At 46.8% G+C, this 115,343-nt stretch carries 90 protein-coding genes (2 of these 90 cut by a window edge); 30 read left to right on the plus strand and 60 right to left on the minus strand.

The window, feature by feature from the left end:
- Positions 1-361, minus strand: the 5' end (the start) of a protein-coding gene (locus tag ACLHR0_RS04795) for a prolipoprotein diacylglyceryl transferase (RefSeq protein ID WP_436485076.1). Its footprint begins 398 nt before the window's first position; only the first 361 of its 759 coding nucleotides appear in the window; the start codon lies at positions 359-361; the stop codon falls past the left edge of the window.
- Between the two features lie 66 nt (positions 362-427).
- Between ACLHR0_RS04795 and ACLHR0_RS04800 the strand changes: the two genes are divergently transcribed.
- A complete protein-coding gene (locus ACLHR0_RS04800; RefSeq protein ID WP_429042143.1) occupies positions 428-1,114 on the plus strand; it encodes a peptidoglycan DD-metalloendopeptidase family protein in 687 nt (228 codons plus the stop codon).
- A gap of 58 nt (positions 1,115-1,172) precedes the next feature.
- Here ACLHR0_RS04800 and ACLHR0_RS04805 read toward each other — a convergent pair whose 3' ends face one another.
- Genes ACLHR0_RS04805 through ACLHR0_RS04815 form a run of 3 tightly spaced genes read right to left on the minus strand, consistent with a single transcriptional unit; the run spans position 1,173 to position 7,199 of the window.
- Entirely contained in the window at positions 1,173-2,567 is a 1,395-nt protein-coding gene (locus ACLHR0_RS04805) for a RagB/SusD family nutrient uptake outer membrane protein (protein WP_436485078.1), read from the minus strand.
- 25 nt (positions 2,568-2,592) lie between these two features.
- Positions 2,593-6,165, minus strand: a complete 3,573-nt coding sequence (locus ACLHR0_RS04810) for a SusC/RagA family TonB-linked outer membrane protein (protein ID WP_436485080.1) — start codon at positions 6,163-6,165, stop codon at positions 2,593-2,595.
- Between the two features lie 26 nt (positions 6,166-6,191).
- A complete protein-coding gene (locus tag ACLHR0_RS04815) occupies positions 6,192-7,199 on the minus strand; it encodes a FecR family protein (protein WP_436485082.1) in 1,008 nt (335 codons plus the stop codon).
- Between the two features lie 262 nt (positions 7,200-7,461).
- On the opposite strand from ACLHR0_RS04815, the gene ACLHR0_RS04820 reads away from it, so the two are divergent.
- Positions 7,462-8,073, plus strand: coding sequence for an RNA polymerase sigma factor (locus ACLHR0_RS04820; RefSeq protein ID WP_436485084.1), 612 nt, complete (start codon positions 7,462-7,464; stop codon positions 8,071-8,073).
- A gap of 69 nt (positions 8,074-8,142) precedes the next feature.
- Complete coding sequence (locus ACLHR0_RS04825) at positions 8,143-8,994, plus strand: endonuclease/exonuclease/phosphatase family protein (RefSeq protein WP_436485086.1); 852 nt, start codon at positions 8,143-8,145, stop codon at positions 8,992-8,994.
- Positions 8,995-9,073: 79 nt separating this feature from the next.
- On the opposite strand, the gene ACLHR0_RS04830 is transcribed toward ACLHR0_RS04825, so the two are convergent.
- The 3 genes from ACLHR0_RS04830 to ACLHR0_RS04840 form a co-directional block, all read right to left on the minus strand.
- Entirely contained in the window at positions 9,074-9,835 is a 762-nt protein-coding gene (locus ACLHR0_RS04830; RefSeq protein WP_429042154.1) for a hypothetical protein, read from the minus strand.
- A gap of 141 nt (positions 9,836-9,976) precedes the next feature.
- Positions 9,977-11,290 carry a M20/M25/M40 family metallo-hydrolase gene (locus ACLHR0_RS04835; RefSeq protein WP_436485088.1) on the minus strand — a complete coding sequence of 438 codons (1,314 nt, stop codon included), beginning with the start codon at positions 11,288-11,290 and terminating at the stop codon, positions 9,977-9,979.
- A gap of 8 nt (positions 11,291-11,298) precedes the next feature.
- On the minus strand, positions 11,299-13,710 hold the full coding sequence (locus tag ACLHR0_RS04840; protein WP_436485090.1) for a TlpA family protein disulfide reductase: 2,412 nt from the start codon (positions 13,708-13,710) through the stop codon (positions 11,299-11,301).
- 87 nt (positions 13,711-13,797) lie between these two features.
- Here ACLHR0_RS04840 and ruvB point away from each other — a divergent pair, with 87 nt between their 5' ends.
- On the plus strand, positions 13,798-14,841 hold the full coding sequence (ruvB, locus tag ACLHR0_RS04845) for a Holliday junction branch migration DNA helicase RuvB (RefSeq protein WP_429062623.1): 1,044 nt from the start codon (positions 13,798-13,800) through the stop codon (positions 14,839-14,841).
- A 220-nt stretch (positions 14,842-15,061) separates the two neighbouring features.
- Here the strand turns inward: ruvB and ACLHR0_RS04850 are convergent, their stop codons facing one another.
- From ACLHR0_RS04850 to ACLHR0_RS04860, 3 genes are all read right to left on the minus strand, one after another.
- On the minus strand, positions 15,062-15,763 hold the full coding sequence (locus ACLHR0_RS04850; RefSeq protein ID WP_429062622.1) for a response regulator transcription factor: 702 nt from the start codon (positions 15,761-15,763) through the stop codon (positions 15,062-15,064).
- A 124-nt stretch (positions 15,764-15,887) separates the two neighbouring features.
- Positions 15,888-16,679, minus strand: coding sequence for a DUF3108 domain-containing protein (locus ACLHR0_RS04855; RefSeq protein WP_436485092.1), 792 nt, complete (start codon positions 16,677-16,679; stop codon positions 15,888-15,890).
- A gap of 9 nt (positions 16,680-16,688) precedes the next feature.
- A complete protein-coding gene (locus ACLHR0_RS04860; RefSeq protein WP_429062621.1) occupies positions 16,689-17,555 on the minus strand; it encodes a lysylphosphatidylglycerol synthase domain-containing protein in 867 nt (288 codons plus the stop codon).
- A gap of 154 nt (positions 17,556-17,709) precedes the next feature.
- On the opposite strand from ACLHR0_RS04860, the gene ruvC reads away from it, so the two are divergent.
- Entirely contained in the window at positions 17,710-18,270 is a 561-nt protein-coding gene (gene ruvC / locus ACLHR0_RS04865) for a crossover junction endodeoxyribonuclease RuvC (RefSeq protein ID WP_370908405.1), read from the plus strand.
- Positions 18,271-18,456: 186 nt separating this feature from the next.
- A complete protein-coding gene (locus tag ACLHR0_RS04870) occupies positions 18,457-19,152 on the plus strand; it encodes a response regulator transcription factor (protein WP_111579992.1) in 696 nt (231 codons plus the stop codon).
- 3 nt (positions 19,153-19,155) lie between these two features.
- Here the strand turns inward: ACLHR0_RS04870 and ACLHR0_RS04875 are convergent, their stop codons facing one another.
- The 4 genes from ACLHR0_RS04875 to rsmA all read right to left on the minus strand — a co-directional run bounded on the left by ACLHR0_RS04875 (position 19,156) and on the right by rsmA (position 21,969).
- Complete coding sequence (locus tag ACLHR0_RS04875) at positions 19,156-19,545, minus strand: HIT family protein (protein ID WP_370908406.1); 390 nt, start codon at positions 19,543-19,545, stop codon at positions 19,156-19,158.
- Positions 19,546-19,628: 83 nt separating this feature from the next.
- Complete coding sequence (gene greA / locus ACLHR0_RS04880; protein WP_370908407.1) at positions 19,629-20,102, minus strand: transcription elongation factor GreA; 474 nt, start codon at positions 20,100-20,102, stop codon at positions 19,629-19,631.
- Positions 20,103-20,287: 185 nt separating this feature from the next.
- Positions 20,288-21,217 (minus strand): NAD(P)-dependent oxidoreductase, encoded by a 930-nt coding sequence (locus ACLHR0_RS04885; protein WP_436485095.1) that lies wholly within the window; start codon positions 21,215-21,217, stop codon positions 20,288-20,290.
- A complete protein-coding gene (gene rsmA, locus ACLHR0_RS04890; protein WP_370908409.1) occupies positions 21,214-21,969 on the minus strand; it encodes a 16S rRNA (adenine(1518)-N(6)/adenine(1519)-N(6))-dimethyltransferase RsmA in 756 nt (251 codons plus the stop codon). Before rsmA ends, ACLHR0_RS04885 begins: the two co-directional genes overlap by 4 nt.
- Positions 21,970-22,086: 117 nt before the next feature.
- On the opposite strand from rsmA, the gene pdxA reads away from it, so the two are divergent.
- Entirely contained in the window at positions 22,087-23,148 is a 1,062-nt protein-coding gene (gene pdxA, locus ACLHR0_RS04895) for a 4-hydroxythreonine-4-phosphate dehydrogenase PdxA (RefSeq protein ID WP_370908410.1), read from the plus strand.
- Between the two features lies 1 nt (position 23,149).
- Here the strand turns inward: pdxA and ACLHR0_RS04900 are convergent, their stop codons facing one another.
- The 10 genes from ACLHR0_RS04900 to ACLHR0_RS04945 all read right to left on the minus strand — a co-directional run bounded on the left by ACLHR0_RS04900 (position 23,150) and on the right by ACLHR0_RS04945 (position 35,283).
- Positions 23,150-23,446: a winged helix-turn-helix domain-containing protein gene (locus ACLHR0_RS04900; RefSeq protein WP_370908411.1), complete on the minus strand. Its 297-nt coding sequence runs from the start codon at positions 23,444-23,446 to the stop codon at positions 23,150-23,152.
- Between the two features lie 103 nt (positions 23,447-23,549).
- A complete protein-coding gene (locus ACLHR0_RS04905) occupies positions 23,550-24,200 on the minus strand; it encodes a hypothetical protein (RefSeq protein ID WP_436485098.1) in 651 nt (216 codons plus the stop codon).
- Between the two features lie 11 nt (positions 24,201-24,211).
- Complete coding sequence (locus ACLHR0_RS04910) at positions 24,212-26,368, minus strand: TonB-dependent receptor (protein ID WP_436485100.1); 2,157 nt, start codon at positions 26,366-26,368, stop codon at positions 24,212-24,214.
- A 188-nt stretch (positions 26,369-26,556) separates the two neighbouring features.
- On the minus strand, positions 26,557-28,134 hold the full coding sequence (gene atpA / locus ACLHR0_RS04915; RefSeq protein ID WP_370908415.1) for a F0F1 ATP synthase subunit alpha: 1,578 nt from the start codon (positions 28,132-28,134) through the stop codon (positions 26,557-26,559).
- Positions 28,135-28,216: 82 nt separating this feature from the next.
- Entirely contained in the window at positions 28,217-28,777 is a 561-nt protein-coding gene (gene atpH, locus ACLHR0_RS04920) for an ATP synthase F1 subunit delta (protein ID WP_370908416.1), read from the minus strand.
- A gap of 55 nt (positions 28,778-28,832) precedes the next feature.
- A complete protein-coding gene (atpF, locus tag ACLHR0_RS04925; RefSeq protein ID WP_370908417.1) occupies positions 28,833-29,327 on the minus strand; it encodes a F0F1 ATP synthase subunit B in 495 nt (164 codons plus the stop codon).
- 125 nt (positions 29,328-29,452) lie between these two features.
- A complete protein-coding gene (gene atpE, locus ACLHR0_RS04930) occupies positions 29,453-29,710 on the minus strand; it encodes an ATP synthase F0 subunit C (protein WP_079471016.1) in 258 nt (85 codons plus the stop codon).
- A gap of 93 nt (positions 29,711-29,803) precedes the next feature.
- Complete coding sequence (gene atpB, locus ACLHR0_RS04935) at positions 29,804-30,952, minus strand: F0F1 ATP synthase subunit A (RefSeq protein ID WP_429042183.1); 1,149 nt, start codon at positions 30,950-30,952, stop codon at positions 29,804-29,806.
- Positions 30,953-31,190: 238 nt separating this feature from the next.
- Entirely contained in the window at positions 31,191-32,951 is a 1,761-nt protein-coding gene (locus ACLHR0_RS04940) for an ABC transporter ATP-binding protein (protein WP_429042186.1), read from the minus strand.
- Between the two features lie 133 nt (positions 32,952-33,084).
- Positions 33,085-35,283, minus strand: coding sequence for a hypothetical protein (locus ACLHR0_RS04945; RefSeq protein WP_429042189.1), 2,199 nt, complete (start codon positions 35,281-35,283; stop codon positions 33,085-33,087).
- A gap of 379 nt (positions 35,284-35,662) precedes the next feature.
- Here ACLHR0_RS04945 and ACLHR0_RS04950 point away from each other — a divergent pair, with 379 nt between their 5' ends.
- Both ACLHR0_RS04950 and ACLHR0_RS04955 read left to right on the plus strand, forming a co-directional pair.
- Positions 35,663-36,346 carry a response regulator transcription factor gene (locus ACLHR0_RS04950; RefSeq protein WP_079471020.1) on the plus strand — a complete coding sequence of 228 codons (684 nt, stop codon included), beginning with the start codon at positions 35,663-35,665 and terminating at the stop codon, positions 36,344-36,346.
- Positions 36,347-36,520: 174 nt separating this feature from the next.
- The gene (locus ACLHR0_RS04955) at positions 36,521-37,570 is read left to right on the plus strand and encodes a sensor histidine kinase (protein ID WP_168771500.1); all 1,050 of its coding nucleotides are present in this window, start codon (positions 36,521-36,523) and stop codon (positions 37,568-37,570) included.
- 5 nt (positions 37,571-37,575) lie between these two features.
- Here the strand turns inward: ACLHR0_RS04955 and ACLHR0_RS04960 are convergent, their stop codons facing one another.
- The gene (locus ACLHR0_RS04960; protein WP_436485105.1) at positions 37,576-38,904 is read right to left on the minus strand and encodes a porin; all 1,329 of its coding nucleotides are present in this window, start codon (positions 38,902-38,904) and stop codon (positions 37,576-37,578) included.
- A 172-nt stretch (positions 38,905-39,076) separates the two neighbouring features.
- On the opposite strand from ACLHR0_RS04960, the gene ACLHR0_RS04965 reads away from it, so the two are divergent.
- The gene (locus ACLHR0_RS04965; protein ID WP_436485107.1) at positions 39,077-39,997 is read left to right on the plus strand and encodes a helix-turn-helix transcriptional regulator; all 921 of its coding nucleotides are present in this window, start codon (positions 39,077-39,079) and stop codon (positions 39,995-39,997) included.
- Between the two features lie 6 nt (positions 39,998-40,003).
- Here the strand turns inward: ACLHR0_RS04965 and ACLHR0_RS04970 are convergent, their stop codons facing one another.
- The 12 genes from ACLHR0_RS04970 to ACLHR0_RS05025 form a co-directional block, all read right to left on the minus strand.
- On the minus strand, positions 40,004-41,488 hold the full coding sequence (locus ACLHR0_RS04970) for an MBOAT family O-acyltransferase (RefSeq protein ID WP_429042200.1): 1,485 nt from the start codon (positions 41,486-41,488) through the stop codon (positions 40,004-40,006).
- On the minus strand, positions 41,475-42,761 hold the full coding sequence (locus ACLHR0_RS04975; protein ID WP_436485109.1) for a GDSL-type esterase/lipase family protein: 1,287 nt from the start codon (positions 42,759-42,761) through the stop codon (positions 41,475-41,477). The genes ACLHR0_RS04970 and ACLHR0_RS04975 overlap by 14 nt, the downstream gene beginning before the upstream one ends.
- Positions 42,733-44,133 carry a hypothetical protein gene (locus tag ACLHR0_RS04980; protein ID WP_429042209.1) on the minus strand — a complete coding sequence of 467 codons (1,401 nt, stop codon included), beginning with the start codon at positions 44,131-44,133 and terminating at the stop codon, positions 42,733-42,735. Before ACLHR0_RS04980 ends, ACLHR0_RS04975 begins: the two co-directional genes overlap by 29 nt.
- 20 nt (positions 44,134-44,153) lie before the next feature.
- Positions 44,154-44,729 carry a glucosaminidase domain-containing protein gene (locus ACLHR0_RS04985; protein WP_429042212.1) on the minus strand — a complete coding sequence of 192 codons (576 nt, stop codon included), beginning with the start codon at positions 44,727-44,729 and terminating at the stop codon, positions 44,154-44,156.
- Positions 44,730-45,023: 294 nt separating this feature from the next.
- A complete protein-coding gene (gene aspS / locus ACLHR0_RS04990) occupies positions 45,024-46,775 on the minus strand; it encodes an aspartate--tRNA ligase (RefSeq protein ID WP_429042215.1) in 1,752 nt (583 codons plus the stop codon).
- A gap of 144 nt (positions 46,776-46,919) precedes the next feature.
- A complete protein-coding gene (locus ACLHR0_RS04995) occupies positions 46,920-47,954 on the minus strand; it encodes an NAD(P)/FAD-dependent oxidoreductase (RefSeq protein ID WP_436485112.1) in 1,035 nt (344 codons plus the stop codon).
- 72 nt (positions 47,955-48,026) lie between these two features.
- Entirely contained in the window at positions 48,027-54,059 is a 6,033-nt protein-coding gene (locus tag ACLHR0_RS05000) for an alpha-2-macroglobulin family protein (protein WP_436485114.1), read from the minus strand.
- Positions 54,060-54,205: 146 nt separating this feature from the next.
- Positions 54,206-55,093, minus strand: a complete 888-nt coding sequence (sucD, locus tag ACLHR0_RS05005; RefSeq protein ID WP_370908431.1) for a succinate--CoA ligase subunit alpha — start codon at positions 55,091-55,093, stop codon at positions 54,206-54,208.
- A 226-nt stretch (positions 55,094-55,319) separates the two neighbouring features.
- Positions 55,320-56,135: an ABC transporter ATP-binding protein gene (locus ACLHR0_RS05010; protein ID WP_429042222.1), complete on the minus strand. Its 816-nt coding sequence runs from the start codon at positions 56,133-56,135 to the stop codon at positions 55,320-55,322.
- 2 nt (positions 56,136-56,137) lie between these two features.
- A complete protein-coding gene (locus ACLHR0_RS05015) occupies positions 56,138-56,881 on the minus strand; it encodes an MlaE family ABC transporter permease (RefSeq protein ID WP_370908433.1) in 744 nt (247 codons plus the stop codon).
- Between the two features lie 62 nt (positions 56,882-56,943).
- Entirely contained in the window at positions 56,944-57,975 is a 1,032-nt protein-coding gene (locus ACLHR0_RS05020; protein WP_370908434.1) for a hypothetical protein, read from the minus strand.
- Positions 57,976-58,194: 219 nt separating this feature from the next.
- Positions 58,195-60,507 carry an NADP-dependent malic enzyme gene (locus ACLHR0_RS05025; RefSeq protein ID WP_436485117.1) on the minus strand — a complete coding sequence of 771 codons (2,313 nt, stop codon included), beginning with the start codon at positions 60,505-60,507 and terminating at the stop codon, positions 58,195-58,197.
- Between the two features lie 145 nt (positions 60,508-60,652).
- On the opposite strand from ACLHR0_RS05025, the gene ACLHR0_RS05030 reads away from it, so the two are divergent.
- A complete protein-coding gene (locus ACLHR0_RS05030; protein WP_079471035.1) occupies positions 60,653-61,093 on the plus strand; it encodes a DUF4293 domain-containing protein in 441 nt (146 codons plus the stop codon).
- Between the two features lie 72 nt (positions 61,094-61,165).
- Here ACLHR0_RS05030 and uvrA read toward each other — a convergent pair whose 3' ends face one another.
- Positions 61,166-63,985 (minus strand): excinuclease ABC subunit UvrA, encoded by a 2,820-nt coding sequence (gene uvrA, locus ACLHR0_RS05035; RefSeq protein WP_429042231.1) that lies wholly within the window; start codon positions 63,983-63,985, stop codon positions 61,166-61,168.
- A 286-nt stretch (positions 63,986-64,271) separates the two neighbouring features.
- Between uvrA and ACLHR0_RS05040 the strand changes: the two genes are divergently transcribed.
- Positions 64,272-64,853, plus strand: a complete 582-nt coding sequence (locus tag ACLHR0_RS05040) for an RNA polymerase sigma factor (RefSeq protein ID WP_235015960.1) — start codon at positions 64,272-64,274, stop codon at positions 64,851-64,853.
- A 283-nt stretch (positions 64,854-65,136) separates the two neighbouring features.
- Here the strand turns inward: ACLHR0_RS05040 and ACLHR0_RS05045 are convergent, their stop codons facing one another.
- Positions 65,137-66,336: a thiolase family protein gene (locus ACLHR0_RS05045; RefSeq protein ID WP_429062598.1), complete on the minus strand. Its 1,200-nt coding sequence runs from the start codon at positions 66,334-66,336 to the stop codon at positions 65,137-65,139.
- A 201-nt stretch (positions 66,337-66,537) separates the two neighbouring features.
- On the opposite strand from ACLHR0_RS05045, the gene ACLHR0_RS05050 reads away from it, so the two are divergent.
- From ACLHR0_RS05050 to ACLHR0_RS05065, 4 genes are all read left to right on the plus strand, one after another.
- Positions 66,538-68,466: a hypothetical protein gene (locus ACLHR0_RS05050; RefSeq protein ID WP_436485121.1), complete on the plus strand. Its 1,929-nt coding sequence runs from the start codon at positions 66,538-66,540 to the stop codon at positions 68,464-68,466.
- A gap of 149 nt (positions 68,467-68,615) precedes the next feature.
- Positions 68,616-69,659, plus strand: coding sequence for a 23S rRNA (adenine(2503)-C(2))-methyltransferase RlmN (gene rlmN / locus ACLHR0_RS05055; RefSeq protein ID WP_370908440.1), 1,044 nt, complete (start codon positions 68,616-68,618; stop codon positions 69,657-69,659).
- 57 nt (positions 69,660-69,716) lie between these two features.
- Positions 69,717-71,402, plus strand: a complete 1,686-nt coding sequence (locus tag ACLHR0_RS05060) for a pseudouridine synthase (protein WP_436485123.1) — start codon at positions 69,717-69,719, stop codon at positions 71,400-71,402.
- A 15-nt stretch (positions 71,403-71,417) separates the two neighbouring features.
- Positions 71,418-72,161, plus strand: a complete 744-nt coding sequence (locus ACLHR0_RS05065; protein WP_370908442.1) for an RluA family pseudouridine synthase — start codon at positions 71,418-71,420, stop codon at positions 72,159-72,161.
- A gap of 45 nt (positions 72,162-72,206) precedes the next feature.
- Here ACLHR0_RS05065 and ACLHR0_RS05070 read toward each other — a convergent pair whose 3' ends face one another.
- The 7 genes from ACLHR0_RS05070 to ACLHR0_RS05100 all read right to left on the minus strand — a co-directional run bounded on the left by ACLHR0_RS05070 (position 72,207) and on the right by ACLHR0_RS05100 (position 82,900).
- Positions 72,207-73,928 carry a metallophosphoesterase gene (locus ACLHR0_RS05070; RefSeq protein ID WP_436485125.1) on the minus strand — a complete coding sequence of 574 codons (1,722 nt, stop codon included), beginning with the start codon at positions 73,926-73,928 and terminating at the stop codon, positions 72,207-72,209.
- 21 nt (positions 73,929-73,949) lie between these two features.
- Complete coding sequence (locus tag ACLHR0_RS05075; protein ID WP_436485127.1) at positions 73,950-75,494, minus strand: RagB/SusD family nutrient uptake outer membrane protein; 1,545 nt, start codon at positions 75,492-75,494, stop codon at positions 73,950-73,952.
- Positions 75,495-75,514: 20 nt separating this feature from the next.
- Positions 75,515-78,871: a SusC/RagA family TonB-linked outer membrane protein gene (locus tag ACLHR0_RS05080; protein WP_436485129.1), complete on the minus strand. Its 3,357-nt coding sequence runs from the start codon at positions 78,869-78,871 to the stop codon at positions 75,515-75,517.
- A gap of 205 nt (positions 78,872-79,076) precedes the next feature.
- On the minus strand, positions 79,077-80,072 hold the full coding sequence (locus ACLHR0_RS05085; RefSeq protein ID WP_436485130.1) for a FecR family protein: 996 nt from the start codon (positions 80,070-80,072) through the stop codon (positions 79,077-79,079).
- 365 nt (positions 80,073-80,437) lie between these two features.
- The gene (locus tag ACLHR0_RS05090) at positions 80,438-81,001 is read right to left on the minus strand and encodes an RNA polymerase sigma-70 factor (protein ID WP_429062589.1); all 564 of its coding nucleotides are present in this window, start codon (positions 80,999-81,001) and stop codon (positions 80,438-80,440) included.
- A 256-nt stretch (positions 81,002-81,257) separates the two neighbouring features.
- Positions 81,258-81,893 (minus strand): peroxiredoxin, encoded by a 636-nt coding sequence (locus tag ACLHR0_RS05095; RefSeq protein ID WP_370908448.1) that lies wholly within the window; start codon positions 81,891-81,893, stop codon positions 81,258-81,260.
- 380 nt (positions 81,894-82,273) lie between these two features.
- On the minus strand, positions 82,274-82,900 hold the full coding sequence (locus tag ACLHR0_RS05100; protein ID WP_436485133.1) for a hypothetical protein: 627 nt from the start codon (positions 82,898-82,900) through the stop codon (positions 82,274-82,276).
- Between the two features lie 139 nt (positions 82,901-83,039).
- Between ACLHR0_RS05100 and ACLHR0_RS05105 the strand changes: the two genes are divergently transcribed.
- Positions 83,040-84,044: a helix-turn-helix transcriptional regulator gene (locus ACLHR0_RS05105; protein WP_436485135.1), complete on the plus strand. Its 1,005-nt coding sequence runs from the start codon at positions 83,040-83,042 to the stop codon at positions 84,042-84,044.
- A 48-nt stretch (positions 84,045-84,092) separates the two neighbouring features.
- Here ACLHR0_RS05105 and ACLHR0_RS05110 read toward each other — a convergent pair whose 3' ends face one another.
- The gene (locus ACLHR0_RS05110; protein ID WP_429042264.1) at positions 84,093-84,815 is read right to left on the minus strand and encodes a LolA family protein; all 723 of its coding nucleotides are present in this window, start codon (positions 84,813-84,815) and stop codon (positions 84,093-84,095) included.
- A 109-nt stretch (positions 84,816-84,924) separates the two neighbouring features.
- Between ACLHR0_RS05110 and ade the strand changes: the two genes are divergently transcribed.
- Positions 84,925-86,565: an adenine deaminase gene (gene ade, locus ACLHR0_RS05115; protein ID WP_436485137.1), complete on the plus strand. Its 1,641-nt coding sequence runs from the start codon at positions 84,925-84,927 to the stop codon at positions 86,563-86,565.
- A 56-nt stretch (positions 86,566-86,621) separates the two neighbouring features.
- Here ade and ACLHR0_RS05120 read toward each other — a convergent pair whose 3' ends face one another.
- Positions 86,622-87,713, minus strand: a complete 1,092-nt coding sequence (locus ACLHR0_RS05120; protein WP_436485139.1) for an anhydro-N-acetylmuramic acid kinase — start codon at positions 87,711-87,713, stop codon at positions 86,622-86,624.
- A 101-nt stretch (positions 87,714-87,814) separates the two neighbouring features.
- On the opposite strand from ACLHR0_RS05120, the gene ACLHR0_RS05125 reads away from it, so the two are divergent.
- The 5 genes from ACLHR0_RS05125 to ACLHR0_RS05145 all read left to right on the plus strand — a co-directional run bounded on the left by ACLHR0_RS05125 (position 87,815) and on the right by ACLHR0_RS05145 (position 93,270).
- Positions 87,815-89,722, plus strand: a complete 1,908-nt coding sequence (locus ACLHR0_RS05125; RefSeq protein ID WP_436485141.1) for a YfbK domain-containing protein — start codon at positions 87,815-87,817, stop codon at positions 89,720-89,722.
- A 43-nt stretch (positions 89,723-89,765) separates the two neighbouring features.
- Positions 89,766-90,419: a uracil phosphoribosyltransferase gene (upp, locus tag ACLHR0_RS05130; RefSeq protein ID WP_370908455.1), complete on the plus strand. Its 654-nt coding sequence runs from the start codon at positions 89,766-89,768 to the stop codon at positions 90,417-90,419.
- 169 nt (positions 90,420-90,588) lie between these two features.
- Positions 90,589-91,602 carry a PorP/SprF family type IX secretion system membrane protein gene (locus ACLHR0_RS05135; protein WP_429042274.1) on the plus strand — a complete coding sequence of 338 codons (1,014 nt, stop codon included), beginning with the start codon at positions 90,589-90,591 and terminating at the stop codon, positions 91,600-91,602.
- Positions 91,603-91,792: 190 nt separating this feature from the next.
- Positions 91,793-92,557 carry an EI24 domain-containing protein gene (locus tag ACLHR0_RS05140; protein ID WP_370908457.1) on the plus strand — a complete coding sequence of 255 codons (765 nt, stop codon included), beginning with the start codon at positions 91,793-91,795 and terminating at the stop codon, positions 92,555-92,557.
- The gene (locus tag ACLHR0_RS05145) at positions 92,557-93,270 is read left to right on the plus strand and encodes an SAM-dependent methyltransferase (protein ID WP_079471054.1); all 714 of its coding nucleotides are present in this window, start codon (positions 92,557-92,559) and stop codon (positions 93,268-93,270) included. Before ACLHR0_RS05140 ends, ACLHR0_RS05145 begins: the two co-directional genes overlap by 1 nt.
- Before the next feature lie 40 nt (positions 93,271-93,310).
- Here ACLHR0_RS05145 and ACLHR0_RS05150 read toward each other — a convergent pair whose 3' ends face one another.
- Positions 93,311-93,700, minus strand: a complete 390-nt coding sequence (locus ACLHR0_RS05150; protein ID WP_370908458.1) for a hypothetical protein — start codon at positions 93,698-93,700, stop codon at positions 93,311-93,313.
- A 23-nt stretch (positions 93,701-93,723) separates the two neighbouring features.
- Complete coding sequence (locus ACLHR0_RS05155) at positions 93,724-95,097, minus strand: M20/M25/M40 family metallo-hydrolase (RefSeq protein WP_436485145.1); 1,374 nt, start codon at positions 95,095-95,097, stop codon at positions 93,724-93,726.
- Positions 95,098-95,277: 180 nt separating this feature from the next.
- Between ACLHR0_RS05155 and bshA the strand changes: the two genes are divergently transcribed.
- Entirely contained in the window at positions 95,278-96,417 is a 1,140-nt protein-coding gene (bshA, locus tag ACLHR0_RS05160) for an N-acetyl-alpha-D-glucosaminyl L-malate synthase BshA (RefSeq protein WP_429042277.1), read from the plus strand.
- Here the strand turns inward: bshA and ACLHR0_RS05165 are convergent.
- From ACLHR0_RS05165 to porU, 8 genes are all read right to left on the minus strand, one after another.
- Positions 96,414-97,787, minus strand: a complete 1,374-nt coding sequence (locus tag ACLHR0_RS05165) for a murein hydrolase activator EnvC family protein (protein ID WP_436485147.1) — start codon at positions 97,785-97,787, stop codon at positions 96,414-96,416. The two genes, bshA and ACLHR0_RS05165, sit on opposite strands and share 4 nt — an antisense overlap.
- A gap of 88 nt (positions 97,788-97,875) precedes the next feature.
- The gene (locus ACLHR0_RS05170; protein WP_436485149.1) at positions 97,876-99,312 is read right to left on the minus strand and encodes a murein hydrolase activator EnvC family protein; all 1,437 of its coding nucleotides are present in this window, start codon (positions 99,310-99,312) and stop codon (positions 97,876-97,878) included.
- Between the two features lie 90 nt (positions 99,313-99,402).
- Positions 99,403-100,239 carry a DUF4292 domain-containing protein gene (locus ACLHR0_RS05175; protein ID WP_429042285.1) on the minus strand — a complete coding sequence of 279 codons (837 nt, stop codon included), beginning with the start codon at positions 100,237-100,239 and terminating at the stop codon, positions 99,403-99,405.
- Positions 100,240-100,263: 24 nt separating this feature from the next.
- The gene (locus ACLHR0_RS05180) at positions 100,264-102,000 is read right to left on the minus strand and encodes a tetratricopeptide repeat protein (RefSeq protein WP_436485152.1); all 1,737 of its coding nucleotides are present in this window, start codon (positions 101,998-102,000) and stop codon (positions 100,264-100,266) included.
- A 3-nt stretch (positions 102,001-102,003) separates the two neighbouring features.
- Positions 102,004-102,447 (minus strand): dUTP diphosphatase, encoded by a 444-nt coding sequence (dut, locus tag ACLHR0_RS05185; RefSeq protein WP_111579902.1) that lies wholly within the window; start codon positions 102,445-102,447, stop codon positions 102,004-102,006.
- Positions 102,448-102,484: 37 nt separating this feature from the next.
- On the minus strand, positions 102,485-102,973 hold the full coding sequence (gene ispF / locus ACLHR0_RS05190; protein WP_436485154.1) for a 2-C-methyl-D-erythritol 2,4-cyclodiphosphate synthase: 489 nt from the start codon (positions 102,971-102,973) through the stop codon (positions 102,485-102,487).
- Positions 102,974-103,096: 123 nt separating this feature from the next.
- Positions 103,097-104,266: a type IX secretion system outer membrane channel protein PorV gene (gene porV / locus ACLHR0_RS05195; RefSeq protein WP_436485156.1), complete on the minus strand. Its 1,170-nt coding sequence runs from the start codon at positions 104,264-104,266 to the stop codon at positions 103,097-103,099.
- A 104-nt stretch (positions 104,267-104,370) separates the two neighbouring features.
- Entirely contained in the window at positions 104,371-107,772 is a 3,402-nt protein-coding gene (gene porU / locus ACLHR0_RS05200) for a type IX secretion system sortase PorU (protein WP_436485158.1), read from the minus strand.
- 153 nt (positions 107,773-107,925) lie between these two features.
- On the opposite strand from porU, the gene ACLHR0_RS05205 reads away from it, so the two are divergent.
- Positions 107,926-109,476, plus strand: coding sequence for an SUMF1/EgtB/PvdO family nonheme iron enzyme (locus ACLHR0_RS05205; protein ID WP_436485160.1), 1,551 nt, complete (start codon positions 107,926-107,928; stop codon positions 109,474-109,476).
- A 204-nt stretch (positions 109,477-109,680) separates the two neighbouring features.
- Here the strand turns inward: ACLHR0_RS05205 and bcp are convergent, their stop codons facing one another.
- Both bcp and ACLHR0_RS05215 read right to left on the minus strand, forming a co-directional pair.
- Entirely contained in the window at positions 109,681-110,142 is a 462-nt protein-coding gene (bcp, locus tag ACLHR0_RS05210; protein WP_370908469.1) for a thioredoxin-dependent thiol peroxidase, read from the minus strand.
- Between the two features lie 31 nt (positions 110,143-110,173).
- Positions 110,174-111,862: a M23 family metallopeptidase gene (locus ACLHR0_RS05215; protein ID WP_436485163.1), complete on the minus strand. Its 1,689-nt coding sequence runs from the start codon at positions 111,860-111,862 to the stop codon at positions 110,174-110,176.
- 233 nt (positions 111,863-112,095) lie between these two features.
- On the opposite strand from ACLHR0_RS05215, the gene gldA reads away from it, so the two are divergent.
- The 5 genes from gldA to nth all read left to right on the plus strand — a co-directional run.
- Positions 112,096-113,016 carry a gliding motility-associated ABC transporter ATP-binding subunit GldA gene (gene gldA, locus ACLHR0_RS05220; RefSeq protein WP_429042302.1) on the plus strand — a complete coding sequence of 307 codons (921 nt, stop codon included), beginning with the start codon at positions 112,096-112,098 and terminating at the stop codon, positions 113,014-113,016.
- A 97-nt stretch (positions 113,017-113,113) separates the two neighbouring features.
- Positions 113,114-114,403, plus strand: coding sequence for a phosphopyruvate hydratase (eno, locus tag ACLHR0_RS05225; protein WP_436485165.1), 1,290 nt, complete (start codon positions 113,114-113,116; stop codon positions 114,401-114,403).
- Between the two features lie 87 nt (positions 114,404-114,490).
- Positions 114,491-114,802, plus strand: coding sequence for an FtsB family cell division protein (locus ACLHR0_RS05230; protein ID WP_436485167.1), 312 nt, complete (start codon positions 114,491-114,493; stop codon positions 114,800-114,802).
- Between the two features lie 112 nt (positions 114,803-114,914).
- A complete protein-coding gene (locus tag ACLHR0_RS05235) occupies positions 114,915-115,133 on the plus strand; it encodes a hypothetical protein (protein WP_429042309.1) in 219 nt (72 codons plus the stop codon).
- Positions 115,134-115,172: 39 nt separating this feature from the next.
- On the plus strand, positions 115,173-115,343 hold the beginning of the coding sequence (gene nth / locus ACLHR0_RS05240; RefSeq protein ID WP_429042311.1) for an endonuclease III. 477 nt of this gene lie beyond the right edge of the window; 171 of the gene's 648 nt are visible here — the first part of the coding sequence; the start codon lies at positions 115,173-115,175; its stop codon lies beyond the right edge, outside the window.

Consider the following 115,343-nt stretch of genomic DNA (forward strand, 5'->3'; position numbering starts at 1 on the left):
AAACAAACAGGTCGCCGGTAGAATCTTTTTCGCCGATGGCCTTCTTGATCAGCTCTACTCCGGCAAGACCTCCCAGCAGTCCTCCTACGATGGTTTTATTCTGATAGATATAAAACAGCAGGTTATCGGCGTGATACAGCCCCGGCGGGTTCTCCAGCGCTCCTAACAGCCGGCTGCCGAACAAAGCGCCGAAAATGGCGCCTATAATGGCCCAGAGACGGTTACTGCTTTCTATCCGGTCGCCCTGCTGCTTCCGCAGGTATAAAAAATACCGGAAGCCGATAAACATACCCAGGGTTTCCGTTACTGCGTGCAGCGGAAAATGTAAGGAAAACAAATTGATATAAACGGGGAACTGCAAAGGACCAGCATTATTTAATACACAAATTAATATTTATATTTAGACGAAAGTCAAGCACTACAAAATATGTTACAGGAGGTATTAAAGAAATATCAGTCCACCTTTAAGCCGGTTATTCCGCTTCTGGGAGATCATGAGCCCCTGCTGGTAATGGATTTCACCGCCAATAACACGACCCTCACCAAAAACATACTGCAGGACATTAACCGCTTCAGCCGGTATATCGACAATACGCTGGAACAAAGTGGCTGCCGGCTGGGAATTGGCGGCTATGCGGAGCATCGTACTATTTATGCGGTAAGTCCCCATTTTGACGCCGGGGAAGAACCACGCCGGCTGCACCTTGGCATCGATGTATGGGGAGAAACGGGCACCCGGCTGTATGCCCCTATGAATGCGCATGTTCATAGCTTCCGTTTTAATGATCATTTCGGTGATTATGGCGCCACCATCATTTTGCAGCACCAGCTGGACGGATATACCTTTTACACGCTGTACGGTCATCTCAGCATTTCCAACCTGCAGGGGTTGTATGAAAATATGCCCATCACTGCCGGTCAGGCGCTGGCCCATTTCGGCACACCTGCCGAAAACGGCGGATGGCCGCCACATCTGCATTTCCAGGTAATTGAAGATATGCAGGGTTTCCGCGGCGATTATCCCGGCGTATGCCGCTACAGCGAAAAAGAGAAATACCTGCAAAACTGCCCCGACCCCGATATAATCCTCCAGCTCAACCAGTACACCCATTAAATAAAAAAGGCTGCCGGCAATATACCGGCAACCTGTGGTAATGGTTGGTTTTAATATCTTACTTTGAATTCTGTATCAGCCCTTCGCCATACGCCATCGCATTCAGCGAAAACGGCATAATCCATAAATGGGAATCAGGCGTAATGGAATAGGTTTTATCACCTTCCTGCTTCGTGATGGTAGCCCTGAATTGCGGATCGTTGTTAAACCTGCGCAAATCAAGATATACCAGCCCGGTGCCCCTGTATTCACACTTCAGCTCCCTGCGGATCAGCGCAATGGCGCCAGCCAGGTCAGTGGCAGTTACATCTGCATAAAACTCCGGCAGGATACGTTTACGGCGCACAGTGTTTAGTACGTTCATGGCTTCTGCAATTTTCCCGGCGCGGGCCAGGCATTCAGCCTTTACATAGTACATTTCCGGCGTGCGAAGCCCTGCAGCATTTACATCATCCCTTCTGCGGTAGGTCCAGATGGTTTCCAAACCAAAGGCCCGCTTCGTGAAATTAACTTTAAACCGGGCGTCTCCTTTATCATACTGCGCTGAATCGGATTCCCGCAGCATAGAAATATACATGCCCTGTACCTGCATATAAGAGCTGCCGTAGTGAAAGTTATAATTCTCCGGGTTCCTGAATTCATACTTCGGGATATTGATAGAAGGGCTCGTACCATCTGCCAATACTTTATTCTCGTTATAATAATTCACATAGTCAAACAGTTCGCTGTTCTGTTTTAAGGCTTCCTCCGCAAAGGAAGCGGCGGAGGCATAGTCTTTCATAAATAAATGTATCCTCGACAGCAATGCGTACCCCGCGCCTTTACCTGAGAAGTAAGGATTGTCCGGATGTACAGGCAAATAAGGCATCGCCGCATTCAGATCTTTAAGGATAAATTCATACATCTCTTTTACCGATACCTGTTTCATAGATGCTTCCACATTATCCGATGTATTCAGGAATACGCCCGGATCCGTGGCAGCAGTGGCCGGATCATACATTTTAGCATAGCTGGTGATCAGGTAGAAGTACAACATACTTCTGCCTACCCTCGCCTGCGCTATTAAACGGTCTTTATCCGCCTGGGTACCGGTAGTGGCGTTCTGTACATTATTCACCAGCACATTATAAATAAAGATGCCGGTGTAGGCGCCATTATACCCCGCGTCATCAGAAGTATATTGCAACCGGTCCTGGGTTTCCTGCCAGTTGAAATTAATACTGGTTAAATTAAGCGTAGCCTGCCCGTTGGCGATTAAATAGAAATCATTGGCTACCTGGTTCTGATTATCGTAATCGAAAGAATGCGCTTTGGCATTTTCCACCAATGCTTTGTAATCTTCAAAACTCTGCGGAATCTTTTGTCCCTTCGGCACAATCTCCAGGTACTTCTTACAACTGATCGTTCCGGTAATCACCAATCCGCATAATATAAAATGAATGATCCTTTTCATATACAAATCTTTACAACCTCATGAATTAAAGTGAAATATTAAATCCAACATTATAGGTTGGCATGATGGGCAGCGTAAGCCCTGAACCATTGTAGCCGGTAGCTTCCGGATCAATATCTTCTCCGTTGAACCCGATGTAGAACAGGTTATCGGCCTGTAAACGGATCCTGGCATCTGCAATTTTCAACCGGTGTAACCAGCTTTTCGGAAGAGAATAACTCACGGAGAGATTTCTCGCCTTAATGTAAGCTGCGCTTACGATTGTCTGGTCGCCATAGATATAATAACTGTTCCTGTAATTGTTACCATTTTTATCATAGTCCCATGTAATACGCGGCTCATTGGTGATCAGTTCATCACCCGGTTTCTTCCACGCGTTGGTATTGCCTGCCGGCATCACCGCATTCGGGAACCTGCCATTGATATAAGGCACATTCATTCTCATTACATGACCTGCGTTGTATACAAACAGGAAAGAGAACTGGAAACTTCTATACCGGAAATTATTGATTAACGCACCGCTGTAAACAGGTACATAGGTACCACTGTAACGCACTGCATCCGGCGTAGTGATCAGCTTATCCGTCAGCTCATTCTTTTGGTTGTAGATCTGTGGTTCACCGATGCTGTTTAAGCCGCCATATGCGTAGCTGTAAAGACTTCTGTACGGATCGCCCTGCACATAGTATCCGTTTGCATTCGGCACCAGTTCACTGGCTGTTCTGGGCTTATAGTCTACCCTGGTAACTTCGTTTTTATTGAAAGATGAATTTACGGTAACATCCCAGTCGAAGCTACGACGGCGGACGATCAGTCCCTTGAGCATCAGTTCCACTCCCCTGTTCTGCATAGCGCCGTTGTTCACATAAGCAGTGGCAAAGCCCAGCGCGGGGTTAATGGTCACGGTACTCAGGAGGTCATTACTTTTCTTATTATATACATCTACTGATCCGGACAGCCTGCTTTTCAATACGCTGAAATCAATACCCACATTTGTGGTAGCAGTTTTTTCCCAACGCAGGTTAGGGTTCGGCGGATTATTAATAGAGCCGGTGGTGTTGCCTGTCATAGTATTGATGCCATACGATGCCACCATAAAAGGACCGGCGTTCCTTGCCACGTTGCCATTAATTCCGTAAGATGCTCTCAGCTTGAGGATATCCAGCCACGAGATACCTTCCATAAACTGTTCCCGGCTCATAATCCAGCTGGCGCCAACAGACCATAAAGGGCGGTACTGGTAGGTGGGATTGGTTCCAAACAGGTTCGACAAATCATACCTTACGCTACCATTCACCATGTATTTGTCGTTATAGGTATAAGCTGCATTTCCATAGAAAGAAAAATAACGGTTGGTTACTTCATTCAAATACGCCAGTTCAGAAGGGCTTAAAGATGCTGGTCTTCCATTGAGACCAATGAAGCGGTTACTAAGCTCCAGTGCATTAACCGGCATGTAGCTCAGCGTGAGCGGATCATACCCGAACATGCCACTGAAGTCGCGGTTGTTCTTCACTTCCCTGGTTTCAGAACCGGCGATCGCTATTATTTCGTGACGTTCATTAAATGTTTTGTTGAAGTTTAACTGGTTGCGGAATGTATAAGCCCGCAGGTAATCACCCGTGTTGCGGAATGCGTTTCCTATTGGTAACTTATAGGTAGTGTTGCCCCTTGTATCCAATGCGGAAAATGTGTTGAGTTTATCGCGCATGTAATAGGAAGTAACATCCATTAACTGCTCCGTTTTGCCACTGTTCTTTTCATACTGGAACATGATATCATAGTTGAGCCACGAAGTAATTTTTGCATTCAGTTTACCATAAGCCCGGGTTTTAATAGAACGGGTGTAGAGCAGGTTTTTGTTCATTTCCTGTTCCGGAATTCTATCGATAGAATAGAGGCCATATTTGTCATAAATAGCCTTGTCGTCAGCAGTTTGGGTGTTCCTTAACGGCAATGCATTTCCTTGTGCATCATAAATGGATTCAAAGGGCATCATGCTATTAAATAAACCGGTAGCAGACATTCCATCGGCGCCCGTACGTTTATTATCGCCATAATTCAGGTATATGCCCGCGGTAGCCGTGAGCCATTTGTTGATGGTGAGCGTGTTGGTAAAATTCAATCCCAGCGATTTATTTACATCCTGTTTGTTATACCCCTGGTCATTCCTGAAAGTGGCAGAGAAACTGAAAGCGTTGCCTGCGGAGGCTTTGGACACCGACAGGTTGTATTGCTGATTAGCTGCGGGGCGTACCAGGTGATCCAGGATCTGTTGATTGAATACGTTTTGATGACGCATTTCGTTCAGCTTTGCATCTGCTTCTGCACGGGTAATTTTTCCTTCTGCCACCTGTAGCAGGTAGTCGAGTGCAGGCGTTACTATTCCTGCGCCGGCGCGGAGGCGTGCGGCTTCCGTGAGCGGTGTTGTTTTAAATGCAGGGTCATTATCAAAGTAATCGTAGGTAAGGTCTATTATTTCGTTGGCGTCGGCTCTCTTCAGGTAGGAGAGATCATACTTTGGCGTCATGGCAAAATCACCGGAAAAGCTGATGCGTGCCGGGCCGGACTTCGCTTTTTTAGTGGTGATAACAATTACCCCATTAGCCGCCCTGGCGCCGTAGATGGAGGCAGCCGCCGCATCTTTCAGTACGGTGATATTTTCTATATCTTCCGGGTTAATATCCGGCACATAATCCCTCAGTCTCCTGTTATCGTCGTAGGCGATGTTTTCTACCGGGAAACCATCAATCACATACAGCGGTGCGCTGGTAGCGTTAAAGGTGCTGGTTCCCCTCACATTGATATCGCCTTTATAACTTACTACGCCGGGAAGTGTACCTTCCAGTACCTGTGCGAGACTGGAAATGCGGCGTTTCTCCAGGTCGGCGGCTTTTACAGTGGCGAATGCGCCGGTGGCGCGTTCTTTCGACAGGGTTTGATAACCTGTTACCACCACTTCATTGAGCACTTTGTTTTCCATTACTACCTGCAGCGTATTACTTCTCCCCAATGCTACCTTCTTTGCTTCCATACCGGAGTAAGAAAATAACAGGACGCCGGCATCTGCGGGAATGGTGATCAGGAAGTAGCCATTGTTATCGGTTACTGTCCATTTTCTTTGTCCTTCCAGTTGGATGGTAACGCCCGGGAGGACGCTACCACGCTGGTCTTTCACTGTTCCATTCACCGTGCGGGTTCCTGTTTCCTCAAAGGAATCGGCGCTTGCAGCCGGTGATGACTGTACCAGGTTACTGGCCTGCATATCTTTTCTTTGACGGGGTACAATGGTGTAGTGATTTTTATCTACATACAAAAACAACAAATCACGGGGATACAGGATACTTTTCAGTACATCCTCCACCGGCCTGCCTTTCATGGCAGCTACATTTACCGTGGTGGTTTTGTTTTTCAGCAGCACGCCTTCATACATAAAGGTAGTTCCGTATAATGCCGTTACCTTATCCAGGGCTTCTTTAACAGAAACAACAGGCGAACGTTTACCGGCTGGTTGTTGCGCTATTGCCCGGGAACTGCCCAGTAACAATATGCATAGGTACAGGAAGCCATACAGGCTTTGTTTGATACAAATCCTCATCGATCTTGGTTTTTGATAATATGTGTTTAAAAGCCGCGCTGACCGGCGCTCTTAAAGGTCAGCGTATCATTGTTCTTTTCAATTTTCATGTTCAGTATGGCTGACAATTCAAACAATACATTGTTCACGTTATTCAGCGGTAACACGCCATCTATTGTACGGTTGGCCACAGTAGTATCTTCTATTATAATAGTAAATCCATATGTATCCTGCAGTGTATTGATAATATCTTTTACAGCGGTTTGTTGTAGCTGCATTTTGCTTTCTGTCCATGCCAGCGCTACTTCTTTTTTAGCAACAGCTTTCCGCAGCAGTCCTTTACCGGCATCATAATCCGCTTGTTCTTCCGGTTGCAGGATCAGTGAGGCGGTACCTTTTGCAGCTGATACTTTTACCTTTCCTTCTTTCAGGAATACTTCCACTTTATCCCTTCTTTCCTTCACGTTGAATATGGTACCCAGCACTTCCACCTGTACTTTTCCCGCATGCACTGTAAAGGAGGGTGTAGCCCTGCGGGAAACGTTGAACAGTGCTTCTCCCTGTAACCATACTTCCCGTTTCCCATCTTTCCAGTTATAATAACTCAGCTCCGAATGAGCATTTAAGATGACTACAGAAGAATCCGGTAATGTTACCCGGAGTTGTTGACCATAGGCACTGACCACCTTATTCATTTTCTCCGGACGAAGCAGGAACCAGGCGGTGACGATCAGCAGCGGCAGTAACACTGCTGCTGCCAGCCGGTACCAGCGGCGGTTCCGGGTAATGGGCACGACCTGTTGTTGCTGCAGTTGTTGCTGTATCCTTTCCCATACAATGGCTTTTACCCCTGTTGCCGGCGTAATTCTTTGCAGGCTAAGGATAGCTTCCAGTGCGACCACTGCCTGCTCAAACGCTTCCCTATTCGGAGGCGCACTGTCCCGGAAGCCCGTCCAGAAAGCCGTTGCGGCCGGTGTGGCATGCTTCACCCATTCCCGGAAGAACGCATCTTCCAGGAAATCTTCTTTTGTAAATAAATGATAACCGGTCTCCAATTAAATATCCATTAGCTCCTCAAAAATCATCACAGGAAAGTAAAAAGGAACTTTGCTGCTCCAGTACAGAACACAAAGAATTCGCAAAACACCCCACTTTTTTCCAATTATTTTATAATTTTTTTATTAAAACTTATAGAAGTATTGATTTTAGTGACTTTATATGCAGATAAATTTTTCATATTTGGTAATACCCCTACCTAGGAGGAGTTTGCCCCGGCGCTGTACTATTTTTTTGTACATTTAGCCGATCAACTGGGAGATGGATTTTTCTGCAACTACCGACGCCACAATCTGGGAAGCACTTCAACAGGGCAGTCAACAGGCCTTTGCTACAATTTATGACCGTTACTTTGAGCGGTTATATGAGTATGGTATGCGGTTACATCCTGATGATGACCTGGTAAAAGATGCGATACAGGAACTTTTCATAAAATTATGGACTAATAAGGATACATTGAGCACCCCTGTAAATCCGCGTCCCTACCTGCTTGTAGCGCTCCGAAGTACTATTTATAACCGGTTACGTCCACATAAGAACAGAATTGTGATCTCCCTGGACCAGGAGCAACACGACTTCCTCGCCCACTTTTCTCCTGAATCGGCCTATATAAAGAAAGAGCAATTACAGGCGCAACACCAGCAGCTGCTGAATGCACTTAACCAGTTAAATGCAAGGCAAAAGGAGATATTGTATCTCCGCTTTTTTGAAGAACTGGATTACGAGAGTATTGCCACCATCATGAATATTTCTGTAAAAGGCGCCTATAAGCTCTCTGCGCGTGCGCTTCAGAATATGAGAGACATCCTCCAGGTATCTTCCGCAGTGCTTATTACGCTGCTTACCAATTTGCGTTTGGAGATGATGAAATAGTAAATTATCTCCGCTTCAGTAGGATTTACGCTTCACCGTATTATTTTTACAGGCTAAAATTGAATTGGTATGAGAAGCATATGGCTGACAGTTTTTTGCTGCCTGCTTGCAGGCGCACTGGCTGCACAGGTTCCATTGAAGGTAATGACTTTCAATATCCGGTATAATAACCCGGACGACAGCGCCAATGCGTGGCCGCACCGGAAAGATAAAGCGGCCTCCGAAATCCTGTTCCTGGGCGCCCATACACTGGGTGTACAGGAAGCGCTGTATGACCAGATGCAGGACCTTCAGCAAAGGTTACCACAATATAAAACGATTGGTGTGGGCAGGGATGATGGAAAAACAAAAGGAGAATTCTCCGCTATATTTTACGATACCACCCGTTTGCAGTTGTTAAACAGCGAAACTTTCTGGCTGTCGGAAACGCCTTCCGTGGCGGGTCATATCGGATGGGACGGCGCCTGCGCCCGTATTGTGACCTGGGGAAAATTCAGGGATAAAAAAACAAACAAGTTATTTTATCACTTCAATACTCACTTTGATCATATGGGGAAAATTGCGCGCAGGGAAAGTGCGAAGTTATTGCTGCAACGGGTACATGATATTGCGGGAAAAGATGCCGCCATTATTACCGGCGACTTCAACGCTGTTCCGTCAGATGAACCTATTCAGATTGTTATGAATCCAAATGATCCGCTGCATTTAACCGATAGTAAAGCCATCAGCAAAACGGCGCACTTTGGCCCTGCCGGTACTTTCAACGGATGGAATATCGCAGAAATGGATAACGAGCCCATTGATTATATCTTTCTGAAAGGGAAGATGGATGTTTTAAAACATGCCAGCATTTCTGAAACGTGGGAAGGAAGATATGCTTCCGATCATTTTGCGGTGTATTCGGAGATCAATATCAGGTAATAAAAATAAACAACGGATCTGTGGGGAGATACTAACAGTGTATCTCCTACAGATCCGTTACGTTAAAAGCCGTTGCTACTTAGTCGTGGGTATGTTCCACTGACATGCTGTTTTCCAGTGCATTCACCACCTTGTTATGGAGGTTGCCGTTAATGTCTATGCTGATCTTTAACTTGCCATCAGCAAAGGAGCCGGTGAAGTCGCCGATCTGCAGTTTGGTGAGGATGAGGTCCATAGAAATTTTGAGGGAACCTTTCCAATCAATTTTGGTGTCGGTTACCACTACATCTTTTCCATGTGCCTGCAGTTCAATCTTGCCGGAGAGCAGGATTTCAACGGGAATTTTCTTGCTTTCCCAGGTAATAAAACCTTTCAGTCTTACTGCCGGATCTTTCTTATCCCCTTCCACTCTCGCATACACTTTTACCTGCTGGTAAGTTCCTTTGGGAATTTTAATGGCGCCAATTACAGCAGGTACTTGCTTAAGGTCAATTTGCCTGTCTGTTTTTAATTTGAATTCCACTTCATCTTTACCACGTCTGGCATCGAAGCGGATTTCTCTTAAACGGGCGGTTGCTGTGTCCCAGGTGATGTCGAAACCACCAGACGCTGCTTTTGCCATGGATGCATCACCTGTGATAGCAGATAAGCGTCCTGAGGCATCAGGAGATAACGTGGCAGTTGGATTGATGGCTGAGATTTCGTAGTTCACGCTGGCAGCGTCCGCGTCGTCGATTGGTTGATTAGTATCTGGTCCTGCCATGTCCGTATTGGAGCAGGAGGATAGCAAGATACTGGCAATGCCTATGGCACCGCAGAAATGTAGGATTCCGGTTTTCATTATCGATATGGTTTTAAATGACTAATTGGGGAAATTCGTGGGGTAAATTTAACAAAGAATTTGGAGAAAAAAATAGGTTCACTGTTAATTTAAAAAGAATGATCCGGCTGAGCTTCGCTTCAACCGGATCAATATATGAGGTTACTTCTTCAGCGATGCCTTCTCAATTCGTGTAGGCGTGTCCGTACCATTCACAATGGTGCCGGCGCTGATGGCAATTGCCTTAATAATATCTGTGATATTTTTAATATCCAGTGTCGATAATTCATCTCTTACTGTATGATAGAAATGGTCTTTATCTATTTGCGTGGTGGAAATGGTGTGTGCCGGAACGCCTTGCCTGGCGAGGGTAGCATTGTCTGACCGGTAAAACAGGTTCTGCTCCGGATACGGGTCCGGATGGAAAGTAAAGCTGGATCCTTTCAGGTTGCGCTGGAGGATAGGGCCAAAGCTGGATCTTTCATACCCCGTAATGAAGGCGCTGTTCTTACCGAATTTGGATTCCTTACCAATCATCTCGATATTAAACATTGCTACCACTTTATCGGGATCCTGGTGTTCTGAAAAATAACGGGACCCATGTCCGCCGGATTCTTCCGCTGTAAAGGCTACAAAAATTACGGAGCGTTTGGGTGGATGTTTCTTAAAATACTTCGACAGCATGATCACTGCTGTGGTGCCGGAGGCATCATCATCTGCACCATTGGCGATACTGTCGCCTGCTTCTGAAGGCAATATACCCAGGTGATCGTAGTGACCGGAGAAGATCACGAACTCATCCGGCTTGGTACTTCCTTTAATCATACCGGCTACGTTGGCAAAGTGCTGGCTGGTAACTTCACGGCGGAGATGAATGCTCCAGGAGGCGGTATCTGCTACCGGCTCTTTTCCGAATACCAGTATGATTTGTTTTTCAGCAGGCGGTACTGCTTCCAGTTCACTTTTTGTATCATAGCTCCGTTCTGAAAACGAGGCAGCGATATTGCTGATGTAACCGGCCATATCAGCGCCTACCCATACGAGGGTATTCTTTTGCACGGCTGCAGGGTCACGCAATATTTTCATGAGTTCAGCAGGTTCATTTGCATAAGCAACATTGTAGCTGCTGTCTTTTTCCCAATCGAAGCTGCGACCGGTGCCTACGGCAACAACGGGCCAGTCTTTCAGTTCTCCACTAACGGTGAGGGATACACTGGAAGTTTTTAAACTGAACTTGCCGAATTCCTGCAGAAAGGTTTTTTCGCCGGGCAGCGGCTGAATGCCTGCTTTCTCAAACTCGCTGCTGATAAACTGTGCAGCCTTTTCAATACCGGGTGTGCCGGGGTAACGTCCTTGCATGTCGTCCGCAGCCAGGGTACCGATAACACGTGCTACTTCTTTCTCTTTAATATCCTGGGTGTAGCCGGTAGCAGCAAGACTGCCGGCAGCCAATAATAATAACAGTGATTTCTTCATATAAGCGGTTAATCCTTTTTGTTGTTGTCTATTTTGATGGTTGACGGTTGTTCTTTTTCCTGTGTGAAATAGGCATTGCTATATGTCTGCAGGATAGCAGCATAATCTGCTCCGAACTGCAAGTCTAGCATTTTCCCATCAGGCGAAACTAACACTTTGGTAGGATAACCTTTTATTTTGTAAGATTTTTCGATCTTATCATCGGCATGGGCGGCCGGGAAAACGTATTTATTGGCGGTTATAAAGTTGCGTGATGTTTCCATCGGCTCCTGGCAGGAAATGGCCAGGACAGCGTTTCCCGGGTACTTCCCGGCGTTTATATCCTGGGCCAGTGTATTAAGGTGAGGCAGATCTTTCCGGCAGGGTGAGCACCAGGTACCCCAGAAGTCCAGCAGCAACCATTTTCCCCGGTAATCTGCCAGGCGGATGTTCTCATTGTTCATTCCTTTCAGTGTAAAATCGGGTGCATCCTCCCATTCTTTCAGCAATACATCGCGGAAGTAAGCATTGAAAGATTTGCCGGGGAAGTGCGCATTAAAGAAGGCCCGTGTACTATCCAGCATATCCGGCTGGGCGGCAAGTTGCCGCGACAGCACTTTCATTGCTTCTTCGGGCTTGCCGAGTGCGTCCAGTTCTTTGGCAAAACGGGCGCTGTAATTTTCTTCCGAGTGAAGAAAAGCGCGATCATAAAAACTCTCATACGCTTTGTCCGCATTGCTTTTCGGGGCAGTGCCAGCGGCCAGTGCCAGGTAGTTCAGCGCCGCTTTTTTATCCGTTGTCTTTGTCTGTTCGTATTTAAGGTAATAAGCGTGTGAAAGGATGTTTTTATTTGCTATTTTCTTGCTTTGCAATTCCGGGTGTGCTGTCCAGAAGGCGGTGTCGGCCTGGTTATTTTTAAGATCGCTCAATGCCTTATCCAGCAAAGCATCCGCGGCAGCCGGCATATTGGATTTGCGAAGGATGTCCTGTACCAGCAATTCATAACGGGCGGCCTTACCCAGTGTCATTTCTGCCGGGCTTATTTGCCCGAAATCTGCTGCAATACTTTTTAATATAGCCGTATCCGTTGTATGCATTGCTTTATTCCATAACGACATCGGCCTTACAGATACCTGGAAAATACTGTCGTTCTCCGCCAATATCCTGGTCAGCAGCAACTGGGCGCCGGCAGGGGCTTTCCTGCTTTCTTCAAATATTTCTGCAATGCGTGCTTCACTGACGCCTCTGCTGCGAAACTCCTTACGTGCTTCTATAGTATCAAAGTCATGCTGTGGTAGATATTGTGCGAAGGATTGATCCAGCCAGGAGTCGAGTGACCTTCCGTCGGCCGACAGGAGTTTCAGCAATACCATTGCACTATCTGGGTTTTCATAATAGGTATGCTGTAATTTATTAAACAGATGGGAGGATGATCCGGCCAGTGCTGCTGAAGGAACCTCTTTCAGTGCATTCTGGTATTGCTCATACATGTATTCCGAACCGCTGCCATAGATACTCAGCTTTGCCAGTTTAAAGGCCAGGCGGTTACCATACAGAGGAGCACTCACTGCCAGGAACCGGGCAATTTTTGCTGAATCAGGTTCTCCGTTTACTTCCAGCCAGTTACTCATTCTGCTCATACGCATCAGCGTATTGAACCAGGCCGTGTCGGCCGGTAATACTTTAGCGGTGGCGGGTGATACGGTGACTTCCCGCGCTGTTAAAGCGGTACCGTTTGACTGCACCTGCCGGCTCAGCGACTTAAAGGTTTGTACATTTCCCTTATTACGGATCAGGCTATACGAAATTCCACCGGCTACCCGTACACTATCTGTCTTATTTTCTTCCGGCGTGCCGGTTACTTCCACCAGTTCTTTATCGCCGCTTGTAACCCGGAAGTTCCAGGGACTTTCCTTCCATTCGCTATTTGCAGTAAGTGCCTTGGGCGCAGCCGGGAAAAAGCACTTCAGTTCAAAGTTCAGGTAATTCCAGTTGTTCGCTATGGCAGCCAGTGCATCGTCAGTCAGGGCGAGGGAGGCGCCGGCCTCGCTGGCAATGGCTGCAATATTCACGGGAGCGCTGATACTATCATTGGAATATATTTTAAACGCCACCGGCCGGTGCATCAGCAGCATGAGACTCATCATTTGCCAATCCTGCAGATAGGTATCGGGATCTGCTGAATTAAATCGGGCATCTGGCCTCCGTGCGGCCGCACTTTCCAGCTCGTAAACAAGGTTGGCGCTACCATCCGGGTTTATGCCGGTGATGGTGATCCTCATTGTTTTGTTTATCTCCATCTGGTAGCCACCCTGAAGACTATCCTTTAATATTAACTGGTAGCGCCAGGAATCATTCTTTTTAAACTTTAACTGGGCTATGGTGGCAAGGGGGCTGCAAGCAACGGTCAGGTAAACAAGGAGCAACAGGAACTTACGCATATAACGGGGTGATTTTAATCTATTAAAGTAAACATATAAAAACGAACAAACAATAGCTGCCTGCTACCTTTGAATATTTGTGTATTTTTGGCATATACAATTATGTCCAATCAGCCTTTAAGACCAGAAGATAATAAGCTCAGTGCCGCTGAGAAAGAGTTCGAGAACAGTATACGTCCGCGGGAGATCGTTGAATTTTCCGGCCAGGACCAAATTATCGAGAACCTGAAGATATTCATTAAAGCGGCAAAAATGCGTGGGGAAGCGCTTGACCACGTGTTGTTCCATGGTCCTCCGGGGCTTGGCAAAACCACGCTGTCGCGTATTGTGGCGAATGAACTGGGTGTAAATATCCGCGAAACTTCCGGGCCGGTGATTGAAAAGCCCGGCGACCTCGCCGGTCTGCTCACCAACCTGGAAGATAAAGACGTGTTGTTTATTGATGAAATTCACCGGTTAAGCACCGTGGTGGAGGAATACCTGTATTCCGCCATGGAAGATTACCGTATTGATATTATGATTGATACGGGTCCGAGTGCGCGCGCCATACAGATTAACCTGCAGCCGTTTACGCTGATAGGCGCCACTACCCGGTCGGGGTTGCTTACTGCCCCGCTGCTGTCGCGGTTTGGGATCAAGTCGAGGCTGGAATACTACAATGCCGCCACACTGCATAAGATTATCTGGCGGGCAGCCGGTTTGCTGAATACAAAGATCACTTCTGACGCCGCCACCGAAATAGCGCGCCGGTCGCGCGGAACGCCACGTATTGCCAACGGGTTGCTGCGCCGCGTACGCGACTTTGCCCAGGTAATAGGCAACGGGGTTATTGATATGGAAATAGCGCTTTTGAGCCTGAAAGCGTTGAATGTAGATGAATATGGGTTGGATGAGATGGACAACCGTATTCTCAATACGATCATTGAAAACTTCAAGGGAGGGCCGGTTGGCATCACTACTATTGCCACCGCCGTAGGAGAAGAAGCAGGCACCCTGGAGGAAGTATACGAACCGTTCCTGATCCAGGAAGGTTTTATTAAACGTACCCCGCGGGGCAGGGAAGTAACGGAGAAAGCTTATATCCACCTGGGGAAAACTCCCTTCAGGGGTGGGTCCAATATGTTGTTTTAATGCCGCGGATTTTGTCTTTCTCGCTGATTACGCTGATTTTACTGATTACCTGGATTTTTACTTTTGGATTTTATAAAGGATTAAGGGAGATAGAAGCGGATATTCGCTCTTATCTCCCTTAATTATTATTTTAAGAAAATCTAAAAATCCAAAAAAATCCAAAAGTAAAAATCCAGGTAATCAGTAAAATCAGCGTAATCCTGAGCCAAGACAAAATCCGCTATTCTTTCACTACCAGCCTGAAGCCGTTACCATGAATGTTCACGATTTCGATATTGCTATCGTCTTTCAGGTATTTGCGCAGTTTGGCGATGTATACGTCCATGCTGCGGCCGTTGAAGTAGGTATCGCTGCCCCATATTTTCTTCAGTGCCAGTTCGCGTGGCAAGAGGTCGTTTTTATGTTCGCACAACATGTGGAGCAATTCGTTTTCTTTAGGGGATAACGTATGTGTTTCACCGTTATGGGCCAGGGTGCGCAGGCGGGAATTGAAGGAGTAGGAGCCGATTACGAATTCGTGAATTTCTTCTTCCTTATTGTTCAGTTCCTGGTTGCGTTTCAGGATGGCTTTTATTTTCAGCAGCAGCAGTTCGCTGTCGAATGGCTTGGAGATATAATCATCCGCGCCCAGTTTGTAGCCCTGGATGATATCTTCCTTCATGGTTTTGGCGGACAGGAAGAAGAGGGGAATATCGGGGTCTACGTCCCTGATTTCTTCCGCCAGTTTAAATCCGTCCATATTGGGCATCATAATGTCCAGCAGACAGATGTCAAATTTTTCGCGGCGGAAGGCTGCCAGGGCCAGGATACCATCGCGGCATAATTCCACATCATAGTCATTCAGCTCCAGGTAATTTTTCAGCACCATACCCAGATTGGTATCATCCTCAGCCAATAATATTTTCGGTTTACGTTCTTCCATAATCATAAAGGGTTGATTACAACAAATATAAAGTTTTTCTGCGGCACGAAAGGTCGGTAAAATTTGGGCGCCGGCTCTCAAATGATTTGTTAAACTTACGGTGGCGGGTCGGGCTAAAGTCTTATTATTTCTTGTTTAACAGCGAAGTGAAGGGATAACGGAGATTGGTATAATTGATCATATCTACCACGATATTCCCTACAGATATGGGGCTTTCGATGCGTAGCGGTACTTTGTTGGCGTCGTCGCTTACCCACACGGTCATTTTTTCGCCGCCTTCGAAGATGGTGCCTTTAATGAGGAGGGGTTTGAATTTAATGGCCCGGAACTTCCCGAACTTGGTATTTACTTCTTCTTTCCCCATGTACCTGATGTAGATGTTATATACCTGGTCGTCGAGGAACATGGCGAAGGGGATTTTATCGCCTGCGTTGTATTTGTTGAAGTCGATGTTACGGGCATAATAGATAGCGCTGATCACGTCCTGTACGCAGGGGGGTACGGTAAAGGTGCCGTTTGTGCTGATAGCCTGGTGGCCGGCCTGGTTAAACACTACATTATTAAAGATCTTGTACCCGCCTTCGTTTACATTCCTGACAAATTTGAGGGGTTGCAGGGTGGCGGTATCTATGTAGCTTTCGTATTTGTCGCGTACTTTAAAGATCCAGTCGTATGCACGGTAGGTTTTGCCATCGCCTACCACATGATAAACATCGCGGTTGGCGAAGCGTTCCAGTGCCACGTTAAAAGTGGCTTCCCCGGCGCCTACGTACATTTTACCAAGATTATAGAATACTTTCAGGGTAATACTTTCACCAGCATTGAAGCTGCTGTTACGGATGGAGCAGAAATCGGTTTGTGCTTCAACGGGTTGAATACAGGAAAGTCCTAAAATTATGAGTAGCAAATACTTCATTGATGGAAGCTATTTTTCCTTAAAAATTTTTACTCCTAACAACAGCACACTTCCCAAAACGGCCGGTATTACCAGGTTAATCAGCCAGATACCTGCAGTGGCAGCTACGATGGCCACGGTATTGGAGCTAAGCAACCCAAGAAAAAAGATACTTACTTTCCCCCTGACTCCTAATTCTGCGATAGCGATGGTAGGAACTCCTGCCATTACCAGGTAGATGACGCTGTTCAGTAAGAAGGCCTGCCACCATAGGAATTCCATGCCAAGTGCGTCCAACAAAATCAAATACTGTGCCGAGAAGACCACGTACCGCAGGGCTGAAAGCAGCAACAGGTAACGTAAATCGCCGGATGAGTACTTAACAATGATCTGCACAAACACCTTCGCTTTACGAAGGAAAGGTATCTTTTCAAATACAGACAGAATGATTTGTAACCGAAAATATAACAATATCGTCAGGCCACAAATTACTGTACCGGTAATCAGGACTAATTTCTGCCATAAAGAAGGTGTAAGGAAGCCGCTTTCTTTTGCCAGCGCATAGTTGTTGATATAATAGAGCAAACCAATTAACCCAAAAATAATAGTGACGATCAGCTGGCTGAAACTTCCTACTATCGTTGCCGCAATGGCTTTCAGCTTATTATGGTTTTTCAGGTAAAGTATGCGTCCACCGTATTCGCCTACACGATTGGGGGTGTTTATAGACAGGGATACGCCGGAAAGGATTGCACTGAACGACCGGAGAAACGACACTTCTTCGAGGGGTTTCACCAGCTTCTGCCACTTACGGGCTTCCAGTCCCCAGTTGAAAAGCATCAGTACCGTAACGAGGAAGATGCCCACCCAGCCTTTCTCCTGCAAGGCTCCCCACATGTGCCGCACGGATTGTTGCAGGTTATCACGGTGGATGAGTTGCGAGTAGATAGAGTATGCCAGCCAAGTAAAAAGCCCTGCCCCTAATAAGTAATTGAGAATTATTTTGGTACTTTTGTTCAGACAGTCAAATTTTGGCAAAAATAAACTCCTGTTGGCAAACAAGTCAAAAATAATTCTCGGCATTGACCCTGGCACCCTTGTAATGGGCTATGGGCTTATACTTATCGAAGGAAAAAAGGCCAGCCTCCTGGAGATGAACGTATTGAAACTCTCTAAATTCAAAGATCACTACGAAAGACTACAGCTGATTCATTGCAGGGTACAGGAACTTATTCAAGAGCACCAACCAACCAGTTTTGCCATTGAAGCGCCCTTTTTTGGCAAGAATGTGCAAAGTATGCTGAAACTGGGCCGTGCCCAGGGCGTGGCTATTGCAGCGGCTATCCAGGCCGGTCTGGAGGTCACCGAATATTCCCCCAAAAAAGTAAAACAATCTGTTACAGGCAATGGTAATGCTGATAAAGAACAGGTTTGGCTGATGCTGCAACGCATCCTCAGTATCTCTGAACGCCCTGATTACCTTGATGCTACAGACGCTCTCGCAGTGGCAGTATGCCACTTTTACCAGGAAGGTAATCCGCTCGCAGGACCAGGCAAAGCAAAAGGCTGGGAGAAATTCCTGCAGCAGCACCCGGAAAGGATTTCCAGATAAAAGTTACCGGGTTAAAAGGTTATTTCATAAATCCGTAAATTGTAGTTACTTTGGTTTAAATTCAATAACCCAATTAAAGCTAACGGCCATGCGTCCGGACAACAGCTTAACTATGAAAAGTGACCATCATTTGTTATATGGAAATTGTATAACAAGCTTTTTTATATTAATCAGCATCAGGCAGATATGAAAGCAAGAATCCTATTGGTGGAAGATGATCAAAATATTGGTGCGGTTACGAAGAAACGATTGGAAGAAGCGGGCTATGATGTAGTGCACAGTATAGACGGCCAGGCGGCCTGGGAACAGTTCCAGTTACGCTCATTCGATATTTGCCTGCTGGACGTGGTAATGCCCAAAAAAGACGGCCTACAACTTGCGCAGCAGATCCGCGAACTCAATGACCATGTTCCTATATTATTCCTCACTTCTAAAAATGAAAAAGAAGACAGAATAGCCGGACTCCAAACCGGTGCAGATGATTATATCAGCAAACCTTTCAGTATGCAGGAACTGATCCTGCGCATAGAAGTTTTCCTGAAACGGACGATGAGCCGCGGGAAAGACAAATTGAACCTCTATACAATAGGTCAGCTTACCTTTGATTATGAAGATCTCCGCCTCTATACTTCCAATGGAGATATATCCATTTCCGTTACACAAAAAGAAGCGGACCTGCTGAAATACTTCTGTAATAATCCCAATAAAACACTCAAAAGAGAAGATATACTTTCCAATGTATGGGGGAAAGACGACTATTTCCTCGGACGCAGTATGGATGTATTTATCACCAAACTGCGGAAACACTTCAAATCAGATCCTCAAATCAAACTGGAAACCGTGCACGGTGTGGGATTCCGGTTTAATATCCCTTCCAAATAACCGTTACATTGCGGCAATAATCTGCGCCTGTATTGCCTTAAATTCTTCTACAGACAGCTTCAGCTTACTGCGGGAAAAATTCATATCATCTGCCGAATTAATCGGGATCAGGTGCATATGCGCATGCGGCACTTCCAGTCCTACCACGCTAATGCCTATACGATTACAGGGAATCACTTTTTCTATGGCCTGTGCAATCGGCTTGGCAAACAATAACCACTCCTGCAACAGGTTATCTGCCACGTCAAAGAACTTATCCGTTTCTGTTTTGGGTATCACCAGGGTATGCCCTTTTACCAGCGGGAAAACATCCAGGAAAGCATAAAAATGTTCGTTCTCTGCTATCTTATAGCTCGGAATCTCGCCTTTGATAATTTTCGTGAAGATGGTCATAGTATGTAGTTCTTAGTAACATGATAAAAAAAACAGGGGCTGCAAATGAATGCAACCCCTGCAAATATCATGAAAAAGTAGGCTTATGCAGTTATATTATCGATCTTAAATTTAATCTGTCCGTTTGGCGCCTGTACTTCAGCTACCTCACCTACCTGCTTACCCAACAAGCCCTTGCCTATGGGGGAGGTTACCGAAATTTTGCCAGCTTTCAGATCTGCTTCGGTTTCAGAAACGATCTGGTAAGTAACAGTCTTCTTATTAGCTACATTTGTAATAGTTACCTTACAAAGGATAGACACTTTTGATGTATCAATAGCATCTGCACTCACTATCCGGGAAGCTGCAATCGCATTTTCCAGTGTGGCAATCCTCGCTTCATGCAAACCCTGTGCTTCTTTAGCGGCATCATATTCGGCATTTTCCTTTAAGTCACCCTTTTCCCTTGCTTCTGAAATAGCACGTGCAATCTCTGCCCTTCCTTTGGTTTTAAGCTGGGTCAGTTCGCTCATCATTTGATCAAGGGTTTCTTTCGTAACGTAATTTATGCCAGACATAACCTGTTGTGTTTTTTTGGTTATAAGAAAAAAAAATCAACGCCTCCATTTGCACAGAAGCGTTGTTTACTGGTATTATTGCAAATATAATGAAATTTGTATAAAGAAAAAAGCCCCTTATTTCGGTTATAAATAAATTGATAATCAATCATTTATATCCGAAAAACACACCTGTTTGACCAGGTTTAAAGTATATTTAATTTCTCTAATACAATACGGGCCATTTTGATGCTTGCCTGATGAGAGTAACCGGCAATATGTGGGGTTACTACTACATTATCAGCCTTCAGCAACCAGGCCAGTTGTTCTTTTTCTTCTTCGTTATAAGCAGATAGTTTTTCATTTTCCAGCACATCCAGGCAGGCCCCCGCCAGCACGCCATTACTGAGTGCGGCAATCAGGTCGCGGTTATTCACCAGCTTGCCCCTGGCCACATTCATGAACCACACCGGCCGGGCAAAAGAAGCAAAAAACGCCGCATTGCCCAGGTATTTCGTTTCGGTGGTCAGTGGCAGGTGTAAGCTTACCACGTCTGCCTCCCGGAATATTTCTTCCATGGTCGACTCCTTTACCGCAGCCGTACCAAAGCCTGTTTTATATTTATCGTACGCCAGTATGTTAACGTCGAACCCCTGCAACTTATGCGCAAAGGTGCTGCCTGTATTACCATAGCCAAGGATGGCCACCGTTTTGCCATTCAGCTCATAACCCCGGTTGCCGTCGCGCTCCCAGATACCCTGCCGTAACTCCAGGCTGCTTTTCAGCACATTGTTCAACAGGCACAACAACATGCCCACCGCCTGCTCTCCTACCGCATCCCGGTTACCTTCGGGGCTGCTCACACAACGGATGCCCTTACTTTCTGCATAAGGTACGTCGATCAGCTCCATTCCCGAACCCAGGCGGCCGATCCACTGCAGGCGTTTAGCCTGGTCGATCAACTGCTTGTCCACATGAATACGCGTGGTAACGATCAGCCCTGTGCATTCACCGATCTCACGATATACTTCATCATACGTAACAGCCGGCAGGTAGGTGACTTCGTACCCTTTGCTTTCCAGCTGTTCAATCAAATACGGATGTGTTTTTGCCGTAACTAATACTTTCCTGGTCATATCATCTTATGGGATAATGCTGCAAAATCAGCCACACTCAGCTCCTCGGCTCTTTTTGTAAAGATGGGGTCCTGTGCCAACAGTTCCTTGTCAAACATCGTTTTCAGCGGATTGCGCAATTGCTTGCGCCGTTGTCCGAAAGCTGTTTTCACCAATACAAGAAATTTACGCTCAGAGGCAATATCTACCGGTTGTTCCAGCCGGGTGAGGCGGATGACGGCAGATTTTACTTTTGGCGGCGGATTGAAGCAGTTTTCATGTACTTCAAACAAATATTCAATCTTATAATAAGCCTGTAACAGCACGCTCAGGATACCATATTCCTTATTTCCATGCGGAGCGGCAATACGTTGTGCCACTTCTTTCTGGAACATGCCCACTACCACATCCACCTGCTGACGCCAATCGAGCAGCTTAAACATGATCTGGGTAGAAATATTATAGGGAAAGTTGCCGATGAGGCGGAACGGGCCTTCAAAAGGCAGGGCGGCATCCAGGATGCTTTCGTTGATCAGCTTCCCCCTGATAGCGGGGTACGTTTTTTCCAGGAACTCCACCTTTTCCCTGTCCAGCTCAATAGCTTTGAAATGAATGCCTGGCAGCTGCAACAGGTATTTTGTGATGGCGCCCCCGCCGGGACCCACTTCCAGCACTTGCTGGCCTTCGATTACAGGTAGCGACTCCACAATTTTCCTCGAGATGTTCTCATCTGTGAGGAAGTGCTGGCCGAGTGATTTTTTTAGTGTATACATTGTGAAGCGCAAAGATAAAGCATTTATTAGCTTTTAGCTTTTGAAAATGCCCCCGGCTAAAAGCGAAAAGCTAACCGCTAAATACTTTATATTTGCCATTCATTGAGGCAATTCAGCATGAGTACTATTCAGATCAACAAACCGGTAATCGGCATCACCATCGGTGATATCAACAGCATTGGCGCCGAAATTATCATCAAAACGTTTATGGACGCGCGTATGATGGAATTTTGTACGCCGGTGATTTTTGCATCCAACAAAACCATCAACTTTTACCGGAAGCTGATGAATGAAAATAATTTTAACTACCAGAGCATCAAGGACTTTACCCGCCTTAACCATAAGCAGGTAAACGTGTATAACTGCTGGGAAGAAGAAGTGCAAATCACCCCCGGAGTACTGAATGAAACCGGTGGCAAATACGCCGCACGGGCACTGGAAGCTGCCATCAACTGTTTGAAAGACGGGTATATCACCGGCCTGGTGACAGCCCCCATCCATAAAAACAATATTCAAAGCGAAACTTTTAACTATACCGGCCACACACCTTACCTGAGGGATTCCTTCAATGCAAAGGATGTGCTCATGTTCATGACCGCCGACAATATGCGTGTGGGCCTGCTCACAGAACATGTACCCCTGGCGGACGTAGCAAAATATGTTACCAAAGAAAATATCCTGGGCAAGCTGCACCTGATGAGAGACAGCCTGGTAAAAGACTTTGGTGTGGACCAGCCGCGTATTGCCGTATTGGGACTTAACCCGCACGCCGGCGACGAAGGACTGATTGGCCGCGAAGAAATTGAACACATTGCCCCTGCCATCAGGCACGCGAAAGGCAATGGTATCCTGTGTTTCGGACCGTATAGTGCAGACGCCTTCTTTGCAAGGGAAATGTTTAAGCAATTTGATGGTGTGCTGGCGATGTATCACGACCAGGGCCTGATACCGTTTAAGTCGCTGGCCAGCGGCAACGGTATTAACTATACTGCCGGACTGGGCATTGTGCGTACTTCACCGGATCACGGCACGGCATTCGATATTGCCGGCAAAAACCTGGCGGATCCGGATTCTTTCAGACAAGCGATTTTTGCCTGCCTGGAAATACTGGAACAACGGGAACGCTATGCCGAGAACACCCGGAACCCACTCAAGAAAACAGAACTGGCATCGGAATAGCTCAGGGCCTTCCGGCTTTCAGGTAAGATTGTATGGAAGTAACGTAGTTTTCAAAGGCTTTCCTGCCGGTGGAGGTTATCTTGCAGATGGTTTGCGGATAATTATCCTTAAACTGTTTTACTACGGAAATATATTCCGCATCGCGTAATTTATTAATCTGTACACTCAGATTACCTGCTGTGGCATTTGTTTTTTCTTTCAGCAGCGTAAACTCTGCTTCTTTTTCACTGATCAACACGGACATAATAGCCAGCCTCAACTGTGAATGTAATACCGGGTCCAGATCTTTAAAATCCATGAGCTTAATTTTCTTATACAGCTATTTTAATATTTAGCTATTTTGTTTCAATGGTTTTATCACGGAAACAAAATAACTAAATATCTGAATAAATACTACCTGATTATTGCTGGCTTTGTTCCAGCAGCTTGCGGGTATATGGTTCTCCCCAATGCGGTGCTATACTGCTTTCCGGCTTGAAGGCCGCGAACTTTTCCAACGCCAGCTCCAAGGTTGTTTTAGCTTTTGATTTACTGCCACCCCATTGTTCAGGTGTAAATAATAATGATTGTCCCTGTAACATGTAGATTCTCGGGTTCTCCGGATTAAAGCTCTTCGCCTGTTCCAGCAGGGAAGCTGCTTCAGGGCCATACTTCATGCCACGGCTCATAGGATCCACTGTTAACCGGGCGGTGGCCACCAGTGAACGGATACAGGCAATTTCAGAGTTCTTTGGACTCAGCGCTTCGGCCTTGTCGAGGTTGGCCTCTGCCTTGTCGGCCAGCGGATCTATCTGGCTTTTATCTTTCAACGTAAGTGCCTGCATTACCTCCATATAGGCAGCATAATAGTAAGGCAACCACTGGCTTTTTTCTGCATCCGCAATACGCTCAAAAGTATTGGCCTTTTGTTGCAATCCATCAGGCGTGAAAATGCTGCTGCTGTCCAGGTCAGACGTTTGCTTCGTCATGGCCTCTGTGTATTGGGCGCTTTGCGCCATGAGGGTAGTAGTTATGCTACCGGTAAATAAAAAAGCAAGAAATAATCGTTTCATATTTATTATGATTAGAGGTTATTAATAACATCCTGTCTTCTGTCGATACCAAAATTCATAAACATGCCGAGGTAAATAAATCTCGGTACGTTGGGTACTACTTCATCCCTGCGTAATCCATCGGTAGAATAATGGTATCCGAACACCTGTTTATTGCCCAATACGTTGCTCACCGACAACACAAAAATGGTGAATGCCTTCCGGATACTGGTGAGGTAACTGGCACTCACGCCTACGGAGTTGTAGGTCATTGTCCTGTCGGACATGAACTTGTCAGTGGACTGATTGGGATTGTAATAAGGACGGCCTGTGGCAAACGAATACGTTAACCCCAGGTTGGTGCTGAGCTTTGGCAGAAAATGCTTGTATACAATGCTGGCAGTATGATTGGCCGCAAAGTCGGGCTGTACCCGGAACGGATAGTTCAGGTAGTCGCGTTTGGTATCAAGGTAAGAGTACGACACCCAGTAATCCACGTTCTTAAACGTTTTCCGGTCGCGCCAGAAAAGCTCCACTCCCTGCGCATACCCGCTGCCATTGTTGTTATACGCCGGCGTTGTTTTCACCAGGTCGGTATACTTCTTATAAAACACCTCAGTACGGAACGTATAATCCGTTGCCACCCGCTGATAGCTGAGGATGTAATGGGTGGCCTTCATATAGCCCAGGTTGCGGTTGAAGCGGATATACTGCGGCTCCGGCTTCTGGTAATAATCGCCATAGGCTACGGAAAACTGGCTGTAGTTATTCATTTTATATGCCAGCGATACACGGGGTGCAAAATTCATTTCCCCCAATACAGAACTGTATTCCGCACGACCTCCCACACGCCCTACGAAGCTGGGGGTAAAATAAATATCTCCCTCTGCAAAAGCAGCGGTGTAGTTGTCTGAGAAATTAGCTTTATTTTCATTAAAGGCCGATCTTTCTTCCGCATACTGATACTCTCCTCCCAGCCGCAATACAGAGAAGCGCCCGAGGTTTTTGTAAAACATCACCCGCGTCTGGCTCAGGTCCGATCGCACTTTAATCAGTGAGGGCGCCGGGTTCTTTAACAGGGTATCTGCATTGATATTGTCCGTGTTGCTGCTGAAGGAAGCGCCGATATATAAGTGCCAGTCGTGACCAATATTTTCCCGGTAGGTAAGATTCGTATATACGTTATTGTTATGCAGCTTAAACGACTCTGTATAACCCGGGTACTCCAGGCTGTTGGAGTTAAATCCCATTTTGGTCCAGTTGCCATACCCGTAAAATTTGAGCATGCCTGTACGGGAGGTTTTATGCCGGAAATTTACGGAGGTGCCGATGATTTCCGGTCCCAGGTTCGGTGCGTTTTTAGGCTTAACGATATTAAAGTAGGGCGACAGATTGGTATAATCTGCTTCTATACCGTAGGAAGTTTTTTTATCTTTTGAGAGATTGTCCAGCCCCGCGCTCACACCTATTACCGATACCCCGACAGAAGAAGACGAACGCTCCGGCAGATCGATGGATTCAAGGATCAGTGCAGAGGACAGTCCCTGCCCATATTGCGCGGAATAGCCGCCACTGCTGAAAGTGGTTCCTTTAAACAGGAAGGGAGAAAAGCGGCCGCGTCCCGGGATATCGGGGAGGCTGCTGTAAAAAGGATTCCTTACGAGCATGCCATCGATGAGGGTTTGTGTTTCATAGCCGGTACCACCGCGTACAAACAGGCCCTCGCGGTCGTTGGTTTGCTGGGCGCCCGGCAATGTTTTAATGGCATTGGCAATATCGGCGCCGGCGCCAGCTGTGGTTACGATATCCAGCGGCTTCAGCACTGTACCTTTCTTATCATCGCTGGCTTCAAAGCTGCCGGCAGAAATGGTTACAACTCTTAGTGCATTCACCGCACTTTTCAGCACAATGTTCAGTTGTTCTCCTGCGGCGGTATTTATTTTCAGTTCCAGTGCCTGGTAATTGGTGAGCGTGGCCGATAACAGCTGGTCGCCGGTGGCGGTGGTGGTAAAGGAAAAAGAACCATCTGCTGCGGTGGTGGCGCCATCGTAGGAGCCTTTCACTGCGATGTTCACACCGGGTAAAGGATGCTTCTTTGTATCAGTTACTTTGCCGCTGATTTTATGCTGCGCCAAAGAGAACAGGGGTGTAAAGATGAAGAGACACAGATAGCGGTTGATATTCGACATATTCAGGGATTAATTACATAACAAATGTAAACTAGTTTATTTTATAAACCAAATAATCCCAAAGAAACGGATAAACGCTGGTTTCTCCGGTATTGACCTTTGATTAATTTATTACAGTACATGCACAAAAAAGCACCCTTTACCTGACGGTAAAAGGTGCTTATATTTTTAGCGATGAACGCTGTTATTTATGCGAATCTTGGCTTCAGTTCATTTGCCAGTGTAACCATTTTCTTCAGGCCATCTTCCGGCAGGTTACCTTTCTTGAATTCTCCGAGTACTTCCGGTAAGCGCACCTGCATTTCATTCAGGAAAGCTTCTTCAAAAGCACGTACCTGTTTAACAGGAACATCACGCAGTAAACCGTTTGTACCCAGGTAAATCATAGCTACCTGTTTTTCTACGGCGTACGGACTGAACTGTGCCTGTTTCAGGATTTCCACGTTACGGGCACCTTTATCGATAACTGCTTTGGTAGCAGCATCCAGGTCACCACCGAATTTGGAGAAAGCCTCCATTTCACGGTATTGTGCCTGATCGAGTTTCAGGGTACCAGATACTTTTTTCATGGATTTGATCTGCGCATTACCACCCACGCGGCTTACAGAGATACCTACGTTGATAGCAGGACGGATACCGGCGTTGAACAGGTTACCTTCCAGGAAGATCTGGCCATCGGTGATGGAGATTACGTTGGTAGGGATGTAAGCAGATACGTCACTTGCCTGTGTTTCGATGATAGGCAATGCGGTCAGGGAACCACCACCTTTTACCAGGTGTCTGATAGATTCAGGTAAGTCGTTCATCTGTTTTGCGATGGCATCATTGCTGATGATTTTAGCAGCACGCTCGAGTAAGCGGCTATGCAGGTAGAATACGTCACCAGGATATGCTTCACGGCCTGGAGGACGTTTCAGCAACAGGGATACCTCACGGTAAGCAACTGCCTGTTTGGACAGATCATCATAAACGATCAGTGCAGGGCGACCTGAGTCACGGAAGAATTCACCGATAGCAGCGCCGGCAAATGGAGCGTAGAACTGCAGCGGTGCAGGATCAGCAGCGTTGGCAGCTACGATGGTAGTGTAAGCCATAGCGCCTGCTTCCTGTAATGTTTTCATTACACCGGCAACAGTAGATGCTTTCTGGCCAATTGCTACGTATATGCAATAAACAGGTTTACCTGCTTCATAAAATTCTTTCTGGTTGATGATCGTATCAATACAGATAGCTGTTTTACCTGTCTGACGGTCACCAATTACCAGCTCACGCTGACCACGACCAACAGGGATCATCGCATCAATTGCTTTTACACCTGTTTGCAGTGGTTCTTTTACTGGTTCACGGTACAGAACACCCGGTGCTTTACGCTCCAGCGGCATTTCATACAATTCACCTTTGATAGGGCCTTTACCATCGATAGGTTCACCCAGTGTATTGATTACGCGGCCAACAACACCTTCTCCCACGTTAATGGAAGCGATCTTTTTGGTACGACGTACTTTATCACCTTCTTTAATACCTGCTGACTGACCCATCAATACCACACCCACGTTGTCTTCTTCCAGGTTCAGTGCAATTGCTTTTACGCCATTGCTGAATTCAACCAGTTCACCATAACCTACATTGCCCAATCCGTAAATGCGGGCAATACCATCACCCACCTGTAATACAGTACCTACCTCTTCCAGGTCGGCAGAAGCATTGAAGTTGCTTAACTGCTGGCGTAAAATCGCCGAAATTTCATCAGGTTTAATATCAACCATAATTATGATTTTAAAAAAAGTCGTTAGAGAAAATTAGTATAACGACAACAGCTTTGCGTGTACGCAGCGGCTGCTGTATAGATTAACGTAAGTCAGATACGTAAATATTCTTGTTAAACTGTTGTTTAATATCTTTCAGATCACGCAGGATAGAAGCATCGAACAACTGATCATTTGCTTCCAGTACAAAACCTCCGATCAGGTCAGCATTCACGGCTGTTTCCAGCTGGATCTGCTGTGTTGTTTCGCTGGCAATTTTCTGTTTGATCACGTCCAGGGTAGCATTATCCAAAGCAACAGCCGTGGTGATCTTCACCGGGCTGATGTTTTTCAGTACCATGTACTGGCGTGCAAACTCAGTGGTCATTTCAGCCAGTGCGCTTTCACGGCCTTTGGTCACCAACAGGTTGATAAAGGAAATGGTAGTAGCACTGATGCGGCTTTCAAATATGGCAGCCAGTATCTTCTGCTTTTTATCGGCCTTTATGATAGGGCTTTTAAGCAAACTCACCACATCGGGGTTGCTTTTCATCACCTGTTGTAAGAACAGCATGTCTGTATGCACCACTTCCAGCTGGTTCAGTTCCTGAGCCAGACCTATCAATGATTTTGCATACCGGGATGCTAAACGGGGATTCTGCATATTAAAAAAGCTTTTAGCTTTTAGCTGTTAGCCTTTAGAGCTAATGGCTAATATCTTAGTTCAATTTGATTTCTCCTGCCAGTTGTTTCACGTAACCTTCCTGTGCTGTTTTATCAGCCAGTTCTCTTCTCAGCACTTTTTCAGCCACTTCAATCACGAGGTTACCTACCTGGTTCTTTACATCCGTTAACGCAGCCATTTTCTGGTTTTCGATAGCGGTGTAAGCTTCACTGATGATCTTCTTTGCTTCTGCCTGCGCTTGTGTTTTGGCTTCGCTGATGATCATATCCTTCGCGTCTTTCGCTTCTTTCAGGATCTTGCTTCTTTCAGCTTTAGCTTCCGCCAGCACATGTTCATGTTCAGCTTTCATCTGGGCCATTTCTTCCTTTACTCTTTCTGCAGTGGCGATAGAGTCAGTGATGGAACCTTCCCTTTCCTTCAGGGTAGCGAGGATGGGGGTCCAGGCGAATTTTTTCAGAATCAGGAAAACGACGATGAAAATGAATAATGAAATAAGAAACAAGCCTAACGCGGGTTGCAACAGATCCATATAATTAGAATTTTATTATTTTTTGATGTTGATATTTTCTGATTTCAGGTAGTTTGACGGTTTGTCTGTAACAAAAGATTACTGCATCCATTGCCCTGTGCGCCGGATGCAGTAAAAAGTTTGGCTTACAGAACTACCGCCAACAGACCAGCGATTACACCGAAGAGAGCAACACCCTCAACCAGCGCAGCAGCCAGGATCATGTTCGCACGGATGTCGTTAGCAGCTTCCGGTTGACGAGCGATAGACTCCAGCGCGCTTTTACCGATGTTACCAACACCAATACCAGCAGCGATAGCCGCGATACCAGCACCAACAGCACCACCAGCTTTAGCCAGACCAGATGCAGCAGCAGCCTGCAATAAAATAGACAAAAGTGCCATAATGAATATGTATTTGAATTATAAAAAATTTCGATTTAATAAAGCGGTTGGCATTTAACTTTTGGCAAAGGCTAAAAGCTAATTCCTGTATACTTAGTGATGAGCTTCGTCATGCGCACCTTCCATTGCCTGGCCAATAAATACGGCTGTCAGGTTAGCAAAGATGAACGCCTGGATAAATGCTACCAGCAATTCCAGCATCATCATTACAATGTTGAACAGAACAGTGATAGGCAGGAAGCCGTAACCAGCTACCTTATTTAAAGATCCGAAGATGAACACCAGGGATATAATACTCAGGATGATAATGTGACCTGCCAGGATATTGGCAAATAACCTGATCATCAGTGATACTGGCTTGGTAAATACGCCGATCAACTCTACCGGCGCGAGGATAAACTTAACCCCAAACGGAACCGGAGGATTGAAAATGTGACCCCAGAAATGTTTGTTGGTACTGAACATGGTAGCAATAAAGCTGATGATGGCCAGTGCTGCCGTTACTGCCAGGTTACCCGTTACGTTGGCAGAACCAGGCAACAGACCTAACAGGTTGTTTATCAGGATAAAAAAGAATATAGTCAGAATAAAAGGCGTATACCTTTCTGCATGTTTACCGGGAATATTAGGCTTTACCACTTCATCACGCATAAAGATGATCACCGGTTCCATCAGGCTCTGGAAACCTTTAGGGGCTTTCTTGGAACCACGTACCCTGTAAGCCTTCGCTACATTCAGCATCAGGATTACCAGCAATACGGCGGCAATGATCATGGAAGTGATGTTCTTCGTCATGGAGAAATCATAGATTGGCTCACCGGTAGGATTGCCATTGGCGTCTACTGCGATCACTTTGCCATCCATGTATTTGGCCGGATCCAGTCCTTTTTCGTGCAGGTAGTGCGCGTTTACCAGCTGGTAACCATCGTACGCTGCATGACCATGCTCAAATTTAGAAGACGAAAATACTGACGTGCCCCGTGCAGGATTGTAAATGATCACTGGTAACGGAACAGTTACATGGTTATCTCCAATGCTGAACAGGTGCCAGTCGTGGGCATCCTTTACGTGTCCCAGAATAACTTCCTTAGCATCAAATTTTTTAGGCTCACCTTCTTCTCCCCCCTTACCTTCTTCTCCTTCATGAGGTGCAGCTGCTGCCGTTTCATGGTGGGAAACTTCCTGTGCAAAGGAAAAATTACTAAAACTGTGAAGGCCTAAAACCAACACAAGTGCTACCATTCTATGTTTGAACCAATTGAAAGAAATCACCGTTTTCTGAAATTTTGCGCAAAGATACTCGTTTTTATCTTCAAAATTAAGCGACTACGGAAAAAAAGTAAGATATATCGTAATTATACTGATAACCAGATGCTTGTAATTAAAAAACGCCCGTTTTTTTCCACAAAAAAAGGCCGTTGAAATCAACAGCCCGTTAAAGTATTTCATATTAATATTTTTCTAATTCATTTTACCCTTCTTATACCTTACTCACATTAAACTGCATACTATGCAGTTTGAAATAAAACCCTTCCAGCTTCAGTAACTCTTCGTGGGTACCCATCTCCTTAATTTCCCCTTTGTCCAGCACGATAATTTTATCGGCCTTGCTAATCGTAGAAAGGCGGTGGGCAATGATGATGGCGGTACGGTCGGCTATCAGCTTGTCGATCGCCTGCTGGATCATCATTTCCGACTCGGTATCCACAGAAGATGTAGCCTCATCCAGCACCAGGATAGCCGGATCATACAGCAAAGCCCGTACAAACGAAATCAGCTGCCGCTGCCCCAGGGAAAGGGTGCTTCCCCGCTCCATCACCTGGTAATCATAGCCGCCGGGCAGCTGCATAATGAAATCGTGGATCCCGATCAGCCGGGAAGCCTCCTCTACCTTCGCCCTGCTGATATTGCTGTTATGCAACGTAATGTTATCATAAATGGACCCGGCAAACAGGAACACATCCTGCAATACCACGCCTATTTTGCTGCGTAACGACTCCAGGGAGTAAGCCGGCAGATCAATATCATCGATCTTAATACTTCCTTTCTGAATTTCATACAACCTGTTCAGGATACTGATAATGGTGGTTTTACCGGACCCGGTATGACCTACAATGGCCACTGTATCGCCCGGGTTTGCATGAAAGCTGATATTCTTCAGCACATAACGATCATCTATGTACGCAAAGCTTACATTATCAAAAGTAATGGCGCCTTTCATCTTCTCAGCGCTCTGGTGACCTCTGTCCGGGATATAATCTTGGTTATCAATTACCTTAAACACCCGTTCACTGGCTACCATACCCATCTGCAGCGTATTGAACTTATCTGCCAGCATCCGCAGCGGGCGGAACAACATATTCAGGTACATGATAAAAGCGATCATCACTCCCTGGGTAACCTCGTAGTTCAGCACTTTATTAGCGCCCCACCAGACCATTAATCCCAATGAAATGGCCAGGATAATTTCCACAACCGGGAAGAAAACGGAATAGGCAAAAATAGCGTCAATATTCGCTTTACGGTGTTCCTTGTTAATATGTTTGAAACGGGCAAACTCCCTTTTCTCCGCGGTAAATGCCTGCACCACCACCATTCCTGTAAGGTGCTCCTGCACAAAGGCATTGAGCGCCGATACCGCATTACGGACCCGGTAAAACGACTTATTCACACTTTCCTTAAAAATATAAGTAGCAAAGATCAGTATAGGGAAAGGTGAAAGGCTGATGAGCGTCAGACGCCAGTCTTCCATAAACATCACCGCCAGTATGGCGATGATCATCAGCAGATCCGCCACTATAGAAATAATCCCTTCGGAAAACACATCATTGATCGCCTCAATATCATTGATGGTCCTGGTGGTAAGCGTACCAATGGGGGTTTTGTCGAAAAATGCCAGGTTCAGGTGTACGATCTTTTTATAGACAGTTACACGCAGGTCCTTTACTACTGACTGCCCCAGCCAGTTGGTGAGGTAGGAAAAATAGAAGCGGACCACTGTTTCCAGCAATAACAACCCTATCTGTACAATGGTCACCAGGATCAGCATCTGCATCAGCTGCCCCGCTATATACTTATCTACCGTTACCTGGATCAGGTACGGGCGCAGCGGGGAAATAGCGGCCAGTACAACCGTTAATATCATGGAGATGTAAAAGGATCGTTTGTAAGGAGCCGCGAATGAGAATATGCGCCGTAATAAACTGAAATCAAATACTTTCTTTACCGCAAGATTTTCCAATGTGCCAGGTTTAAACTACTCAACAAACCTACGATAAAAAATAATTACGCCGGAGGTTTGCAGGCAACACCGGAATACAAAAAAAGAAAGGCGCAGGGGTCCTGCGCCTTCCGGAAATATGCTGATAAATAACTTACTTCTTTTCGTCCTTCATAATTTGCTTGTAAGCCTTAATGAATATAGCTCCAAGGTTTTTATGAGGTGGTACATAATCGCTGAAAAGGTCCTTGTTGCGGGCATCTCCTGCAAATTTCTTTGTCAGCTGGGCCCACATGATCACCCAATCCACATTTTTACCGGAACGTACCTGATCTTCCAGGCTGTGGATGATCGGTTCATTTACAAACCGGGTACCTACCTGTTTGGAAGAAATGATATGCGCTTCGGGTGACTTTTCCAGTACAGTAGCCAGGTTATGATAACCGCCGCAGGAACCGAGCACGACTATCTTAGCGGAGCTCTGGAGGTTTTCCAGGGTGGTATTGATATGATAACTGTGGCCACGGTGAATGAAAATGGTAGGGTGAATATCGTTTTCATCCAGGTATTCCGACAGTTTGGATATTGCTTCTTTATCCGCAGGTTCATCGGTGGGCAGGTTCGCATAAATAGTAGTGGCTTTCCCTTTTAGCGAAGTAATGGTGGCCCAGTATTTATTTTTGCTCACTTTCCAGTCGGACGAAGGGAAATTAGTCATGAAGCTGGCGAAAGATTCCTGCCCGTCCTTATCTCCATAAAAAAACACCTGCTGATATACCCTGCCACTGTCGCTTTCCAATGTGTTATAGGTAACGTAGTTGATAGGCGGCAGCTGGAGCTTGGCAGCCATATCGGTGGCTTTGGAAGAATCGTTTTCTGATTTTGACTCCGTTTCAAACAGGCTGCTGAGCAGTTGATAAATCACTGTACCGCGTTTATCACTGTGTTTTTTTACATAGTTCAGGTTCTTCTTTACTTCTACACGGAGGAATTCCAGCAGTTTCTCATCGCGGATACTACCAAAGGAGTTGGCCACGTCTACCGCATCTTCCAGGTCTTCGGTTTTTTCCAGGTTCTGCACATATTTCTGCATGAGATAATTGGAATTTTCCGGCGCCATGGATTTCAGGAAATGATCCAGGGTATTGAAACCGGCCGCCATGGCAATAAACTTTTTGAAGCGGTCGAAATTCACTACCATCAGTAAGCTGTCGCCGCGCGGAGGTTTCATGCGAAGCATCATCTGGTCATATAAACCGGCGTTGCTGTGATTGGTGTAGCTGGAGGTATACAGTTCTTCCTGGCCGTTGATGATCAGGTAGTAGAGTTCTTCCGGTGTGAAATTTTTAACGATGGCAAACCTCACTGGGGCGGGTTCTTCATGCAGGTCGTTTACCGTACGGATATACAGTAATGATTTTGCCTGCATGTTTTCCATCATGGCTTTCAGGCCGAATGGGTTTTGTCCATCAGCTTTCAGCTTCTGCAGGGCGATATTGGACTTCACCATTTGCTTGAAATACTGGTAGTCGTTATCCACAACGGCCTCCAGCTTCTCAACGGTAGTGGTGCCTGCCAGGAGCTCATCTATGAAGGGTAATATCTTGGTGCTTTGGGACGACTGCCCAATGCGTACGATCTGCTGTACAATAGGATCCTGGTTACGCTTGACGGCATTAGCCATTGGCGTATAGGAGGTGGCGTAGGTAAGTACCTGGTTGGGGTATTTACGGGCTACGGCGGCTACAATGGAATCGGTGCCCGGATAGTTGAGATAGTCTCCCAGCTTAGGCATTACAGTTTCCAGGTTATTGAAGGCATATTTAGTGAATACCTGTCCCCTGGCTTCTTTGTAGCCGGGATTATCCTGGAAGGATTCGATGATCTTTTCGGATGCCTCGAAGGAAAGATTGCTGATGTAGGGCAAAATGCTCTGACCTTTGATATCTGCACGCATCATATTGCGGAAAGCCGCTATCATAGCAGGCGCTTCTTCCGGATCGATGTTACGGCGCGACCGTTTCTGATTATAATCTTTCAGCGTTACGTAGATAGCAGAAAGGTATTTTACTTTCAGCCGGTGATCCAGTGAATCGTTATCCTCTATCTCCTGCTGCATATCGTCCACTTCCTTGATCAGGGCGTTGGTTACCTGCAAGTTGGTGGTTTGATCATCAGATACTTTTACGAGATCGTCTGCTTTACCATCGAACTTGGCGGCAGCGGCCTGTTCTTTATCGATGTTATCATGAAATCCCTGTCTGCTGATTGGAATCGGATGGTGGCTGCTTTGTGCCTGTATTTGGCTGACTGCCAGGACCGTCAGCGTCACTATTAATAAAAATCTTCTCATACTAAATGGATCTTTTCGCAAGGACCAGATAGCAAATTTACAACCAAATACAGAGTTTGCCAGCACTTCGTTGCTATCTTTTGTTTTTTAGCGGGAAATATATCTTAATTATTCTATCTATAACTAAAACTGTTATCCATGACCAGCATCTGATTGAAAATAAACACGAAAAAGAAGGCCGTTGTTCAGCATGATCATAATCACCTTCCTATGGATGGCGGATAATTGACATATTAATACAGCATTGTTATTTGACGTACCTTGCCGTGGAGCGCGGAAAACCAGTCTGATATTGAATTAACAATTTCATAATGTTAATTTTCCATTAATCACGGAGATGGCTTTATAATTTTGTCCCGTCTTTTTAAAAGCAAAATTTATGATAGACCAAGCGGTTGCAGGAAAAATTCTGGTAGTAGATGACGAATTGGATATTCTGGAAATCATCAGTTACAATCTCAAAACAGCGGGTTACGATACCGTAACGGCGAAAGACGGCAGCGAGGCTATCCAGAAAGCAAAAATATTCAGACCGGATCTGATTATGCTGGATATCATGATGCCGAACAAGAACGGGATTGATACCTGCCGCGAAATCAGGAAAATCCCTGAGTTCAAAGATACAATGGTATTGTTTTTAACTGCGCTCAACGATGAGAAATCCGAAGTAGACGGGCTGAACATGGGAGCCGACGATTACATCGCCAAGCCCATTAAACCCAAATTGCTGGTAAGCCGCATCAATGCGCTTTTCCGCCGTTTGCACAAACCCGAGGAAACCCGCGTAACACTGGGCGACCTGATCATCGACCGGGAAAAATTTACGGTTACTTACAAAGGACAGGAAATCATCCTGGCAAAGAAAGAATTTGAATTGCTGCAGTTGCTGGCATCTAAACCCGGCCGTGTATTCCTGCGCAACGAAATCCTTAACCAGGTATGGGGTACCGAAGTGATTGTGGGCGACCGTACCATCGATGTACATATCCGCAAAATACGCCAGAAAATAGGCATCGACCTGATCACTACCGTAAAAGGCGTTGGCTATAAATTTGAGATGTAGTCATCCGCCCTGTTAGCCTTTGGCTGTTGGCCTTTCAGTGCCGGCAGCCCGTCCGGATCCCACCAAAACATTGTTCTCCGGCAGCTGAATGCTGGCGGTCAAAAGCCATTACTGTTGTCAAGTAAAAAATTTAAAGTAATTTCCCATTATTACCTTAATTACTCACTTTGGAGTATGTTTAAAGCAAAAAACCTGTCCCCCCAGAAGTTAGCGGGATTTACAGCCCTTGTGATATCAGCCGTCATCGCATTGGGCAGCCTGGTGATAGATGGCAATTGGAAAGTAGTAGTGGGAGCCTTTGTGCTGACTTTCCTGGTATCCTATTACCTCTATCTTTATACCCTGCAGAATTTTATTTACAGGAAGATAAAGCTGATCTATAAATTCATTTACCAAACAAAAGCGTCCAAGAGAGAGGAGTTTTTCCAAAAGAATATTCTTCCCCTGAAAACCATTGAAGAAGTAAGTGAAGATGTGGAAAAATGGGCCAGCCAGAAAAAAGAAGAACTGGACAACCTGCGCCGGAATGAAGAGTTCCGTAAGGAGTTCCTGCTGAACCTTTCCCATGAGCTCAAAACGCCTATTTTTGCCGTTCAGGGCTATATTCACACCCTCCTCGATGGCGCATTGGAAGATCCCAATGTAAATAAGCTGTTCCTGAAAAACGCCACCAAGAACATCGACCGCCTTTGCCGGCTGATCGACGACCTGGACGAAATATCCAAGCTGGAAAGCGGCGAAATGACCGTGAACGCAGAAGTATTCGTGATCCAGGACCTGATCAAAGATGTATTTGATACCCTGTCGCTGAAAGCCAATACCAAAGGCATTAAGTTCAGTATCAAAAAGGGCTGTGAAGCGCCGCAGCCGGTATACGCCGATAAAGAAAAGATCCGCCAGGTACTCATTAACCTGGTAGATAACTCCATAAAATATGGCAAACCCGACGGACATACCATTGCCAGCGTTTACAGCATGGATGGAAAAAGGGTGCTAATAGAAATTTCCGATGATGGCATCGGGATGGCGGAAGAACACCTGCCGCGTGTATTTGAGCGGTTTTACCGTACCGACAGGGCGCGCAGCCGCGATATTGGCGGCACCGGGCTTGGACTTGCCATCGTAAAACACATTGTGGAAGCCCACGACCAGTCCATTACCGTACGCAGCAAACCTGAAATAGGCAGTACGTTTGGATTTACCATGGAATCCGGAAGAGAATAAAATAATCAGAAACGGTATTGCATCCTGCAGGTAAGCACATTATCCTTTAGGTCGTCCTTGTACCCTTCCAGTTCAGTGCTTTCGTTGGTCACCCAATCGTAATACACCATGAACTTCAGGTGTTCGTTTGCATAATACAGGTAGCCGATGCCTACGGTATTGTAGCGTATATCCGCGGGGGTAAGTCCTGCGCCCGGAGCGCCGATATCTTTACCTTTTACTTTTGTATTGGGATCGTACCAGTCATACTTCAATACGGCCTGGTGTTTTGCGTTGCCGAGGTTTTGAATATAATAGAGATAGGCCCCGTCGAAATTGCGGATATAAAGGGGCAGCAGTCTTCCTTCCGGTCCAACCGGTATAACGCCCGGCGTTTCCGTGGTAAGTGCAGTAGCTGTTTGCCGTCCGCGGAGATACTCCGCCCGGAACTGGGTGAATCCCTTCCCTTCCCCGTTGGAAATTTTCCATTGCACATCCGCGCCGTAGTAATGCCGGGGCGCAATTTTCCCGATATTGGATACGGACGAATCCACTGTAAAGACGGGCTGCCCATTGGCGGTACCCATGGTATGGATCTGTTTTGTAAACTGCTGCATGCCGCCGTACAGTACAGATGCACCGCCCGATAACTGGCTTTGGGTGCCCTTTATTTTCCGTGGCTTAATAGATATGCGGCCTATAAAGTCTTTATGACTGTCGAAATCAGTGGTAGCTGTAAGCCCCTGCCCGTTGAAAGCACCCGCATCTATTTTCAGGAAGCGCAGCGGATGATCCTTGCGGCGGGGTTCAAAAGATATCATGGCGCCAAGATCGCGCTCCGTTCTCATCAGGATCTGTGACATCCGCCCACGCTCAGGGGTTTCACGATCCGCCGATGACAGGTTCACCTCATAACCAAAAGGACGGGCAAACATCCCTCCCACCAGCGAGAATAAATTGAATTTCGTCTCAAAAAAACGACCATAGAAATCACGGATGTTCACTCCCCGCTCTGTTCCATCAAACTGGAAAGCAAACTGCACTATCGGCATATCCTGTTTGTTGTAGCGCTCATAATCCACCCGGATACGCCCCCGCCGCAGGGTAAAGCGATTATCCACTGCGGTGGGGAAATTTCCTGCCGCATACCCCTGGGCACCCCTCGACTGCGCCATCTGGAATTCGGGCTGGATATAGCCGCTAAAACGCAATGCATCGTACTTCATGTACATGGATATCATCCCCTTTCCCATTTCAGTGGTAGTGTCTATCATATCCATCAGGAATTGCGCACGGGCAGTTCCCGTGAAACATAACATCAAAATAACGATCGGAATAATTCTGGCAGTGCGCATCAGGTTCTGAAATTATTGCGCAAAAGTATAGAATTAGCCTTTATTTAATCCAGTTGTTTAAACCGGAAGGGCTTAAATCGTTAATAGCTCGTTAATCCGCTCCCGTTCCGGCCGGCTCACCTGCTGCCGGCAGACTTTCGTGTAAATTAGTTTACTCCAAAAATATGCGTCCATGAAAACATCAACTTTTAACCATTGGGAAAAGAAAATACAACAGGCGATTGCCCTTTCCCATGACGATCCGCAGGGGGATCGCGGATTGAAAGAAGTAGCTGCGCTGATCAGCGAATCTGTTGGCAACTTCTCGCACAAGTTTGTAGAAATGTATGGGATGTCTTATATCCATTTTACTAAGCTAAGAAGATTGGAAGCGGGCGCAGGGTACCTGCGTCACAGCGATTACAGTGTAGGAATGATCAGTGAATTGTGCGGATACACGCAATCCAGCTTTACCAAAGCTTTCCGGGAATTCTTTGACGAAGCGCCCATCAGCTTCCGCAACAGGCTTTACCTGATAAATGAAAAGAATACCCTGGCACGCACAAAAATTGCTTCTACTCCACATGATGATCCGCAGCATGTTATTTTCACCCCGGACCGGACCGAGGACATAAAACTGCAGGATTACCAGCTGTATTATAATATCCTCCCACGGACGGGCGACCCGGTAAAAACAATGGTGGACTACCTGGGGATTTACCAGAAGCAGCTGTATGCCATTAAAACTTCCCTGGAACTGCCCGGCGCCATGATCATCACCGGCACACTGGATATCGTACCTGTTACCGACTATTCAAGGATGTTGATGTATGTAGGTATTATGATTCCCCTGCAAAATGAATACGATAAAGCGCATAACCAGGTACGGAGTTCATTCCAGGAGCCCTTCAGTCTTTTTACGAAACGTGTTCCGGCAGGCAACTACAAAAAGCTACCGGTGCCCATGAGCTTTGCAGCCGCAGGGTTGCCCATGTACGAGTTCATTAACAACAGCTGCCGGGCAGGATATTTCAAAATGAGCGGTAACCATTTCTTTATTTCACTCACCGGCGAAAACGAATCTGAAATCTACATCCCCTGGCAAAAAAGATAAATCATATTAAAACTGGAAGTAAATCGGGATCATAGGTTGCGTGCTTTTCACCTGCACCAGCAACCAGATGAAAGCTACCATGATAGCTACGCTCCCGGCTACAGGGATGCGTCCCAGTATTTTCTCTACAGAAAACTCCACTTTTGAAGGCAGGAAGTGCAGGATGAAACCCAGTACCATTACCCAGAATACAGCGGTATAACCATTGTATAACTCCAGGGCAATTTCAGGCTGGAAGTCGTATACCACCTGGTGGATCAGCGACCATGCATCGTGGAAGGTAGATGCCTTAAAGAACACCCAGCAGAAACACACAAAGTGGAACGTGATGAGCACTCCCATAACCTTCAGGAAACTGGCTTTCCATCCGGTGATCACTGTTTTACTTTTCTTCAGATAGTCGATACGCACTTTATCCAGTGCCAGCGCACCGCCGTGCATCGCCCCCCAGAAAATGAAGTTCCAGCTGGCGCCATGCCAGAAGCCACCAATCAGCATCGTCAATGCCAAGTTAACATACTGGCGCACCCTGCCTTTGCGGTTACCACCCAGTGGTATATACAGGTAGTCTCTCAACCAGCTGGACAGCGAGATATGCCAGCGGCGCCAGAACTCTGTAATGGAAGAACTCTGGTAAGGAGAATCGAAGTTAGGCGGAATCTTAAAGCCGGTCCACCGGGCAATACCCAGCGCCATATCGGAATAACCGGAGAAGTCGCAATAAATCACCAGCGCATAACCATACACACCTATCAAACATTCCAAACCCGTATGCTTGCTGGGATCATCAAATATGTATTGTACGAAGTTCTGGTAAATGAAATCTGAGATCACAATCTTTTTGAACAATCCCCCCATGATCAGGTACATCCCCTTGCCAATGTCTTCAGAACTGAGACGGTAAGGCATAGAGATCTGCGGGATAAAATCTGCCGCACGCACAATAGGCCCCATCATCAGTTTCGGGAAGAAAGACAGGAAGAAAAGATAATCCATGAAATTATCCACCGGCTTAATTTCATCCCGGTAAACATCTATGGTATAGCTCAGGTTTTCGAAAGTATAAAAGGAGATACCAATGGGCAGGATCAGCTTCAGCGTGGAAATATGCCCCGCTGTAACGTCGTTGATCATCCCTATAAAGAAGTTGGTGTATTTGAAATAAAACAGCAACCCTATATTCAAAAAGATGCTCAGTATGAGCAACGATTTCTTCACTTTTTTGTCGGGGCTTTCATGGATCCATCTCGACAAATTAAAATCCACAATCGCTGAAAGTATGACCAGTCCTACATAATAGCCGCAGGCTTTATAAAAGAAGTAAAGCGAGAATACTGTATACACCCATACCCTTGCGGTTTTACTCCTGCTTACCAGCAGGTAACACATCAGGAATAGCGCAAAATAATAAAAGAAGAACCCACTATTAAAAAGGACCGGGTCTGACTCATGGTACGACAGTTCGTATAACAGTTTATTAATGTCGATCATCGGAGGTTACTGGATTTTTCTTTGTTTGCTGTAGATAATGTGTATAAGAACGTTGCAGGGCTTCATACAATAGTTGTCCCTGTAACTGATATCCCCGTGCATTAAAATGAATATGGTCGGGCGCCCATGTTCCTGCAAATCTACCTTTCTGTGCTTTATTCACCGCATTAAAATTCCAGCAGGCAATACCATGTTGACGGGCATAGCCCATGATTTGCTGCGTCACCATAGAGATATATGGGTTGGGATAATACGCGGTATGATATATTGTTCTGTATTTCTTTTTGCCTATTTTCTTCCGGGTGGCTTTCCGCACTGCGCGCATACAATCCGGTGGTGTGGTCAGCAGGATATTTACGGAAGGATCTTGTTCGCGGATGAGTGTTACCGTTTTATCTATTTCATCCCTGAAGGCCAGCGGGTCCATTCTGCCGCCATAGGCTTCATTGGTACCCAGGGAAATGATGACCAGTTTTGGTTTCAGCACGGCCATTTGTGCCAGCAGGATGTTGCTGATTTCGTTGTAATGTTGAAACATCGCACCGTTGATGCCAACGCTGTGATACAGCACTCCGTTGCGGCTGTTTTCCATAATGGCGCCATAAAACCGGAAAGGACCGCTCCCTGTGCCTTCCCACCTTGCCTGGAAAGATTGCGACGTTTGTAAAAAATCGAGGGTGGCTTTGCTCAGAGTGGAAGAGCCGGGAAAAGGTGCAGGCGTTACCGTTACAGTAGCATCCGGTACTACCAATGTGTTGTTGGTATTTCCGGCATCATACAGCAGGGTTACTTTACGGAAGTTATTGTCCATAGATCCGTCCGTTTTGCCGGAGAAAGACAATGTGGGCGCATCGTTCTGGGAAATGATGGTAATAGCGCCAGGACCCAGCACATCAGATTTATTGCGGTCTACCACCCGTTCCGATGCCCATCTCGCAGTGCTGTTCCACTTGAAATCTTCCGGGCCATTGGTGCCGGCCAGGTTATATGGAAAAACAAATCCCCTGCCCGCATAACCAAACTGGTTCTGCAACAGGGACGCCACCGTTAGTGAAAAAAAACCTGCCTGCACGTGGGAATCGCCCAGATGCAGAATGGATATTACGTTACTATCTGCCTCATGGAGCAGGGAAAATACATTGTACAAGGCAGTGTCCTGCTGGATAGCCCCGGCATCTGCTGATTGTTGCGCATAAGTTCTAAACCCGCTGAGTATCAGTAAAAGCACTGCCACCCATTTTGTGCTAAGGTTGTTGTGCCTGACTGTATTCATTCATAATAGCTTTGTAAAGCAGCGATCCCACTTTGGCTGCTCCCGTCCTGTTAAAGTGTGTATAGTCCTTGTTGGCCATCACCGTGTCTCCCTCTACCCACTTTACCATGGCGCCTTCTCCGCCCATAGCGGCAAAAAGGTTCCAGTAGGCTGTACCATGACCGGCGGCCAGGTTATGCTGTACTTTCAGCAATGCTTCCACACCGGGTGCGGTAATATATTTATCAGCTTTTCTGTAAGATTTATCGGCAGTACCAATGATCAGGAATGAAGTCGCCGGCAGGTCCTGGCGAAGTGAGTCCATTACTTTCTTCATCGGTCGCTCATACCAGCTGTAGTCAGTGAGCTCCGGTCGGAACAATACATTGGCGCCGTAATGCATTACTACCAGGTCGTAAGGACGTTCCTGCTGCATGCGGCGGACCATACTGGCGGACAAGCGGCCCAGTTCCACGCCGCTGATACCTCTGAACGAATAATTATCCACATAAACACCATCCCCGTTTTCAAAACAAACACCATAAAAAGGCATAGCGCTTCCGGCGTTGCGGAGCGTTACCGAAGTAGCGCCGGTATCCTGTTGCAGGTCAAGCCGGTTCACCGGTGCTGCGCCAGAAAGCGTGTAGGCTTTGTCGTTAATAGTAACCGCGCCGGCTTCAGCAGGGCCGTACAGTATGGAGACCTCCCGGAATTTGTCGAGCAACGGTTTTTTCACAGGAGAATACTTCACCCAGCTGTTTCCGCCCGGATAAAAGGTATGCCCTGATAAACCCAGGGTAACGTTGGATGGTGGTGAATTCTTGTAGTGATAATCTTTCCAGTCGGTTGAAAAGGTATGTGTAATGGTAGTTCTGAAAGATGCTACCACAGAGGTTACGGGAACAAACCCCACGCCGCCGCCGCCGAAGTAATGTTGCAAGCTGTCGCGCAGGTCGCCGGTAATCAGGTCGCCTTCAATCATGGAGTCTCCGAAATAGGCGATCCTTACTTTGCGGCGTTTACCGGCTTTCAGTTCTTTGAGGGCAGCGAGGAATTGTTTCATTCCTACAATGGAGTCGCCAGGTACGGGGGAAGCGTATTCCATGATACCTGTATACGACATAAAGTCGTGGGTATGGTCTGGATTAGGCACATGCGGATTAGCGCCGGTGCTGTCTAAACCAGAAAGCTTACTGCTGTCGTTGCCGGCTGCAGTAAGCTTTTGTTGGTCCGGGGAAGTAGCATTTGTTCTCAGATCTGACAACATATCCAGCTTCCGGAATTGAAAGTCTTTGTATGAAAAGGTGTAATTGAGCTGTGACAGCCCTACTACGCAAACTAAAGTTCCAAGAATAATATAGAACGGATAGGCAGACTTATTTTTGCCGGACATAGTTTATGATCTGTTGCACATCACTGATCGCCTGCTGCCGGCATGCCTACGGTTAACCATTTTTCTGATTCCGTTGCCACGCTATCCATACCTGCGTCCAGCTTATACAATTTATAGCGGTTAATAATATTTGTCACTCGTCTGATCCATTCATGGCCGGCAGATGAATAACCGCTATGGTTCATTTTCTTGAGCCACAGTGTAAATTCGGGGTTTCCCTTCATTTCGCCGAACCACTTTTTGCGTGCCAGTACTTCCACAAAATGCTCATAGGAAGCCATGTCTGACACATATTGTTTGTACACGGACCGTGCTCCTGGCTTTGCCTTGGAAATGCTATTTTTCCCTACAATTCCAAAATGGTTGTGCAACAACTTTGCGTTTCTACTTGTTCCGGTGCCTGATTCCAGCATCGCTATTCCGAGAATAACGCTTGCCGGGATACCAGTTTCCTGCATTAATTCTACAGAAACCGGTTTAAATTTCTTTAAATAACTGTTTGTGGATTGTTGTGCAAACCCAACATTGCTGAGCATTAGCAATAATAACACCGCACATAACCATACTGTCCTCTTAAAGAATGTTGAAATTCTCATGGTAGTATTTTTTGATACAGGTGATAGTTCCTTCTTTGTTTTCAGCATCATTTCTTACCTCACATATCAACGATGATCACACCGCAATATTACTTTAAAAATTTAAATAATACGTCGTTCTCTTTTTCTTATCTAACCCGTTAATCTCTTGTTAAAAAAAATTGTACCTCATATTTGTGTCAATCCCCTTTGATGCGGCAGTTGGCCATATCAAAGGGGATTTTAGCGACAAAAAGCATTCTCTTTTGCAAAGACCATGCCGGCAATAGCAGCTTCTGCCATTTAATCAGTGGCTTATTGCTTTACCAGGCTGATCTTCAATTCGTTAAGCTGTACCTGGTCTATCGCAGCAGGCGCATCCAGCATTACATCGCGTCCGGAATTATTCTTCGGGAAGGCGATAAAGTCACGGATACTTTCACTGCCACCCAGCAGCGAACAGAGGCGGTCGAATCCGAAAGCGATGCCTCCATGCGGCGGTGCGCCATATTCAAAGGCGCCTAACAGGAAGCCAAATTTATGTTCTGCCTCTTCCCGGCTCATTCCCAGAGCTGCAAACATTTTCTGCTGCAGGTCGCGCTGGAAAATACGGATGGAGCCACCACCTACTTCTGTGCCATTTAAAACTATATCGTAGGCGTTAGCCTTAATTTTAGCGTATTGTGAAGGATCATCCATCAGCGAGATATGTTCCGGCTTTGGTGATGTAAACGGATGGTGACGGGCCACCCAGCGGTTTTCCTCTTCGGCGTATTCAAATAACGGAAAGTCTATTACCCACAACGGTTTAAAGTCGTTTTTGTTGCGTAAACCGAGGCGTTCACCCATTTCCAGGCGGAGTTCGCTGGCTGCTTTACGGGTACGCTCTTCCTTGCCAGCCAGCACCAGGATAAGGTCTCCGGGTTGCGCCTGACATTTTTGCGCCCATAATTTCAGCTGTTCTTCGTCAAAAAACTTATCCACAGAACTCTTCAATGTACCATCCGCGTTATAACGGACATAGATGAGCCCGCTCATGCCTATCTGTGGGCGTTTTACCCAGTCGGTCAGTTCATCCAGCTGTTTGCGGGTGTACTCGGCACAACCTTTAGCTGCAATCGCTACCACCAGTTCCGCGTCGTCAAATACTTTAAAGCCTTTATTCTTTGCGGTATCATTCAGGTTTACCAGCTTCATTTCAAAGCGGATATCCGGTTTATCGTTACCATAATATTCCATGGCATCATCGAATGTCATCCTTGGGAAAGCATCCGGGAATTCGATTCCTTTTATTTCCCTGAAGATATGCTTCAGCATATGCTCAAAGGTAGCCAGGATATCTTCCTGGTCCACAAAGCTCATTTCACAGTCGATCTGTGTGAACTCCGGCTGGCGATCTGCACGCAGATCCTCATCCCTGAAGCATTTCACGATCTGGTAGTAGCGATCGTATCCACTCACCATCAGCAATTGCTTAAAGGTTTGCGGCGACTGTGGCAGCGCATAGAACTCATTGGCGTTCATGCGGCTCGGTACTACGAAATCGCGGGCGCCTTCCGGGGTAGATTTGATCAGGAAAGGCGTTTCTATATCCATAAAACCAGCGGTGTGCAGGTAGTTACGTGCAGCACGTCCTACCTGGTAGCGCAGTTCCAGGTTTTGTCTTACGATGTTACGGCGCAGATCGAGGAAGCGGTATTTCATCCGCAGCTCATCACCTCCGTCGGTATCATCCTGCAAAGTAAAGGGCGGTGTTTTAGCCGCATTGAGGATGGTAAAATCGCTCACGGTGATTTCAATATCACCAGTGGGAATGTTTTTATTTTTACTGGAGCGCTCGGTTACGGTACCTTTTACCTGGATCACAAATTCACGACCAAGTGGCTGTGCATCCAGTTTTGCGTTCAGGCTTTCACCGAACAGCAGTTGAGTAATACCATAACGGTCCCGCAGGTCAAAAAAATTGATGCTGCCAAACTTTCTTACTGTCTGTATCCATCCGGCCAAAGTTACTTCCTGGCCCACCTGTTCCATTCGTAATTCCCCGCAAGTGTGCGTCCTATACATGCGTAAATAGTTGATTTAGTTAGTTTTATGGTTGAATTACGGGACAAGTAATCATCAATTGGCGACCACTATCCAGTTGTTCACTTATACCCATAAGGGGGGCAAAGATACGGTTTGGATCGGGCATTTTATGCCCGGTGTATGTTAAAAATATCGTACGAGGTCTATTTCCGGCATCAGTGGCGCATCAGCAACAAGCACATCCCTGAAATGCGCCGCCATAAAAGGCGCCAGCGAGCATCCCTTTGTGCCTAGCCCGTTAAATAAGCCCACAGACGGTAACGCAGGGTGAAAACCCGCTATTGGTCGCCGGTCGTTTCCCGATGGCCGCACCGACGATAACTGGTCCACTATTTCATAAGGGACCTTCAGCAGCTGTGCGAGGCTTTTTTCCAGCACTTCCCGCTGCTTTGCCGTTGGGTGGTCATCCTCGTAATCCCATACGAAAGAAGACCCCGCCCAGAACAATCCATTGTCCTGCGGCACCAGCGTAATACCTTTCTTTATGATGTCCCCGGTTTCCAGCCCAGGTATCTTCACCAGTAATACTTCTCCCTTATTGGGTAAAAATTTTATCTCCTTAAAAAAAGGAAGCCTGGTAGTACCTACTCCATCGCAGAAGATAACTTTAGCGGCGGCAATATCTTTATAGGTAACCCCATCTTCCGTAATTTCCAGGTCCGCCACATCCAGGTGAGTTTCCAGCAGCGCCTCCTGTGCCTTTAAATACTGCCGGTAAGCCGGCAACAATGCACGGAGGTTCACCGTAGCGCCATGTACAATGGCTGCACCATGGGGCTGATCCAGGAACGCTTCATATTTCAGTGCCGCTGGCAGCTCCGTATATTCATTGCCGGTAGTCTTGTTTAGGAAAGCTTCCCGCATTTGCAGCGAAGGGAAAACCGTCCACAGCTGACGTTCCGTGAAAACCGGCACTTGCAGCAGATCCGACAGCGCAGTGTATGTAGCTTTTGCGAAAGGATAAATGGTATCATACATCCAGGCCGGTTCAAACCTGCGGCCCGATACCGGGTTCATGATCCCGCCAGCTACCCTGGAAGCGCTGTTTGGCTTTGCATCATCAATAACAATTACTTTTTTCCCTGCCTGCAAGAGGAACCAGCTTAACATGGTTCCCGCAATTCCCTGCCCTATGATAAGGTAATCTGCTTTCCTCATAGCCTCAAAATTAGCAATAAAAAAAGGGCTGATGGAGATGTCCACCAGCCCTTCTGAACTATATTACTGTTATTACTCGGTTACTTTTACATTAAGGCCGCTGCTATGTGCGGAAAATTCCGGCGCATACATACACTGGGCGGTACTGATACCGTTGGAAAATTTACCCTGATGGGTAACAAACAATGTATATTCAAACACATAAGTTCCCTTGGGCAGATAACTGAAAAAGAAATCTGTAGAGGCATCCCGGGTGCTTTCATAATAGCTCAATCCATCCTGCCACTTGCTAGCGCTGATTACATTGGTAGGCTCAAAACAAGCCGCCCGCATGTCTTTCAGGTGAATGTATTCCATCTGCCTGTCGGCGCGCAGCACAATCCGCACTTTTACTTTGTCTCCTACTTTCAGTTCGTTGCCATCGGTGATTTTAGTAAGTACCGGTCCTTTGTCGCTGTTCACTTCTTTGAACAGTTCTTTTTCCAGTACCAGCGGCGTGGCGGCAGCAGTAATTTTATCCAGGTCTTCAAAGTATTGCCAGTACACGGCGCCCCAGGAAGGCTGTCCTTTACTGTCGCTAACGGTTACGCTGATGTTGCCCATATCCGGCTTCACGGCTTTGGCGTCTATCCTTTCTTTAAAATAGCCGGTACCGGCTTCTTTGGCAGCGGGTTTCACCGTAGTATTTCCAAGTTGAATGGATACTTCGGGAGAAGCAGCCAGCCAGTTAGCGCCCTGCAGCAGCATGGCGTAGCAGGCGTCTGCGGTCGCTTTGGTGGTATGCCAGTTATTAGTTTGCTTGTTTTTCAGCAACCAGGTTTTCATATCTGCCACTGCCCCGGCGTCTTTTCCTGCTACCTGGAAGGCTTCAATCAGTAATGCCTGTGTTTCAATAGGCGCCTGGTACCAGTTGTAACCACCGGTTACATCTTTCCAATACATACCCATCTCTTTACTGTTCATGGCATTTTCCTTCAGCGATTTTAATATAGCCGCCGGCGTTACCTGGTCATTCTTTTTGAACTGCGATAATGCAATCATGCCCTGTGCATAACGGCTTTGCTTTGTCCAGTATTTCTGCTGCTGGGCGTAGTAAAAGTCAAACGACTTCTTCATGGCAGCCGGTACGGGTTTGTCGAAGAAGCTGCGGGCATACAGGTAGTGGATCTGCACCTGGTTGATCTGCTCCTCTTTCAGGTTAGCCTTTGCTTTGATCAATCTATAGTAATCTGCATCGAGCTCTTTATCGAGGTAGTCGATGGCCTTCATGGCCATTGCGGTAGCTGCCGGATCTTTTTCTGAAGTCAGCTGCTGCAAATGACCTAAGCCTGCAACAATATACTGTGTAAGGAAACGGTCTTTCCACATGCCTGTAAACCATGGGAAAGCGCCATCCGGCAATTGTTTCGCTGCCAGCTGATCCAACGCTGATTTTCTTTCCTTCTGCATCCGTTGCAGGTCGAACAGCAGCGCGATATTCTTTTTCTGCTGCGCTTCATTTTTTGCTTCCAGCACCCACGGCGTTTGTTGCAGCAACACGGATTTCAACTCTTCGTTCTTTGCCAGGTTGCTTTGCAATGCGGCCGTATCGGTGATCTTCCATTTATCAAAGATGGCCTTTAAACCAGGAGTAGCATTGGTAATGTGTGTAGCCAATGCGTTGGCATAATAGCGGTTAAATACCTGCTCAGCGCATTCATACGGAAATTCCATCAGGTAAGGCAACGCCTGTACAGCGTACCAGGCGGGATTACTGGTATATTCCACGGTAACGCCATGCTGTACAATTGTTTCGGAAGAATCGCTATGCAGTAATTTATTAAAGGTAAAGTCGTGTTTACCATCGCCGCGAACCGGTAATGGAAGCGATTCTGTGACCAGCATCCGGTTGGTTAACACGGGCAATGCATTTTCTTCTCCATCGCTGAAATTCCCTGCCTGGGCAGTAACCCGGTAAATGAGCGCGCTCTGGAACCCGTGCGGGATCTGGATCGGGAAGCTTACCACGGTACTTTGTCCTGCTTTGGCCGTAAAATGTTGCAGCGGGAAAATGTTCTGGAACCATCCATCCACCGGTTGCATGGTAGTAGCATCCAGCAGTTCCAGGTGTGCCTGGCCTATCAGCTGGGAGTCCGACAGGTTACTCACTTTAGCGGTGAATTCCATTTTATCTCCTTCGCGTACAAACCGGGGCGTATTGGGCTGGATCATCAGCACTTTCTGTGTAACAATACTGGCGTTGGTATAACCGAAGGCCAGATCCTTTGTATGTGCCAGACCCTGGAAGTTCCATTTGGTGAGGGCTTCCGGAACAGTAAACTCAAAGGTGATATTGCCGTCCTTATCCGTGCGGAGATCGGGGAAGAAGAAGGCAGTTTCCTGGAAGTTTTTACGGATAGCAGGAGCGATTGGCTCCTCGCCGCCTGCCGGCGCTTTTTCTTTGGCCGATTGGGTGTCAACGGCTTTATAACCCATGGCGTCGTCGGCCATTGCTGCTGCCGGGGCTGGCGCCATTTCCTGCAGGGCTACACCGGGCGCGAAGCCACCTACCGGGGCAGATGCTTTCATTCTTTTTGTAGTGGCAGCCCCCCGTATCATGATCTGTCCTCCGCCGGCGCCGTCCATCATGTTCCAGTCGAACAGGTTCAGCATTTCATAGTTCTTTTCCTCCGCCGGATGTACTTTTCCATCACGGTCATACAGTCCTGTAGACACATCCATTTTGAAATTCTCCCCCCCGTTAAACCTCAATATATTATTTACATAAGGGTAGATAGCCGGCTGGTACCATTTGTGTGGCACAAACTCATCCAGGGATGCATCATACATGGAAGCAAGCATTTCGGCGGCTGCTTTTTCATTTTTATACCCGGATATCTGTGCGGTCCATTTTTCTTTTTCTCCCGGTAATAATTTATCGCGATGGGTACCCAGTTTTATCTGCAGGTCTTTATTGTCCCAGGCAACTGTTACGGTTGGCTCAACGGTAAACACCCGGTTATCTTTTACAAACACATAGGCCAGCGATATATTTCCCCGGTCATTTTCTGTAACGGGAAAATCCAGCTGCTTCACACCGGAGAGTTCCAATGTGGAAAGTACTTCCGGCGCAATTACCGTTTTCTTTGTTTGAATCAGGTGCACGCTACCTGCAGAAGAACCTAGCAGGATGGTGGCCGTTTTACCCGGCGACACTACTGCAGCAGCAGGATAGGACCACAAATATACAGGCGCTGGTAACGTTTTCGGATGAGCGTCTATCAACTCGAAGGTTGTTTTCTGAACAACCAGTTCGTTGTTTTTATCTTTTGCACTTACTTCCAGTTCATAAAATCCAGGGGCCAGTTTTTTGGTATCCAGCACTACTTTCCCTTCGGGATTACCTTTAACCGTTTCCTGTAGAACTGCCGCCTGACGGGGCCAGTTTTTATGATCATCTTCCGATTTATAGATATCTATCGGGAACGCCTGTACGTAACTGGCTTCGTCCATTACAAACTGATCGGGCGCTTCCCAGTAGCGGGGACGCAACAGGCGCTTGTTGGGAGTGAGCGGTTTTATCTGCACCGTAAGGTTAGCTGGTTCAAATGCGCCGTTCAGGTTGCGGGAATAAATCCTTACGTCCTTGAAATCATCCCGTTGCAGGCGAGCCGGCGTGTTTACCACAATTTCCATCGACTGGTAGCCCACACTTACTGTTTGGTCGCCACTGCGGGTTTCGCCGTTAAGATCTGTTACATCGGCATGTACTACGTAGGTAAATACCGGTTTGGTGGCAGGATCTACGGATTTATCGTTGAGCGCGGGAAACTGCACCTGGAAGGCGCCATTGGCGTCGGTAGTTGTTTCTCCATGAACAATTTCACGGGAAGAACCGTACGGAGCGGCTATCTTGTAAAATAACCACGGGTAAGGATAACGTACCCGCCGCTCTACGCGGTAGGTGACTTTGGCGCCGTCGATATTATTACCTGCAAAGGCCAGGGCTTTTGCACTGGCGGTAACGGTGTCACCTATACGATAAGTGCTTTTTATGGTATCAAACTGCACATAGAATTTTGGGCGTTTGTATTCTTCTACCTGGAAAGCGAGGTATCCGTTGCCCACCTCATCTCTCAGGCTGTAACCACCGTTCATGCGGCCTTCCGGCAATATAAACGTCCCGGAATAAGCGCCGAATTCATTGGTGGTTACTTTAATCGAATCCGCTTTATCGCCATTGGCGTCGTACAACGACAAAGTAGTTTTGTAATTAGTGAGTATGTCACTGCCGGTTTCGTTGGTGCGTTTCTTTAAAACAATTCCTTTAAAGTAGATGGTTTGCCCGGGTCGGTAAATGCTCCTATCGGCAAACAGGAATGTTTGAGCCTTGGGTTCCTCTTTCCGCTCATAGTTGGTATAATAGTAACGATGTGAGTCGATATACAGCTCATCCTGACCATTTTTCCAATGCAACCGCAGGTTATTATTTTGCTTTATGGGAGCCGGCTTTACGCGGCCATCGTTGCCGGTAGTAAGGTTTTCCACCAGCGTCCATTCTTCTGTATTGTTGTTCTTATTTCGCAGCAACTGCAGGTTGATACCAGCCAGTGGCTTACCGGTGGTACGATGCAAGGCATAATAGGTAGTACCGTTTTCCACATAGCTGATGTTGGATACCCAGGTCATTTGCATGGCCATAGGATTATTTTTCAGTGCAAACTTCGGATCAGCGCTGGACAACAGCATGTAATGGCCGGTTGGCAGCGCATCTATTTTGATTTCCGCTTTGTGAGTGATATAATCCTCCGGATCGGGCAGGGCCTGTTCCCAGGATTTGATGACCGGGCGCGACAGCATCAGCTGCCAGTAAGTATTGCCCTGGTCGCGGTAGTTACTCTGCGCCTTGCGTAACAGCTTCAGGAAGGTTTCATCTATTTTAAAAACACGCAGGTAGATCTTATTAATATTCTTATACCTCACCAGTGTTCTGAACGGCAGCTCCGGTACATTCACCGTTTCTGTTGCCAGTTCCAGGAATTGCTCGTTAATCTGGTCCAGCATATAAGCGCAGGATGCGCCACCGCCCGATTCCGGCGCCAACGCCACCGCCTTTTCGCAGATAGCTTTCGCTTTCCGCATATTATCTCCTTTCCCGTTTTCCGTGTCATCTGCCTTTTGCATATAATAAGATGCCTGCATTACCATTACAGTGGTCACCTCTTTTTGCCCCTCGTAGGCTAATGCCATCTGGTCGAGCGCCTGGAGATAAAGCGCCTCTTTATTTTCCATTACTGCCACCAGGTTTATCCAGGCCATTCTTTCCACATCCACATCCAGTAGGGCGGCTTTATCGCCGGCATGCAAACGGATCAGTTCCTGCAGGATCAGCAGGGCTTGATATTGCAGGGAAGTGCTGTCGGCGCTGGTGAAGTGATGTGCCGCAAAGCTAGCGGCGGGCGCAAAGGCAGCAGGGTCCGTAAGTTCAAACTGGTTGGCGGGGTTGGTAATGGTAGCTTCCCCGGATTTAAAATAATCCAGGGCGCGGTGAGCCAGCAGATCGTACAGGGTTGGCCGCAGTGGCCGGGTATTTCCTTTAACGATAACGGGTTCAAAGGCAATGAGGCTTGTTTTTTCCAGTAATTCCCGGTCAGACAGCGACGCCTGGTAGGCGGCGGTAATTTCCTGGTGCAGCCGGTCGGCTCCCCAGGTGCTTACATCTGTTCCTTCATCGCCGGCGATGGCGGTGCGGTTGTAGAACCGGTACCGGTTATTCTGAAAATACCGGTACAGCATTTCTGCTTTGATGCTTTGCAGGATGGCCTTCTGCGCGCCGGCAGCAGCGGCGATTTCCGCGTCCATTTTCTGCATATTGAGCAGGGTGCTGCTGTCGTTGATCTGCGCGTTGTACTTCATCTGGTAGATGAGCGCTTTGATTTGCTGTGCCGTTGCCTTGTCTTTTACGGCGTGGGCATAAATATCGTTGACTACTTCCAGGGCTGATTTAGGTAATCCCTTATCTTCCAGTGTTGTAATTTTCTTCCAGGAGTTATCGTAGTTGAACTGGGCCATCATCTTATTGTTGCTAAAGATTAAAACAATGAATATTCCGATGAATAAACGCATATGGGATCGTTATTTACAGTAAGTTAATTCTTTTACTGAAGGATGCCGGTGCAGGCATGGTTTCCATAAAGGGGAACAAAAAAGGTGAAAAGTGTTGGAATAAATCCCCTTCACTTTTCACCTTATATATTTTTACCGGCAGATAATTATGCCAGGGCTGCAGTTTTGCTTAATACTTCTGCCATTGTTTTACCAATGTTAGCAGGACTTTCCACTACGTGAACACCACATTCTGCCATGATCTTCATTTTCGCAGCAGCGGTATCTTCAGCACCACCGATGATAGCACCGGCGTGCCCCATACGGCGTCCCGGAGGCGCGGTTTGACCAGCGATGAAACCAACTACGGGTTTAGTACCGTTTGCTTTGATCCACTGGGCAGCTTCCGCTTCCATGCTTCCGCCAATTTCACCGATCATGATGATACCTTCTGTTTCAGGATCATTCATCAGCAGTTCTACCGCATCTTTGGTAGGTGTACCGATGATGGGATCGCCGCCAATACCGATGGCAGTAGAAACGCCTAAGCCGGCTTTTACTACCTGGTCGGCTGCTTCATAGGTCAAAGTACCGGATTTGGATACGATACCGATTTTACCTTTTTTGAAGATAAAGCCAGGCATGATACCTACTTTAGCTTCATCTGCCGTGATAACGCCAGGGCAGTTTGGCCCGATGAGGCGGGTAGTTGTACCCTGCAGGAAATTCTTCGCCTTGATCATATCCTGTACAGGAATACCCTCTGTGATACATACCACCAGAGCAATACCAGCTTCGGTAGCTTCCATGATTGCGTCAGCTGCAAATGCAGGAGGTACAAAAATGATAGAAACATTCGCACCGGTTGCCTTTACTGCATCGGCTACCGTATTGAACACCGGGCGTTCCAGGTGTGTGCTGCCACCTTTACCGGGTGTAACACCACCCACTACCTGGGTACCATATTCGATCATCTGTGTAGCGTGGAAAGTACCTTCTGTACCGGTAAATCCCTGAACAATCACTTTACTATCCTTATTAACTAAAACACTCATCGCGCTTGTTTTATTGGTTTAATATTATATGTCTGATTCTTCTGGACGGCAAAAATAAGCCGATTTCCATAATTCTGCAATTTAGTGCCTTTAAGATAAAGCTACCAATTGGTTTGGAAAATAATTGGCAATAAATAAGGAGAGTACCCGGGCAGGTAGTGCCAATAACAACAGATTTAAATACTATATATTATCTTTTTAACTGACAATCATATACATATAAACATTACTGTTCTCCCTGTTCCTTTTTCAGCTGATCCCGCCACTTTCCATCTTTAAATAATTCCAGCTGCCGCATTTCTTTTGCTTCCCGCAGGAACTCGGAGGCAAAAATGAAGTCGTTTAATTTCTGGTCCTTGCTGAACACGATATCTTTATTGCTACCCTCCCACTGTTTCTGGCCCTGGTACATATATACAATATGGTCGCCGCTTTCCATTACGGTGTTCATGTCGTGGGTATTAATCACGGTAGTAATGTTGTATTCCTGGGTGAGTTCTGTAATGAGCTTATCAATAAGCAGGGAGGTTTGCGGGTCCAGACCGGAGTTGGGCTCATCGCAGAAAAGGTATTTCGGGTTGAGCACAATGGCGCGGGCGATGCCTACCCTTTTTTTCATCCCGCCGCTGATTTCAGCGGGGAATTTCTTTGCGGCTTCTTTCAGCTGTACCCTTTCGAGGCATTCTGCTACCCTGGCCTTCTTTTCTTTCAGCGTGCCTTTTCCAAACATTTCCAGGGGAAACATCACATTTTGTTCAACGGTCATACTGTCGAACAGGGCGGAACCCTGGAACAGCATGCCTATTTCCTGGCGTATTACCTTTTTCTCTTTTTCATCCATGGCGGTAAAGTCCTGCTTATCATACAGTATCTTTCCATCATCCACTCCCATCAGTCCTACGATGCACTTCATCATCACGGTTTTACCGCTACCGCTGGCGCCAATGATGAGATTTACCTTACCGGGTTCCATTATGGTTGATACGCCCTTCAGTATTTCCTTATCCCCAAAACCCTTTCTTATGTCTTGCAGTTCAATCATGATTACAGTAATATGGCCGTTAATGCGTAGTCCATGAATAATATCAGCACGCAGCTTACCACCACGGCAGTAGTGCTGGCTTTACCTATTTCCAGTGCGCCGCCGGTTACGTTATAGCCGTAATAAGCTGATACGCTGGCAATAATAAACCCGAAAGTATAGGATTTGGCCATCGCAAAAAATACGTTGTATGCCTTGAACTCCTGGCGGAGCCCCTGCATAAACTGCTCGGAAGATATAATGCCCGAAAGCACGCCTGCTTCCTTGCCACCCCAGATACCCAGGAAACCCGCAATGGCTACCAGTACCGGTATCATCAGTATGGCGGCCATAATTTTAGGCGCTATCAGGTATCCTTTGGTATTGATCCCCATAATTTCCAGGGCATCAATCTGTTCGGATATCCGCATGTTACCCAGTTCCGAAGCTATTTTTGATCCGATTACGCCCGCCAGTACAATACAGGTAAGCGTTGGCGCAAATTCCAGGATAATAGTATCTCTTACCACCTGTGCGATGGTACTTTTTGGAATGATAGGACTTACCAGCTGATAGGCGGTTTGTAAGGTAGTTACCCCTCCCATAAACAGGGAAATAATAAATACTATCCCAAACGACCCTACGCCGATATCCACACATTGCTGCATAAATTGCTTCCAGTACATCTTCATGTTTTCCGGGCGGGAAAACATGCCTTTGAGCATGAGCAGGAAGTTTCCGAAATGATAGAAGAATTTGAACTCCATAACTGATCAAAGATAGGAAGGATTTTTTCAATCATATCCTAATTTAAGATTTAATGCAGGGCTTAGCGTAAACTACTTACCAGCAAACGCTTCAAACTGCGTTCAATGATCTCCCCCATTGTTTTACAACGGGAAAATACGGCATCATGATAATATTCTGCCAGCTCATCGCCCAGCTGCTGGATCTTTTCGGGGAAAGAAACGCGGTCGGTCATAATTACATCCCTGAGGTCTTTGATGCGATGCCGCTGCACTTTAATACGGCGGGCAATTACCGCACGTTCTTCCTGCTGGTACTGTTTTACCACTTCGGCATTGAGATGTTTAATGGCAAGGTCTACAAATATCCGGTTCTCTTTGAAGTACTGCGGCATATATAAAGTACGCCGGCCTTCGTAAAACTGCTGATCAAAATCAATGGCACGGATACGGAACTGTACATCATCAAAATCCGGGGTAATATCAAAAATGAAATTATAGGAACGCATGTCGCCCAGCAACCGTACAAAGCACCGTTCATTGAACTTTACAAATTCCTTGGCAATACGTTTCGGGTTAAATTCGGGCCTGTTCAGGTAGTGAAGAATAAACTGATCACCAGGCACCCCGGCAATATGTTCTTCCACGAGGGTATTACCATCGATCAGAAAGTTCATCCAGTAGGGAGATAAAATATGCTCCAGTTCCAATCCATAAATACGGGAGGCATCGGCGATCTTGATATAAAAATAATCGTATACCTCGTTGTAATTATTAACAATCTTAATCCGGAAAGGATGGGAATTCCCAAAGGTGCAGTAGTCGATCCGCTCAATATGCAGGTGCTCTTCCGCCGTTTGGTCGCCACCGGCCTTCAGAATGGAATACACCCGTTTTAACCCCGCATGAATGGACCCTACCATACTCTGTGGATAAAAAACGGTTTCCCACAAAGTATCTTTCCCTTCCTTGTCGTACACCGATATCGCCTGATCGTAATACCGCAGTTCCTCGTAAGATATCGGCAGCTTCACTTCCCGCTCATACATTTTAAGGTAATTGCGGAAAGCAGAGTTAATCGGAAAAAATATCTTCTTTCGGGAGATGGTTTGCATGGGATAAATATAGCGGATTTTGTCTTTCTCAGGATTACGCTGATTAAACTGATTAGCTGGATTTTTACTTTTTGGATTTTTTCTGATTTTTAGATATAATAATTAAGGGAGATAAAAGCGAATCTCCGCTTCTATCTCCCTTAATCCTTTATAAATCCAACAGTAAAAATCCAGCTAATCAGTTTAATCAGCGTAATCCTGAGAAAGACAACATCCGCGTTACTTCTTTTTCTTCTTGTCCTTCGCGTTCTTCTCGTCTCTGCAGCATTTCTCCTGGGCGTCTACCACGGCGATGTTTACCATGTTTACGATTTGCCGTACGGTGCTGCCCAGCTGGAGAATATGTACCGGCTTCTTCATTCCCAACAGGATGGGACCGATGGCATCAAATCCGGCCACTTCCTGCAACAGGTTGTAAGCGATATTACCGGCGGCCAGGTTAGGGAAGATGAGTGTGTTTACTTCTTCTTCCAGTAATTCCGTAAACGGATAATTATCTTTCAGAATTTCCTTATTGAAAGCCATGGCGGCCTGGATTTCTCCATCTACAATGAGGGAAGGATCACGTTGCTTCACTATTTCGCGGGCTTTGCTCATGGTTTGCGCTTCCGGCGTCTGGCTGCTGCCAAAGTTGGAATACGACAGCATGGCAATACGCGGTGTCATATTAAAATGCTTCACTTCCTTTGCTACCATCATGGTGATATCCGCCAGTTCTTCCGCCGTTGGGTTGAAGTTTACGGTGGTATCAGCAAGGAATAGCGGTCCGCGTTTGGTTTGGATGATATACATGCCGGCTACACGCTTTGCGCCGTCTTCCATACCAATTACCTGCAGCGCCGGGCGGATGGTATCAGGATACTTACGGGTGAGGCCGGAAATGAGGGCATCTGCTTCCCCGGTTTCCACCATCATACAGCCGAAGTAGTTACGTTCCCGCATAATTTTACGCGCTTCGTAGAGGTTCAGTCCTTTGCGCTGACGTTTCTTGAAAAACAGGTCACCGAAGCGGTGACGCATTTCCTTCATATGTTCGCTCTTCGGATCTATGATCACCACATCATCAATTTCGATGGCGTTTTCCAGCATCAGTTCACGGATGCGGGCTTCGTTACCCAACAGGATCGGGTAGGCGATACCTTCGTCGTTCACTACCTGTGCGGCTTTCAGCACTTTCAGGTTATCTGCTTCCGCAAAAACAACCTTTCTCGGGTCGCGGCGGGCTTTGGTACCAATGATCCTGAAAAGCTGATTGTCCAGTCCCAGGCGGTGATTCAGTTCATTCCGGTATGCTTCCCAGTCGGTGATGGGCTGGTGCGCTACACCGCTTTCCATTGCCGCTTTGGCGACGGCAGGTGCTACTGTGCTGAGCAGGCGTGGATCCAGTGGCTTGGGAATGATATATTTCGGTCCGAAGAAAATATTTCTTTCATTATAGGCCAGGTTTACGATATCTGGCACCGGCGACTTTGCCATATCGGCCAAAGCCCTTACTGCTGCCAGTTTCATGGCCTCGTTAATTTGTGTGGCTCTCACGTCGAGGGCCCCACGGAAAATGTAAGGGAAGCCCAGTACGTTGTTCACCTGGTTGGGATAATCGGAGCGGCCGGTAGCCATAATAATATCCGGGCGGGCTGCGATCGCTGCTTCGTAGGCAATTTCCGGGTCCGGATTTGCCATGGCAAATACGATCGGGTTTTTAGCCATGCTCCTGATCATTTCGGGTGTTACCACATTTCCTACAGACAATCCCAGGAACACGTCCGCGCCTTTCATGGCTTCTGCCAGCGACTTAACTTTCGTGTTGGTAGTGAATTGTTTATGTCTGTCGGAAAGATCCTGGCGGTCTTTGTTCAATACACCATCTTTATCAAACATGATAAAGTTTTCCGGTTTGGCGCCCAGTGCCACATACAGCTTAACACAAGCCATGGCAGCGGCTCCTGCACCATTCACTACTATTTTTACTTTCTCTATTTTCTTTTTAACCAGTTCCAGTGCATTCAGCAGGGCGGCGGAGGAAATGATGGCCGTACCGTGCTGATCATCGTGCATGATCGGAATTTTCAGCTCTTTCCTGAGCCTGTCTTCGATTTCAAAACACTCGGGGCTTTTAATATCTTCCAGGTTAATGCCCCCGAAAGTTGGCTCCAGCGCCTTTACAGCGGCCACAAAGGTATCCGGATCTTTTGCATTCAGCTCTATATCAAATACGTCAATGTCAGCGAATATCTTGAACAATACTGCTTTCCCTTCCATCACCGGTTTACCGGCTTCAGGGCCAATATCTCCTAAACCCAATACAGCGGTACCATTGCTGATAACGCCCACCAGGTTGCCTTTCGCGGTATATTTGTAAACGTTTTCTACATCATTGAAAATTTCTTTGCATGGCTCTGCCACTCCGGGAGAGTATGCGAGGGAGAGATCCCACTGTGATTTTGTGTCTTTCGTAGGTATGACTTCTATTTTGCCCGGCCTGCCCTTTGCATGATAATCCAACGCATCCTGCTTATTCAGTTTCTTTGCCATATAAATATAAGATTGTTATTGGGCGTGCAATATACGAAGTATTGAATTAAGGGCAGCCACCCAAATAGTGGGATATCCTCTCATAATTAAGCATGCTAACCATTAAAATTACTTACTTTTACAGCGTTAAACATTCGTAAATATCATGATACAACGCATCCAGAGTCTCTATCTGCTATTGGCTGCCGCCGCAGGCGCTGCTGCTCTGTCTTTCGATTTGTGGAGAGCTACCCTTTCCAATGGTGTAAAACAATCTGTAAACGCCTCCAGCAACTATCTCCTGTTTGTACTGTATATTATTATTATCCTGCTGGCCCTCGTTACCATTTTTCTTTTTAAGAAACGTAAACTGCAGTTCCGGCTGACAATATTTAATATTCTTTTTGGTTTTGGAGCACTGGCCTATCAATATTATGTAGTGCAGCAAACGGCGAATAAACTGAATACCGGCGGCATTACTATTACCTCCGCATCTTATTTGCCGGCCTCCTTCTTACCGATTGTTGTCATTATACTTTTATTCCTCGCTGCCAGGGGAATTTATAAAGATGAGAAACTGATCAAGTCACTGGACAGGCTCAGATAACACAACATTATTCCCACAAAAAAGCCATTGCCTTTACACACGTAAAGACAATGGCTTTTTTTATGTACATCATTATTTCAGGAACTTCCCGGTATAACTTTCTTTTACTTTCTTCAGTCCTTCCGGCACGCCGGCATACAGCAAATTACCGCCACCAGCACCACCTTCGGGGCCAAGATCTATTACCCAGTCGGCACTCCTGATCACATCAAGGTTATGTTCAATCACCAGTACCGTATGTCCCTGTTCGATGAGGGCATTAAAGGAGTCCAGCAATTTTTTAATATCATGAAAATGCAGACCGGTAGTAGGCTCATCGAAAATAAACATAATATGCCCCTGCGCCTTTCCCTTACCCAGGAAGGAAGCCAGCTTTACACGCTGTGCCTCGCCGCCGCTCAGGGTATCACTGCTTTGTCCGAGTTTTACGTATCCTAATCCCACACTGCTCAACGGGCGTATTTTGTTGCACACATCTTTTTCATCCTTGAAAAAGTCGAGTGCCTCGTCTACGCCCATATCCAGTACTTCGTAAATATTCTTCCCTTTATAGGTTACTTCAAGTACTTCGTCTTTAAAGCGTTTACCACCGCAGCTTTCACAGGTAAGATGTACATCTGCCAGGAACTGCATTTCCACAATCACCTCCCCTTCGCCTTTACATGCGTCGCAGCGGCCGCCATCTACGTTAAAGGAGAAATGTTTTGGCTGGAAGCCGCGCATCTTGCTCAGCGGCTGTTTGGCGTACAAATCCCTGATCTCATCATACGCTTTGATGTAAGTTACCGGGTTGGAACGCGACGATTTACCAATTGGATTCTGATCAATCATTTCCACCTGTGTAACATCATCCAGTGCCCCTTTGAGCGCTTTGTGATTGCCTACCCTTTCCGCAAATTCGCCTTTCAGCTTCATCAGCGCAGGATACAGGATCTGCTTAACCAGCGTGGTTTTACCCGATCCGCTCACGCCACTGATCACTGTTAGTACCTGTAACGGAAAATCAACTGTGATGTCTTTCAGGTTATGCTGACGGGCGCCTTCAATGGTAATCGCTTTTTTCCATTTGCGTACTTTCGCCGGCGGATCAATGGTAAACTGACCGCTGAGGTATTTACCGGTGAGGCTTTTACTATCTTTTAAGATCTGCGGATAAGTGCCTTCAAAAATAACTTCACCACCCAAATGACTGGCCAGTGGCCCCATATCGATGATATAATCGGCTTCCTCCATCATCTGCTCATCATGTTCCACTACCACTACCGTATTACCGAGATCGCGCAATTCTTTCAATACGGCAATCAAGCGGTGTGTATCCCTTGCATGCAATCCTATGCTCGGCTCATCAAGAATATACATGGAATTGGTGAGGTTACTTCCCAGTGTGCGGGTAAGCTGAATACGCTGACTTTCGCCACCACTGAGGGTATTGGCCACCCGGTTCAGGGTAAGGTATCCCAAACCTACATCCAGTAAGGTTTTAATCCGGTGGTTAATTTCAAGCAGGATACGTTTCCCGATCTGTTGTTCAAACTCATTGAGTTGCAGGTTATCAAACCATTCTTTCAGGTTGGATACCGGCATATCTACCAGTTCGGCGATACTGCGGTCGCCTACTTTTATATAAAGCGCTTCTTTGCGTAACCGTCCGCCACCACAATCCGGGCACACGGTGCGTCCGCGATAGCGGGCCTGTAACACGCGGTATTGTACCTTATATAGGTTCTGTTCCACCATTTTAAAGAACTCGTTGAGTCCATAAAAATGTTCGTTACCAGTCCAGAGTAATTTCACCTGTTCATCGGTGAGCTCTGCGATGGGCTTATGCACCGGGAAACCAAATTTCCGCGCAGTTTTGATCAGCGCTTCTTTGTATTCTCCCATCTTTTCTCCGCGCCACGGGGCTACAGCGCCTTCAAATACGCTTAACCGTTTATCGGGGATCACGAGGTCGGCATCGATGCCCAGCACCTGTCCGAATCCTTCACAGGTAGGACATGCACCGTACGGATTGTTGAAAGAGAAGAGGTTGGGAACCGGTTCTTCAAACTGAATACCATCCAGTTCAAAGCGGTTCGCGAAATGCTGCATCTCTTTACCATCAATTTCCACGTAGCAATCGCCTTCACTTTCATAAAAAGCGGTTTGCACGCTATCGGCTATACGATGTTTATCATCTTCCTCAAAATCCTTTGCTACCAAACGATCTATGAGCACCCAGGCGTCGGCGGGAACAGTGATTTTTTTCTGTTCCAGCAGTTCCTCTATGCGTACCAACCCGGTGCCTTCACTACCGGGCATATATAAACGGGAGAAGCCTTTCTGCACCAGTATGTTCAGTTCTTCTTTCACCTCTCTTTTGGCATGCCTGCGGAAGGGAGCGAGCAGTAACACTTTTGTGCCATTTTTCAGTTTAGTGATATAATCTACCACATCACTTACTTCATGTTTTTTTACCAGTTTTCCGGAGATGGGGGAATAGGTTTTACCCACTCTTCCATACAACAGCCGCAGATAGTCATATATTTCCGTCATCGACCCTACGGTGGAGCGGGGCGTGCGTGTAATTACTTTCTGCTCAATTGCGATCGCGGGACAAATTCCCTTAATGTAATCTACATCCGGTTTGTTCATCCGCATCAGGAACTGGCGGGCATAAGAACTTAAGCTTTCGGCATACCTGCGCTGTCCTTCCGCGTACAGGGTATCCATGGTGAGGGAGGATTTCCCGGAACCGGACACACCGGTAACAACTACCAGTTTACTGCGGGGAATGGAGACGCTTACATTCTTAAGATTATGTACCCTGGCTCCTTTTATGAAAATCTGGTCCTGTGGGCTAACTTCCTGAGGATCAATTATGCTTGTTTGTTTCTTTACTTTTGTTGCCATGACAGAACAAATTTAAGGGAAAAGATGTTAGCTCGGTCGCTTGCTTTTTACACGCGTCTGCAATACGCTAAAAGCTAATACCTAAGCCCGGAAAGCTATTTTTATTATTTGTTTTATTGAACTAATCTTCTATATTTGCATAGGACCAGATCTATCTCGCTGGATATTCCAAAAATCATCATTAACTAAAAACTGTTCGTATCGCCTAAACTCTACTTAATTAAAACAACCAAACTGGCTGTAAAGTCTGTAATTTATTTACTAACCCGCCTAGTTGTAGAAGTTTATGCAAGTAATGTACAAATTGTGCGATGAGCAGTTGATTACCCTCTTTAAAAAGGGGCATTCTTCCGCATTAGAAGAGTTGGTTCACCGTCATAAAGATAAGGTGTTCACCTCTATCCTGTTACTGGTTAAAGATTCATTCCTTGCGGAAGATATTTTCCAGGACACTTTCATTAAGATTATTGACACCATCAGAGCTGAACGTTATACTGAAAAGGGAAAGTTTTTACCCTGGGCAATGCGTATTGCGCATAATCTGTGTGTGGATCATTTCCGGAAGATCAAGCGTACACCAATGATCAGGACCGGAGATGACAAAGACATCTTTGATGTACTGGGCTTCAGCGACAGCTGTGCAGAGGAGAAGCTGATTACCCGTCAGAGTCACGACCGCGTTCGCAGAATGCTGGACATGCTGCCGGAAGAGCAGCGGGAAGTGATTATCCTGCGACACTATGCAGAATTAAGTTTTAAAGAAATTGCCGATCTCACGCAAGTGAGTATCAATACCGCACTGGGTCGGATGCGTTATGGTCTGATCAATCTCCGGAAAATGATGACGGAGAAGCAAATCTGTCTATGAGGAACCCTTTTTTTTGCTTGCCAGCAACGAGCGGCCGGATGTAATGTCCGACCGCTCGCTATTTTAGGGGGGTGCGGATTTTGTCTTTCTCAGGATTACGCTGATTTTAAGGATTACCCGGATTTTTACTTTTGGATTTTATAAAGGATTAAGGGAGATAGAAGCGGATATATTCGCTGTTATCTCCCTTAATTATTAAATCTAAAAATCTTAAAAAAATCCAAAAGTAAAAATCCGGGTAATCCTTAAAATCAGCGTAATCCTGAGAAAGACAACATCCGCGTTAAACGCGTTCGAACACCATTGCCGCGCCCTGTCCTACTCCCACGCACATGGTGGCCAAACCATATTTGGCGCCGCTTCTCCGTTTCATTTCATGCAGCAGGGTGGCTGTGATACGTGCACCACTGCATCCCAGCGGGTGGCCAATGGCAATGGCGCCGCCATTTACATTTACGATGTCGGGATTCAATGCCAGGTCACGCATGCAGGCGAGCGACTGGGCAGCAAAGGCTTCGTTCAGTTCTGCCAGGTGAAGCTGGGCAGCTGTGATACCGGCACGCTGTAAAGCCTTTCTGGAGGCCGGCACCGGGCCTATCCCCATAATGGAAGGATCCACGCCGGCTACCGCCATACTTTTTATTTGGGCCAGCGGCTGAAGATTAAATTGCTTCAACGCTTTCTCAGATACAATTAATACTGCTGCGGCTCCATCATTGATGCCGGAAGAATTACCGGCGGTAACCGAGCCGCCTTTTGCAAATGCAGGGCGTAATCCTGAAAGTTTTTCCAGCGTAGTATCGCGGGGATGTTCATCTTTTGAAAAAATAACCTGCTCTTCTTTATTAGGCGTGATGGGCACTGCGATAATTTCATCCTGCCATTTGCCGGCATCCAGGGCTTGCCTGTAAAGGGTTTGACTCCGTAAGGCAAAAAGATCCTGCTCCTCCCGGCCAATATTCCATTGGTTCGCCACATTTTCCGCGGTTTCTCCCATAGAAAAAGGATAGTACATATCAGCCAGTTTTTTATTGGTAAAACGCCAGCCGATGGTGGAGTCATACATCTCTGTTTTGCGGCTGAAAGCACCATCCGATTTACTCATTACAAAAGGCGCGCGCGTCATGCTTTCCACGCCGCCGGCCAGGTATACATCTCCTTCACCACACATCACTGCGCGGGCGGCATCCATGATGGCCTGCATACCGGAAGCGCATAAACGATTCACCGTATTGCCGGCAACCGTTACCGGCAAACCAGCCAGCAACGCAGCCATACGCGCCACATTCCGGTTATCTTCCCCGGCCTGGTTGGCAGCGCCGGCAATTACATCTTCTATTACAGCAGGATCGAGAGAAGGATTTCTTTCCATCAGCGCCTTCAACAGATGAGCCAGCAGGTCATCCGGGCGGACAGTACTCAATGCGCCCCCGTAACGGCCTATCGGCGTACGCACCGCATCTACAATGTATGCAACTTGCATGTGGTTGTTTTGGTTTATATGCAAATAAAACACATCCCGCCAACTCAACCAATAAAACATCATCCCCCTTTTGTACAGAAATTCACAAAAACCGCCAGATATAACCCTATTCCCGCCTTCCAGTAATTGTCGCTTGACTCATCACCCTGCCGGGCCTAGTTTTGCCGCTGTCATTAATTCTATCAAAAAATAACCCCAAAAATGAAACACCTTAGTAGCGTGGTGTGGCTGGCAGCCTGTATGCTCAGCACTACACCTGTAATTGTGAAAGCCCAACAACCCGCGGGCGAAAATGAGACAAACCTCTCCGAACTTTTGTACAGACCGATTAAACCCACTGCCAAAATCATGGAAGGCACAGAACCTTCCCGGCAGGTAGCAACTCCCCGTGGCGCCGTAAACGTGAGAAATCTACGCGCCGCCCCTAAGTGGAACCTGGTTACCAATAACACGGCACAACAAATCAATATCGATAACCTCCAGTTGCTGCCGGAAAAAGTGATTACTGTTAAGAAAGTGAATGCACCTCTGTATTGCACGCCTCCAACAGTAACCATCGGCTGCTGCAGCTATTCCATCAAAGATGAAGTAGCCAATAAAAACCTGATGTATGCCTCTCCTGCAGCAGTGTTCAGCAACGAAACCGATGCCCGCACTTTTGCCGGCAGCCTGTCGCCAAAAGTTCCGTTCTTCCTGCCGTATACCAACAGCAAAGTATACCCGGCCGGCGCATGGAAATATGATAACGGCAGCGGTCACGGCTCTGTAGACTTCCTTAAAACCAGCGACGCCTACGGCGCCGGCATCGATCCTACTTTTGGCGTATATGCTTCCGCCTCCGGAAAAGTGGTGACCGCCATGTGGGATCCGTTCTTCGGCAACGTGGTGATCATTGAACACAAAGCGGCAGACGGAACATCCTACCGCACCGGTTACTTTCACCTCCGTGGCGGCTTTGATCATGATGTGGCTAATGCGAAAGTTATTAAAGTGAATGACCCCAATGATAAAGATGCCCGCGATACCAAGTATAAAAAATTTGCCAACCTGCCCAACCCATCGCAGTTACTGTGGGGTACCAACGCTCAAAAGCTGAAGGTAAAAGCAGGAGATAATGTATACGCCGGCCAGCAAATTGCCTGGGCGGGTAATACGGGCTTTGGTGGCGCCGGCTGGGGACTTAACCAGGATGGCACCCCTACCAATCCTAATACCGGCAACAACCACCTTCATTTTATGCTGTGGGTGAAAAGCCCGGGTACCGGCGCCGACTGGATGGAAGTAGATCCTTATGGCGTGTATGCTACCTCAGAAAGCAGCAACAGCTCCTGCTATGAAATAGGCGCCAACGGCGGATTCAACCGCTTCTTTGCACCTTTCTATCCTTCTTTTCATAATGTACCAGTGCAGTATATTACCCAATACTGGGGCTATTATACCGGCATGGGCATGGCGCTGCAAACCCTGAGCGTACATAAATCCGGTAACCAGTACCTGGCATCCGGCTCTTTCCAGCAGGGACTTCCCGGCGCCTGGTATTGCCGCATTAACATGAACAGCACCCAGTACCAGCAATACTTCGACGAGTATTACGGAAAAGGATATATTCCCCGCCAGATCTCCGTTACCAACGACAATGCCGGTAATCCGCTGTTTACCGCCATCTGGCAGAAAAGAGGCAATGAAAACTTCGCCGCCGTACACAATGCTACAGACGAAGTATATGCCGCCAAATGGAAAACATATGTAGAACAGCAGAAAATGCGCGTAACCGAACACGTAGTATACTACGCAGGCGGTAAACGCTACCATGCCGGGGTATTTGGCAGCAGCAACCCCGGAGGGTTTTACATGTATTATGGCATGAATACCACCGACTTCACCAAGAAGTTCGAGGAATTAAATAAAGCAGGTCTGATGACCGTAAACGTAAACATCGAGGAAAACGGGAGCCAGAATAACGTAGGTGGGCTCTGGTGGCCGAAAAGCAAGGCGTACTATTCTTACATGAATATGACCCCATCCGATTACCAGGCTAAATTCACCGACCTCTCTGCACAGGGATACCGCCTGTTCAGGGTACAGGGATATGACAATTCCTCCCATTTTGCCGCTATCTGGATGAAATAAGCCGAATACATCATATATAACTGAATGCCACAGCTGGAAACGGCTGTGGCATTCAGTTTTAAGGGACATTCTGTCAGTACGCCAATATTACGTATCTTTGCCGTTACTTTCCGACTGCCGTAAGGCAGCCAACTGCTCAATTAATGATAATGAAGTCTGACAATAAAAATATCCGGCATTTAAGTTTACCGGCTTTACAGGAATATTTCGGGTCAATAGGCGAAAAGCCTTTCCGTGCAAAACAGGTATACGAGTGGCTTTGGCTGCGGCATGCCGATAGTTTTGAAGCGATGACCAACCTCTCCAAAGAATTACGACAAAAATTAACGGAGCATTTTTCCCTTCCTGCTGTAAAGGTAGACGCCGTACAGCAAAGCAATGATGGTACCATAAAGAGCCGTTTCCGCCTACATGATAATCACCTGGTAGAAGGCGTGCTGATTCCGACAGACAGCCGCCAAACCGCTTGTGTGTCCTCACAGGTAGGTTGCAGCCTGAGCTGTAAGTTTTGTGCTACCGGTTATATGGAGCGCAAACGTAACCTCGACTACGATGAAATTTATGATGAAGTGGCGCTGCTTAATAAACAGGCCCTGGAATCATCCGGCAAAAAGCTGAGCAACATTGTATTCATGGGCATGGGCGAACCCCTGCTCAACTACAAGAACGTATTACAGGCCATCGAACGCATTACTTCCCCCGACGGCCTGGGCATGTCGCCAAAACGTATTACTGTTTCAACCGCCGGCGTGGCTAAAATGATCCGCCAGCTGGGCGACGATAAAGTACGTTTTAACCTGGCATTGTCTTTACACGCCGCCAACGATAAGAAACGCAGCGAAATTATGCCTATCAACGATTCCAACAACCTGAAGGAACTGATAGACGCGCTGAATTACTTCTACAAGGCTACTGAGAACGAAATTTCTTTCGAATATATCCTCTTCAAAGATTTTAACGACTCAAAAGAAGATGCTGATGAGCTGATTAAAATATACAGGCAGGTCCCTGCTGATCTGGTAAACATCATCGAATACAACCCGATTGATATGGCCCGGTTCCAGAAACCGGACGCCAAAAAAGCAGAAGAGTTCATGGAATATCTTGCCAAAAACCGGGTGAACGCAAGGTTGCGTCGCAGCCGTGGTAAAGATATTGATGCTGCATGCGGACAACTCGCCAATAAAGGCTGATTCTATAATAATATATCTACTGGTCATGTACGCATGATCATCAATCAATAATAATTTATGAAGAAAAAACAACCTGCTAAAAAAGGGTTTGGTCCATCAAGGGATAACAAATTTGGTAAAAGCGACAAACCAGCAGGCAACCGCAATCGCTCCTCCGCTGATGGCGAAAGGCCAGGAAGAGCATCTGCAAAAGATAACCGCAGCGCTGACGACAGTTCCTCATCCCGCAAGCCCCGTTTTGGTGGCGAAAGCGCCGGCGATGAAAAACCTGCTTTCCGCAAACGTACTTTCGACAGCAACGGCAGACCTGCCCGTAAAAAAGGCCCGGCTACCGATAGCTTTGGAAATGATAAACCTCAACGCGGCAAACGCAGCACCGGCAGCAGCGAAGAGAAACCTCCGTTCAAACGCAGCTTCGGCGAAAAAGGCGAAGAAAAACGCTCCTTCGGCAGAAGTGATGATAAACGTTCCTTTGGTAAAAGCGACGACAAACGTTCCTTTGGTAAAAGCGACGATAAACGTTCGTTTGGAAAAAGTGACGACAAGCGTTCTTTCGGTAAAAGCGACGACAAACGTTCCTTTGGCCGCGATGAGAAACCAGGCGCACGCAAACGTTTCGACAAAGACGAAAAGCCTTTCCACAAACGCAGCAACGACAACGACTTTAAAGACCGGAAAGATAAACCAGATGGCGATCGCGCTTTCAGCGCTTTCAGAAGAGACGGAGAACGCCCGGAACGCGTACGCAGCTTCGATAAAGAAGAAGGCAGTGAAAGAGCTCCCCGCAAACGTACTTACGGTGCAGGAGCAGCTAAGAAAACTGACGACAGCAGCGCTTTTCATTTCCACGGAGAAAAGAAAAAAGGTGGAAAAGAAACTCCCAGTGGCTTCAACCGCAAGAAATTCTTTGATAAAACCAACGAACGCTTCGCCGATAAACAAGATAAAAAAAAAGGCACAAAAGTAAGAGGCGCTAACGACCACGAACATACGAACGAAGGCAAAGAAAGCATATTTGGCCCCGGCGAAATGCCGCTGAACAAATTTGTGGCCCATTGTGGTCTTTGCTCCCGCAGAAAAGCAGTAGACCTGATCAAGGAAGGCAAGGTAACGGTGAATGGCAAAGTGGTTACAGAACCCGCTACCAAAGTAACCAGCAGCGATGTGGTAACTATGCAGGATAAAAAAATTACCCCGACTAAAAACCTGGTGTACATTCTCCTGAATAAACCCAAAGGCTACATTACCACTACCGATGATCCGGAAGGCCGCAAAACTGTAATGGACCTGATCCAGGACGCTACAGAAAATGAAAGGGTATATCCCGTAGGACGCCTCGACCGCAATACCTCCGGTTTATTGCTGCTCACCAATGATGGTGAACTGGCGCAACGCCTGGCGCATCCTAAACACAATATCAAAAAGATTTACCAGGTAGAACTGGATAAACCATTGACTAAAACCGACTTCGAGCAAATCATTGCAGGCGTAACCCTGGAAGATGGCGTAGCACTGGTAGATGCACTGGGTTATGTAGATCCGAAAGATAAAAAGCAAGTAGGCATCGAAATTCACAGTGGTAAAAACCGTATTGTCCGCCGTATCTTTGAACACCTGGAGTATACAGTGGAAAAGCTGGACCGTGTAATGTATGCCGGTCTTACCAAAAAAACACTGAACCGTGGCCAGTGGCGCTTTCTCAATGAGAAAGAAGTAATCCTGCTGAAACACTTTAAAAAATAACTGCCGAATTACGGAATGCGATTATCTGAACATATTATACTAGAAACGCCTGATTTTGTTGTAGTAAACAAGCCTTCAGGAATGCTTACGCTGCCCGACCGTCATGATAATGAGCTGACCTCCCTGATAGCGATCATGAAAAAGGCTTACGGCGAAATATTCACGGTACACCGGCTCGACCGCGAAACCAGTGGCATTATCCTGTTTGCCCGCAACGAAGCAGCGCATAAATATTTCTCGCAGCTTTTTGAAAGCCGGGATGTAAAAAAGTTTTACCTCGGCCTGGTAAGCGGCCAGCCAATGCCTAAGCAGGGAAATGTGAGCGAAGGAATCATGGAGCATCCGGTACAGAAGGGAAAGATGGTTACTAACCGTAAAGGGAAACCATCTTCTACAGATTATGAAGTGCTGGAGGAATTTGGTCTTTACAGCCTGGTGAGGATGCAGATCCATACCGGCCGTACCCACCAGATCAGGGTGCACATGAAGTACCTGGGGCATCCCATTGCGGTAGATGAATTTTATGGCAGCGCACAACCGGTGCTGTTATCTTCTATCAAGAAAAAATTCAAATTAGGCAAGCACACGGAAGAAGAGCGGCCATTACTCAGCAGGCTTGCCCTGCATGCGTCCATGCTGATCTTCAAAGATCCTTCCGGTAAAGAATATACAATAGAGGCGCCGCTGCCCAAAGATATGAGCGCCCTGCTCACGCAGCTGCGGAAACACCGTGGTAAGCAGCCGGCAGGCGAAGAATAAAAAAGAAAGGGCCGTGTAATGTACACGGCCCTTTCTTTTTATATTTTATTTTACCAGCTCTCCGGCTTTACCCAGATTAGCTGCTATTGTATTCCCGTTTTCAAGATAGATCTTACCATCCCTGTAAACAGCCGGGCATGTTTTCCCATCCCTGAAATAATTTCCCGGAACGGGAATATCTCCTTCCCTTCCCAGCTTGACTGGTGCTTTAAACCTGTCAATAATCCATTCACCGGTTGAAGGGCGGAATACAGCCATTTCTGCCCTGCCATCGCCATCATAATCACCGGGAACGGGGATATCGCCCGGCACATGTTTTACCTGCAACGGGATATTCCCCAAACTTGTTTGCCACAACGAATTGTCGGTACGAAATATGCCTACATCCAGCATACCATCCCCATCATAATCTGCCGGAACGGGAATCCCGTTTTTATGCCCGAACCGGATGCTGTCCATGCCATCAAAATACCAGGTAAGCGTAGATGGACGATACACTGCCACCTCTGCAAAACCATCGCCGTCATAATCTCCGCACACCGGGATATCGCCCGGCTGACCAAGCGCCACTACTTCCCCGCCCTGCATATAAAACTTACCTTCTGAAGGCCGGAATACCGCGAGCTCCGTTTTGCCGTCCCCGTTATAATCAGCCGGTGCTGGAATATCCCCGGCCTTGCCAAACTCAATTTCCTTTTGTCCTGCTATCTTCCATAAGCCACCGGAAAAGAAGGCGATATCCGTAAGCTGGTCATTGTCATAATCGTGGTAGCGGGCTACCGTGGTATGATGCAACCAGGGAAGTGTAAACTCACTATCCGCATCCTTTTCTTCTTCGCCGGTATAAGGCGAAAATGTGCGGACACTGATCAGGTCTTTTGATTTCGAAAACTTCATCAAACGCATTAATCCATGACCACCTTCCGGCCGGCTTTGGTAGTCAGATAAAAATGACCGGATAACATTCCCTGCGTAACCATCCTGGCGATACCCTTCGCCGTTATCCCCCACATGCCCCGATAAGGTTAACATCACGTTGGGATAACTTTTTAACCGGTCGAACATACGTTGGGCTTGTTTTGAAAACTTCGGGAATCCCTTCCTGTTGGTACCTGGCGTCTTATTAAAATGAAGGATAGAATGACTCACCAATATCGCCTTCCTGTCGCTGTATTTTTCGAGTACCTGGCTGGCCCACCTGTTCATTCCTTCAATATCTTCCCCATAAGAATCGTACTCTATAAAGATGCTGATAAATGGAATGTCGCCGGCTTCAAAAAGATCATAGTGACTATCGTTGTTATCGCCATAGTGACCACCATACCATTTTTTATCTTTAAAATGTCCGATGCCGAAATACTTATTGTACTGATCTGTTTTACCGCTTAGCGGATACTGACTTTTCGTTTGATCATGATTTCCTACGGCCATGCCATACGGAATGCCTTGCGGATAACCGGGTTGCGGTTTTTCCAGCACATACATGGATGCAGCTGCATTTACCCATTGTTGCGGAAACTTTTCACCATCGTCAGATATATCTCCCAGGTGAATCACATATTTGATGTTTTCCTTTGCTGCATTTTTTACGATCCATTCTGTTTGTGCAGTAAACATTTCTTTCTTCCCACCGTTCTTCTCCGCGGTGTAATACTGGGTATCAGGGAGTATGGCAATTGAAAACTCGTCTTCCTCTTTTTGTTGTGTATTGCTAAAGCTACTGGTAGTTAACAGTAGCAATATACAAAAGCCTCTTTTCATCATCATGATGTGTTGGTTTGAAAACTATTAAAAATACCCGGGGTTCTGGATGATCTTTGGATTGAGCCCGACCTCGTTTTGTGGTATGGGGAACAACAGGTGATGCTGATCGATCACGTATGCATCTGATGAAAGATAGGGTAGTTGTTCCCTGATTTTTACGCCAAAGGTGTTGATCACAGATATTGCCTTACCACTTCTGAGCAGGTCTGTCCAGCGATGGTTTTCAAATGCCAGCTCCACCCTGCGTTCGTGAAAAATAGCGGCACGCAGCTGCGCAGCATCTGTATTCGTGTAGTCGGCCAGTCCCGCTCTTCTCCGTACTCTGTTCAGTGGCGCCAGTGCGTCGGACGATTTACCCTGTTCATTTAAGGCCTCTGCCAGTAACAATAATGCGTCGGAAAAACGATAAATTGGGAAGTCGTCACCAGATCCGGTAGGTGATTCCAACGGAGCATGCAAATACTTTTTTATGTAGGGAACACCAATTTTCCCCGTTGCAGACACGTAATTGATGATGCTTTTGGCAGCTGAATAATTGAAATACCTGCTGGCGTCGTAAGTACCTTCAGCAATACCGATAGATGCATCCAGGCGTTTGTCGCCGGATTCAAAATCATTGATCAGATCATCGCTGGGCGTATTCCATCCACCTGTGCCCGTATTGTCAATAGAGATACCTGTTAACAGTTTGGTATCCTTACTTCTTGGTAAAAAATTAAAAGGCAGCACATTAGGCGTAGCTCCTGTTAGTGTACCGCCGAGAAACTGGATCTCAAAAACAGATTCCTTACCATTCTTATTGGCTGGCATAAATGCATCTGCATAGTTGGCGTTAAGGTCATAACCCATAGCCAGCATACTGTTTAACAGCTTCTCCGCGTCCGACCATTTTTTCTGTAAGGCATACACTTCCGCAAGCAACAGGGTAGCCGAACCTTTTGTAGCCTCTCCTGTTTGCGGAAACTTTGAAGGCGGCGCCAACTCGGCGATAGCGTCCTGTGCATCAGCAATGATCTGGGCATATACTTCTGCTTCAGTTGAGCGGGCCTTAAATGCGTCTTCCGCCGTGGTTACTTCTTTTATAAACAGTGGAACCCCACCGTATAACCGTACGAGTTTAAAATAATTCAGGGCCCTTAAAAATTTGGCCTGTCCGTCCAGGGTTGCTTTTACCTCATCTTTAAGATCACTGCCTTTTAGTCTTTCAATAATGATATTACAACGGGAGATTCCGGTGTAACTATGCTGCCAGGTGGCGGCAACATAAGCATTAGTAGAAGTATTGGTAAAATCGGAGATGTTTTCACGTTCCACGATGGAAGTACCCCTGTTACCAGGTATAGCCTGGTAAATGGTGTTATCCGAGTGCATCTCTGAAGTAAAGTAATCATTCACAAGCACATCTCTGAGCGGCGCATAAGCAGCCACTACGGCCGATCTGAACTGTTGTTCTGTTTTATAGAATACGCCGTCGGTATACGTATCTTCCGGCGCCCGTTCAATAAAGTCCTTGGTGCAGGATGTTGTTGCTGCACACAAAAGGGCAATCACTGCATATAGCTTTTTCATATTTTGTCAGCGTTAAATGATTATTTAAATGTGGTGGTGAATCCAAGAGAAAAGGTTCTTGGTATAGGGTAGGCATTTTCATCTACACCAACACCTGAGGTAGGATCGGCTCCGCCCACATTTATTTCCGGATTCATCCCTGAATATCCTGTTAATACAAACGCCTGCTGCACAGAAGCAAACACCCGCAGGTTCTTTATCATTGCATTTCTTAAAGGCACGGTGTATCCGAGTGTTATATTTTTAGCGGTCAGGTAAGATCCGTCTTCAATCCACTGGCTGTTTACCTGCCGTCCCATGGCCGTGGTACCTGATTTGGTACGCGGATAAATACCGGAACCTGGATTCTCTTCTGAGCGCCAGCGGTCGGCCGCTGCGGCTAACAGAAGACGTGAACCGTCCATGTTGGTTTGATACGCCCATTTAGCGGCGTTCAGGATCTTTCCGCCAACAGAAAAGGTCATGTCAATATTCAGGTCAAAGTTTTTATACCGGAAGTTGTTGACGATACCACCGGTAAATGCAGGTGTGGGATCGCCAATAAAAGTGCGGTCGTTCACGTCGTCAATTACGCCGTCGCCGTTGATGTCCTTTACTTTTATGGTGCCGATATCCGAGTTACCATTGGGCTTGGCGGTGGTACTTAAATACTTGGGGGAGTTGGCCAGGTCGGCAGCATCTTTATACAATCCTTCAAAAACAAATCCATAAAATTCACCCAGATGGTGCCCTACCTGCTGACGGTAATAATCAGAACTCACCGTTACATTTCTCCTGATATAACCGGGATCCACGAGGTTGGTGATCAGGTTTCTGTCGAAAGACAGCACCAGGTTAGTGTTCCATTTCAGGTTGCCTGTGAGGTTTTTAGAACTTACAGAGAATTCATGTCCCCACATTTTGAGTTCGCCCACATTAAAAATGATCTGGCTAAACCCGGACGATGTAGGTATGGAACGTTGCTGAATGAGGCCGTCGGTTAATTTGCGGTAGTAATCGTAAGTAAAGGTGAGGCGGTTATCTAATACGCCCAATTCCAGGCCAATGTCAAACTGTTTGTTACGCTCCCATCTCAGGTCTTTATTGGGAAGCCGGTTGATGGTTTGCCCCTGGGTAACCACGTTATTAAAGTTGTAGTAATAAGTACCTATAGTGGCCTGCGGATCATAGTTGCCGGCAAAGAAGTTATTACCTGTGATGCCGTAACTCGCGCGGAGCTTGAGGAAGTTAACGCCTTTTACATTTTTCATAAATGATTCATCGCTAACAACCCAACCTGCGGCTACAGACGGGAAGCTGCCCCACTGAGTATTCATTCCGAACTTTGACGATCCATCGCGCCGGAGTGCTGCCGACAAAAGATATTTCCCTTTATAATTATAATTCACCCGGCCTATTGTTGACAGCAATGAATAAGATCCCGCACCACTGCTGCCGGTAACACTGGTAGCAGCGCTCAGGTATTCAATATCATCGCTGGTAAAACCCAAACCTGTAAGGGTATTGCTATAGCTGCTGAATTCCTGCGCAGAATAGCCTACCAATGCTTCTATATTATGATCCTTAAAGAAGGTTTTATTATATACGAGGTTTCCTTCTGCGGTCCATGAACCGTTATCAACCGCCGAGCTGGTTCCGGTAGTTTGCCCCTGTGTACCTGTCACCAACCCTGACTGGAAATACTTACGGGTTTCAGCTCCTTTATCTGCCGCCAGATTAGCCTTGACACTTAGTCCCGGCAAGAATTCATAGTTCAGGTAAACGTTGCCCAGTATGCGCGTTGTTTTATAATCGTCGTTGGTTAATTCATAGGTAGCCAGTGGGTTGATATAGGCCACCATACCGGGAGAAGAAACGTTGCGAGTGTAGGTGCCATCTGCATTGTACGGACTTGCCAGCGGGCTGGCCTCGAAGAACCTTTCAAAGTATCCTCCCACCCCATCACTGTTCAGCCGGTTATTATGATCCAGCCTGTAGCTGGGCGCCAGGTTAAAACCTAATTTGAGTTTATTATTTTCAGTAGTAAAATCCTGGTTAAAACGCATGGAATATAACTTGGTGCCGGTATTGATCAACACGCCCTGTTGCTCCTGGTAGCCGGCTATTACGGTGGAGGAAGAGTGTTCGCGGGCCGACCGTACCGTGAGGTCATAACTTTGAATGGGGGCTGTTCTGGTTAACAATTTAAACCAGTTAGTTCCTTCTCCATACTGCTCAGGGTTGTCGTAAGCCGCATGATAGTCCGCAGATACTGAATAGCCAGGTTCATACTTCAATCCATCTTCTGCACGTTCTTTCATGAATGTTGCAAACTCTCTTGCCGTCATCATCTTCGGCAACTTACCTGTTGGAATTTTCTGTAACCCATAGTAGCTTGAAAATTCAATTTTCGCATCGCCTGGTTTTGCATGTTTGGTAGTAATGAGTACCACACCGTTTGCGGCTCTTGATCCATACAATGCGGTAGCGGAGGCGTCTTTAAGAAAACTATAGCTTTCTATTTCCGCAGGGTTGATGTTGTTGATACTTCCTGTGATGGGGTTGCCATCAATTACAAAAAGCGGCTGGTTGCTTGAGTAAAAAGAGGCCGCGCCACGGATAATAAAGCCCATACCACGTCCGGGCTGGCCGCTGGTTTGTGACACCTGCACACCTGCTACTTTTCCCTGCAACTGCTGGGCAAACTGTGTTACCGGCATATCCTGCAGGGAGGCTGCTTCTACTGTTGCAATGGAACCTGTGATCTCGCGGCTTTTCTGTTTACCGTAACTAACCACCACTTCTGTGAGCTTGTTATCAGCCAGCTGCATGGAAAAATCAAGCGAGGTGGTTTTTCCTTCTTTTATAACAATGCTGTTCGATTTCTGAGATCTGAACGAAACATAAGATACTTCCAGTGTATAGTTGCCGGGTTTAAGATTGAACGTATAATCGCCGTTAGCATTGCTTTGAACAACCTGGCCGGTTTCCAGCGCCCTGATGGTTGCACCAGGCAATGGTGCTCCTTTTTCATCCACCACTCTTCCTGATAATTTACCCGGCTCCTGCGGAACAGGTTTGGTATCAATCACAACATAGCCTTCTACCAATTTATAATCGAGGCTGGTAGATTCCAATACTTTTTCGATCAGGTATTTTACGGTGGAATGATCCGAATCAATACTGATTTTTTGCTTGAGACCTGCCATCAGTTTTTCCGGCAGTACAAACCGGATCCCGCTCTTTGCCTGGATAGCCAACAGGCTTTCCTTCACGCTGGCACGATCCAGCTTAACAGCAATTACTTTGTCCAGTTGCTGGGCACGGGCATTTCCAGCCAGCAGCACGCCAATAAATGTGAGCTGTGCGATTAAAAGTATACATGAACATCTCATCATAAACTTAATTGTGGGATGTAATCCTTTTTGCATTAATTTTTGTATTAGTAGTTGGCCCGGCGTCAGCCGGAATCGTTGTTAATTCCTTTCGCTTTATTCTTGTGTTGCCCTGGGCAGGCATACTGTTTTCACAACAGCGCATACGATGTCCGCATCCAATTATGGACAGTTTTTTTTAATACATATCGTTTGTATATTTTAAAGTTTAGCGAATAACGACTTCCCCGTTTTTCATTTCATAGCTGAAATGGCCTGCTACGGCCAGCACGTTCAATATTTTATCTATTGGTACTTTGGCATCCAGTGTCAGCGTCATTCTTTCCGCTGATTTTGTGTGTTGCTTAAATGTGATCTTCACATTGTACCACCGCTGTAATACTTCTGAAATATCATTGAGTGAAGTGTTGTTAAATGTTAACCTGGCTTCCTTCAGATCCTGTACTTCTTCCGGATCAACTGTTTCCCTTTTTATCTCACCGTGATCAAACAACACTTTTTGTCCGGGTGTTAAAACTGCCAGTGATCTTGAAAAGTCATGGTGTATCTGGTCTACCTTTACTTTACCAGTGGCCACTTCCACCAGTAGTGGTTTGTTTTTAAATGCTTCTATTTTAAAAGAGGTGCCCAATACTTTGGTTTGCACATCGCCGGTATGAACGGTGAATGGTTTATGTTTCTCTTTCGTTACTTCAAAAAAAGCTTCTCCATACAAATAGATATCCCTGGTATCCCCGGAAAAATTCTCCGGATACTTCAGGCGACTGCCCGCACCGAGGTATACCACGCTGCTATCAGCAAGCATTATTTTTGACCGCTGTCCATTCGGATTATAGCTTTCTGCGAAAGCCACCTGACGCCCTTCTTTATTACTTAAATAACTGATGGTATAAATACCCATACAAGCCAGGATCAGTCCAATCCAGATGGCAGCATTCCTCAGAGATAGTAAGCTTGTACGCCTGGTATTCACATATCCTATTCTTTCCTGCATTGATTTTTTTAAATCCTCTTGCCGGGGATGAACAGATTTGTTATTTTCAAATACCGCCCAATCTTTAGCGGCATTTGCCGACAGGATCTCGTCCAGCAGTTTTTCTGATGCGGGATCTTTCAGCAACAGGTTTACCAGCCGCTCCTCTTCAGCGGAACATTCACCCGCTAAAAATTTCTCAATTAATTCCCGGTTTATTTGTCTCGACATTCTGGTTTAACAGCGTACAAAAGGTCCCTGTTAATCATATAGGGACAAAAAAAATGACAAGGGGCTATTCGATGTGGAAGAAAAAACAGAAACATAATTTACCGGGGATATTATTATATAGATAAAAAATATCATGGACGGAGACATAATCTGTAACCCAAATCCAGGATTATTTACCTGGCTGTATAGCTATTTCAGGACGGAACAGTGTATTGGAAGTGTATTGGAAGTGTATTGGAAGTGTATTGGAAGTGCATGGGGAGTGCATCAGGAGTGCATGGAGAGTGCATAGATGCTCCATGGTATACGCAGGTTTCAGGCATGGGAGAAGTAACCGTGAAATATTGGCTGCATTATCCCGGGGGCTAACCTAACCTGGCATTATGGTTACTAAGCTGCTTTCTGAAATGATTCAGGGAAAACTTAATATGGTTCTTCACGGTATTAACAGAGATCTTGAGGTCATTGGCTATTTCAGCGTGGGTTAAATCTCCTTCCCGGCTCATTTGAAATACAATTTTGCGCTGGGGGCTCAGTGAGTCGAGATGGAAATGATATTTCTCTTCCAGTTCCCTGGAGTCCAGTTCGTGATCGGCAGGGGTAGCCACAAAGGAAAGATTATTTTCAATAAACGCTATCGGCGCTATTGAAACTGCTTTTTTACGGATGGCTTTAATCGTAGCGTTTTTGGCGGCTCTGAATATGTATGGCTTAAATTCGCCCGCTATTTGTAACGTATGTCTCTTGTCCCATACCCACATCATCAGGTCCATTATTGCTTCTTCTGCAAAGTATTCATCCTTCACATAACCAAGCGCGTAATTGTACAGTCGTCCGAAATAACGATCAAATAAAGTATTAAATGCTTTGAGATTGTCGTTGGTACATTCTTCCAGTAGCTGCTTATCTGATAGTAAACGATATTCCATAAAAATGGATTGAATGTATTTTTCAGCAAAACTAGCGTCCGGCGGTTGTTTTTATACTACGTGGGATGTTAACTGTGCATTAATAAACTGTTACCTCCATATAAACTTTGATGGGAGAAGTGCAGGGGTGTTCCGGAACTGAAAGCACCGGCGGGTACAGGGCATAAAAAAAACGGGGAGAAATCCCCGTTTCGTAAAAATCAAAAACCAACCATTAAAAAATCTTTATAGAAGCAGCCTTCCGGCTCTTTAAGTATTATTTGTTGGGCTGTGGTGTTGTTCTCAGGTAAGGCTTAATAATTTTATGGCCTTTCGGAAAACGTGCAGGAATGTCTGCTGTTGGCACCGCTGCCGTAACGATTACGTCTTCACCATCTTTCCAGTCGGCCGGTGTAGCCACGCTGTATTTAGCGGTCAGCTGCAGGGAGTCCAATACGCGGAGCACTTCGATGAAGTTTCTGCCGGTAGAGGCCGGATAGGTGATGATAAGTTTTATCTTCTTGTCGGGTCCTATGATAAACAAGGATCTTACCGTAAATGTTTCAGAGGCATTTGGATGAATCATATCATACAGGTTTGCCACTGTTTTGTTTTCATCTGCAATAATAGGAAAAGTTACGTCACACTGTTGTGTTTCATTAATATCATTTATCCAGCTCAGGTGTTTATCCAATGGATCTACGCTGACAGCCAGTACTTTAGTATTACGTTTTGCAAACTCGTCCTTTAACAAAGCTGTTTTACCCAGTTCGGTTGTACATACTGGTGTAAAATCTGCAGGGTGGGAAAACAAGATACCCCAACCTTCACCCAGGTAATCGTAAAAATCTATTTCCCCTAAAGTGGTATTGGCTTTGAAATTAGGAGCAGCGTCTCCCAGTCTTAAACTCATAGCTTACGATTTTAATTGACCAAAAATAGCATTTTCCTACAAAATTTATAGACTTTAAGGGATTTTTTTCAGAATTTTGCGGTTTTTTTTTCCGGGGCAAAGGATTTGGGGGCTAACAAACAATGGAAATCAGGGGTTAATTCAAACGGGATACCAGGGCTAACACCAATGGATATCAGGGGTTAACATAAATGGATGCAAGGCATGGCGGTTAACGTAAATGGATACCGGGGTTAACATAAACAGATGTCCGGGAATTAACATACATGGACACCGGGGCTAACATAAAGGGATGCTTTTTCATCAATGTGCGTCTTTCAGGGTTAACGTAAACGGATTATCAGGGTTTTCAACAGATAAAAAATATGGCTAATAACTATTTAAGTATTTGAGGTATACAGCTGCCAGGCATAATATGCCATACTGAACTTATTATCATCTTCCAGTGCGGCCATTACCCGGGCAGCGTTTTCCCCCAATTCTAATTCGATAAAACCGAGATACAGGTTATATGCGTCATGAAGCATCTGGATACAATACTCCATTTTCTCATTGGCATCGTTTGAATTGTACCGGGCTGCAGGCGGTAAGGTAGGCAGGGTGGGTACCGGCATCTGGATCACACGTTCTATATAATAGCACTCTTCATCGGCATAGGCCTCCCAGTTATCATCCTGCTGCAAACAGGGCCTCCTCATGTGAAATACGAGGTGGTCGAATACCACGGCTCCACCCAGCTCTGCTTCCAGGTCAATGATGTCCGGTGTGCGGCGCATGTCTTCCAGTTTCTTTACAATCGTCATCTGCACCGCATCGTGCTTGTCCTGGCTGAAACGCAGCATGGTGTTCATTACTTCGTAAGTAGTTACAAAATCGCAGGGATACCACACCTCATCCAGTAGCGCCTGGCCCCAGAGCGTCAGGTAATTGGAATCATCCATAATGATCTGCCCAATTGAAATGGCCTGTACCTGCGTAATTGCTGTAGTTGTATTTACCTTATTCATAACCATCAGGTTTTAATAACACTACAAATTTACCGACGCCGCACGCAAGGGATTTGCGTAGTGATCTTTTAATGATATTTTTTTTAATCCTCGTCGCAAAAGCGGGAATTGTTTATTTTTATTATCTAAATTTTATCTTTTGCCAAAGAACAAAGACGCGGTGTCGCGCTACCGCTGGATCGACGAGCGGTTGCGCAGCAAGCAGAAGCCCAAACCTACCCTGGATAACCTGATTGAATATGTATCGGACAAGATGGGCACTGCAATTTCTACCCGCACTATCCAGAAAGATATCCAGGATATGCGCCAGGACCCTGAACTGAACTATATGGCGCCTATCGTTTACGAACGTAGCAGCGGCACCTACCGCTACTCAGACGATAGCTTTTCTATCAGTAATTCCCCTATTGAAGAAGCAGATCTCCAGGGGCTGGAAATTGCCATTGGTATACTGGAACAATTCCGGAGCCTCCCGGTGGTACAGCAGTTTGAAGATGCCATCCTGAAAATTGCCGCCAGCCTCAAAATGAACCGGGAAGCCCTCCAGCATAAAGGACTCATCAAATTTACCCGGGCATCCCACTACAAAGGCGCAGAACATATCCCCGAAATAGTAGACGCCATCAAAAACCTGGAAATAATCCGCATCGCTTATCAGAGCTTCGACCGCGATGAACCCAAGGAGCACTGGGTGGAACCATATCACCTCCGCGAATACCAGCACCGCTTTTACCTCATCGGGAAAAGCCAGCAAACCCGCGGTGGCGCAGTGGTTACCTTTGCGCTCGACAGGGTGGTGAAACTCTGGCCCACCAATAAGCATTTTGATGAAAAGAATTTTGATGAAGCCAGCTACTTCCAGCATGCAGTAGGCATTACCGTACACGACGGAGATCCCGAACATGTACTGCTGAGCTTTACACCACGGCAGGGAAAATACATCAAGTCGCAGCCCATCCATACTTCCCAGGAAATAGTGGAAGACAACAGTGATGAATGCCGTATATCCCTTAACGTTGTTATTAACCCGGAACTTACCATGACGCTGCTCAGCTATGGCGCCCAGGTAAAAGTGCTGAAACCCGCACACCTGGCTAAGAAAATGGCTGAAGAAGCCAAAGCCATGGCGGCGTTGTATAAATAATACTGTAGCCCGCTATTGCGCCCGCGGGCGCAATAGCGAAACAACCTCTTAAGGATTTGGTTTGGTAAACAAACTATCTGCTACCGGCTGATTCGTTTCAATTTTCAGGATATTGATTTTAACCCCGCCAGGATCCTGCTCTGTAACACCCGGATAAGTAAGCCCCTCCGGCGTTTTCTTGTAATCAGACAACAACGTTACCAGCTCCATATCCTGTCCCTGTACATTCATATGATTGGTAGCCTTTACCAGCAGATAAGTTTTCGCATCCAGGTAGGCAATACCCGATGTTCCATCCGCTGCCGTGATCTTCAGCTTATATGCCGGCGACCCGTTCACCGAATCCTTCCCCAATAACTCTATCTTTTTACCTTTGTTCTTGTAATCATACAGCTCTCCTCTCACATCCAGCTGGGTTTTCATCAGCTTCAGCATTTCAGGATTCATCTCCTGCGGCGTTGTTTGCTGCATCACCGGCATCAGGCTCCAGCCCGCATTACGGGTTACTACCTGCACATTGCTGGTGCCATTCACCGTAAACTCCAGCCGCATGGCTTCATCCTGCTTCACCCACCGCTTTATAGGAACGGATTGCCCCTGTACTTCCATATTTCCCTCTACATACTGCGACTTAATTCCTTTTAACTTCGCCTCACCTCCCATCGCCACAATATTCTTTGCGATCAATTCATCTGCAGATTGCGCGCTGGTGCAATAACCAGCGATCAGTAAAGCTGCTAACAATGTATAAAACCTGGTTCCTGTCATCATAAAAAATTTGTTTTTCCCTGATAAATAAAAATATCCTAAGCACATCCGGCATCTCTTTCCAAAAAATACGCCAGCATTGAAAATACGACCTATTCCTTAGCTTTGCAACATGAATACATTCCAGATCTCAGGCAACCTGGTAGATATACTGCAACAGGAAATATATCCGGCTACTATACATATTACGGATGGTTATATCAGCAGCATTGAACGCAACAATAACCAATACACCACTTACCTGCTCCCCGGATTTACCGATGCGCATGTACACGTGGAAAGCTCTATGCTGATCCCTTCCGAATTCGCCAGGCTGGCCGTTGTGCACGGCACTGTGGCCACCGTAAGCGACCCCCATGAAATAGCCAATGTGATGGGCGTAAAAGGTGTGGAATACATGCTCGAAAATGGCAGGAAAGTTCCCTTCCGGTTCAACTTCGGCGCCCCTTCCTGCGTACCGGCCACCATTTTTGAAACCGCCGGAGCGGTAGTCACCGTGGCCGATATCGAAGCTTTACTTCAGAGAGATGATATCAGGTACCTGACGGAAATGATGAACTTCCCCGGAGTACTGCATAAAGACCCGGAAGTACTCGCTAAAATAGCCGCCGCCAAAAAAGCCGGTAAACCCGTGGATGGCCACGCTCCCGGCCTCCGGGGTGAAACCGCGGCAGCATATATTGCCGCTGGTATCAGCACCGATCACGAATGCTTTACCATCGAAGAAGCGAAAGACAAACTGCAATACGGCATGCATATCCTCATCCGCGAAGGAAGCGCTGCCAAAAACTTTGAAGCATTGTACCCGCTGCTGCACGACCACGCCTCACATATTATGTTTTGCAGCGATGATAAGCACCCCGACAACCTTGTAGAAGGCCATATTAACCTGCTGGTAAAGCGTGCATTAGCTTATGGCGTTGATCTTTTCAAAGTATTAAGAGCCGCCTGTATTAACCCGGTACTGCATTACAAATTAGACAATGGTTTGCTCCGCGTGAACGACCCTGCAGATTTTATTGTAACAGATGACCTCCAAAACTTTAACATTCTCGCCACTTATATCAATGGCGTGAAAGTCGCGGAAAACGGACAAACGCTGATACCTTCCATCCCTTCATCTCCCGTAAATAATTTTATAGCAGACCCGGTAACCGCTGCCGATTTTCGTATGCCCGTTAACGATAGCAATGCAAAAGAAGTAACGGTGAAAGTAATCGGCGCTATGGATGGGCAGCTGATCACCAATGCCCTTACAGCGGTATTGCCGGTTACCAACGGCGCAATAGCAAGTAATACCCAACAGGATATCCTGAAACTTGTAGTAGTAAACCGCTATAAAAAAGCGCCGCCGGCCATGGCATTTATCCATGGCTTCGGCCTGCAAGAGGGCGCCATCGCCTCTTCTGTGGCACACGACAGTCACAACATTATTGCGGTAGGTACCGATGATGAAAGTCTCGCTGCGGCTATCAATACCGTTATTGCAGCACAGGGCGGCATCAGCGCGGTGGGGAATAATGCGACACATGGACTTCCCCTACCCGTAGCAGGACTGATGAGTAACCTCGACGGATATACGGTGGCAGCCCAATACAGTGCGCTCGACAAAGCCGCAAAAGACCTGGGATCCACGCTGGCATCACCTTTTATGACCTTATCATTTATGGCGTTACTGGTAATACCGCATTTAAAACTGAGTGACCTCGGACTCTTCGATGGAGATAGTTTTCAATTTACAGCAACGCACTAGCGCATAAAAAAAGCAGCGGTTACTTCCGCTGCTTTTTTTATAGCAATAATATGAGGTTAATGGGTGGTCCACAGCGCGCCGTTAATAGAGTCGCGGGAAGCCCCGGTAACCCCGCTCAGCACATTATCCTCCTGCCTCCAGCGTAATGTTCCGATAAGCGCCATGATCAACGCCTCTTTGAAACTAACGGTTTGCTCATCCGGCACTTCCACGGTAATTCCCAATGGCTCCAGCTGTTCCCGGATCGTATTCACCAGGAAAGTATTAAACGCACCGCCACCGGTCACCAGCATCTTGCCTGGCCCCTCCGGCATTTGTGCCTTCAGCGCTTTTACCGCCCCGGTGATCTGTACCGCGATATGCTCTACATAAGTGCGCAGCTTACCCTGCACAGAAATGCGCAAAGGCGCTATCAGCGGCAATATGGTATGGGTACCAAAATCGTTCGCCAGTGATTTTGGCCACGGTCTGGTGTAATAATCAAGTTGATTCAACTGTTCCAACAGACTGTTGTCGGCCACACCACCGGCAGCCAGTGCGCCGCCATCATCGTAGGGTTTATTCAGCGCTGCCGCCAATGCATTCAATACCCTGTTGGCGGGGCAAATATCAAACGCCACAAACTGTTCGGGCAGCTGCGCCGAAATATTGGCAATACCGCCCAGGTTAAGCCAGTACTGATATCCCGGTAACAGGTACTTTTCGCCAATGGGAACAATGGGAGCTCCCTGGCCACCCAGGGCTACGTCTACCGCACGGAGGTCGTTGATAACAGGTAACCCCGTTACTGCTGCAATGGCCGCACCATCTCCCAGCTGGGCAGTCATTTGCTGCGCAGGCATATGAAAAGTAGTATGACCATGCGATGCGATAAAATGAATTTTATGATCCAGCTGGTTCTTTTCAATGAAATCCAGGATACGCCGGCCGGTATAATGGCCGTATGCAGTATGTAACAGCAGGTAATCCTTTGCCGGCAGGGAAGTGGCCTGTGCCAGCTGCTCCACCCATTCCGGCTCATACGGCAGGCTTTCGGAGGCCTTGATAACATAGGTCCATTGTCCGCGTATCTCGGTCAGTTCTGCAAAAACTATATCTAATCCGTCTAATGAGCTACCAGACATGGTGCCAATCACGTTATATACCATCGACAAAAAATTTCAGCAAAGGTAGTTTTAAAATATTTTTTTAACGATTTATGGAATCAGGATCTCCCGGCACATCCTACAGGTAGAAAAACTACTTTGTTATGAAAAAATATCTCTCTTTACTATTGCTCAGCTGCCTGATGGCATTTACTGCCTCCGCCCAACAGGTGCGGGTTATCACGGGTATTGTAACAGACAGTTTGCTTAAAAGCCCCCTCGCCAATGTAGTGGTACGGGTAAAAGGCACAGATGTATTGACGGCCACAGATAAAAAAGGGCAATTCAGCCTGAAAACTGCCACGGGTGCGCTAATACTCGAAATAAACGCTACTGGCTATCCATCGGTGGACGTAGCCGTGAATGCCATGCAAAATAAATTAACCGTACAATTGACCAGGCCGCAGTTGTCCGATAGTCAACACTTAACGGAAGACAGGGTAATCGGGGCATTGCAGGGCAAAGTTGCCGGAGTTACCAACTCGGCCATGTCGGAAGTAGTAGTGATAGGCTATGGTGCGCAGCGCCGGAAGTCCGTAACCGGTTCTGTTACCAGGATCAGGGGAAACAAAATGAACTACGCCCCTGCTCCGGTTTACAACACAGAGGACTACAGCCCCATTAACGAAAACATCTTCCACTCCGCCACAGAGCAGCCGCTCAGTACTTTCAGTATTGATGTGGACAGGGCCTCCTACAGCAATGTGCGCCGCTTCCTTAACCAGGGCATGATGCCCGAGCCGGATGCAGTGAGAGTGGAAGAAATGATCAATTATTTTGACTATCAATACCAGGCGCCGGAAGGAAAAGACCCGGTAGCTATTTATACCGACATGGCTATTTGTCCCTGGAACGCCGCGCATCAGCTGATACGGGTAGCCCTCAAAAGCAAACAGGTGGATACCCGCGAGCTTCCCCCTTCCAACCTGGTTTTCCTGATAGATGTTTCAGGTTCCATGTCGGGTGAAAACCGGTTGCCGCTTGTTAAGCGCGCCTTTGCGGTTTTAACGGAGCAGCTTCGCCCGGAAGACAAGGTAGCGATAGTGGTATACGCCGGCGCCGCAGGAGTAGTGCTCCCGGCTACCAGTGGCAGCGATAAGAAAAGGATCCTGGCCGCGCTGGATCAGTTAGAGGCAGGCGGCTCCACTGCCGGCGGTGCAGGCATACAACTGGCCTACGACATTGCCGGTGAACTGTATTCCAAAAACAGCAATACCCGCGTAATACTGGCCACCGACGGCGACTTCAATGTAGGGGTTTCCAGCGACGGAGAACTTACCCGCATGATCGAAGAGAAAAGAGAAAATGGTATCTCTCTTTCTGTGCTGGGTTTTGGTATGGGTAACTATAAAGATAATAAACTGGAACTGCTGGCAGATAAAGGCAATGGTAACTATGCTTATATTGATAACTTTGAAGAAGCCCGCAGAACCTTTGTGACCGAATTTGGCGGCACGCTTTTTACCGTTGCAAAAGATGTAAAACTGCAGATAGAATTTAACCCGCAATTCGTGCAGTCGTACCGGTTAGTTGGCTACGAAAACCGCGTGCTGGCCAATGAAGATTTCAACAACGACAAAAAAGACGCCGGAGATATGGGCGTAGGCCATACTGTAACCGCCCTGTACGAAATTATCCCCACCGGCACAAAGGGAACGGCCGTTAACTGGGTAGATCCGCTCAAATACCAGGAAGGCAAAGTGATTGGTAATAAATCCGAAGTGCTTACTGTAAAGCTGCGCTACAAACAACCAGATGCCCAAAAGAGCATATTGATGGAGAAGGTGTTGCCTTACAGCAACCAGGAGATTACTGACGCGCCGGAAGATTTCCGGATGGCCGCTTCCGTAGCCGCTTTCGGGCAATTATTACGCAACTCCGCGTTCAAAGGCACCGCCACCTACAACCAGGTATTATCCTGGGCAGGCAATTCCAAAGGAACAGATACCGAAGGCTATCGCGCTGAATTCATCCAGCTGGTAAAAAAAGCGATGCTGCTGGACAAACAGTAGTTCCACTATTTTTCGGTAATTTGCGGCCTCAAAGGGATAGCTCATGATTATCAATTTAAGTGAAACCAATTCATTGGTGGGAGAATGGTTAAGCGAGATCAGGAATATAGATGTTCAGCAGGACCGCATGCGCTTCCGGCGTAATATGGAACGGCTGGGAGAAGTAGCTGCATATGAGATCAGTAAAACACTGAGCTACGAAGAAAAGGAAGTAACTACCCCCATGGGCATTGCTACCTGCCGGGTGCTGAAATCACAACCGGTACTGGCTACTATCTTACGCGCAGGGCTGGCATTACACCAGGGATTGCTGCACTACTTCGATAAGGCAGACCATGCGTTTGTTTCTGCTTACCGCAAGCATAATCACGACGGCACTTTTGATATCAGCCTGGAATATGTGAGTACTCCTTCTATCGATGGACAGGTACTCATCCTTTCCGACCCGATGCTGGCCACCGGCTCTTCATTGGTAAAAACGATAGAACACCTCGAGGAAATAGGTAAACCCAGTCATATTCACCTGGTGGTCGCTATTGCCTGTACCGTAGGAATCGAATATGTATTACGCAATACCAAAGCAAGTTTAACCATCTGGGCTGGTGATATTGATGACGAATTAACCGCTAAAGGCTATATAGTACCGGGGCTGGGAGATGCCGGCGATCTGGCTTTCGGAAATAAATTACAACAATAACCTCGAATAATCGTTTTACGAATAGCAGTTTTGTATCTTTAAAAGTACAAAGCTGCTATTTGTTTTTTGCAGGACCGGATCGCTTATACATGAATTTAATTTGAGATATGATTTAATTAGTGTACCTTCACCCGTATTGCATAATACCCTATGCTTTAAGCTTAATGATATGAAAAGAGCTTTACTATTCCTGGCCATATTACTTTATTTTAATCCTTTGCGGGGGCAGGACCCGCACTTTTCGCAGTTTTTTGCGTCGCCGCTAACCCTTAACCCAGCGTTTACAGGTTTATTTTCAGGAGATTATCGTTTATCCGGTAACTACCGGTCACAATGGAGGAGCATTTCCACTCCCTTTGTAACAGGTACTGCCGCTATTGATTTCGGTATTTTGAAAAACGTTATTTCTTATACCGATATCTGGGGCGTGGGCCTGATGGCGATGTACGACAGAAGCGGCGGTGGTGCGCTCACCTCCAGCTACCTTTCCTTCAGCACAGCCTATCACAAAGGCCTGGATCCGGAAGGCAATCATACCCTGGCCATCGGCTTACAGGGTACACTGGTGCAGAAAAGAATAGACAATACCAAACTGCAGTTTGAAAACCAGATCGACAACAACGGGTATAACCCTATGATTCCCAGCAATGAAACACTGGTAAATCCAAAAATTTCCTACTTCGATCCCAACATCGGGATCCTCTACAATGGCTTAATCGGTGAAGCATCCAATATTTACATGGGGGCTTCCTATTATCATATTACCCAACCTACCGAATCATTCATGAACCTTACCCAGAACAGGCTCAGCTACCGCTGGACCTTACACGGGGGCGGTTCTGTTCCGGTAAACGGGCAAGACAGGTTTCATGCCAGTATCCTGTACATGAAACAAAGTACTGCGTCTGAATTCACCTTTGGTGGCGCCTATGGCTTCATGCTCAACGACATGGACGATAATCCCACCACTTTTTACCTGGGTAGCTGGTATCGACTGAAAGATGCCGTTATCCCCTATGTGGGCCTCGAAATAAAAGGCTTCCAGATAGGCCTTACCTACGACACCAACGTATCCAGCCTGAAACCAGCCTCCAATTACCGCGGTGGCCTCGAAATTTCACTGATCTATATCCACACCCGGAACGAAAATAATAAATACAAAACGCTCTGTCCACGTTTCTAGGACAATGGCTTTCCTGATAAAATAATTATCCTGATTTGGGAGATCATAGCAACAAAATTGACATGCTATAATCTCCCAAATCAGGATAATCATTTAAAATCATGATAATCATTGTTAATTTTGCGTTAGTTTCGTTACTCTTTCATAAAAACCAGGAAAAACCAATTCAGTTACAATAAAATATCAGGCGTTGTTTTCATTCAGAGAAGTACTGTCGGCGATCCAGTCTTACGGGAAAGCCCATCAATTCATATTACAGCATAAATTGTGGAAATGGATCCTGATTCCGGGGGTGATCTATTGCCTGTTATTTTTTGCAGGCTTTTACTTTGTGTGGGGCTACTCGGGCGACTTTGTAGAATATCTCACCCGCCTGCTGCATATCACAGAATGGGTACAGGACCTGGAAAGCAGCTGGGTAAGTTTTCTTTTTATACTTGTCGCGTTTTCTGTCCGCATTGTATTCGTATTCTGGTACTTCTCCTACTTTAAATACCTGTTCCTGATAGTAGCTTCTCCCGTGTTTTCTTATTTATCTGAGAAGACAGAAGCCATACTGGATCATAAAGACTTCCCTTTCAGCTGGTCGCAGCTGGGCCAGGATATCCTGCGCGGGATCAAAATGTCGTGCCGCAATATTGTTTATCAAACAGCCGCTATACTCATCCTGCTGCTGATCTCCTTTATACCCGTGATCGGCTGGCTCACCCCGATGCTGGGGTTCTTTATCGAATCCTATTTTTATGGCTTCTCCATGATGGATTACAGCTGTGAAAGGCATCGTTTGAATATGTCGCAAAGCATCAACTTTATCCGCCAGCACCGTGGCATGGCCATCGGTAATGGAATGGTATTTTACCTGTTTATGCTCATCCCCGTATTGGGCTGGATGCTGGCGCCCTCCTATGCTGTAATTGCAGCTACTATTGACTTACAAACAAAAAGACTGAAATAATGAATACCACCGGCAAAGTGTACCTGGTTCCTACTGTTTTGAGCGCCGACGCCCTATTCAGCATTCCCGCTTATGTAACCGCTATCGTGCAGCAATTATCTGTTTTTTATGTAGAGAATGAAAGAACAGCCCGCAGGTATCTGAAGTCGCTGGACAGAAACATCGTGATAGATAACCTGCAACTCCTGCTGATGAATGAAAACCAGGCGCCCGACCTGGTACTGGCAAAAAAATTACTGCTCGAAGGAAAAGATATTGGCATCCTCAGCGAAGCCGGATGCCCTGCTATCGCTGATCCCGGCCACCTCATCGTAAAACTGGCACAAAGCATCGATGCCAGGGTAATCCCGATGATTGGCCCCAACTCCATGCTGCTGGCCCTCATGGCCTCCGGTATGAACGGACAAAACTTCCAGTTTGTAGGATACCTTCCCATCAAACCACCCGAAAGAACAAAGATGATCCGGGAACTGGAACAGGAATCGGAAAAGAAAAAACAAACACAATTGTTTATTGAAACACCTTACCGCAACAACCAGTTGCTGAAAGATATACTGGATAACTGTAAGGACTATACGCAGATTTGTATCGCGGCAGATATCACCGCACCAACGGAGTATATTAAAACCAAAACGGTAAAGGAGTGGAAGAAACAATTACCTGATCTTCATAAACGACCGGCTATTTTCCTGCTGTATGCGGGCAACGAATAAAAAAAGGGGAATTACGAAACCGTAATTCCCCTTTATATTTTTAAGGCAGTTCCGACTTCACCGGCTCCTTGATAGAAATAATACTGTCTACAATAAATGCGCTGTATCCCCTCCACGGAATGGCTCCCAGGTACTCTTTGTAGTGCAGTTCCACCATTTTCCCGCTGGCCGTCATCAGCTGCTGCGCAATCCGTTCGCTGCTCACGGAAAACTCAAATTCGTTCGACTGGATAGTACCGGCTACCTTGCCCCGGTAGCCCGACTGGATCACTTTGCCTTCATAGGTTTTAAAGATGTATCCCTTCTGCACAAAATAATTCAGCTCCCCGGCTTTAACGCCCTGTCCGAAAACAAAATAGTATTTATAGAAGAAAATACCTCCCAGTACCAGTATAATAACAGATACAATGATAAAGACAAACCGACCCATAGTTAGTTTTTAGTGATGGATGATCAGAAATTCTGATCTACAAGATAAATGAAACCCGCCATACCAAACGCACCCAATTCCAGTTCTCTTTTATTCACCGCTTCAAACACATCGTTCGCCGCATGATGGATATCAAAATAACGCTGCGAATCAGGAGAAAGTTCAGCCATTGGCGTACCAATTGCTTCATGCAGCTGGCCTACATCCACCCCGCCTCCCGGTTCTTCAAAATCATAAATACCATACGGCTCAAAAAGTGGCTTCCAGCTATTCATTTTTGCCTTCAGGGGCGCGTCCATAGTGGTAGTGAAGCCGCGTGGCGTAAAGCCGCCGGCATCGCTTTCCAGGGCGAAAACGTGTTTCTCCTGGCGGGCTTTGGCTAGTTCAGCATATTTCTTACCTCCACGGGTACCATTTTCTTCATTGGCAAACAGTACTACGCGCAGCGTATGTTCCGGTTTCATGCCCAGTGCTTTAAAGGCGCGCAGCACTTCGATGGATTGTACACAACCGGTACCGTCATCGTGCGCACCTTCTGCTACATCCCATGAATCGAGGTGGCCGCCAACCGTGATGTACTGATCCAGATATTTACTGCCTTTCAGTTCCCCGATCACATTATGCCCGATGGTATCCTTCTTCATTTCGCAATTGGTACGCAGAAACACGCTGGCACTGTTATCATCTTTCAGGCGCTGGCTCAAACGGTCTGCATCTTCCAACCCGATAGCCACCGCCGGAATTTTAGGATAGGCGCTGTCGTACTGCATCGCCCCGGTATGCGGGAAATTATTGGCGCCATGCGTCATAGATCTTACAATCACTGCCACCGCACCGTATTTAGCTGCCCGGCTGGCGCCCTGTCCACGATACTTTACGGCATCGCCATAAGAATGAAATGTTTTTATGAAGGTAGGGTTGAAATGATAGTTATAGAAAACGATCTTCCCCTTTACCTGGTCTTTCTTTGTTTCCAGGTCGTCGAAAGAAGCCACTTCCAGTACAGGCGCGGTTACGCCATCCGGTCCGCTGCCCACTGAGTTACCCAGGGCCAGTACTTCCAGTGGTGGTATAAAATCCCGGCGTTTGGAGATGATGCGGGCTTCTTCCTTTGCACCCCGGATCCAATGCGGTACCATACACTCCTGGAGATACACGGTGTCTGCACCGGCCGCTTTTAGCGCCTTTACGCCCCAGTCTTCGGCTTTCACCATTTGTGGAGACCCGGCCAAACGGCCGCCTATCTGCTTCGTGAGAATCCGCAGGTTTTCGTAGGCAGTGCTGTGGGTTAATACTTCATCCGCTAATTTCCTCAACGTCACTGAATCCTTCTCCTGCGCCACTGCCAGGGCCGGCAGGGTACAGGCTAACAAAATTGGCATTATAGATTTTCTCATTGCAGCAGGTTAATTTATGGTTAAAACTACTAAAAAAGCTGAAGGAGCAAAGCATAAAGGTATCTAGTTGTCAACTCTTTTGTTTAACTCCCCTCCGGCTACCGCTCATCCCACTTCCCTATGCATTATGTGATATCGTTCTGCTTTTTAGTACCTTTGCAGAATGCAAAAAATTAACTCATGCGCATAGGAATAGTATGTTACCCTACTTACGGTGGTAGTGGGGTGCTGGCCACAGAGCTGGGGAAAGCCCTGGCAGACAAAGGCCATATGGTCCACTTTATTACATATCAACAGCCGGTAAGGCTTAATGCATTTCACGCTAATATATATTATCACGAGGTTCAGGTTCCTACATATCCACTTTTTGATTTCCCTCCTTATGAATCTGCCCTCAGCAGTACGATGGTGGACGTTATCATTAATCAGAAACTGGACCTGTTGCACGTTCACTATGCCATTCCTCACGCTTCTACTGCCTATATGGCCAAACAGATCGTGAAGAAACATGGCAGAACCGTGCCTTTTATCACTACGCTTCACGGTACAGATATCACCCTGGTGGGTAAGGATAAAACCTACGAACCGGTGGTTACCTTCTCCATCAACGAGTCGGACGCTATTACGGCGGTTTCTGAGAACCTGCGGGAAGAAACCTATAAATCGTTCCCGATAGAAAAGGATATCACGGTAATCTACAACTTTGTGGATACCCAGCGCTTCAGCCGCCGGGAACTGCCTCATTTCAGGCAGGCCATAGCTCCCAACGGCGAAAAGATCCTGCTGCACGTATCCAACTTCCGTAAGGTAAAGAGAGTACCTGATGTGGTAAAGATCTTCGCCCAGGTACGTAAAGAACTGCCGGCCAAACTTTTGCTGGTAGGCGACGGCCCCGACAGGCCGTCTATCGAATGTCTTTGCCGGGAATTGGGGATTTGTGATGATGTAAGATTTGTAGGTAAACAGGAGCAACTGGAAGATGTAATGTCAATCAGTGACCTGTTCCTGCTGCCGTCAGAATATGAAAGTTTTGGATTGGCGGCACTGGAAGCAATGGCTGCCCGGGTGCCTGTGATCTCCTCCAACGCGGGCGGTTTACCGGAAATCAATATTCCCGGGCAAACCGGTTACATGAGCCATGTAGGCGATGTGGACGGAATGGCTGCCCATGCGATCAAACTGCTGAAAGATGAAAAATTACTGGAGCAGGTAAGACAGGGAGCATGGGAACAGGCGCAACGCTTCCATATCGATAATATCATTCCACAATACGAAGCTTTATACGAAGAAGTACTGCAAAAACAGGTGCAGCTGCTTTAACGGGCACGTATCCATTTTTCCGGATTCTGTTTCACCATGTTGCGATATATCTGTAATTCTATTTCCCCGGTATTGCTACCTGCACCCGGTGCGGCCACACCCAATGTTTGACCACGTTTTACAGATGCTCCTTTGCTGACACGGATATCCAGTAATCTCACATAGTTGGTAAAATATTTTCCATGGCGCAGGGTTACCATATACCCTGCGCCTGGTACCATAAATACCATAATTACTTCCCCGTCAAAAATGGCTTTCACTGCGGCGCCCCTAGCCGTTGCGATGATAGTGCCGTTGTGATCCACATCAATTTTACCAACCCTGCCGGCGCCGAAATGACCTGTAACACGGCCAGCATCTACTGGCCAGGGCAGGCGGCCACGGTTTGCCTCGAAATCGCGCGACAAGTTGAGTGCTTCCGGAGTGGCTACCAGCGCATCTTCACTGGAAGTTTTAGCTACCGGCGCATCGTCTTCTTCCTCTTCTTCTTTCTCTACTTTTACCGGTGCTTTCTTACCCGCTTTCTTTGCCGCAGCAATAGCGGCTCTTCTGCGGGCGGCAGCCTGTTCGCGCCGCCGGGCATCAGCCGCCTTTTTACGGGCCAGCGCCTGGGCCGCCGCTTTTTTCTGCGCAGCAGCTATTTCCCGCCGGATGGCATCCTGGATAGCCCTGTCTACCTGCCGGGCTTCAGCTTTATTTTTATTGATGCGCTGCTGTAGTTCCTGTTCCTGGTCTTTCAGCTGGGCAATGGTTTTATCTGCTTCCTTTTTATCCTCCAGCAAATCTATCCGCTGCCGTTGTTCTGTTTTCAACGCACCTGTTTTCTGTGCCCGTTGCTGCTGTAATGCAGTCAGCTTTTCTCCCAGCAACGCTTTGGTGGATAGCAGGCTTTCCGCTTCCCGGCGCCTGTTTTCACGGTATTGCTGCAGGTATTGATACCTGCGGATGGCATCATTAAAACTGGTGGCAGAAAAAAAGAAATTCAGCACATCATACGAATCACGGGTTTTGTAGGCGTACACCACCAGCTGCGCATACCTTGCCCTGAGAGAATCCACTTCCCTCTCCAGCGTTTGTACGTTACTGTTAGTATTGCTGATGTCTCCTTCTATTGAACTGATTTCCTTGTTAATATTAACTATCTGCGCATTGCGGGTGGAGATTTTTTGCAGCAGCTCGCGCTGCAGGGCTACATTTTGCCGGGTGGATTTCTTTGTTTGCTGCAGGGATTTATTTGCTTCTTCTATTTCTTTCAATAGCTCCTGTTTACGGCTTTCAAGTGCCGCGCGCGATTGCCTGCTGCCCCGCTGAGCATACAACAGCGCAGGCAATAGCCACAGAGCCATCAAAAGAGGGATCAACTTTCTCAAAAAAAATGCATTTGGTTAGTAAGCGCAAAGCTGAAAGCACCCTTAAATGCTTTCAGCTTTATCTCGTATAGTTTCAGCTATGTTTAAATTATCTTCTCCTGATCCATTGCTCAGGATTCTGCTTGGTAATGCCTTTCCAGATCTGCAGCTCCACTTCACCGGTATTTTCAATATCGTTGGTGCTGGCAGTACCAATTACCTGCCCCGTTTTCACATTATCGCCTTTCTTCACACGGGTAGTTTGCAAACGTACATACGTAGTAAAGTATTGTCCGTGACGAATAATAATTACATATCCAGATCCCGGCATTACTACTACTGATTTCACTTCCCCGTCGAAAATAGATTTCACGGCGCCGCCCTTATTAGTGGCAATCACAATTCCATCGGATGGCACCTGGATATGTTCCATTACCGCATGCTGGTGTATACCAAAATGCTCGATGATATTACCGGCATCAACGGGCCACGGTAATTTACCCCTGTTGGCTTCAAAACTTTCTGACAATGCCAGTGCTTCGGGAGTGGCTTCCAGCACATTTTCTGTACGGGTGGTCGCTGTTTTTTCAGGTTCCGGTGCAGGCTCCGGCGCTTTCACCGGAGGAGGCGGTGGCGGCGGTGGCGTATTGGCAGCATTGCTATTGTTATTATTGGCAGCCGCAGCTTTTGCTCTCTCGGCAGCAGCCAGTGCGGCAGCCTTGCGGGCTTCTTCTTCACGCTTACGTCTTTCTTCTGCGGCCTTGCGGCGGGCCGTTTCTTCCTCTATCGCTTTACGGCGCGCCTCTTCTATTTCCCGGCGGATTACCGCTCTAATCGCCAGCTGTACTTTCTGGGCATCTTTCTTACGCTGGTTAATATCGGTTACCAGCTCCTTCTCACGGCCCTTCAGCTTATTCAGCACTTCATCTTTCTCTTTCTTATCTATTTCCAGCGTGCTGCGTTGTTCCTGCTCCGTTTTAAGTGCATCAGAACGCCTCACGCGCTGCGACTCCAGGTTCTGGATCTTCTGATTCAGCTGATCCTGTGTAGACACAATATTATCTGCCTGCCGGCGGCGGTATTCACGATACTGCTTTAAATACTGAAAACGCTTTACTGCATCGTTAAAATTCTCCGCGGAAAACACGAAGTTCAGCATATCGTAAGAGGACCGGTTTTTATATGCGTAGATCACCAGCTGGGCATACTGGGCCTTCAGGGTATCGAGGTCTTTCTGCAGGGTTTTTACATCCCGTGCAGCAGTATTGATATCTCCATTGATAAAGTTAATCTCTTCGTTGATGTTATTGATCAAACGGCTGCGCAGCGTGATCTTGTCGCGCAATGCACGCAGTTGACCAAGACTCTCTTTCGTAGACTTCTTGGTTTCCTTCAGTTGTTCGTTTGCCTCATCTATTTCTCTTTGCAGCTCTTTCTTTCTTCGCTCCAGTTCTTCCCGCGATTGTTGCTGCTGCCCAGTATTCTGAGCAACCAACATGGCTGGCATTAACCATAGCACCAACATAAACGGGATAATCTTCTTCAAATACAACATGACTTAATTTAGTAACTGCAAATTAAATAAATATACAACGTTTATTAGTTTAATGAAGACGACATTTACGCAATTAACATTTTACATACGTTTATAGCTGGCAGGCGTGCTGAATGGGAAGGTGAGCGGCACATCAAAATCATAACGTGTAAAGTCCAGTGCAACTTTAGTCACGTTCTTTTCTTCGATGTAAATACGGCGCGTAGTGGGGAATTTACGGCCGGCCACTTTTGTGTAGTCTCCGTAGGTCAGCTCACAGGAACGTTTCACTGTGCCGGTACTGTCTTTATCCATCACTTTGCTTTGCTGCAATCCGTAGTCATCCGCAAATACATTAAAGAGACTGATAAACTTTGCATGATCGCAGCTGAAAGAAATAATAGCCGGCGTTTTCACTACCTGGTATACGGAATCCGTAAGATATACCGGGTTGCCGATCAACATATCCTGGAGGGTATTAAAATCAAACGGGATATTCAGCAATTGCTCCGCGTCCGACATCTTCCGTAAAAATAATTGTTTATCCAGGCGGTTATACATCTTCAGACTGTCTGGTGTGATGACTGCCCTGATCACTTCGTCTACAATCGGCGCGGAAACAGATATCCATATGATGCTGTCTTTCTTTATACGGAAAGTAGCATTCAGGTTATTATGGCTCTTCTTGTCTGTTTCAAATGCCAGCTTCATTTTAGCGGAAAAAGTATTAAACTCAATATGATTGGCATGAATACCTTTCAGCATTTCGCTGGTAAAACGGGTGAGTTCTTCATTCGTTGAACTATCTTTTCCCAGGGTTACCCGATTGGTATCGGCGGCGGGGAATGTAGTACGGGCCAGCTTTTTAGGATGGCGGCAGGCCATCATTCCCAAACCGATCGTTATAATTAAAAGTGTGACTTCTATTTTTCTCTTCATTGAGCGATGACTTATAGCAAATGCTTATTGAATATATCTTTTTTCAGCGATCTTACGGGCAAGGTCTACAGAGGATGCACCCTTATCTTTAGCCATTTGCCAGTATTCCACTGCTTTGGTAACTTCTTTCAGATTAAACAGGATATCACCGTAATGCTCCAGCACGTTCGGGTTTTTCTGTGCTTCGGGGTATTGCAAAGCTTTCTCGATCCACTCTTTTGCTTCTGCAAATTTTTCCTGGCGGAAAAGGATCCAGGCGTAGGTGTCCATGTAGGTTGGACTTTCCGGTTCCAGTTCCAGTGATTGTTTCGACATTTCTGCTGCCCTTTCGAGGTTCTCTCCTCTTAACGAAAGATAGTAGCTATAATTGTTCATGATCAGCGCATCTTTCGGACGGAGCAGTAAGGCGCGTTCGTAGCTGCTGTCCGACTGCCGGTGCTGCCCGGTAGCATGGTAGGAATCGCCGAGCAGGGAGTAAATATCTCCCAGGAATTTCTTCTCCCCGTTACCTATATCCAATGCGGTATTCAACGAATTGATCGCAGCGGGATACTGTTGCAGCAGGAAGCTGGCTACTCCTTTAAAGTAGTAGCCCATAAATTCTTTCGGGAACTTACCGGTTACACTGTTGCTGAGTGCCAGCAAGGCGGTGGGATCATCCTTGCGGGAATAGATCCACATCAGCTGATACCACACTGAAAAACGGCTGTCATCCAGGCTCAGGGCTTTTTTATAGCTTGCCTCCGCACTGTCCAGCATGTCGGCCTGTGAAAACATATCACCCCGGAGCGCATATGCTTTGGCATCCGCCGGGTGCGCTTTAATGATGAGGGAAGTGAGGTGCAATCCTTCTTCCAGCTTGGTGGTATCCGTGTTCATCATTTGCAGGTACGGATATACGTAAGCTACTTTTTCATCGATGCTGTAACCCGGATTGGCAAATGCTTTGGTAAGATTGTTCCAATAAGTAACGGTGTCGTTATTTTTCTTCGCGTAAGAAGCCAGTGCTATCAGGGCTCTTGGATTATCAGGATCTTTAGAGAGAATGGTATGATACACTTCCGCGGCTTCCGGCACACGGTCGTTAGCATCGTATATTTCTGCCAGCAGGTAATAATACCTGATTTCCTCTGGCTCCTGGTTAATCAGCTTCTTTATTTCTGTGGCTGCATCATCCACCATGCTCATTTTCAGCAGCAGCTTCTGTTTCTGGTAAATGAGTTCTTCCACTATGCCTACCTTCTTTTCCAGCTCATTAAATGCAGCCAGTGCAGAGGCGGGCTTATTGGCTTTTGCCAGTAAAATTCCTTTGTTATAAAGATAATCTTCGTTATCAGGGTATCTGCTGGTAAGGCCCTCAAAAACATAGGCCGCGCTGTCAAATTTTTCATTCACCGCGTAAGCGTCCGCGAGAGTTACCTGGAACCAATGGTTCTGCGGGTCCAGCGCCGCAGCGCGACGGGCAAAGATGAGCGCATTACCGGCGTTTTGTACTTCTATAAAAAGACGGGCTAATTCATAATTAACGGTGGGATTATTTTTATTCAGCCGCAGATAGTCGGCATACTGGGTAATAGCCGTACGGTAGTCACCCAGCATTTTAGAGCGCTGGGCGGCAAAAAAGAGGCTATCAGCCCGCTGTGACAGCACAGCGGCGTTATTAACGGTAGTGTCTTTACGTGATGCTGATGATTTGGCACCACTACAGGCTCCCATTAATAAAATACCAGCCAGCCCTATAACGGTGAAGTATATCCGCATTTATCAGGATTTACCGGTATGTCCAAATCCTCCCACACCTCTAACGGTTTCTGTCAGCACGGTTACCGGTTCAATGACCGCCTGAACAAAGGGAGCAATGATCATCTGAGCAATACGGTCGCCGGGTTGTATGGTTTGCGGTTCGTTGGATAAGTTGATCATTATAATTTTAATCTCTCCCCGGTAATCTGCATCTATCGTGCCAGGCGTATTCAGGAGCGTAAGTCCCTGTTTAATGGCCAAACCGCTACGGGGGCGGATTTGCGCTTCATATCCAGCCGGCAGTTCCATGAATAAACCAGTAGGGATCAGCATCCTTTCCAGCGACTGCAAGGTAACTGCTGTTTCCAAATGTGCGCGGAGGTCCATTCCTGCCGCATCTGCCGTTGCATAAGCTGGTAATTCATTACCCGACTTATTGATTATTTTCACAATGATATCCGCCATTGAACAAAGATATTTTAAAATAATTATGAATGAAGAATTACTGGGTGATATGCTCCAGCAGTACTACCGCATGCGCTGTGACCCCTTCTTCACGACCAACAAAGCCCAGTTTTTCTGTAGTAGTTGCCTTTACAGACACGTCCTCTGTACTCACATGCAGGATTTTGGCAATCACGGTCTGCATTTCCGGCACGTATGCCTTTATTTTAGGCGCCTGCAAACACAGGGTACTGTCTACGTTAACCACCTGGTATCCCTTTTCCCCGATCAGCTGCGCGCAGCGTGCTAATAATATTTTACTGTCGATATTCTTGTAAGTGTTATCGGTATCCGGGAAATGCACCCCGATATCTCCCAGGGAAAGCGCTCCCAGCATGGCATCACAAATAGCATGTAACAATACATCGGCATCGCTGTGCCCCAGCGCTCCTTTATGATGTGGTACCAGTACGCCTCCAAGCCAGAATTCACGTCCTTCTGTCAGCTGATGGAAATCTACTCCCAATCCTATACGTATCCTACTCATATTTGTAATAATTTAATCATTTTGCCAATCCGCAAGGTAAGTCAATAAATATAAAAATCCCCCCGTTTTGCGGAGGGATTAAAGCGGATAATTATTTTATATCATTAAACGACTAAATATGTGTTACCATCCTGTCCGGCTTTCCTCATCTCTTGGCCCCAGGTCGAATGTGAGCGTGAAGCGCAGTGTGTTGGAAAGCGGGTTACGTTGTATTCCTGATCCTGAAGGAACCAGGTAAGAAAAATTAAGGCCGAAGATATCGTACTTAACACCAATACCTGCGGTAAAATATTTGCGGTTTCCTTTGTTCTTGTTTTCGTTGAAATAGCCTGCCCTTACTGCAAACTGCTGGTTGTACCAGTACTCCATACCAATAGAATACATCAGTTCCTGCATTTCTTCCTTGATGGGGGCATCGCCAAAGGAACTGAATATTCCTTCGAGTGTACCTTTCTCTTTATATAGTCCGGCAGAATCCGGGGTAGGCACCAGTAATTTATTGATATCCAAGGCAAAGGTCAGCTGATTCGCTTCATCCAGTGCCACCGTATAGGCGGTACCGATACCCAGGTTGGTGGGCAGGAAGTCTTTATTGGCGGCAGAACTGGTGTAGGAAATCTTGGTACCTATATTCGTAATGGCCATACCAATGTTCAACCTGTTCACCAGGCCGTCATCTTTCTCAAAATCTTTGGTATAAAATCCTGATAAATCGGCTGCAAAGGCTTTACCCGGCTTAATGCTAACGCTACCGTTGCTTTGTCCGCCGGCCAGGTTGGAGTAAATATAACGGGCGGTTAAGCCAATACCAAAATGATCCGACAGCTTACGGGCATAACCTGCATCCAGTGCAAATTCACGCGGGCGGAAATCACCGGTAGGCGTACCTGTAACATCCGTAAAATTGATTGTTCCAAGAGAAAAATATCTTAAGGAACCGGAAATGGCCTGTTGTTCGTCCAGCTTGGTATAGCCGGATACGGTAGCCAGGAAAACGTCGTTTACCAGTTCTTTTAACCAGGGGGTATAAGTTACTGCCAAACCGCCATTTTTTTCCGCAAATGGAAGTTTGGAGAGATTGTTATAAATAGAAGATGCATCCGGCGATATTGCCACTCCCACGTCGCCCATGGCTCCACTGCGTGCATCCGGTGTAATTCTCAGAAAAGGAACCGCGGTATTGATGGTGTTGGTACGACCATCTGTTTGTCCCGGGGTAATTTGTGCTGAAGTTTGTAAACTTATGAAAGTACCGTAAATGAACACAAGGCTCATTGTTACCTTTCGGATCATGCAGATTTTGTATTTGATAAGGATGTAAAAATAATCTTATTTATTAATATAACATAGAAAGGGGTTTATTTGGGATAATGGTAAAAATTATTTTCCTGCATAGGCTATAATAACACCAGCTTACCACCCTTTATCTTCATTCCCGTGGAAGTCTTGATTGTTATCCTGTACACGTACAATCCTGAGGACAGTTTTGCTCCCGAATCATTTCGACCATCCCAGGGCATGCCCTCAAAACGGCCTGCTGTGGAAATTATTGTGCTACGCATAGTTTTTACCAGTTTTCCTCCTAACGTAAACACCTGTAACGTGAGTTCAAGCTCTTCTCCCTGCCGGTTGTGTAAAAAAGAAAACCGTGTTACATCATGAAAAGGATTCGGAAAGTTCCTTACTTCATCTACAGTCAGTACTCCCTGGTCTGCTACTTTGAAATAAATGGTGGTAGCAGCACCATTGTTCCGGGAATCCCATGCTTTGATTGTAATCCGGTGTTCTCCTGTTGACAATCCCTTTAACGGGAAAAGTACGTTACCCTTTTTATAGCTATCCAAAGATGCCCCAAAATAATCATTTAACACAATATATTCTGTACTATCCAGAATTGCGGTTAGCAGGTAAAGTTCGTTATTACCTGAAATGTTAATGCCGCTGCTGTCTGCCAGGTCCACTATCAACAAAGGATCAGGGCCTGTAATATCTCCACTCCGGAAACTGCGGCTATCGAGCCAGGCATTTATCGTTGGGCCGCTGACATCAGCTACTGGCGGAACCACCTGGCCACCGGTGGTGAAATTATCAAAATAACCATTGCCATCCTGCTGGTCGTTGCTGGTATAATAACTGATTTTCCCTCTGCCGTCGCCTTCCCTGATATCTCCGGGGGCCACAAATGTAAAAGAAAATCTGCCACCATTTACTGTTTGTGTACCCTGGAACAATAGATTGCGCTGCAATTTATAACCCGCCACCTGGCTGCCGGCATCGTTGCCACGGGTTTTCAACAGGGCCGGCTGGTCATACACCGTTGTATACATAATGCCATTATAAGCCGGTACCGGGTTGCCCTGCGCATCTTCTATATGGCCTTTTACCGTATACAGGCCGAGTCCTTTCACCGTGTCGGGTTGTCCCGCAGCAGCCCTGCCGTTAATGGAATCAGTGATCACCCGGTAAGTTGGGAATGCCAGGGAAAGCGCCGGATCGCCCAGTAACTGGAACTTCCGGTTATTCACCGCATCGCCGGAACTGCTGTAGGTAAGGTTCTTGGCCAGCATGGCAGCGGCGCCCAACGAAGGCATACGCCCATCTGCCAGTGATGTGAAGGCCACTTTTAAATAATTAGCGTTCATCAACTGGTTGGAAGCAGAAAAAACCGCGCGGGTGGTGGTCATCAGGGCAATGGCGCCGCCGGTATGCTGCAGTAATATCTTATGTCCCAATGAAGTGATACCCGGATCATCATACGGCGCAAAATCGCAGGTAGCGGTAATAAACAACGGCAGTTTATTTTCATTATGCCAGTCGGCTATACTACCTGCATCCATGATGTTTTCTGCGGCCAGGCGGGAGTTACTGCCATGACCGGTATAGTTCAACACCAGCGTTCCTTTATTGATCTTTAAGGCAATAGCCTTGTTTACCTCCGGGTACACCGGGCCGGAACTGCCTGTTTCCTGCGGATAAGCGTCTTCATAGATCTTATCTGTATTCAGCAGTTTCGCGTCGCCGGAAAGGATGGTCCCCATTTTTTCCGCATCATCGAAATGAAGGTTATCGTCTTCATCATCGGCCAGTAAAGTTACCTGGTTACGCCAGGCGCCAAACGCTGCCGGCTGCCGGTAGCGCAGGATCTTATCCACCGCCAGGCGGGCTTCCGTTTCGTTGCGCGCAGGAATACGGCCAATGCCGATATCCAGCAGATCCGGTTTAGCCGTTCCCGTGACATCCCCTTCATCTTTCAGTATCCCAAAGTAATCGTCGGATACATACGACCGGATGGCATCGAGCGAGGCTTCGCTTTGCCAGGAAGGGATATCGTTCGTATTATTTTTTACACGTTGCCGGTAATCATAGGAGGCGGCGCCGAACAACAACAGGTAACGGGGTGCGGGTCCGCGGTCGTAAAACATTTTTACATAGTCCCTCACCGCGGTGGGATCGGGTGTTCCGGAGGCAAACTCCTGGTATACCTGGTCGATGATGGCTACCTGCACCGACAGCTGATCGGCGGCCCTGTGCATGGCTGCCAGCCGCTCCGCCTGCGGCAGGAGCGCGCGTGTGGTGATAATGAGCATATCTGCCGGCCCTTGGCCATGCAGATCCTGGTTGGGCACCGTTCCTGCGAAATCAGGCTTCCCGGCGGCAGCGGTGCGGAAAGCAATGTATTCATGCAACCGGTCGTTTTTACCCGTAAACAGCAGGGAATCCCCCTGCAGGGTTGTTTTCATCACAACCGGGTTCAACGGGTCCGTAACATCCCAGATATACGTTTGCGTGTTGGCGTTATGTACCGCGAACCGGCTGGGTTGCCCGCTGCCGGCATAACGGGTACTGCGAAAATCCAGCATACCGGTAGCTGGTATCACCGGCTTACAGCGGGCCTGCACTTCCAGGTAATCCAGCCAGCCTTTATCGTTGATATTTCCCGGCAAAAATTCCACGCCTATTTCCAGTTCCGGCTGACCGGCATCTGCCCCGCCTGTTGCGGCGGCGGCAGTAGCTACCCCTTCAAAAATATTACCTGTTACCGGCAGCAGGTACATATTGGTTACAGCCGGCAATTTATTTATGGTGGCATTGAAGTTGCTCCCAACGCTGCTTCGTGCAGATGCCCGCATGCTTACCCATACTTTTCCTTCTCCGGGGGAAGGCAGGTTAAACCGGTAGCTGCGCGTTAAGCCCACTACCTTACTGAACTCCTGCCCCCACCACTGTTTGCCGCTATTGAGGAAATTTAGGCTGTCTCTTTCATAAAAGTCGTGATAATCAAAGGTATATTCAGGCGTGGCTCCCGCCGGCTCATCCCCTGCGGCCACCCGGAGCCCTGTTCCGCCAGTGGTGATATAATACCAGGCGGTATCCGCATACAGGTTCCGCTGATGGGTAAAGGTTTTAGTGCTGCTGTTATACAGCCAGCGATGTGGTCCGGGGGCGTAAAAAAGGGCATAGTCGCTGCCATTGAGCACGCCGTCCCCGCCGTCTTCCACGTGCAGGGCCACTTCCGGCAGATCGTCGTACCGCGGCGCCGGATTTGGTTCCGCCAGCATCTGCCCTCCGGTTCCAAAAAGCCGCAACCCGGCAGATGACAACCCGGTGATCCCCATACTCTGGAGAAAGGTTACATCTATTTTATAGATACCGGGAGCGCTGATACCTATCTTATACCAGTTGCCTGAGGCCAGTACAGAATTTTTTTTATACTGCCGAAGGCTGCTTTGGGCATATATTTCCCGTTTCCCTAAAAAAGAAAGCAGGAAAAGACCTATAAAAATATAATTGAGTTTCATTACCTTAATCGCAGTTTTTCGGCCGGTTGATGTAGAAAGACCCTTATCAGCGGGAACGATTGGCAGCAAATTACAAATTAATTTTTTTCGCCATAAAATAAAAAAGAGTACATTTGCGTTTACTGTAAATATACTAGACTAAAGCTGTATCGCATGCGTAGATTAACCTCTTTATCATTGCTCGTAGGTACCAGCGTAATGCTATCCATGAGTGCCTGTCATAAAGACGGCGGGGGACTTTTCGGTAAGAAGAAGGAATCTTCTTCCGCTACGGGCTGGAACTATAACGACCAGAAAATGGGCGGTTTCAGCGTAGCAAAAAACGTGAACCAGCAAACTGGTCCGGGCCTTGTTTTTGTACAGGGTGGTACTTTCGCCATGGGAGCTACGGAACAGGATGTAATGGGCGACTGGAATAATATTCCGCGCCGTATTACTGTTTCCTCCTTCTATATCGATGAATCTGAAGTAGCCAACGTACATTACCGCGAATATCTCTATTGGCTGAACCGCGTATACGGGGAATCATTCCCGGACGTATACCGCAACGCAATGCCGGACACCCTGGTATGGCGTAGTGAGCTGGCCTACAATGAGCCGCTGGTAGAATACTATTTCCGTCACCCGGCTTACAACGACTATCCCGTAGTAGGTGTTACCTGGAAACAGGCAACCGACTATTGTAAATGGCGTTCCAACCGTGTAAACGAGAAACTGCTGATGGACAAAGGTCTCCTCTCCAAAGCGGATGTAGGCAACCAGTCAGACGACAACACCTTTGACACCAAGTCTTACACCGCCGGTTTATACGAAGGTACACCTGGTAAAATGTCGAAGGGTACGAAAGACCAGTTCAAAAATTCCGATGGTACGCCTCGCAATGCTGCCTTTGAAGATGGTATCATGTTACCCAACTACCGTCTCCCGACAGAAGCAGAATGGGAATACGCCGCACTGGGTTATATAGGTCAGAACCCCGGTCCTTCCAAAAAAGAAGGCAAACACGGGGAAGAGCTGATCATGAACAAACAGGTTTACTCCTGGGGAACCAATACCAGCGGCTTACGTGATATCCGCCGCGGTACCATGCAGGGGCAGTTCCTTGCCAACTTCAAGCGTGGTTCCGGTGATAACATGGGTGTGGCCGGCGGCTTGAACGACCGTGCTTCCATCCCTGGTCCTATCCGCTCCTTCTACCCTAACACATTCGGGATCTATAACATGTCCGGTAACGTAGCAGAATGGGTACTGGACGTATACAGACCACTGAACCCGATCGATGGGGAAGACTTCAACTACTTCCGTGGTAATAAATTCCAGACTGTTTACCAGAACGAAAATAAAGAGTTCGAAAAAGACAGTCTTGGTCACCTGAAAATGCGTGATGTAACTGATGAAGAAAGTGCCAACCGTCTTAACTACCAGAAGGGTGATGTAATCAACTACCTCGATGGTGACTCCCTTTCACAGGTGGAATATGGTTATGGTATCACTACCCTGATCAATGATAAATCACACGTGATTAAAGGTGGTAGCTGGAACGACCGTGCTTACTGGCTTTCACCAGGTACACGCCGTTACATGCAGGAAGATATGGCCACTAACACCGTCGGCTTCCGTTGCGCAATGGACCGTGTAGGTAGCCCTGAAGGCAACAAGTTCAAAACAGGTAACCTGTTCAAGAAACAACGCCAGAAACGATAGCGAATTTTGTCTTTCTCAGGATTACGCTGATTTTACTGATTACCCGGATTTTTACTTTTTGATTTATAAATGATTAAGGGAGATATAAGCGGATATTCGCTTTTATCTCCCTTAATTTTTATTCATAAAATCTTAAAAAATCCAAAAAAACAAAATCAAATTAATCAGTAAAATCAGTGTAATCCTGAGAAAGACAACCTTCGCTTACTTCCATAACTCCAGGATCTCCTCTGTATGGTTCTTTGTGTCAGGCTTTTTGATAATATGCGCAATCACACCATTTTCATCGATGAGGAAAGTAGTACGGTGAATACCGTCGTATGTTTTGCCCATCATTTGTTTTTCGCCGTACACACCATACTGGTGTACGATCTTTTTATCTTCATCTGCCAGTAAAGTAAATGGCAGTTCATATTTCTCTATAAATTTCTGGTGACTCTGCTCGCTGTCGGTGCTTACACCTACAACAGCGTATCCCTTTTTCAGCAGGGTACTATAGTTGTCGCGCAGGTTACAGGCCTGGGCCGTACATCCAGGAGTCATATCTTTCGGATAAAAATACAGCACCACCCGTTTGCCTTTAAAGTCGGTGAGGGATACGGTTTTGCCATGCTGATCTTTTCCTTTGAAAACGGGCGCTTTATCGCCTTCTTGTAAGTTTCCCATATTTACGGTTTTAGCTGTTTGAAATGATATCTTAACGTTTGAATGATAATCTGTAGCTACCTTCATTTCCGGCTACATCGGTTACCTTCAGTACCAGGATATGCGATCCCGGCTCACAATGTTCATCAAACGTATAGGTAAGTACGTTACCTCTCCGCGACAACAACAACCATTTGCCATCCAGTTCTGCACGGTAGCTTTTAATACCGCTGGCATCATTCATAGCAAAAGATATTTTAGCGGCTTTTGAAAGAACAGCGCCCGGCTTCACGCCCAGCGGGGTTACCTTTGGCGCCACGGTATCTACTTCCAGGTGGAAGTTGCCGAAGTCGCGGAAAGTGCCTTTATACCAGCCGTTTTCCAGGGTGGTGGCGGAAGTGCTGCTACCCTGTCCTTCTCTCACCATCACTATTTTCGATTGCAGATTTTCCGGAACATTACGGGTGGCGCGAAGACGTACATCAAAGAAGTCGTGCACAGGCACCAGCGCATTGTGCAGGTGGTATACATTGGAATATGCTTTGGTGCTTACAGACGCTGTTTCCAGGTAATTGAAACATACCTGGTCGTAGAGCGCTGTTTCATCCAGGTAAAATTCCACCTGGTTATTTTCAAAGATATTACGTGAATCGGGGTACATGGTGTTGGCGCATGCTTTCTGTGCATCGTCTGTACCTGACTGCTGCAGGGCCAGTTTCACCGTAGAAGTATTGCCGTAGGCATCCTTTACCAGCAGCTTTACATTATGTACAGCGCCGTCCGACAGGTGAATGGTACCATCACCTTTCAGGTCGTGGTAAATATCCAGTTTATTTCCGGGCAGGGAAAACACCAGCTGGTAGTAGGGTCCGCCGCCTTTCTTTGTTTTATAATCGATGTGGGCGTTCAGGTAACGGGTTTCCTCATACCCGATGTTATCCAGCTGGAAATCGATATCCGGTTCATTATTCTGGAACAGGGTCACTTCATAAATGCCATAGATATTACCGGTATTCATCCGGTCGATGGCGCTTAGGCCTATGCCCGCCTGCGCTGCATTAATTTTAACAACCGGCTGGGTGGTTACATATTCGCCGCCCACTTTCTTCACTGGTATTATGAGTGGCTTTTGCTCGTAAATACTTTTCTCCCGGTCGTATATCGCCAGGCGGTATACATCCGGGGCTTTGGTATCTGCAATATCGAAACCAAAGAGCAAGGGGTTCAGTGGTTTTTCTGTTGTTGTATTCCTGATTTCAAAGTGCAGGTGCGGGCCTGCAGATCCGCCTGTATTACCGCTCCAGGCCACAAAGTCGCCCTTTTTTACGGGGAACATGCCGGCAGGAATGGCAAGGTCGCTGGCCCAGCTTTCCGCCTGGTATTGCTGCTTTTTCACATATTGCTGCAGGGCAGGAAAAAAGGCGTTGAGATGCGCATATACTGTCGTATAGCCATTAGGGTGAGTAATATAAAGCACGTTGCCGAAACCGGTATGTGATACCCCGATGCGGCTTACATAGCCATCTGCAGCTGCGTGTACCGGCAGATTTTCCTTTTGCTGGGTTTTAATATCCATCCCCGAATGGAAGTGGTTGGGCCGCAGCTCCCCAAAGTTACCGGCCAGTATGATCGGAATATTTAATGGATTCCTGAAATAGCCTTGCGGATAGTCCTTTACCGGGATGGATTGCGCCTGTAATAGTTGCGGAAGCAAACAAAGTAGACCGATGACTCTCTTCATAATATGCAAATGTAGGGAAAAGCGGATTTATGCGGATTTTGTCTTTACTCAGGATTACGCTGATTATACTGATTACCTTGATTTTGTTTTTAATTTTTAACTTTTAATTATATCCGTTATCCATCTACAAAAAAAATAAAATCAAGGTAATCAGTATAATCAGCGTAATCCTGAGTAAAGACAAAATCCGCTTTTTTTAAGTACTTTAGTTCCCGCAAAACGTGCAAGCATACATGTCTATCCAGGTATCAGAACTCAGTAAAGTATACGGCGAACAACGGGCGGTGGATGCTATTTCCTTCGAGCTAAAAAAGGGAGAGATCACTGGTTTCCTGGGGCCAAACGGCGCGGGGAAATCCACTACCATGAAGATGATCACCGGTTTCTTACCGCCTACCAGCGGTAAGGCCAGTGTATGCGGGTTTGATATTGTGTCGCAATCGCTGGAGGTACGGAAAAGGGTAGGATATCTGCCCGAGTCCAATCCCCTGTATTATGATATGTATATCCGGGAGTTCCTGGAATTTGTGGCGGGCATCCATCAATTGGGAAAGGCAGGCGCACAGCGGATTACATCCGTAATTGAGCTAACGGGGCTTCAACCGGAGCGGCACAAAAAGATCGGCGCATTGTCTAACGGTTATAAACAACGGGTTGGACTGGCACAGGCCCTGCTGCATGATCCGGAAGTACTGATCCTGGACGAGCCCACTACCGGGCTGGACCCCAATCAGCTGGCGGATATCCGGCGGTTGATCAGGGAACTGGGGGCCAATAAAACGGTGATCCTTTCCACGCATATTATGCAGGAAGTAGAGGCGCTTTGCGACCGGGTAATCATCATTAACAAAGGAAAAATCATCGCCGACGATAAATTATCGTTAATCCAGCAAAACAACACCGGGAATGGTTATTTACAGGTTACCTTTGCGGAGCCGGTAAGCGAAGCCGAATTACTGGCAATCACCGGCATAAGCCGTGTGGTGGCCCGGGAAGACCATAGCTGGCAGTTATTTACCAGCCAGGTAGATGAAGTGCGAAAAAACCTCTTACAATTTGCTTTGATTAATAACAGGAACATACTTTCTTTGCAGAGCAATTCACAGAGCCTGGAAACAATTTTCCGGGAACTGACAAAAGCCTCCGGCAACTAACTGTAGCCTTTAGCAACCCGGGAGTGGTGAAGGGACTAACAGCCGCAGCTAACGCCAGATGCTAAATAAATAGCTAACAATAATAACTTTTCGAATTATGAGTATCATTTCAGAAATCCATGCCAGGCAGATCCTCGACAGCCGTGGTAATCCTACAATTGAGGTTGATGTAACCACAGAAGACGGACATTTTGGCCGCGCAGCAGTTCCATCCGGTGCTTCTACCGGTAAACACGAAGCAGTAGAACTGCGTGATAATGATAAGGCTGTTTACATGGGCAAAGGCGTACTGCAGGCCGTAAGTAATGTAAACGATATCATCGCTGAAGAACTGATTGGCTGGGAAGTAACGGACCAGGCCGGTATTGATAAGATGCTGATTCAATTAGATGGTACTCCTAATAAAGCTAAACTGGGCGCTAACGCTACCCTGGCAGTGAGCATGGCCGTAGCCAAAGCTGCTGCTGAAGAAAGCAACCAGCCACTGTACCGCTACCTCGGCGGTGTAAACGCTTTCACTCTCCCAATTCCTTTAATGAACATCATCAATGGTGGTGCGCATGCGGATAATAAAATCGACTTCCAGGAATTCATGATCGTACCAGTAGGTGCTCCTTCTTTCTCTGAAGGCCTGCGCTGGGGCGTGGAAATTTTCCACCACCTGAAATCCGTACTGAAAAAGAAAGGATACAGCACCAATGTAGGTGACGAAGGCGGCTTTGCTCCTGAAATCCAGAGCAATGAAGAAGCTATCGAAACTGTACTGGAAGCCATCAAAGCAGCCGGCTACGAACCAGGTACCCAGGTAGCTATTGCCCTGGATGCCGCCAGCAGCGAAATGTATGACGACGCTACCAAGAGCTACAAATTCTACAAAAGCTCCCAGAAAGTAATCAGCAGGGACGAAATGGTAGCTTACTGGACGGAATGGGTAAATAAATATCCGATCGTTTCCATCGAAGATGGGATGGCAGAAGATGACTGGGATGGCTGGAAAAAGCTGACCGAATCAGTAGGCAACCGCGTACAGCTGGTAGGCGACGACTTGTTCGTAACCAACGTACTCCGCCTGAAAGAAGGTATCGATAAAGGTATCGCCAACAGCATCCTCGTAAAAGTAAACCAGATCGGTACCGTAACAGAAACCATCGATGCCGTGAACATGGCGCACAAAGCCGGTTACACTTCCATCATGAGCCACCGTTCCGGCGAAACAGAAGATACTACCATCGCTGATCTCGCTGTAGCACTGAACTGCGGTCAGATCAAAACCGGTTCCGCTTCCCGTACCGACCGTATGGCGAAATACAACCAGTTACTCCGTATTGAAGAAGCACTGGGCGAAGTAGCGATCTATCCTACCAACTCTATCAGTGTGAAAAAATAATCCTTCGGGAAAAACTTTTGGATCTCGGGTATCCGGCAACATCACCGCCGGATATCTGAAATCCAAAAATGATTTGTAAATTGCTGTATGTCCGGATTAAAATTTATAAAAGTGCCAAAGGTCCTGAAGAATAAATTCTTCATAGCTTTTGCTGCCTTTGTAATATGGATCGCCTTCCTGGACAAAACCAACCTCATGTACCAATACCAGTTCCAGGCAGAGGTAAACAAACTCGAAAACCAGAAGGAATTCTTTATCCAGCAAATCAAACAAACCCGCGAAGAACAACAGGAACTGCTTTCCAGCCCCGAAAAACTGGAAAAATTTGCCCGCGAAAAATACTATATGAAAAAAGATAATGAAGACCTGTTCATTATCACCCCTGCACCCGCCCAATAACTCCGCCTCCTTTCCCCTTGTGCATCTTAAAAATTTATCTTAAATTAACAATAGATTCCGAGCAAAATCCGTTATAAAAGAGAACCTATTATTAGTATTAAAATAATAATGCATGAGTAATTTTACACTTTCTGTACTTTCAACCCTGTGTCTTGTTACCAAAAGCGATATAAAACATCACCAGGAGGATCTTTCTTTAACCCGGGAAGAGCAAGCCAGCTTTGACAACACCAAAGCAGCCCTGAACACCGTACGTTATGCGCCAAGAGTAGCCACCCTCCAGTTGATTTTCGACTACGCCGCCAATAAACAAAAAGCGGAAGAACAGTAACAGCGACCATACTTTTTTCATTTTTCCTATCTTTATGGCATGACTCAAAAAGAGCGTTATGCATTTGTTCTCAAATACTTTGAGGAACATGCTCCCAATGCCGAAACGGAACTCATCTACGACAATCCATACCAACTGCTGGTAGCCGTTATCCTGTCTGCACAATGCACCGATAAAAGGGTGAACATGACCACCCCTGCTATCTTTGCG

The organism is Chitinophaga sp. ARDCPP14 (assembly GCF_051362515.1).
Lineage (GTDB): Bacteria > Bacteroidota > Bacteroidia > Chitinophagales > Chitinophagaceae > Chitinophaga.

Coding starts and splice junctions, on each gene's coding strand:
- ACLHR0_RS04800 (WP_429042143.1), top strand. CDS start 428: ATGTTACAGGAGGTATTAAAGAAATATCAGTCCACCTTTAAGCCGGTT.
- ACLHR0_RS04805 (WP_436485078.1), bottom strand. CDS start 2,567: ATGAAAAGGATCATTCATTTTATATTATGCGGATTGGTGATTACCGGA.
- ACLHR0_RS04810 (WP_436485080.1), bottom strand. CDS start 6,165: ATGAGGATTTGTATCAAACAAAGCCTGTATGGCTTCCTGTACCTATGC.
- ACLHR0_RS04820 (WP_436485084.1), top strand. CDS start 7,462: ATGGATTTTTCTGCAACTACCGACGCCACAATCTGGGAAGCACTTCAA.
- ACLHR0_RS04825 (WP_436485086.1), top strand. CDS start 8,143: ATGAGAAGCATATGGCTGACAGTTTTTTGCTGCCTGCTTGCAGGCGCA.
- ACLHR0_RS04830 (WP_429042154.1), bottom strand. CDS start 9,835: ATGAAAACCGGAATCCTACATTTCTGCGGTGCCATAGGCATTGCCAGT.
- ACLHR0_RS04835 (WP_436485088.1), bottom strand. CDS start 11,290: ATGAAGAAATCACTGTTATTATTATTGGCTGCCGGCAGTCTTGCTGCT.
- ACLHR0_RS04840 (WP_436485090.1), bottom strand. CDS start 13,710: ATGCGTAAGTTCCTGTTGCTCCTTGTTTACCTGACCGTTGCTTGCAGC.
- ACLHR0_RS04850 (WP_429062622.1), bottom strand. CDS start 15,763: ATGGAAGAACGTAAACCGAAAATATTATTGGCTGAGGATGATACCAAT.
- ACLHR0_RS04855 (WP_436485092.1), bottom strand. CDS start 16,679: ATGAAGTATTTGCTACTCATAATTTTAGGACTTTCCTGTATTCAACCC.
- ACLHR0_RS04860 (WP_429062621.1), bottom strand. CDS start 17,555: ATGTGGGGAGCCTTGCAGGAGAAAGGCTGGGTGGGCATCTTCCTCGTT.
- ACLHR0_RS04870 (WP_111579992.1), top strand. CDS start 18,457: ATGAAAGCAAGAATCCTATTGGTGGAAGATGATCAAAATATTGGTGCG.
- ACLHR0_RS04875 (WP_370908406.1), bottom strand. CDS start 19,545: ATGACCATCTTCACGAAAATTATCAAAGGCGAGATTCCGAGCTATAAG.
- greA (WP_370908407.1), bottom strand. CDS start 20,102: ATGTCTGGCATAAATTACGTTACGAAAGAAACCCTTGATCAAATGATG.
- ACLHR0_RS04885 (WP_436485095.1), bottom strand. CDS start 21,217: ATGACCAGGAAAGTATTAGTTACGGCAAAAACACATCCGTATTTGATT.
- rsmA (WP_370908409.1), bottom strand. CDS start 21,969: ATGTATACACTAAAAAAATCACTCGGCCAGCACTTCCTCACAGATGAG.
- pdxA (WP_370908410.1), top strand. CDS start 22,087: ATGAGTACTATTCAGATCAACAAACCGGTAATCGGCATCACCATCGGT.
- ACLHR0_RS04900 (WP_370908411.1), bottom strand. CDS start 23,446: ATGGATTTTAAAGATCTGGACCCGGTATTACATTCACAGTTGAGGCTG.
- ACLHR0_RS04905 (WP_436485098.1), bottom strand. CDS start 24,200: ATGAAACGATTATTTCTTGCTTTTTTATTTACCGGTAGCATAACTACT.
- ACLHR0_RS04910 (WP_436485100.1), bottom strand. CDS start 26,368: ATGTCGAATATCAACCGCTATCTGTGTCTCTTCATCTTTACACCCCTG.
- atpA (WP_370908415.1), bottom strand. CDS start 28,134: ATGGTTGATATTAAACCTGATGAAATTTCGGCGATTTTACGCCAGCAG.
- atpH (WP_370908416.1), bottom strand. CDS start 28,777: ATGCAGAATCCCCGTTTAGCATCCCGGTATGCAAAATCATTGATAGGT.
- atpF (WP_370908417.1), bottom strand. CDS start 29,327: ATGGATCTGTTGCAACCCGCGTTAGGCTTGTTTCTTATTTCATTATTC.
- atpE (WP_079471016.1), bottom strand. CDS start 29,710: ATGGCACTTTTGTCTATTTTATTGCAGGCTGCTGCTGCATCTGGTCTG.
- atpB (WP_429042183.1), bottom strand. CDS start 30,952: ATGGTAGCACTTGTGTTGGTTTTAGGCCTTCACAGTTTTAGTAATTTT.
- ACLHR0_RS04945 (WP_429042189.1), bottom strand. CDS start 35,283: ATGAGAAGATTTTTATTAATAGTGACGCTGACGGTCCTGGCAGTCAGC.
- ACLHR0_RS04950 (WP_079471020.1), top strand. CDS start 35,663: ATGATAGACCAAGCGGTTGCAGGAAAAATTCTGGTAGTAGATGACGAA.
- ACLHR0_RS04955 (WP_168771500.1), top strand. CDS start 36,521: ATGTTTAAAGCAAAAAACCTGTCCCCCCAGAAGTTAGCGGGATTTACA.
- ACLHR0_RS04960 (WP_436485105.1), bottom strand. CDS start 38,904: ATGCGCACTGCCAGAATTATTCCGATCGTTATTTTGATGTTATGTTTC.
- ACLHR0_RS04965 (WP_436485107.1), top strand. CDS start 39,077: ATGAAAACATCAACTTTTAACCATTGGGAAAAGAAAATACAACAGGCG.
- ACLHR0_RS04970 (WP_429042200.1), bottom strand. CDS start 41,488: ATGATCGACATTAATAAACTGTTATACGAACTGTCGTACCATGAGTCA.
- ACLHR0_RS04975 (WP_436485109.1), bottom strand. CDS start 42,761: ATGAATACAGTCAGGCACAACAACCTTAGCACAAAATGGGTGGCAGTG.
- ACLHR0_RS04980 (WP_429042209.1), bottom strand. CDS start 44,133: ATGTCCGGCAAAAATAAGTCTGCCTATCCGTTCTATATTATTCTTGGA.
- ACLHR0_RS04985 (WP_429042212.1), bottom strand. CDS start 44,729: ATGAGAATTTCAACATTCTTTAAGAGGACAGTATGGTTATGTGCGGTG.
- aspS (WP_429042215.1), bottom strand. CDS start 46,775: ATGTATAGGACGCACACTTGCGGGGAATTACGAATGGAACAGGTGGGC.
- ACLHR0_RS04995 (WP_436485112.1), bottom strand. CDS start 47,954: ATGAGGAAAGCAGATTACCTTATCATAGGGCAGGGAATTGCGGGAACC.
- ACLHR0_RS05000 (WP_436485114.1), bottom strand. CDS start 54,059: ATGCGTTTATTCATCGGAATATTCATTGTTTTAATCTTTAGCAACAAT.
- sucD (WP_370908431.1), bottom strand. CDS start 55,093: ATGAGTGTTTTAGTTAATAAGGATAGTAAAGTGATTGTTCAGGGATTT.
- ACLHR0_RS05010 (WP_429042222.1), bottom strand. CDS start 56,135: ATGATTGAACTGCAAGACATAAGAAAGGGTTTTGGGGATAAGGAAATA.
- ACLHR0_RS05015 (WP_370908433.1), bottom strand. CDS start 56,881: ATGGAGTTCAAATTCTTCTATCATTTCGGAAACTTCCTGCTCATGCTC.
- ACLHR0_RS05020 (WP_370908434.1), bottom strand. CDS start 57,975: ATGCAAACCATCTCCCGAAAGAAGATATTTTTTCCGATTAACTCTGCT.
- ACLHR0_RS05025 (WP_436485117.1), bottom strand. CDS start 60,507: ATGGCAAAGAAACTGAATAAGCAGGATGCGTTGGATTATCATGCAAAG.
- ACLHR0_RS05030 (WP_079471035.1), top strand. CDS start 60,653: ATGATACAACGCATCCAGAGTCTCTATCTGCTATTGGCTGCCGCCGCA.
- uvrA (WP_429042231.1), bottom strand. CDS start 63,985: ATGGCAACAAAAGTAAAGAAACAAACAAGCATAATTGATCCTCAGGAA.
- ACLHR0_RS05040 (WP_235015960.1), top strand. CDS start 64,272: ATGCAAGTAATGTACAAATTGTGCGATGAGCAGTTGATTACCCTCTTT.
- ACLHR0_RS05045 (WP_429062598.1), bottom strand. CDS start 66,336: ATGCAAGTTGCATACATTGTAGATGCGGTGCGTACGCCGATAGGCCGT.
- ACLHR0_RS05050 (WP_436485121.1), top strand. CDS start 66,538: ATGAAACACCTTAGTAGCGTGGTGTGGCTGGCAGCCTGTATGCTCAGC.
- rlmN (WP_370908440.1), top strand. CDS start 68,616: ATGAAGTCTGACAATAAAAATATCCGGCATTTAAGTTTACCGGCTTTA.
- ACLHR0_RS05060 (WP_436485123.1), top strand. CDS start 69,717: ATGAAGAAAAAACAACCTGCTAAAAAAGGGTTTGGTCCATCAAGGGAT.
- ACLHR0_RS05065 (WP_370908442.1), top strand. CDS start 71,418: ATGCGATTATCTGAACATATTATACTAGAAACGCCTGATTTTGTTGTA.
- ACLHR0_RS05070 (WP_436485125.1), bottom strand. CDS start 73,928: ATGATGATGAAAAGAGGCTTTTGTATATTGCTACTGTTAACTACCAGT.
- ACLHR0_RS05075 (WP_436485127.1), bottom strand. CDS start 75,494: ATGAAAAAGCTATATGCAGTGATTGCCCTTTTGTGTGCAGCAACAACA.
- ACLHR0_RS05080 (WP_436485129.1), bottom strand. CDS start 78,871: ATGATGAGATGTTCATGTATACTTTTAATCGCACAGCTCACATTTATT.
- ACLHR0_RS05085 (WP_436485130.1), bottom strand. CDS start 80,072: ATGTCGAGACAAATAAACCGGGAATTAATTGAGAAATTTTTAGCGGGT.
- ACLHR0_RS05090 (WP_429062589.1), bottom strand. CDS start 81,001: ATGGAATATCGTTTACTATCAGATAAGCAGCTACTGGAAGAATGTACC.
- ACLHR0_RS05095 (WP_370908448.1), bottom strand. CDS start 81,893: ATGAGTTTAAGACTGGGAGACGCTGCTCCTAATTTCAAAGCCAATACC.
- ACLHR0_RS05100 (WP_436485133.1), bottom strand. CDS start 82,900: ATGAATAAGGTAAATACAACTACAGCAATTACGCAGGTACAGGCCATT.
- ACLHR0_RS05110 (WP_429042264.1), bottom strand. CDS start 84,815: ATGATGACAGGAACCAGGTTTTATACATTGTTAGCAGCTTTACTGATC.
- ade (WP_436485137.1), top strand. CDS start 84,925: ATGAATACATTCCAGATCTCAGGCAACCTGGTAGATATACTGCAACAG.
- ACLHR0_RS05120 (WP_436485139.1), bottom strand. CDS start 87,713: ATGGTATATAACGTGATTGGCACCATGTCTGGTAGCTCATTAGACGGA.
- ACLHR0_RS05125 (WP_436485141.1), top strand. CDS start 87,815: ATGAAAAAATATCTCTCTTTACTATTGCTCAGCTGCCTGATGGCATTT.
- upp (WP_370908455.1), top strand. CDS start 89,766: ATGATTATCAATTTAAGTGAAACCAATTCATTGGTGGGAGAATGGTTA.
- ACLHR0_RS05135 (WP_429042274.1), top strand. CDS start 90,589: ATGAAAAGAGCTTTACTATTCCTGGCCATATTACTTTATTTTAATCCT.
- ACLHR0_RS05145 (WP_079471054.1), top strand. CDS start 92,557: ATGAATACCACCGGCAAAGTGTACCTGGTTCCTACTGTTTTGAGCGCC.
- ACLHR0_RS05150 (WP_370908458.1), bottom strand. CDS start 93,700: ATGGGTCGGTTTGTCTTTATCATTGTATCTGTTATTATACTGGTACTG.
- ACLHR0_RS05155 (WP_436485145.1), bottom strand. CDS start 95,097: ATGAGAAAATCTATAATGCCAATTTTGTTAGCCTGTACCCTGCCGGCC.
- bshA (WP_429042277.1), top strand. CDS start 95,278: ATGCGCATAGGAATAGTATGTTACCCTACTTACGGTGGTAGTGGGGTG.
- ACLHR0_RS05175 (WP_429042285.1), bottom strand. CDS start 100,239: ATGAAGAGAAAAATAGAAGTCACACTTTTAATTATAACGATCGGTTTG.
- ACLHR0_RS05180 (WP_436485152.1), bottom strand. CDS start 102,000: ATGCGGATATACTTCACCGTTATAGGGCTGGCTGGTATTTTATTAATG.
- dut (WP_111579902.1), bottom strand. CDS start 102,447: ATGGCGGATATCATTGTGAAAATAATCAATAAGTCGGGTAATGAATTA.
- ispF (WP_436485154.1), bottom strand. CDS start 102,973: ATGAGTAGGATACGTATAGGATTGGGAGTAGATTTCCATCAGCTGACA.
- porV (WP_436485156.1), bottom strand. CDS start 104,266: ATGATCCGAAAGGTAACAATGAGCCTTGTGTTCATTTACGGTACTTTC.
- porU (WP_436485158.1), bottom strand. CDS start 107,772: ATGAAACTCAATTATATTTTTATAGGTCTTTTCCTGCTTTCTTTTTTA.
- ACLHR0_RS05205 (WP_436485160.1), top strand. CDS start 107,926: ATGCGTAGATTAACCTCTTTATCATTGCTCGTAGGTACCAGCGTAATG.
- bcp (WP_370908469.1), bottom strand. CDS start 110,142: ATGGGAAACTTACAAGAAGGCGATAAAGCGCCCGTTTTCAAAGGAAAA.
- ACLHR0_RS05215 (WP_436485163.1), bottom strand. CDS start 111,862: ATGAAGAGAGTCATCGGTCTACTTTGTTTGCTTCCGCAACTATTACAG.
- gldA (WP_429042302.1), top strand. CDS start 112,096: ATGTCTATCCAGGTATCAGAACTCAGTAAAGTATACGGCGAACAACGG.
- eno (WP_436485165.1), top strand. CDS start 113,114: ATGAGTATCATTTCAGAAATCCATGCCAGGCAGATCCTCGACAGCCGT.
- ACLHR0_RS05230 (WP_436485167.1), top strand. CDS start 114,491: ATGTCCGGATTAAAATTTATAAAAGTGCCAAAGGTCCTGAAGAATAAA.
- ACLHR0_RS05235 (WP_429042309.1), top strand. CDS start 114,915: ATGAGTAATTTTACACTTTCTGTACTTTCAACCCTGTGTCTTGTTACC.